Source organism: Sciscionella marina DSM 45152 (assembly GCF_000379465.1).
In the GTDB taxonomy this organism is placed as follows: Bacteria; Actinomycetota; Actinomycetes; order Mycobacteriales; family Pseudonocardiaceae; genus Sciscionella; species Sciscionella marina.
On record NZ_KB905447.1, the window covers coordinates 1 to 115,343 of the forward strand.

The following is a 115,343-nucleotide window of genomic DNA, read 5'->3' on the forward strand; positions in this document are numbered from 1 at the left end:
GGGCCATAAACGGCCGCCACTGGGGATCATTCACTGGCCGCGGTCACGCGACCACCAGAACCGAACCGCCCCTGCCCTGCGTTTGCGCAGGTCAGGGGCGGTTCGCCGGAGCCGCCTGTCGGAATCGAACCGACGACCTAATCACGTCGGCTTTGCGGGCTCTTCCCAGATGAGGGTGTAGGTCGGCCGGGCGCGTCGGTCCGCAGATAGACGTCGAGGTCTCCCGACGATGGAGGTTCCTACGCCATCCATCCGAAAGACCTCGACGTGTCCGACGCTACCCCGCCGGCCGGCTTCGGCCGCCCTGACCTGACCGCCTTCGCTCGACTCGACGGCCTCGGTCTGAGCGTGACCGGGCAACGACTTGAACCGGATCGTGCGGTCCTCGCGTGCCGCGTGGTGGAACCAGATCAGTCTTGCCGACGGTGCGGCAGCGAAGGCGCTGCTCGTGACACCGTGATCCGGCGGTTGGCCCACGAGCCGCTGGGCTGGCGACCGACCGTGCTGGAAGTTGTAGTGCGCCGCTACCGCTGTGCCGACTGCGGACACGTGTGGCGCCAAGACACCAGCGCCGCGGCGGAGCCACGCGCGAAGCTCTCGCGCACCGGGTTGCGGTGGGCGCTGGAAGGGATCGTGGTCGCACACCTCACCGTCGCCCGTGTCGCCGAGGGACTCGGGGTCGCGTGGGACACCGCCAACAACGCGGTCCTGGCCGAAGGCAATCGGCTGCTGATCAACGACCCCACGCGGTTCGAGGGCGTGAAGGTCATTGGCGTCGATGAGCACGTCTGGCGCCACACCAGGCGTGGCGACAAGTACGTCACCGTGATCATCGACCTCACCCCGGTCCGCGATGGCGCCGGCCCAGCAAGGCTGCTGGACATGGTCGAGGGCCGGTCGAAGGCGGCGTTCAAGACCTGGCTCGCCGACCGCGACGACGCCTTCCGTGACGCGGTCGAGGTGGTCGCGATGGACGGCTTCACCGGGTTCAAGACCGCCGCTGCGGAGGAGATCCCGGACGCGGTCACGGTGATGGATCCCTTCCACGTCGTGCGCCTGGCCGGTGACGCCCTCGACAGGTGCCGGCGCCGGGTCCAACTCGCGATCCACGGGCACCGTGGGTTCAGGGACGACCCGCTCTACAAGTCGCGGCGCACGCTGCACACCGGCGCGGACCTGCTCACCGACAAGCAGAGCGACAGGCTACGCGCGCTGTTCGTTGATGACGCTCACGTCGAGGTCGAGGCGACCTGGGGTGTCTACCAGCGCATGATCGCCGCCTATCGCCACGAGGACCGGCAACGTGGCCGCGAGCTCATGGAGAAGCTGATCACCGACCTCAGCGCCGGCGTCCCCAAGGTGCTCACCGAGCTCACCACCCTGGGCCGGACCCTGAAGAAGCGAGCCGCCGACGTGCTCGCCTACTTCGAACGACCCGGCACCAGCAACGGGCCGACCGAGGCGCTCAACGGACGGCTCGAACACCTGCGCGGCTCCGCACTCGGGTTCCGCAACCTGACCAACTACATCGCCCGAAGCCTGCTCGAGACCGGCGGCTTCAGACCCCAACTCCTACACCCCCGATTGGGATGAGCCCCTAATCAGCTGTCCCAGCTGTCACGTTCGGAGTAGGGGTCACTCCTCGTCGTCAAGAGGTGACAGTGGTGGAATCGCGTCGAAGACGTCTACAATCCATTCCCATGTCCCACTGTCATCGCTTTCAAGATGTTCGCTCAAGTGAATGCGGACCCATCGATCCCGCTCATTGCCATCGAGGGCGATAGACCACGCTTCGTCTAGTCCGTTCCCGGTATGGAGACAAGATGTCCATGTCTGCTCTACAGGGACATCGGACGGCAACGACCATGTGCGCGGGTCCTCCGATGAGGATATAGGGCTGTCATGCATCAAACACAGGAACCATTCCCTTTTTCCATTGCTGAGACGTTGGTTTTCTGCTCGAACTCCGAGTGTCAAAGTATAGGTCGCTTCAAGCATCTCGAAAATCTCATCGCGACTTACTTCGCTATCATTAAAGTACAATCTTTGAATTGTAGAAATTGCCGCACCGCGACCGCCGAAGTGTCCCAGTTCTGGCAGGTACCCCTCAGGAAGATACTGGCGGACTCCCACGCTCACAGCGTTAGGTAGTTTATTCGTGACCGCAGCGAGAGAGGCGTCGTTTCCGCTGCTGAGTACCTCGTTCATGGCTTGATGCAGTTCCTCGGTCAAGCCGAAGTCCTGTTCGCCGAGTGTTGTGACGGCCTCAAGGGTACCGTCGATCAAGGCGAAAAACCGATGTTTGCTGGGGGTCTTATGTACGAGAAAGCGCTCGATCGTCCTTACGTTCACTTCAGGGATCTCCTCTATACGGTTTGTGACAAGCGCGCACGGTCGAGCTTGCGACGTGAACACTTCGGACCTACGGGATAGCGGCATACCGACCGAGGTACCACCAAAGCGGCGTTGTCGTGAGTATTCGCACTGCTTGCTCCAGTACCGCTGGAGCCGCTCGGCGCTCCATCACTTTACAGGATTCTTGCGATTCCAGGTAGCTGCTGGGTGCGTTACCGGAGTGCGGCGGTGAGGCGTTCGAGGCGGCGGAGTTGGCGGCGGGAGCCGATGACGTCCGCGTTGCGGGTGGCTTGCTCGGCGTGCGCGCGGGTGTTCTGGGCGTCGTGCTGGCGTGCGAAGGCGGCTGCGAGGTCGACGTGTAGCGCGGTGGCGGCGCGGGTGAATGTTGGGTCGAGTTGATCGAGTGCTCCGGTGAGTACGTCGATCGCTTGGGGTTCGCCGATGCGGGCGAGGGTGTGGCCGCGCCAGCGGGCGAGGTGTACAGGGTCGAGCACGATGTATGGACCCCCGTCGCTGTTCGCATCGTCCTCGGTGGGTAGTAGGGCGGCGGCGTCATCGAAGGCGCGCAGGCTTGCCGAGCGCTGCCCGTCGGCGGCGAACGCTTCGCCGTGCGCGGCGGCGAGCCAGGCGCGGAGCAGGGGAGGGCAGGCTGTGTTGTTGCGGAGTTCGCCGAGAAGCTCGGCGGCAAGGGTGGTTTGGCCGAGGTCGAGCAACACAAATGCTTGTTCGGCGGCCGTGTGAGCGCGGAACGCTGGGTCGGTAGTCTCGGCGGCGGCTCTCTTGGCATCCTCGTAGTGATGCCATGCTTCGCCGAGTTTGCCCATGTCAAGGGCTTGCCAGGCGGCGAGCGTGCCGAGCTCGGCGAGCAAGGCGGCAAGAGGTTCCCGTGTCCCCGGCGTGATGCTGTGGCTATGGAGGTCGCTGACCTGTCGGAGCTTGGCGCACACGTCCTCATGGGCTACGACGCCGCCGAGCTGACGGTCCAGTCGGCGCATTCCGTCGAGCTGTTCGTGCAGCAGACCTACCGTGCTCACGTCAACTCGGGCGGCCGACCTGATGCGGTCGCGAAGCTCTTCGCCTTCGTCGTCGTGTTGCGGACGGGAAAGCAGCTCGTCTGTCGACATCCCACAGATATGTTCGAGCAGGCGCGCAGTGTCAGGCAACAGCGCTCCGAGGGGCGCGCCGTTCGGGCCGTGACCAGCCAGGAGACGTTGCAGGTGGCGTAACCCGAGTGTGCCGGACTCGCCATGCTCACGTGCGAATTGGTCGGCATACTCGACAAACTCTTTCCGCGTCATGCGCCATTCACGAATGAGCTGTTCGAGCACGGTACGCGGCGGCCGTGCTCGGTGGGTGCTCGCCATCGTGTCCTCATCATGTCATCCGCAGGTCGTTGCGCTGAAAGTATGTCATATGAACGATGGTTTTAGCTGGCAATGCTACGGGACAGACTGGGATGCGCGGACTATGACAGACGATGAGCAACGTGATCTTGCGGCGAGGCTCGACCGGATAGAGCGCCACGTCTCGCTGCTCGAAGACTTGGTCCAGCACCTTGCCGCTGAATTGCTGCGGAAGCTGGACCGTGAATACGACGACGGGCCAGATGCCGGGAACTAAGGCGAAGTGTTCCGAGAGCCCGAGCTGATTGAGGCAGGCAAAGCAGGGCATCCCGTTGAACCCAGACAGCAGGTCGATGCTGCCAGGTGCGAATGTCTCACCGCAGAATGCCGTCAGCTCGTCCGGTACATGGTCGGGAACCGGAACCAGGTGAACGGTGCGACAGCTCTCTCCGACCAGCCCCTTGCGGAGACGGACACGCAGGATCGGCTGGTCAGGCAGCACAGTGACGTCCAAGGGTCTCGGTTCGGTGAATGCGAAGCACATTTGTGCAGCGTTGACAGCGGCTCGTCGGGCAGGCGGCCAGTGATGCGGGATGGAAGCGGATGCCGCAGATTCCTCGGTACTCGCCGAGCCGATCGGCGATGGTGTCGGCCATGTCGGTACCGGTAACGGCGTGCTCGGTTCCGGTGGTGTCGGTGACCCAGCATAGTGAGAGCCGGTGCGCGGCCGTGGCCATCGTCGTTCGCTCCTCAGGAGGTGGAATGGAAGCGCGGCGGGAGCGGGGCATGTCCTCGTCCGCTCCCGCCGCTGACCCGTGATCTCGGGATGCGTACAGCGTCGTGTCTGAGCTGCGCAGATGGAATGTCTTGCAGCTGCCATCTAGCTGACATGGCGGCGTTGCATGAGCGGTGGATAGGCTCGCGGGGTGACGGATGAACGCGGCGCTTGGCAGACCTACGGCGAACGGCTCGTCTACGACAACAAGTGGGTTCAGGTCGGCCTGAACGACGTGCAGGCACCCAACGGCGAGCGCTGGGAATACCACGTAGTGCACCTGGCGCGCATCGCTATCGCGCTGATCGTCAACGACAACGACGAGGCGCTGATGCTCTGGCGCTATCGCTTCCCGACGCAGCAGTGGGGATACGAACTGCTCGGCGGCATGGTCGATGACGGCGAGGATGCGGCGGGCACGGCCGCGCGTGAGGCGGCGGAAGAAAGCGGCTGGAAGCCACTCGGCGAACCCGAGCACCTGATCACGTTCGAACCGTTGCCCGGACAGGTCACCGCGCCGGTGGACGTGTACCTGTGGCGCGGGGCCGAGCACATCGGCGACCCGACCGACACCGAGGAAGTCGGCCGCGTCGAATGGGTACCCCTGTCGAAGGTCAACGAGCTTGCGGCACGGCAGGAACTACTCGGCGCAGGCACGCTGGTTTCGCTGTTGCACTATATGACATCGCGTTAAGACTGGTCCAGTCAGGTACTCGGGTCTTGTGGCCATGCGGCCGGGGCAGCGGCATCGATGACCCAGTGATTGCATCGCAGAACACGGTCGGCGAAGGCTATCTCTCGCTCCCCAGCAAAATTGAAACCGAGAGAGCGGCAGATGCCATTCGATGGGGCGTTCGATGTCGCCGGGAAGGCGTGTACGAGCCCCCACCTCTCATCGTCACGGGCCATGTCGAGCAGCATTCGGACGGCCAGCTTCCCAAGTCCGTGGCCCTGGAACTCCGGCAGGACCATCCAGCCGATCTCGGATATCGGTTCGCCGCCCTGGTCGTGGGTCCACAACGTCACGCTTCCCGCGACGACTCCGGGTTCGGCCCCGTCAGGGACCATCATCTTGATCCAGTCGGTACCCGATGTAGCGGCCCGGACGTCGCGGGCCACCTTGTCCTCGACGCCTTCGCGGGGCATAGGTCCGCCCAGTTCGGCCATCATGTCCGGATCGCATCGCATGCGCACATACGCTTCGATGTCGCCCAGCTCGACATCCCGCAACTGCACCCGGCGCTCGTTCTCGGCCACGTCTCCTCCTCCGCCCCCGTGATCATTTCGACCGTGTTCCATCATCCACGGGGCACCGACAAACGGCGCCGCAGGTTCTCTAGCTCGGCAGGGTGAGGCTGCTGAGACGCCGTAGGTGGCGGTCGGAGTTGAGCTGGCGACCGAGCTGTCGAGCGTGGCGTGCGTGATACTGTGAGGCCGCGTGATCGCCGGTCGCGGCGTAGGCAAACGCGAGGTCTACGAGCATGCCGACGCGGGCGCGGGCGAAGTCGTCGGGTAGTTGGTCGAGGGCATCGGTGAGTGCGTCGATGGCGGCCGTGTCTCCGATGCGCACGAGGGCGTTGCCGCGCCATCGGTCGAGATGCGTTCCACCGAGGAACACAAAGGGGAGCTGCGGGTCGACCGGATCGCTTGGCAGCAGTTCGGCTGCTTGCTCGAAGGCGTGCAGGGCGGCGGCGCGATTCCCGATGGCCGCGAGCCCTTCGCCGTGTGCCGCTGCGAGCCATGCCCCGAGGAGCGGCGAGACCTGATGCGCGGCAAGTGCGCGCGCGTGTTCGAGCTGCCGCGCGGCCTTCTCGGGCTCGCCGATATCGAGAAGCACGACGGCCTGCTCTGCGGTGGCGTGCGCCAATAGGGCAGTGTTCCCGGATTCGTACGCGGCCCGCTTGCCGCGCTCGTAGTGCTTCCACGCCTGCCCGACCGCGTTACGAGACAGTGCGAACCATCCGGCAAGGGTGGACGCCTCGGTGAGCGCACCGGCGAGCGTCGCATGCTGGCCGATATCGGTGCTGTAGTTCAGCAGCCCTTCTATCTGCGTGATCAGGTTATGGAGGTCGTCGTGCAGGCCAGGGCCGCCGAGCTTGCGGTCCGTGTACCGCATCGAGTCGATGCGCTGACGGATTGCTTCGATCATCCCCGCGTCTACCGAGCTGGCGATTTGAATGCGCTCCCGCAACTCGGCTATCTCGTCATCTTCTTCCGGATCGGGCGGCAAGCCCAATTGCTCGTTTTCGCGTCCGTAGATTTCCCGAAAGATTGGCCGGTATTTCTCGCTGACTTGTTGGCGTCCGTTTTCCCAGCGGGACAGGTTTGTCTTCATGCTGGTTTCGGACGTGGGGGTGACACCGAAGCGCGGTGACATTTCGAGGATCATCCGGACGACGGCATCCGCCTTGAGGTTGCGGCGTAAGCGAGCCTGCTTGAGCTTGGTGTCAGGCATGGCCGCAAGCCCTGTGATAACCGGTGTGACCTGCGAGGTTAGCGCGGTCGCCGCTAACGTGCGCCACCTGCGCCGACGGCCTGTGCTGCCGTCTCCTAGAGGCATGACAACGAACGGAAACCCCCAAGCAGCCGGGACCAGCAGCGCGGCGCACACGGCGCACCTACCGCTTCGACGGTCGGGACACCGGCCGAGCCTGCGCGGCGAGGTTGGCGTTCATCTCGGCGAGCTGCTTCGTAATGGTGGTAAGGGAATCCTCGATCGCGCCGAGGCGGTCACGGATCTCGTCGATGCCCGGTTCGCCGGTGTCGTGGGGACGCAGTGGCGTCCGGCCGGCGAGTACCGCGGCCAGGTGATCGGGATGCCATTCGAGGGCGGTCGAGAGAGCTTCGAGCGTGCGCGCGCTGCGCTGCCGATTCCGGGTGTTGCGCTGCAACTCCCGGACGATCGCTTGGGAGACCTGCGAGCGTTCGGCAAGCTCGCGCTGGCGCATACCGAGCTCGGCGAGCCGGTCGTTGATGGCCTTGGCGACCGCCGCCCAATTCTCCGTCACGTATCCCTCCGTGCTCCGCCTGAGCGCCGAGATTAGCGCACCATTATCGCGTTTCGCACGAACCGGGAATACTTTTCTTCTCGCTCCGCTAATATCAGCGGCCTATTGCGACTAAATCATTCTTTTTGTTCTTAGGAATTCACTTATGGCTACTTCTCTGTCTTCTGCAAGCTCGAACTACTACACGATTCGCCGGGTTGCCGCGATGCTCAGCGTCGAAGAGTGGCGCGTCCACCGCGCCATCCGCCGTGGCGTGCTGCGCCCGATTGATCGGCACGGCCGCCCGGTGATTGCGGCAAGGGACCTGACCCGCCTGCTGGGCGGGGGTGGTCGGTGATGGAACGTCACGACAGGTTGCGGCAGATCGCGGACCGGCTTGACCGGTTCACCGAGGCCACTACCGATCAGCTCGCCGAGGCGGTCGGCGCCGAGGGCGCGTGCATGGTCGCGATGACCGAGCCGGAACCGCCTGTGCTGACGGGTGAAGAGGTCAGTGACCGGAACCTTGCCGAGCGGCTGTGCTCGGGCTGCATGTTCCAGGAAGCCTGCCTAGAACTGGAACTGCGCTGGTCAGGACCCATGCAAATAGGAGTGTTCGGTGCGCTGCCAGATGAGGACCGGCGGGACCTGTATCCCATCTGGCGGGCACGCCGAGCTCGGCAGTGGGGCGGTGGTCAGCGATGATGATCACCCTTTCCCCCTTGGAAGTGCTCGCTGCCGTTGGCGTGCTGCTCGCCGTGGTGTTGGTGTGGCGAGCCAGCGTTCGTCGGGCGAAGCGGATTGCGACTGCGGCGAGGGAGAGCGCGAAGCTCGCCACGTTGGCCGGTCGGGTGGCCTTGGCCGGGGCGGTGTTCGGTGGCGTGCAGTGGGCCTTGTTGGCGTACTCGGCGAACCCGTTCCTGATCGTCGGTGCGCTCGGCATCCCGGACCTGCTCGCAGGGTACGTACTGGCTTGGGCGTTGACCGTGACCACTGTCGAGGGCGGACGCCGGGGTGGTGATCGGCGATGAGCGGTGAGGAGCAGGGCACCGAGGTGGTGCCTGCCGTGCTCGACGGTGAGTTCGTGGATGATGGTGCGCCTAAGGCTGACGCCGCGCGGCCTGAGCTTTCCGCCGCGCGGGCGGGTCGCTGGCGGGTTCCGCAGTGGTTGTGTTCGTGGCAAGGCGTGGGTCGTGCGGTTCGGGAGTTGTTGACGCGGGCGGCGTGTTCGCCGGTCTGGTTCCTGCGAGCCACGGCGCGTGGTGCTGTGCTGTCGCTGCGGTCGTGGCGATCGTGGGTGAAGGTCACTGACTTCCGCGAGGCTGCCGAGAGCTCGGAGAAGTTGGCGGATAAGTGGACCGAGATACGGGCGCTGACGCTGTTTCGTTGGAAGGTCACCGGAGCAGTGGTCGCCGTGACACTGCTTGCGGGTCTGGTCGGCGTCGTCGTCTACGGATGGACGGCAGTCTGGGCGCTGCTCGGCACGGGCTCGGTGGCGCTGGCGATCACCGGACGCCGCAAGGACGGCGCGCCCGGTCGCAAGGCCGTGCTGGCGGGTCCGCGTTCGCTGACGTGGACGATGGACCCTGGTGTTCTGGTGGATGCGTTTCGAGACGCGAAGCTGATCGGCAAAGACGAGTGGCTGCGCCTGGTCGAGCGCGCGAACCGGCAAGGTGACGGGTGGGCGGTGGTTGTGGACCTCCCGGCTACGCGCAAGGCGGCGGATGTGATCAAGCATCGCGAAGCGCTGGCTTCGGCGCTGGCGGTTGATGAGGTTCAGCTGATCGTGGATCGGGTGCGTGGCCGTGGTGGGCATGCTGGGCGGGTGGCGATGTGGGTTGCCGACGATGACCCGTACGCGAAGCCGCCGATCCGTAATCCGCTGGTCGTCATGGAGTCGTGGAACGCATGGCAACCGGTGCCGTTTGGCCGGGATGCGCGGGACCGCAAGATTGACCTCCCGTTGGTGTGGACGTCGTTGCTCGTGGGTGCGATTCCGAGGCAGGGCAAGACATTCGCGGCACGGCTCGCGGCGGCCGGTCTGATCTTGGACCCGTTCACGATGTTGTACGTCTATGACGGGAAGGGCGGCAAGGACTGGCGCGCGGCCGAAACCGTGGCACATCGGTTCGTGTCCGGTGACGAACCCGAGCATGTTGAGGCCGTGCGGGACGGGCTCGTGGAGCTGGTTGCCGAGACACAACGGCGGTTCGCGCGGATGGCCACGCTGGACGATGACGTGTGTCCGGAATCGAAGATCACCCCGGCTATCTCGACAGAGCGCGCGCTGGGCATGCCGATCACGGCCGTGATCATCGATGAAGTCCAGGTGTACCTCGAGGACGCGACGAAGGTGGATGTCGGCGGGAAGAAGACCACCCTCGGCGCGTACATCGCCGACCTGTTGACCTATCTGGCGAAGAAGGGGCCAGCGGCGGGGATCGTGGTCATCCTGGCGACTCAGCGGCCGGACTCGACCACGATTCCCTCCCGGCTGCGCGCGGTGCTCGGCTCCCGGTTCGCCTTGCGGGTGATGGACTGGCGCGACTCGAACATCATCCTTGGCGAACAGATGAACGCGCGCGGTTTTGATTCTTCGCGGCTGTTGGCTACGCACAAGGGAGTGGGCATCCTCCGTCCAGACGGGGAGACTGAGGCCGGGGACAACGTGCTCGCGATGACCGTGCGGACGTACTTCATGCCCAACGACGACTGGCGAGCCATCTGTGAACGCGGAAGGGAACTACGCGAACGGGCGGGGACGCTGACCGGGCATGCCATCGGCCAGGAACCCGCGCCCGCGCTCGGCACCGCCAACATGGCCGGGGTCATCACCGCTAGCGCGGTCGAGACCGGGCCGGACCTGTCCGGCATACCTGAGCCGCTGGCAGCGGTGCTGCTCTACCTGCACGAGAACGCCAACGGCCGGGAGTTCGTGCCGACCGCCGAGCTTGTCGAAGCTCTCGAACTGGAGGCCACCAGCTTCGGCAAGGACATGGGCGAACTCGGCTGCGCGCCCGTTCGCGACCGCGTGACCGGCGAAGACGGGGAACAGCGCCGCGTACGCGGCTACCGAACCGCTGATATCCGCGATGCTGTCAACCGTGCGCGGCAAAGGTCGGACCTCAACGGCCCGGTTGACGGTGGTGATGGCGATGAGCCGTAACCGTATGCCTGAGACGCGTGTCAAGGTAGTATTACCTGCTGAATTGCCGGAGGTAACGCCAGGGTTGGCGCGGGCATTGCTTGCCGCGTTGATCGAGCTGACCGAGATACCCGTGCTGGAACTGCCGGGCGAGGAGGTGGACCGTGACCGCTGAAATCATCGGCGACGAGTGGGCGACGCTGGACGAACTGCTCGGGGTCGAGACGGTCGTGGACATGGACGCCGAACGGGTCGGCCCGGTCGCACTGTACGGGCGGTGCTCGACGGAGGACAACCAGGACCCGGAGACTTCGCGGGCGTGGCAGGAGGGCAACGCGGCGAAGTTCATCGAACCGCTCGGCGGCCAGGTCACGGCGCGCTACTTCGATATCGGTCAGTCTCGGTCGGTGCCCTGGGAACGGCGGCGGGAAGCATCGGCCCTGCTGGCCGCGCTCAAGAACCCGAACCGTGGGTGGAACGCCGTCGTCGTCGGCGAGGGCACCCGGTGTTGGTTCGGCAATCAGTTCTCGCTGATCGCTCCGCGCTTCGCGGCACACGGTGTCGAGCTGTGGGTGCCCGAGTTGGGCGGACGGTTCGATCCGCGCAACCCGTCGCACAAGATGCTCATGTCCGTGCTCGGTGGGATGTCCGAGTCGGAACGCCAGCACGTGCAGGCGCGGGTGCGGGCGGCGATGGATGCGCAGGTCGTGAATGAGGGTAGGCACCAAGGCGGGCGCGCGCCGTACGGCTATGTGACCGTTGATGGTGGGCCGCATCCGAACCCGAGCAAGGCCGCCGAGGGGCACCGACTGCGAGTGCTGGCGATCGATGAACCAGCCGCCGAGGTGGTGCGGCGCATCTTCGCCGAGTACCTGGACGGCAACGGAGACCGGGCCATCGCGCGGATACTGAACCTGGAGGGTACTCCGTGTCCCTCGGCGCGTCGGCCGGACCAGAATCGGCACCGGCAGCAAAATGGGTGGCAGGGCAACACGGTGCGGGCCATCCTGGACAACCCGCGCTACACGGGCTACGCGGTGTTCGGCCGGTTCACTCGGCACGAAACGCTGCTTGACCCGGATGATGTTGCGGCCGGGTACGTGACTCGGTTGCGGCGGGCCGACGCCACTACGGTTGTGCGGTCGCGTAGGCCCGCGCATCCGGCGATCGTGAGTGTGGAGACCTTCACGCAGGCGCAGTTGCTGCGGCGGTCGAAGGCGGCCGGGGGACTGGCGACCGCGCGCAAGGCCGAGCGCGGGACGCCCCGTACCACTCGCCTCTACATCCTGCGCGGGCTGATCCGGTGCGGGGTGTGCCAGCGGAAGATGCAGGGAGCCACGATCCGCTCGGGCGCGTACTACCGGTGTTCGGCGCGCACGCTCACCCCCGGTTCGCAAGTCGTGGATCGGCACCCGCGCACGGTGAACCTGCGCGAGAAGATGCTTCTCGACCCGATCAATGCATGGCTCGGTCGCCTGTTCGCGCCGGAGAACCGGGATGAGACGGTCGCCGCGCTCGAAGCATCGGCGAGCCAGTCGACCGATCGGGCCAGCTACGAGGCCGCGAAGCAGCGACTCAAGGACGCCGAGGCGAAGCTGAAACGGCACCAGGCGGCGATCGAGGCAGGCGTGGACCCGGCCGCGCTTGTGGACGCCATCAACGACGCCCAAGCCGACCGGGCGGCGGCACTGGCCACAGTGGACAGTAACCCGGAACCGAAGGGATTGAGTCGAGCCGAGATTTATGCGGCAATCGATTATCTCGGCGAGATAGGACCGCAGTTGAAAAATACCAAACCCGCGACTCTCGCGGAAATTTACAAGAAAGTGAGACTTGAACTGAAATATGAACCAGGTGAATCACTAGTACACTGCACTGTAAGGCCCTGTGTAGCTAATGCTGGTGTCGGAGGGGGGACTTGAACCCCCACGTCCATTATTAGGACACTAGCACCTCAAGCTAGCGCGTCTGCCATTCCGCCACTCCGACTTGGCTTATTCAGTTGTCCTGCCCGCTCCCTGCGAACGAGGACTAGAGTAGCGCATGTTGAATGGGCCCTGTAACCCACCCCCGGCAACTGAGGGAGAACCGTGTCTGAGCAGGTGGCGGCCGTGAGTCCGGAGATAGAGCGGGCTGAGCAGGAGGCTGTGTCGCTGACGAGTGAGCTGATCCGGATCGATTCAACGAATACGGGTGACCCGGAGACGTTGGTCGGTGAACGGTCGGCTGCGGAGTTCGTGGCGACGAAGCTGACGGAGGCCGGTTACGCGATCGAATATGTGGAGTCGGGTGGTCGTGATCGGCACAATGTGATCACTCGGCTGGAGGGTAGTGACCGTACTCGTCCGGGTCTGCTGATCCACGGTCATCTGGATGTGGTTCCGGCTGAACCGTCGGAGTGGTCGGTGCATCCGTTCTCGGGTGCGATCCAGGACGGCTATGTGTGGGGCCGTGGCGCGGTGGACATGAAGGACATGGACGGGATGATGCTGGCGCTGGCGTTGCATTACAAGCGCCACAACATCGTCCCGCCGCGGGACATCGTGTTCGCTTTCCTGGCGGATGAGGAGGCCGGCGGTCAGTACGGTGCCTCGTGGCTGGTGGAGCGTCGCCCTGAGCTGTTCGAGGGGGTCAGTGAGGCGATCAGTGAGGTCGGCGGGTTCTCGGTGACGTTCGGGGACGGTGTCCGGGCGTATCTGATCGAGACGGCGGAGAAGGGGATCCGCTGGCTGAAGCTGCGTGCGCACGGTGCCCCGGGGCATGGTTCGATGGTCCACAAGGACAACGCGGTGGCGAAGCTGGCGGCCGCGGTGACGCGGCTGGGCAATCACGAGTTCCCGATCGTGCTGACGGACTCGCTCCGGGAGTTCCTGGACGGTGTCTCGGAGCTGACCGGAATGGAGTTCCCGGAGGATGATCTGGAGGGCTCGATCGGGAAGCTGGGCAATCTGGCGCGCATGGTCGGGGCGACGATCCGGGACACGGCGAACGTGACGATGTTCAATGGTGGCTACAAGTCGAACGTGATCCCGTCGACGGCGACGGCGAGCGTGGACTGCCGGATCCTCCCGGGCCGGGAGGCGGCGTTCGAGGCGGAGCTGGACGCGTTGCTCGGCCCGGATGTGGAGCGAAAGTGGCTGGCGCTGCCGCCGGTGGAGACGAGCTTCGACGGGGCGATCGTGGACGCGATGAAGGCCTCGATCGTGGCGGAGGATCCGGGTGCGCGCACGCTGCCATATCTGCTTTCGGCGGGTACGGACGCGAAGTCGTTTCAGCGGCTGGGTATCCGCAATTTCGGGTTCTCTCCGCTGAAGCTGCCCCCGGACCTGGATTTCAGCGCGCTGTTCCACGGTATCGATGAGCGGGTACCGGTAGAGGCGCTGAAGTTCGGTACCCGGGTGCTGGATCGGTTCATCCGGGCGAGCTAGCCGGAGGCTGTTCCCGGTGTTCCGCACACCGGGAACAGCTCTCGTTCAGACGATGATTCCGGGCATGAGGTGCCGGGGCCGCTTGCGGCGCAGCCACATGTGCCTGCTGCCATCGGCGAACAGCAAGGTTCGGCACAGTTCCCAGCCGCCGAGCTCGGCGTTGATGGACAACTGGATGGCCGCCGCGCGCCGGGAGATCCCCGCGGGAATGCGTAGCGGCCGGTATTCCCAGTCGCCGACGGTATGTCCTTCCCCGTCGCCGTCCTCCGTGGTCATGGCCGCACCACCGCCAATCCGTCCGTGGCAGCGGAACCGACGAGCACGGTACCGCTGCGCGGGTCGACGGCCACCGAGTCGGGCGATCCGACGGTGGGGAACCGGTATTTCAGCTCCGGCTCGCCGTGCCCGACCGCGTACCCGGCGACCTCATTCGTTCCCGTAACGGTAACCCAGATGAGCTTGCGAGTGGGGTCGAAAGCGATCCCGAATGGGGTCTTGCCGACCGGATAGCGTTGGCGCATGAGCACCGGACCGGTGGCGAAGGCGAGGAGCTGGTTGCTGCGCGCATCGGTGAGGAGCACCCGGCCGTAGTTGTCGGTGACCCCGCGTGCGGCGCCCTGACCTGCGCGGACACCGGTACCGAAGGAGCGTTTGTCGAGCTGCACGTCGTAGAGGGCGGTGCGCACGGGATCCAGGGCGAGGACTTCCTCGCCGACGGCGAACAGCTGCTCGGGGCGGACCTTGCCGGTGATGTTCGCGAGGCGCTTGCCGTCCCGGAAGACGCCGACACTGTCCTTCTCGGGGAAGGCGACGACCAGGCGTCCGTCCCGCAGGAGCACCGCCGAGCTGGGCTTTCCGCCGACCTCGGTAGGGGTGCTCCGGCCCGCGGTGGACACGGTGAGTACCGAATCGCCTACGGGAACGAGTACGCCGTCCGGTACGGCGCTGAGCTTGCCCGGTTTGCCCGGCATTTTCACGGTGCGCGGCTGGGCGGAGAGGTCGTCGAGGTCGTAGAGCAGCAGGGCGTCGGCGCGTGCGAGGAACAGGGTGCGGCCGACCGCGAGGGTGTCGAGCACGGCGCCGCCGGTGTCGATGCGGTCGCCCTTGGCCGGTGTGCTCATCGGCACGCTCGCCGGTTTCGCGGCGCTGGCGTTGTTGGCCACCTGCAGTGGGTCCTTGTCCTGGCTGCCGCATCCGGCGAGCAGCGCACCGGCGAGCAGCGCCGCGGCGAGGCGGGCGATTTTCACGAGTGTGGCCACCTTTCCGGGTAGCCGGATCCTGGCTCGCTCACATCGTCGAGCGCGGCCCGGATCGCGGCGGGCAGGGTCAGGTCTTCGGCGGCGAGGGAACCGGTCAGCTGTGCGGTGTCCCGGGCACCGACCACCGGGGCGACCACGCCGGGGCGGTCCCGTACCCAGGCCAGGGCGACGGCGAGCGGGGAGGTGCCGAGGCCGTCGGCGGCGGTGCTGATGGCTTCCACGATGCGAGCGACACGCTCCGTGCGGTGGCGGTCGACGTAGCCCGCGTATTCGGGGTCGGCGCCGCGCGAATCGGCGGGAGTGCCGGTGCGGTACTTGCCGGTCAGCACACCTCTGCCGAGCGGGGCCCAGGGCAGCAGCCCGATGCCGTGGTACTCGGCGGCCGGGATGACCTCGCGTTCGATTCCGCGCTCGGCGAGCGAGTATTCGTGCTGGGTGGACACGATCGGCACGGGGGCACAGCCGGCGGTGGCCAGCTGCCATCCGGTGTAGTTGGCCACCCCGATGTAGCGGACCTTTCCCGAACGCAGCGCGTACTCCATCGCGGACAGGGTTTCCTCGAGCGGCACGTTCGGATCCCAGGCGTGCAGCTGCCACAGGTCGATGTGGTCCACGCCGAGCCTGCGCAACGATCCGTCCAGCGCCCCGAGCAGCGAGCCGCGGGACGCACCACCGCCGAACGGGCCGGTGCCGCGGTTGGCCACCGCCTTGGTGGCGAGCACGATGTCCTCGCGGGGGACGAGGTCGCCGAGCAGGCTGCCGAGCAGTTCCTCGGTCTCGCCCTCGCCGTACACATCGGCGGTGTCCACGAGCGTGCCCCCCGCGTCGACGAACGCGACGAGCTGACTCGCCGCCTCGTCGGCGTCGGTATCGCGCGCCCAGTCCATGGTGCCGAGTGCCATGCGGGAGACGCGAAGTCCGGAGTTGCCGAGCCGCCGAATCTGCACCTGCTGAAGCGTAATGCGCCCGGCATCGGCCGGTGCCGTAGGGTGGAAGGCGTGGCGACGGTGATCCTGCTACGGCACATGAAATCCAGCGCGAACGGGGCCGGCGTGCTCGCCGGTCGCACTCCCGGAGTGGAGCTCGCCGAACGCGGGCATGAGCAGGCACTGGACCTGGTCGGCCGGCTCGAGGGGGTGCCGATCACGGAAGTGTGCAGCTCGCCCCTGTTGCGGTGCAAGCAGACGATCGCGCCGCTGCTGAAGGCACGCGGACTCCGGTCCCGCACCGACAAGCGGCTCTCCGAGGTGGATTACGGCGACTGGACCGGCGAGGAGCTCAAGAAGCTGGGCAAGGAGCCGCTGTGGCGGGTCGTGCAGACCCATCCCTCGGCGGCGGTGTTCCCCGGCGGGGAAGGGCTCGCGGCCATGCAGGCGCGTGCAGTCGCGGCGATCCGCGAGCACGACGCGCGGATCGGCGAACAGTACGGCGCCGAGGCGGTCTGGCTGGCCTGCAGCCACGGTGACGTGATCAAGTCGGTGCTCGCGGACGCGCTCGGGATGCATCTGGACTCGTTCCAGCGGATCGTGGTGGACCCAGGATCCGTCTCGGTCGTGCGGTTCACCGAGACCCGGCCGTTCGTGGTGCGCAGCAATGACCTCGGCGGGGACCTGTCCGGGATCGTCGCGCCGAAATCGGCGAAGTCGAAGCGTAAGCGGGGTTCCTCGGACGCGGTCGTGGGCGGTTCCACCGGAAACTGAGCAGCGCGCTCGGGAAATTCAGCGACGGTTCTAGGGTGGTTCTGCGCGGATTCTCAGGTTCTGGTCCCATCCTTGAACCATGACCGAGAACACGCCGCCGCAGGACGAACCGCAACCGCAGCAGCCCCAGCAGGGGCAGGTGTGGTGGCAGCAGCACAGCGCGACCCCGCCGTACGGCGCCGCGCAGCAGCAGTCCGGAACGCCGCAGTACACCATGCCGATCGGCACCGCTCCGGGACCGGAGCGCCCGAAACGCAGGGTCACCGGGCCGATCGTGATCACCGCGATCATCGCGGGCCTGATCGGTGGCGGTGTGGGAGTCGGCGGTAGCGCGCTGTTCGCGAGTGGTTCGGACGCTCCGCTGCTGACCTCGCAGCCCCAGTCCTCGAGCAGCGTGAGCACCAAGCCGGGCTCGGTCTCCTACGCCGCCGAGGTGGCGCTGAAGTCGACGGTGGACATCAAGACCGCCACCGGGCAGGGGCAGGGCGAGGGCACCGGGATCGTGCTGACCCAGGACGGCTACGTCCTGACGAACAACCACGTGGTCTCCGGCGCGGACAATGGTGGGCGCATCCAGGTGACCGGCCCGGACGGCAAGAAGTACTCGGCGACGATCAAGGGCACCGCGCCGTCCTACGACCTCGCGGTCATCAAACTCGACGGGGTGAGTGGGCTGACCCCGGCCAAGCTCGGTCAGTCGAACAACCTGAAGGTCGGGCAGCAGGTCGCGGCGGTCGGCAGCCCGTACGGCTTCACCGACTCGGTGACCTCGGGGATCGTCAGTGCCCTCTCCCGTACGGTCACCGCGCAGACCGATGACGGCCAGTCGGTGGTCTACAACGCGCTGCAGACCGATGCCTCGATCAACTTCGGCAACTCCGGTGGTCCGCTGGTGAACATGGACGGCCAGGTGGTCGGGGTGAACTCGGCGAAGTTCGCCGGTAACAGCCAGGGCGGCCAGGAGCAGGAGGGCGGCGCGCAGGGGATCGGCTACTCGATCCCGATCGATACCGCGAAGCGGGTCGCGAACGAGCTCATGCAGAACGGCAAGGCGACCAAACCCCAGCTCGGCGTCACCGGTTATGTCGGTTCGCAGGGTGCGGCCAGCGGCGGCGGGGCCCAGCTCGGTGAGGTGAGTTCGGGTGGTGCGGCCGAGAAGGCGGGCATCAAGCAAGGCGATGTGATCACCAAACTCGGGAACACCCCGATCAGTTCGTACGCGGACCTGATGGCGCAGGTGCTCAAGCATCAGCCGGGCCAGGCGATTCCGGTGACCGTGAAGCATTCGGACGGCTCGGAGCAGACGGTCAATGTGACGCTCGGCAGCACGGCCGACACCAAGCAGACCACGGTTTCGCCTCAGCAGGAGAACCCCTTCGGCGGTGGCCAGGGTGGCGGTCAAGGCGGCGGCCAGGGTGGCGGCGGCTTCGGTGGCGGTCAAGGCGGTGGCGGCGGCTTCGGCGGTGGCCAAGGTGGCGGCGGTGACAATCCGTTCGGCGGTGGCGGTGACAACGGCGGGGGAGGGATCCCCGGATTCGGTGGGAACTGAGTTCTCATCCACGAGACGTGGGGCCAGGGTTCGCGCATCGCCCTGGCCTCACGTCGCATCATGGGGCCGCATAGGGGAACGCCACGGCCGCCGGACACGGCGACCGTGGCGCACGGCTGTCGGGGCTCAGTCGTTCACGTTCACCGCCGATCATGCCGCGGCGACGGTGGTGGCCTCGGTGCTTCCCGAACCGTAGAGATCGTTCGCCGCCTGGATCGTGGCCTGACGGGCGCTGCGGTAGTTCGTCGTGGAGACGAAGTATTTGGTCAGCGCCGTGTACCAGATCTGCGCGGCCTTGTCGCGCCCGATCCCGGTGACGGCGGAGTCGTTCGCGGCCGGGCTGTCGTACCGCACGCCGTCGATGACCTTGCTTCCGCCGCCCTCGGCGAGCAGAGAGAAGAAGTGGTTGGCGATGCCCGAGGAATAGTGCACATCGGTGTTGCCCGCCCCGGAGGACCAGTTGTCCAGCGAACGGCCGTCCTTGGCTGGCTTGTCCATGTAGCGCAACGGTTTGTCGTCCCCACGGAGATTCAGTAGTTCACCGATGAGGTAGTCGGGCTTGTCCACGGCGTTGTTCGCGTGCCACTCCACCATGGTGCCGAGGATGTCGCGGGTGGTTTCGTTCAGTCCGCCGGACTCGCCGCGGTAGACCCGCGCGCGGTGGCCGAGGTGACTCCATGGGACATCTCGTGCCCGGTCACGTCGAGTTCGGTCAGCGGCCGGGTGCCATTGGATCCGTCGCCGTAGGCCATGCACCCGCGGTCTGCGCGGTGGCACCGTTGCCGTCGCCCCACACGTTGTCCGTGTCGGTCATCGGTGTTCCCTTGCCGGAGGTGGCGTGGTCGAGGTTGTAGATGCTCTGCCCGCCGCGCGTGGCATCGGTGAGTTGGTAGCCGGATCCGGACCGGGGGCTCTACAGGCTCACCGCCCCGCTGTATTCCGTGCGCCCGGTTCCGGTCGCGGCGAGCCCGGTGCGCGAACCAGAGCCGGGCCGTGCCGCCGAGGATCGCCCGGTCGCTACCCCGATCAGCTGTTTGATCTCGTCGTCACCGGCGAGAATCCTGCCGGTGTTCGCATCGGTGACCACGTGCAGCCGGCTCGGCGTCCGGTCGGCCTTGACCCCGGCGAGCACGGCCTCGTAGCCGAGAACCGGGGCGCCGTCGGCCGCGTAAACGACCTTGCGAGGCTGGTTCGCGGTGTAGCGCACCGAGGGGTTTGCGGCGAGCGCCGCACGGACCGCCTGTGCCGGGGCCAAGTTCGGGGACGAGGGAAAGGGCCAGCGGGAAGCGGTTGGCCAACCGCCCTTGTCTGAGCCTGCCGTTCGGTCCGGTCGTGACGACCAGATCGCCACCGAGCACCGGTCTGCTGTGATAGGTGCGCTCGTAGCGCAGGTGCCGGGTGCCGTCCCGGTCCGCGTTCGCTGCCTTGGCGATGAGTTGCTCGGCGTTGCCGAGACCGAGTCGTCCGGCGATGTCCGCGGCGGCCGAAGCTGCGGTGGACACCGGTGCCGTGGCTCCCGGTCCGGCACCGGCATCGGCATCGGCATCGGCACCTGCCGTGCGGACGGCGGCGACCGGTTGCGGGGAGAATGTGCACAACGTGCCATTCACCGTTGACCAGACGGATTCCCGCCGACATGCTGCTATCCCGCGGTCAACCGTTGTTCGGTTCACGGCGATCGGCCGGGTCACGTCAAAAGTGATGGGTGCTAGTGCGACAGGAATCGCCAGAGGGCACGTGCACCGAACTCGAGCGCGGAGACGGGAACCCGTTCGTCGACCCCGTGCGGCATCTCGCGATACGGGTACTCGGCGGGAAGACGCAGCGGGGAGAACCCGTAGCAGTCGAGGCCGATCGCGCTGAACGCCTTGGCGTCGGTGCCACCACCCATGCAGAACGGCACCGGCACGGCTTCCGGATCCTCGGCACGCAGCGCTTCGCTCATCGCGGCGAACCACTCCGAGTCGATCGGCGCCGATACCGCGGGATTGCGGACCAGGGATGCGCGTTCCACCCCGGTGCCGAGCAGTTCGTCGATGGTGGCGAACAGTTCCGGTTCGGTTCCGGGAAGTGAGCGGGTATCCAGTCGTGCCCTGGCCTCGGAGGGGATGACGTTCACCTTGTAGCCCGCGTCCAGCACGGTCGGGGTCGTGGAGTTGCGGATCGTGGGCAGTACCGGGGAAGCAGCCGCACCGAGCGCCTCGATCGCGGCGAGCACACCCTGTTCGTCGGTGAGATCGATGCGCACCCCGAGCGCACCGGCCGCACCCTCGAGGTAGCCGCGCACGGCGGGGGTGAGCACGACCGGCCAGCTGTGTGCCGCGATCCGGGCGACCGCGTTCACCAGTGCCGTGACGGCGTTGTCCGTGTTCGGGCGGGAACCGTGGCCCGCGCGGCCCCGCGCGGTCAGTTCCAGGTGCATGGTGCCGCGCTCGGCGGTGGCGATCGGGTAGAGCCGTACCTCGCGCCCGTCCGGGGCGGTGACCGGAAAGGTGTAACCGCCGGATTCGCTGATGGCACAAGCACATCCGGCGAACTCCTCGGCGTGGTTCGCGGTCAGCCAGTGCGCGCCGTACGCACCGGCGTCCTCCTCGTCGGCGACGAAGGCGAACACCACATCCCGGCGCGGACCGGTGCCCTCGCGCGCCCAGCGTTCCGCGGTGCTGAGCAGCATGGCGCACATGTCCTTCATGTCTGTGGCGCCGCGCCCCCACAGAAAGCCGTCGCGCACCTCCCCGGAAAACGGGTCCACCGACCAATCGCAGGCGGCCGCGGGGACCACATCCAGGTGCGCGTGGGCGAGCACCGCGCTCAGTGTGGGATCGCTTCCCGGAATGCGCAGCAGCACGTTCGAACGCCGGGGTGCGGACTCCAGGATCCGGGGCGCGTACCCGGCCTCGGTGAGCACCCCGGCGACGTATTCGGCCGCCTCGCGCTCGCCCTTCGCGTCCCCGCCGCCGTGGTTGGTGGTGTCGAACCGGATCAGGTTCGCGGCGTGCTCGAGGGTGCGGTCAGCCATAGATCCCGTCCACCGCACCGGATGCGACCTGGGTGACGACCTTGAAGGTCTGCATGGCCTCGGTCATCGAGGCGGACTCGAAGCCGATCCGGTTCGTGGCCCGGCGTTGTACGGTCGGGATGAGCGCGGCCGCGGCGGCGAGGTGGCTCGCATCGAACTCCACCTCGATCTCGTGTGCCGATCCGGTTCGCGCACCGGTCCCGGCGGCCGCCATTCCCGCGCGGGCCGCTTCGGTGATCACCTCGGCAGAGCGGGCGGGTGGCAGGCAGATCGCCGCGTACCGGGAGACGCAGGTCTTCACGATCGCCTTGGCGGCGGACGGGAAGTAGTCCTCCGCGTCCGCACAGCACTTGTCGTCCCCGGTCACCAGGATCACCGGAACCCCGTATTCGGCGGCGAGCGCGGCGTTGAGCCGTCCCTCGCTCGCCCGCACCCCGTCCAGCCAGACCCCGGTGATCTGGTTCTCCAGGTAGGTGTGCGCGAGCACCCCATCGGCGCCCGCCGCCGCGTGATAACCGAGGAACACCACGCCGTCGGGTACCGTGTCGATGCCCTCCATCATGGAAAGCGGCTTGTGCTTGCCGGTCAGCATGCTCACTCGCGGATCGAGCCGCTCGAGCAGGAGGTTGCGCTGCGAGGAGTGCGCCTCGTTGATCACCACCTCCGCGGCCCCGCCCGCGTAGAGCCCGGCGACGCAGGCGTTCACATCCTCGGTGAAGATCGGGCGGAATCGCTGCCACTGTTCGCTGCCGACGGTGACATCCGCGGAACAGGTGACTCCGGTGACGCCTTCCATATCGGCGGAGATCATGATGCGCACGGCGGTCAGCCTAACCGTCCTCGGACTTCGGTTCGCGCTTCGGTGGCCTCCCGCGTTTCGGTAGCGCCCCGGCGTCCTTGGGTAGCCGCCCCGCGTCGGAAAGCGCACGCCGCAACAGGAACTCGATCTGTGCGTTGGTGCTGCGCAGTTCGTCCGAGGCCCAGCGGGCGAGCGCGTCGTGCACGGCGGGATCGAGCCGCAGCAGGATGCCCTTGCGTTCAGCAGACACGGTTACTGGTATAGCGATCCGGAGTTGACGATCGGCTGGGTGGACTGTTCGCTGCACAACACGACGAGCAGATTACTCACCATCGCCGCGCGCCGCTCCTCGTCCAGTTCGACCACGTTCTCCTCGTCCAGCCGGAACAGCGCCTCGCGCACCATACCGACCGCGCCCTCCACGATCTGCTGGCGTGCCGCGACAACCGCGCTCGCCTGCTGACGGCGCAGCATGACCTGGGCGATCTCCGGGGCGTAGGCCAGAGCGGTGATCCGGGATTCCACGATGGTCACCCCCGCCGCCCCGATGCGCGCGGTGATCTCCCCGGACAGCTGCTGGGTGATCTCCTCGGTGTTGTCCAGCAGCGAGAGCCGCTCGCTCTCCCGTGCGCCGTAGGGGTAGCTGTTCGCGATATGCCGGACCGCGGTCTCGGTCTGGATGGCCACGAACTGCACGAAGTTGTCCACCTCGTACACTGCCTGCGCGGTGTCGTGCACGTGCCAGACGACGACCGCGGCGATCTCGATCGGGTTGCCGTCGGCGTCGTTGACCTTGAGCGTCGAGGTCTCGTGGTTGCGGATCCGGGTGGACACCGGGCGGCGGATGGTGAACGGGTCGACCCACTTCAGCCCGGGGGAGCGGATCGTGCCGAGATAGCGCCCGAACAGTTGCAGCACGCGTGCCTCACCGGGGATGACCGGGGTGAGGCCGGCGAATCCGAGCAGGCCCAGGATGGCGAACAGGATACCGAGGACCAGCAGCACGATGCCGAGCGCGGCACCGAGCACGGTGGCGAACACGATCCCCGCCGCACCGATCAGGATGAGCAGCACGGACACGGCGATCGCGGTCCACCCGGAGGCCGCGTCGATCCGGCGTTCACGGACCGCGGGGGTGCGCTCGCGCACGTTCGACGGCTCGGTGGTCGTCATGGTGATCACTCCCTCAGGGGTAACTGACTTCGATTAAATGATATCAGATAAATATCTGATTCGGCGTGGGAGACAATGACCGGTGTGGCGAACGACTTCGAACGCGGTACCGATGGCCCGAAACTTATCCTCGCCGGGATCGACGAGTCGGATTCGGCGATGCGCGCGGCCGCCTACGCGGGCGGGCTGGCGCGACGGCAGGGCGCGGAACTGGCGCTCGTCTACGTGCGCCCCATCGTGTCGAGCACGGCGACCTTCGCGGCGGAGACCGTGAAGACCGGTGAGGCGATCGCCGAGGACCTGGAGAAGTACCTCACCGAGGCGGTCGAATCGCGTGGTGGCACCGAGGGCTACGGGGTGCGGTGGCGCTTCCTGGTGCGTGCCGGGGACCCGTACCGCGAGCTCATCGCGGCCGCCGAGGAACTCACCGCGGACGCCGTGGTGGTGGGCGCCTCGGAAAGCGTCGGGCATCGGGTGATCGGCTCGATCGCGGTGCGCCTGGTGCGTGCCGGGCGCTGGCCGGTCACGGTCGTTCCGTAGCCGCTACCGGGTCGCCACCCGCCGGTACCGCGCGGCGGCCAGCGGCAGAAAAACCGCGATGATCGCCACCGAGCACAGCACTGTGTAGAGCGCGGCGTGCTCGGCGGGCCAGCCGACCGGTTGCGGGAGGTTCGCCGGGGTCGGATTGCCGAACAGCGTGCGGGTGGCGCCCGCGACCGCGGTGATCGGGTTCCACTCGGCTATCGCGGAGAGCCCGCTCGGCATCGCGCTCACCGAGACGAAACCCGAGGAGATGAACGTGACCGGGAACAACCAGATGAGCCCGGCACTCATGGCGACCTCCACGGAAGGGGCGATGAGCCCGATCCAGGCACCTACCCAGGACATGGCGAAGGCGAACAGCAGGATCAGCAGGTAGGCCAGCACCGCGTCCAGTGCGCTGCCCCGGATCCGCCAGCCGACGGCCAGCCCGCACAGTGAGGTGACCACGAGCGAGACCATGCTCGCGCTGAGATCGGATGTGGTGCGCCCGATGATCACCGCGACCCGGGACATGGGCAGCGCGCGCAGCCGGTCCACGAATCCGCGCTGCAGGTCGTTGGCGAATCCGATGGTCGTGAAGGCGGCGTTGAAGGCCATGGTCTGCGCGAAGATCCCGCCCATCAGGAACTCTCGATAGGCGTCACCACCGAGGCTCCCGCCGAACACGTAGGCGAGCAGCAGCACGAACATGATCGGCTGGGCGGTCGAGGTGAGCAGGGTGCCCGGCGTCCTGCGCAGATTCAGCAGATTGCGCCAGGCGATGATGTGCGCGTCCCGTCCGACGCGGAGCAGGGTCGTCATGGGGTGAGCTCCCCGGCGCGGTCCGGCTCCGGCGAGGGTTCCTCGGTGAGCGCGAGGAAGACGTCGTCCAGTGTGGCCCTGCGCAGCGCCATGTCCAGCGGCTCGATGCCCGCTTCGGCGAACCTTCGCAATGCCTCGGTCATGGCGGAGCGCCCGTGCGGCACGGCGACCTCGACGCGCCGGTTCACCGGATCCACCGCGGGTGTGCTCTGTGCGAGTGCGCCCAGGATCCCCGCGGTGACTTCGAGCTCTTCGCTGGGCACGGTCACGTCCAGGCGCTGTCCTCCGGTGCGTGCCTTGAGCTGGTCCGGGGTGCCCCGTTCGACGATCCGGCCCGCGGACAGCACCGCGATCCGACCGGCGAGCCGATCGGCCTCCTCCAGATACTGGGTGGTCAGCAGCACGGTCGCCCCCTCGGCCACCAGCTCCCCGATGATCTCCCAGGTGTCCATCCTGCTGCGCGGGTCGAGCCCGGTCGTGGGCTCATCGAGCACCACGAGCTCGGGCCTGGCCAGCAGTGCCCCGGCGAGGTCGAGCCTGCGCCGCATCCCGCCGGAGTAGTGCTGGGCGCGCCGGTCGGCGGCCTCGGTCAGCCGGAACCGCCCCAGCATCTCGGCAGCGCGGGATCGGGCCGTGCGCCGCGACATTCCGTAGAGCCTGCCGACGAGATAGAGGTTCTCCGCGCCGGTCAGTTTCTCGTCGACCGAGGCGAACTGGCCGGAGAGCCCGATCGAGCGGCGCACCGCCTCCGGCTCGGTGGCCGTGTCGTGCCCGCCGACGGTGATCCGGCCGCTGTCCGGGCGCAGCAGTGTGGCCAGCATGCGCACGATCGTCGTCTTGCCCGCTCCGTTCGGGCCGAGCAGGCCGAAGACCGATCCGCGCGGCAGGCTCAGGTCCACGCCGTCGACGGCACGAGTGTCGCCAAACGATTTGCACAGCGATTGGATTCGCAAAAGTGGTTCGCCCGACTTTCGCGTATCCTGATTCGTATTATCGTCGTTGTCAACGGGCCGCCGTGGCGGCCGTTCATTGTTCATGGGCCGACCGAAGTGTGTTGTGCGACAGTTCCGCTGCACGGTTCTGTCAGTGATTTGTCAGCGATTTGTGCGCACGAGGAACTATCGACGATTTCCGCCGCTTTTCGGCGGTTTCGCGAATCGTCGCAGGTGCGAAGGCTTCCTCACGGGGTTCCACGCTCGCATGTCGGCGCGATGCCGCACAATGGGGATCCCCTCGCAGGGGGAACTTGAAATCGGCGACATCCGCTGAGCGGCGCCGCTGCCGTCACGGGTAGTAGCGTGGTCGTCTTTGCTGCGGAGCGGAATCCGCCTATTCCCGTCATAGCAAGGAGGCTCCGGGGGCCGAAGTCCTCACCCGGACCCCGCTCGGAGTGCCGCGGATGAGAAGCCTACTGGCTGGTAAGAGGATCCGTTGAGTGATAGGTTTCCCTCGGACATTACGCTGTCGAAACGTTGTCCTAACTTCAGTGAACACAGACAGTGAGCGGGAATGGTCTCGTTGGACGATCAGTATTTGCCGTTGTCTTCCGCGCAGCGCGGTTTGTGGTATGCGCAATTGCTGTCCCCGAGGACACCGATCAACATCGCGCAAGTTATCGATATCCGCGGTGTTGTCGACCCCGCCTTGTTCGAACGAGCCGTCGAGCACACATTCGGCGAATTCGAAAATCTTCGTGTCACCGTGCCCGAACGTGCGGGTGAGCCGGTTCAGCGGCGAAACGGAGCACCCCGTTGCTCCATCCAGGTGATTGATTTCCGTGCCGAATCCGATCCGGCGCGGCGCGCACAGGAGTGGATCCGGGCGGACTGCGCCGCCGAGATCGACCTGGCGCGGGATCCGCTCGCCTCGGTGGCGCTGCTCGAACTCGCCGCGGATCACTGGCAGGTCCTGCTGCGGGCGCATCACATCGTGTGCGACGGCCAGACCGGCGCCTGGTTCCTGGCCCGGCTCGCCGAGGTGTACAGCGCCGGGGCCGAGGGGACGGAACCGCGTGCGGTGCACTACGGCACGGTGGCCGAGCTGCTCGCCGAGGAAGACCGCTATCGGGCCTCCGGACGCGCGGATACCGACGAGGAGTTCTGGCACCGGATCGCGGGCGAGCTCCCGGAACCGGCGAGCCTCGCCGGACGAACGGCGGCGCCGAGCGTGGACCCGGTGCGCGCGCCCGGGGTGCTCTCCAGCTCGGCGGCGGAAGGGCTCGAGGCGGCGGCTCGGTTGCTGCACGGCACCGTCCCGGTGCTGGCGCTCGCCGCGTTCGCCACCTATCTCGGCAGGCTGACCGACCGCTCCGAGGTGGTACTGAGCGTTCCGGTGATGGCCCGCAGGGGTACCCGGATCAAGGGCGTCGCCGGGATGGTGTCGAACGTGCTTCCGCTGCGCCTGCGACTGGACGAACGGGACACGGTCGGCACCCTCGTGGCACGGGCGCGGGCGGAGCTGTTCTCCGTGCTGCGCCATGAGCGCTTCCGGGGTGAACGGCTGACCGGCGGCAGCCAGGCGCGGTTCGGGCCGATGGTGAACATGATGCCGTTCTTCTCGGAGCTGCGTTTCGGTACCGCGCCCGCGACGATGCGGGTGCATGCCGCGGGCACCGTGGACGACCTCTCGGTCACGATGTATCACGGCGGCAGCGCCGAGCACGCCTTCCGGGTGGACTTCGAGGCCAACCCCGCGCTGTACTCGGCGGAGGAACTGCGCGGGCACCACGAACGCTTCCTGCGGTTCCTGCGGGTGTTCGCGAACGCGGGGGAGGGCGCCAGGGTCTCCGCCATCGATGTGCTGGACGAGGACGAGCGCCACCGGGTACTGCACGGGTGGAACAAGACCGCACGGCTGGGGAACCCGCGTACGATCCCGGACCGATTCGAACGCGCGGTGCGGGCGTACCCGGACGCGGTGGCGGTGACCTCCGCCACGGGCAGCCTGAGCTATGCCGAGCTGAACGCGCGGGCCAATCGGCTCGCCCGGGCGCTGATCGAACAAGGGGTGGACGCTGAGCAACGGGTCGCGGTGGCGCTAGGCCGTTCGGCGGACGCGGTTGTCGCGCTGCTCGGGGTGAGCAAGGCCGGCGCGGCCTATGTACCGCTGGACCGGCATTCCCCGCCGGAACGGGCGCGGGTGGTGCTCAAGGACGCCGCCCCGGTGTGCGCGATCACCGACGAGGAGTGCGCCGAGCTGATCGGGGACGCGCTGCCCAGGATCGAGCTCGGCGCGCTCGACCGGTACTCCGCTGCGGACCTCAGTGAAGCGGCACCGCGAGCGGACAGCGCCGCCTATGTCATCTATACCTCGGGGTCCACCGGCCGCCCCAAGGGAGTGCTCGTCAGCCACGCGAGTGTGTCCAATCTGGCCGACTGGGCCCTGGACCGGTTCGGCGCCGATGCCTTCCGGAACGTGCTCGCGACGACCCCGCTGACCTTCGACGTCTCCGTGTTCGACACGCTGATCCCGCTGCTGCTCGGCGGCGGTATCGAGGTGCTCGAGGATGTACTCGAACTGGCCGACCGGCCGCGGCGGGCGAGCCTGCTGTGCGCAGTGCCCTCGGCGCTCGCCGCGGTCGCCGATTCCGGTGCGCTGCAGGGGATCGACCGGATCGCGCTCGCCGGGGAGGCGGTTCCGCCGCGGCTGGTGCGCCGACTGCGGGAGCTCGCCCCGGCCGCCGTGCTGGCGAACATCTACGGGCCGACCGAGGCCTGCGTGTACGCCACCGCCTGGTTCGACGACGGTCGGGAGGACGCCGCGGCCCCGATCGGTGCCCCGCTGGCGAACGTGCGCGCCTATGTGCTCGATCGCGGTTGCCGTCCGGTCCCGCCCGGGGTGGCCGGTGAACTGTACCTCGCAGGCGCCGGATTGTCCCGCGGCTACCTCAACCGCGCGGGGCGCTCCGCCGAACGGTTCGTCGCCTGCCCATTCGGCGATCCGGGGGAGCGCATGTACCGCACCGGGGATGTGGTGCGGTGGAACGAGTCCGGCGAGCTCGTCTACCTCGGGCGGGCGGATTTCCAGGTGAAGGTGCGCGGTTTCCGCATCGAGGTCGGGGAGATCGAATCGGCGCTCGCCGAGCATCCGAGCGTCACCGGCGCCGCGGTGCTCGCTCGCGAGGACGGGCCCGGGGAGAAGCGGCTCATCGGCTACGTGACCCCGGCCTCCGGTGTGGCCGCCGATCCGGAACTGTTGCGGCGCTATCTCGCCGGTCTGCTCCCGGACTACATGGTTCCCGCGGTGATCCTGGTGCTCGAGGCCCTCCCGCTCGGTGCGAGTGGGAAACTCGACCGTGCGGCGCTTCCCGCACCGCCACGGGAATCGGAGTCGGGCCCGCGCGAACCGAGGACCGGGATCGAGGCGATCCTGTGCGGCATCATCGCGGATGTGCTGGGACTGTCCGAGGTGGGACCGGCCGAGCGGTTCTTCGACATCGGCGGCGACTCGCTTTCCGCGACCAGGGTGATCGCCAGGGCACGCGCCGAACTGGGCACTGACCTCGGTGTGCGGCAGCTGTTCGAGACCCCCACCGCGGCCGGGCTCGCCGCGGCCTGCGCGGACGCGGGCTCCGTGGGCGACTCCGGAGTGCGCCGGATGCCGCGCCCGGAACGGATCCCGGTATCCGATGCCCAGTACCGGCTCTGGTTCCTCAACCGGATGGCACCGGCAAGCACCTACAACATGCCGTTCGCCGTGCGGCTGACCGGGTCCGTGGACCTCGACGCGCTGCTCGCCGCGTTCGCGGATGTCGCGCAGCGGCACGAGAGCCTGCGTACCGTGTTCCCGGAAGTCGACGGCCGTCCGTATCAGGAGATCCTCACCGAGGGCGCCAGACCGGACGTGGTCCACATCGAACAGTCCGAAGTGGAGGGTCAGCTCGCCGGGTTCGCTCGCGAGGCCATCGACATCGCCACGGAACCTCCGGTGCGCGCCAGGTTGTTGCGGATCAGCGAGCGGGAACACGTGCTCGCCGTGGTGTTGCATCATATCGCCGCGGACGGCTGGTCGCTGCGCCCACTTGCCGCGGACCTCGAATATGCCTACGCGGCACGGCTTTCCGGGAACGCACCGCAGTGGTCCCCGCTTCCGGTGCAGTACGCGGACTATGCGCTGTGCCAACAGGAGCGGCTCACCGGAACAGTACTGGACCGCCAGCGTGACTACTGGACGGAGAAGCTGCGCGGGATCCCGGCCGAACTCGAGCTGCCCACCGATCGTCAGCGCGGGCCGAGCCCGGCCGGGGCGGGCGGTTCGATCGAATTCACCCTCGACGCGCCGACCCACCGGCGGGTGCGGGAACTCGCGCGGCGCACCGGGACCACGCCGTTCATGGTGCTGCACGGTGCGTTCGCGCTGCTGCTGACCCGGCTCGGCGCGGGCGAGGACATACCGATCGGAACCCCGGTGGCCGGCCGCGCGGATCCGGCACTCGAGCAGTTGATCGGGGTGTTCGTCAACACGGTCGTACTGCGCGCCGACACCGGCGGTGACCCGAGCTTCCTCGAGCTGCTGGACCGGTTGCGGCGCACGGATCTCGAAGCGTTCGCCCATGCCGATCTCCCGTTCGAACGGCTCGTCGAGGAGCTCAATCCGGATCGTGCGGTCGGGCGGCATCCGCTGTTTCAGGTGGCGCTCAGTTTCCAGCACGAGGAAGATCCCCGGATCCGGTTCGCCGGGGTGAGCACCACGATCCGGCGGCTGGACTCCGGGACGGCCAAGTTCGATCTCTCGCTGGGTTTCCGCGCCGGAGCCGATTCCGAAGGACTGGAGGCGACCCTCGAGTACGCGAGCGAACTGTTCGAACAGGACAGTGCCCGCGCACTCAGCGAGCGCTTCCTGCGGCTGCTGCACGCGGTACTCGCGGAACCCGGGAGGGCGCCGGATCCGCGAGTACTGCTCACCGAGGCCGAACGAGCCACGATCGAGCGCCCGCTGCCGGAATCGGCCCCGACCGGGACACTGGTGGAGCTGTTCGAGCGGGTGGCGCGCACCCATCCGGACAGGACCGCGGTGATCGCCGAGGGACGGCGCCTGAGCTATCGCGAACTCAACGCACGCGCGAACGCCTTGGCGCGCAGGCTGATCGCGGCCGGAGCCGGTCCGGAACGGTTCGTGGCCTTGCTGTTGCCGCGCTCGCCCGGATTGGTGATCGGCGTACTCGGCGTGCTCAAGGCCGGGGCGGCCTATCTGCCGATCGATCCGGGCTACCCACGCGAACGCATCGCCTTCCTGCTGGCGGACGCCGAACCGGTCGCCACGGTGACCGACCGGCCGGGCGAACTCGACGGGACCGTGGTCGTGCTCGACGAACGCGCCGAGGAACGGAACATCGAACCGGGCGAGCGCGGGAACCGGTTGCTGGCCACGCATCCGGCGTATCTGATCTACACTTCGGGTTCCACCGGTACGCCCAAGGGCGTGGTCGTCACGCACGCCAACGTGGCCAGGCTGCTGCGCGCCTGCGCCGCACGTTGTGCCTTCGACGAGCGGGACACCTGGACGCTGTTCCACTCGTACGCCTTCGATTTCTCCGTCTGGGAGCTGTGGGGGGCGCTCGGCAGCGGTGGCGCACTCGTGGTGGTGGACTACGAGACTTCCCGTGCCCCGGAGACGATGCTGCGGCTGCTCGAACGCCAACGGGTCACGGTACTCAGCCAGACACCCTCGGCGTTCTATCAGCTGGCCGCGGCCGAGCAGGAACGTGCCGACACGGAGCTCGCGCTGCGCTACGTGATCTTCGGTGGGGAGGCACTGGATATCCCGCGGCTCTCGGACTGGTACGCGCGGCACCGGGATACCGGCCCGGTGCTGGTGAACATGTACGGCATCACCGAGACCACGGTGCACGTGAGCTACCTGGAGCTCCGTTCCGCGATGGCGGTGCCGGGCACCGGCTCGCTGATCGGTGCGGCGCTCGGTGATCTGCGAATCCACGTGCTCGACGAGCGACTGCGCCCGGTACCGGACGGGGTGCGCGGGGAGATGTACGTCGCCGGCGCTGGCCTCGCTCGCGGTTATCACGGACTGGCCGGACTGAGCGCGAGTCGGTTCGTGGCCGATCCGTTCGCCGCCGGGCAGCGGATGTATCGCACCGGGGACCTCGCTCGCCGCCGCACCGACGGTGGGCTGGAATACCTGGGGCGCGGCGATTTCCAGGTGAAGATCCGGGGGTTCCGCATCGAGCTCAGCGAGGTGGAGAGCGCCCTCGCGGCGGAGCGGAACGTCGCGGGAGCGGCCGCGATGGTGCGGAACGCGGGTACCGAGTCGGCGCGGCTGGTCGGCTACGTGGTCGCCACGGGGACCCCGCTCGACGCGGACGGGCTGCGCAGGTCGGTGGCCGGGCGGCTCCCCGCGCACCTGGTACCGGCGAAGATCGTGGTGCTCGACCGCTTTCCGTTGACGCGCAACGGGAAACTCGACCGTGCCGCGCTTCCGGAACCGGAGGCGGGCACCGGTCAGGACTGGCAGCCGCCGCGCGGGCCGATCGAGGAAATCGTGTCCTCGGTGTTCGCCACAGTGCTCGGCGTCGCCCGGGTCGGCAGCAATGAGAACTTCTTCGAACTGGGCGGGAATTCACTGTCCGCGACCCGGGTGCTGGCCCGGCTGCGCAGTGCGCTCGGCGTGGACCTTCCGGTGCGCGCCCTGTTCGAGCGCCCGGACCCCGCCGGTGCCGCCGCCGCGGTGGCCGAGGAGAAGGCCAAGGGTTCGGGTGTGCTTCCTGCGGTGGTGGGTGTCGGTCGTTCTGGGGTGTTGCCGTTGTCTGCTGGTCAGCGGCGGTTGTGGTTTTTGTCGAGGTTGGAGGGGGAGCGGTCGGTTTATCATATTGTGGTCGGGTTGCGGTTGTGTGGTGTGTTGGATGGTGGGGTTCTTGGTGTGGCGTTGGGGGATGTGGTCGGTCGGCATGAGGTGCTGCGCACGGTAATCCGCGAACAGGACGGGGTGCCGGGCCAGATCGTGCTCGATCCCCCGGAACTCAGCCTCCCGGTCGAGGAACACACATCCGACTCCGTCGAACCGGCCGCGCGGGAGTTCGCCCGGGAGGAATTCGACCTGGCGAACGACATCCCGATCCGGGGACGATTGTTGCGGCTCTCCGAAACCGAGCACGTGCTTGTGCTTGTGCTGCACCACATCGCCGCGGACGGCTGGTCGCTCGCCCCGCTGGCCAGGGATGTGATGACCGCGTACGCGGCGCGGTTGCGTTCCCGGGAACCGGACTGGGCGCCGCTTCCGGTGCAGTACGGGGATTTCGCGGTGTGGCAGCGAGATCTGCTGGAGCGCGCGGATCTCGTGGAACGCCAGATCGAGTACTGGCGGGAACAGCTCGCCGAGCTTCCGGAGGAACTGCCGCTGCCCGCCGACCGGGCGCGCCCGGTGAACCCGAGCTATCGGGGGGCGACCGTGCCCATCGAGCTTCCCGCGGCGCTGTACGCCGGCATCGCGGAGCTGGCCCGCTGGCGCGGGGTCAGCGTGTTCATGGTGGTACAGGCGGGCTTGGCGGTGCTGCTGTCGAAGCTGGGCGGTACCGAGGATGTGCCGATCGGGGCACCGGCGGGCGGACGGCCCGATCCGGTGCTGGACGATCTGGTCGGCGTCTTCCTGAACACCCTGGTGCTGCGCACGGATCTTTCCGGGCGACCGAGTTTCACCGAACTGCTCGACCGGGTCCGCCGCACCGATGTGGGCGCGTTCGCACATGCGGATGTGCCGTTCGAGCACCTTGTCGATGAGCTCGCTCCACGGCGGTCGATGGCGCGGCACCCGCTTTTCCAGGTGATGCTGGCGTTCCAGAATTACGCGCCACCGCGGCTGGATCTGGAAGGGCTGCGGGTCAGCGCCGAACCGGTGGACACTGGGACCGCGAAGTTCGACCTGCTGTTCTCTCTCGCCGAGTCCGGGGACGGTGGGCTTTCCGGGGCGCTCGAGTACTCCACCGATCTGTTCGAGGAGACCACCGCGCGGGAACTGGCCGAGCGCTTCCAACGGGTGCTGGAAGCCGTGGTCGCCGATCCGGATATCGCGGTGGCCGAGATCGAGGTGCTTTCCGCGGCGGAGCGGGAACTCGTGTTGCGCGAGTGGAACGCCACCGAGAACACGGTCACCACGGGAACTCTGCCGGATCTCTTCGACGCACAGGTGCTGCGGTCACCGGAGGCCGAGGCGGTCCGCTTCGCGGGAACCGTGCTGTCCTACCGGGAATTCGGTTCCCGGGCGCGCAAGCTCGGACGGTATCTGGGCGGTCTCGGCGCCGGACCGGAGGCGCGGGTGGGCGTGCTGCTGCCGCGCTCACTGGAACTGATGGTGGCGATCTATGCGGTGCACCAGACCGGTGGCGCGTATGTCCCGCTCGATCCGGACCTTCCCGCGGACCGGCTCGAATTCCTGATCGCCGATTCCGCACCGGTGTGCGTGGTCACGACGCGCGCGCTGGCCGCGCTGGTGCCGGACGGGGTCGCCGCGGTGTTCGCGGACGAGGCGGATCTTTCCGGAATCCCGGACGGGCCACTCGACCGGGAACCGTACGCCGATCGCGCGGCCTATGTGCTTTACACCTCCGGGTCCACCGGCCGTCCGAAGGGGGTGGTGGTCTCGCATGCCGCCGTGGTCAACCGGCTGTCGTGGATGCAGGACACGTACGGGCTGACGGCCGCCGACCGGGTGCTGCAGAAGACACCCATTTCCTTCGATGTCTCGGTGTGGGAACTGTTCTGGCCGCTGCTGGCCGGGAGTTCGCTGACGGTCGCGGAACCGGGCGGGCACCGTGATCCCGAGTATCTGAGCGGATTGTTCGAACGCGAGAAGGTGACGGTCACGCATTTCGTGCCGTCGATGCTCAGCGCCTTCGTGTCCGCCGGGGGCCGCGCCGGTGGGCTGCGCTCGGTGTTCTGTTCGGGCGAGGAACTGCCCGCCGCCGTCGCGCGGGAGCTCCGGGCGGCTTTTCCGGAAGTGGCGCTGCACAATCTGTACGGTCCCACCGAAGCAGCCGTGGATGTGACCGCGCACCGGGTCGATGGCGGTGCGCCGGTGATTCCGATCGGCCGGCCGGTGTGGAACACCCGGCTCTATGTGCTGGACCGGTTTCTGCGCCCGGTCCCGCCCGGCATCGCGGGCGAGCTGTACCTGTCCGGGGTGCAGCTGGCCCGCGGGTACACCGGACGCCCCGGACTGTCCGCGGAGCGGTTCGTGGCCTGCCCATTCGGAGCGGGGGAACGGATGTACCGGACCGGGGATCTGGTCCGGTGGGACCGTTCGGGCGAGCTGGTCTACCTGGGCCGCACCGATTTCCAGGTGAAGGTGCGCGGTCAGCGGATCGAGCCCGCGGAGATCGAACTGGCCATCGGAGCTCTGGACGGTGTCGCCCAGACCGTGGTGACCACCGCATCGGGCCCGGGTGGCGAGAATGTGCTCGTCGGATACTTGGTCGCGGCACCGGATGCCACGGTGGAACCCGCGCGGTTGCGCGAACTGCTGCGTGCGACGCTCCCCGAGTACATGGTTCCCGCGGTCCTCACCGTGCTGGACGAGTTCCCGCTGACGCCGAGCGGGAAACTCGACCGCAAGGCGCTTCCCGAACCGCGATTCGAGGCACCGCACGAAGAATCGGCCGAGGCGCGCTCACCGATCGAGGAGATCGTCTGCTCGATCTTCGCGGATGTGCTCGGTCTGCACGATATCGGTGTGACCGACAGCTTCTTCGAGCGCGGCGGGAATTCGCTTTCCGCGACCCGGATCGTGGCGCGGCTGCGCACCGTGCTGGACGCGGAGGTGCCGATCCGGGTCCTGTTCGAAACCCCCACCGCCCGCGGAGTCGCGGCCGCCGCACTGGAAACCAAGGGTTCGGGTGTGCTTCCTGCGGTGGTGGGTGTCGGTCGTTCTGGGGTGTTGCCGTTGTCTGCTGGTCAGCGGCGGTTGTGGTTTTTGTCGAGGTTGGAGGGGGAGCGGTCGGTTTATCATATTGTGGTCGGGTTGCGGTTGTGTGGTGTGTTGGATGGTGGGGTTCTTGGTGTGGCGTTGGGGGATGTGGTCGGTCGGCATGAGGTGCTGCGCACGGTAATCCGCGAACACGACGGCAAACCACGCCAGGTCGTCCTCGGCGCCTCCGCGGCCACCGTGCCGCTCGACACGGTCGCGATGCGGGGCGCGAAGGACGTCGAGATCGACACCGCGGCCCGGGAGTTCGCCCGCGAGGAATTCGAACTCGCCGTGGACCTGCCGATCCGGGCACGACTGTTCCAGGTCTCGGAAGCCGAGCACGTGCTGGTGCTCGTACTGCACCACATCGCCGCCGACGGCTCCTCGCTCGCCCCACTGGCCAGGGATGTGATGACCGCGTACGCCGCGCGCCTGGAATCCCGGGAACCCGACTGGGCACCGCTTCCGGTGCAGTACGCCGATTTCGCGGTCTGGCAGCGGAATCTGCTGGAGAACCGGGAGTTCCTGGATCGCGAGGTCGGGTTCTGGCGCAAGCAGCTCGCCGGCCTGCCGGAGGAACTGCCGCTGCCGGTCGACCGGCCCCGCCCGGCAACTCCCAGCTACCGCGGTGCCACGGTCCCCTTCGAGGTCGACGCCGCAACGCACGCCCGGCTCACCGAACTCGCCGCCGTACACGGCGTCAGCCTGTTCATGGTGGTACAGGCCGGGCTTGCGGTGCTGTTGTCCGGTCTGGGCTGCGGCCGCGATGTCCCGATCGGTTCCCCGGTGGCCGGACGCCCGGATCCGGCGCTCGACGACCTGGTCGGTGTTTTCATGAACACGCTGGTATTGCGCACCGATCTTTCCGGGCAACCCAGCTTCGGCGAGCTGCTGGCCCGGGTGCGGGAGACGGACATCGCGGCCTTCGCACACGCGGATGTGCCGTTCGAGCACCTTGTCGACGAGCTGGCCCCACAGCGATCCATGGCCAGGAACCCGCTTTTCCAGGTGATGCTGGCGTTCCAGAACTTCGACCGGCCGCAGCTGTGCCTTCCCGGGCTCGAGGCGCGCATCGAACCGGTCGATACCCGGACCGCGAAGGTGGACCTGCTGTGGTCGCTCGCGGAAACCGAGCAGGGTGGCATGAGCGGGGTGCTCGAATACGCCATCGACCGGTTCGAGGACGCCACCGCCGCGGAACTGACCAAACGGTTCACCCGGCTGCTCGCTCTGCTCGGTGCCGAACCCGATCGGCCCGTTACCGAGTTCGGCCTACTCGACCCGGACGAGGAGAGCAAGGTCCTGCGGGAGTGGAACGCCACGGAGGTCACCGGCGTCCAGGGAACCCTGCCGGAACTGTTCGAGGCACAGGTAACGCGCACTCCGGACGCGATGGCGATGCAGTCCGAGGGCGCGGTGCTCAGCTACGGTGCGTTCGCCTCCCGGGTGCGGCGACTGGCCCGGTTGCTCCGGCAACGCGGTGTCGGACCGGACAGCCGGGTCGGGGTGCTGCTGCCGCGCTCGCCGGAGCTGATGATGGCGATCTACGCGGTGCACCAGGCGGGTGGCGCCTATGTCCCACTGGATCCGGAGCTTCCCGCGGAGCGATTGGCGTTCATGGCGGAGGATTCCGGACCGGTGTGCGTGCTGACCGACCGGGAGCTGGCGGGTGTGCTGCCGGCAGCGGTACCGGCGATCGTGCTCGACGACGCCGAGCTCTCCGGCTACCCGGACACCCCGCTGGAGATCGCGGTCCCGGAGAACTGTGCGGCGTACGTGATCTACACCTCGGGCTCCACGGGCCGCCCGAAGGGCGTCGTGGTCTCGCACGCCGCCGTGGTGAACCGGTTGCGGTGGATGCAAGCCGAATTCCCGCTCGAGGAAACGGATCGGGTCGCCGTGAAGACCTCGATCTCGTTCGATGTCTCGGTGTGGGAACTGTTCTGGGCGCTGAGCACCGGCGCCTCCGTGGTGCTGGCGGCGCCCGGCGGGCACCGGGATGCCGAGTACTTGGGTGAACTGTTCGCCCGCGAGGGTGTGACGGTGGCGCATTTCGTGCCGTCCATGCTGCGGGCCTTCCTGGACGGAGCGGGGATCGTCGGTTCGCCGCGGCTGGTTTTCTGCTCCGGCGAGGCGATGCCCGCCTCGGTCGCGGACGCGGCGCTGGACCGGTGGCCGGAGGGCGGCCTGTTCAATCTGTATGGTCCGACCGAGGCCGCGGTGGATGTGACCTGGTTCGGCGTCGGCGGCGGCGATCCGGTGGTGCCGATCGGCCGTCCGGTGTGGAACACGCGGGTTTTCGTGCTGGACGAATTCCTGCGTCCGGTCGCACCCGGTGTCGCGGGGGAGCTGTATCTGGCCGGGGTGCAGCTGGCCCGGGGATACTTCGGCCGGGCCGGATTGTCCGCGGAGCGGTTCGTGGCCTGCCCGTTCGGTACCGGGGAACGGATGTACCGGACCGGTGACGTGGTCCGGTGGAACCGCGCGGGCGAGCTCGTCTATGTGGGGCGCGCGGACTTCCAGGTGAAGGTGCGCGGCCAGCGGATCGAGCTGGGCGAGATCGACGCGGTGCTCGCCGCCCAGGAAGGCGTCGGCCAGGCCGTGACGCTGGCGACGGCCTCGCCGGCGGGGGAGACGGTGCTGGCCGGCTATGTGGTGCCCGGGGCGGGTTTCGATGCGGGCAGGCTGCGCGACGGGCTGCGGTCGGTGCTGCCGGAGTACATGGTGCCCGCCGTGTTCACCGTGCTGGACGAGTTCCCGCTGACCCCGAGCGGGAAACTGGACCGGAAAGCCTTGCCGCACCCGGAGTTCACGGCAAGCGGTCCCTACACCGCACCCTCGACCGCGGCCGAGGAGACCATCTGCGCGGTGTATGCCGAGATACTGGGCCGGGAGACCGTCGGGGCCGGGGACGGTTTCTTCGAACTCGGCGGCGATTCCATCGTGGCCATCCAGGTGGTGGCGAAACTCCGCGCACACGGGTACACGGTGACCCCGAAGGATGTGTTCACCAATCCCGCCCCGCGCGCCTTGGCCGCGGTCGCCCGTACCGGCGCGGTCGTGCGGCGCGAACCCGAGGGCGCGAATCTGGGCGAGGTCCCCGCGACCCCGATCATGTCCTGGCTCGCCGCGCAGGACACCGATACCGACCGGTTCCACCAGGCAATCGTATTGCGAGTGCCGGGCGGTCTCGGCGCGGAGCGGATCACCGCCGCGCTCACCGCCCTGCTCGGGCGGCACGACGCGCTGCGCATGCGGGTCACCAGGACGGACGGTGGGTTCGCCGCCACCGTGCTCGAACCGGGGGTGGTGCGCCCGAACCTGCACACCGTGGACGCGTCCACAATGGACGAAGCCGGGCTGCGTGCCGCGGTACGGGCGAACGCGGACACCGCCGCGGCGGCACTGTCCCCGAGCCAGGCCGGGCTGCTGCGCGCGATCTGGTTCGACGCGGGCGCGGACGGCTCGCGGCTGCTGCTGGTCGCCCATCACTTCGCGGTGGACGGGGTGTCCTGGCGGATCCTCGTGCCCGACCTGATCGCCGCGCTCGGCGGTGCGGAGCTCGCCGAGGTCGGCACCTCGGTCCGGCGCTGGGCCCGGGAACTGCGCACCGAGTCCGCGGAACGGATCGGCGAGCTGGGGCACTGGGAGCAGGTGCTCGCCGAGGCGCCGCAACCGATCCGGGGCGCGCGGGACGGGCACGGGCACCTGCGCCGTCGTGTGGACCGGGAGCTCAGCGCGGCGCTGCTCGACGAGGTCCCGCTCGCCTTTCACGCCGGAACCGAGGACATCCTGTTCGCCGCCCTGACGATGGCGCTGTGGCAGAGCGGGCTCGGCACGACCGGAAGCGGCCGGGTGCTGTTCGACGTGGAGGGACACGGGCGAGAGGAGATCGCCGATGGTCTGGACCTTTCCCGCACCGTCGGCTGGTTCACCAGCATGCACCCGGTGGCGCTCGATCTCGCCGGATTCGACTGGTCCGAGGTTCGCGCCCGGACAGACGGGATCGACGCCGCGGTGAAGACGGTGAAGGAAGCGCTGCGAGCCGCCCCGGACAACGGCATCGGTTATGGCATGCTGCGCTATCTGACCGAGGAAGGCGCGCGGCGGCTCGGCGAGCTGAGCGCGGCGCGGGTGCTCGTCAACTATCTCGGGCGCGCCGAAGCACCCGGTGCCGAAGGGGAGTGGGGGCTCGCCGAGGAGAACGAGGCACTGACCGGGCAGCCACCGGCCGGGCACGACCTGGCCGTCGACATCGCGGCCGTGGACGGGGAACTGCGCGCCACCCTCGGCTGGCGGGCCGGAACCATCACCGAGCAGGAGGCGGTGGAACTGCTCGACCGGTGGTGCGAGGCGCTCGCCGCGATCGCCGAATACACCGGAACCGGTTCCGGGGGCGGGCACACGCCATCGGATCTCTCGCTCGTTTCCCTTGACCAGACGGAAATCGACGCGCTCGAAGCGGTATGGAGGGATTTGTGAAACGCTCCCAGATCGAGGACATCTGGCCGCTTTCCCCGCTTCAGGAAGGACTGTTCTTCCATGCGGCGTACGGATCCGACGTGTACACCACGCAGATCGCGATCGATATCGAAGGGCCGCTGAACACCGCGGCCATGGCGGCCGCGGCCGGGGAACTGTTGCGCAGGCACCCGAATCTGCGTGCCGGCTTCCTGCACGAGGGTTTGGACAAGCCGGTGCAGGTGATCGCCCGCGAGGTCCGCACGCCGTGGCGGGAGCTCGACACCGAGGACCCGGACGCGCTCGCCGAGGAGGAACGCGGCACGCCGTTCGACATCGCCCGGCCGCCGCTGCTGCGGTTCGTGCTCGCCCACACCGGTCCCGGGCGGGCGCGCCTGATCCTGACGCATCACCACATCCTGCTCGATGGCTGGTCAACTCCCTTGCTGTGCGCGGAACTGCTCGGCCTGTACTCCGGTGGCACGCTCCCGCAGCCACCCTCGTACAAGCAGTTCCTGGCCTGGCTCAAGCAGCGCGACCGAGCCGCGGCTCTCGAGGTGTGGCGGGAGTATCTGAGCGGCCTCGCCGAACCCACCCTGGTCGCCGGTCCGGAACCGGGGGACGGGGCCGAACTTCCCGCCGAGGTCAGCGCGAAACTCAGTGGCGATGCGAGTGCGCGGTTGAGTGCCATCGCCCGTGGGGCGGGCGCCACCGTCAACGCGGTGGTGCAGTCCGCATGGGGGGTGCTGCTGGCCCGGCTCACCGGTGGCGCGGACATCGTGTTCGGCACGGTGGTTTCCGGGCGCCCGGCCGAGGTCGCGGGCGTGGAGAGCATGATCGGCCTGTTCGTGAACACCATCCCGGTCCGGGTGCGGGTACCCGAGCGCGGCACCTTCGGTGAGCTGGTCGTCGCCTGCCACGCGGGGCATTCCTCGGTGCTGGGCAGCGAGTACCTCGGCCTCGCCGAGATCCAGCAGGCCGCTGGAACACAGCAGCTCTTCGACACGCTCACCGTGTTCGAGAACTACCCCTTCGATCCGTCCACTGTGGACCAGACCGGGGAGCTGCGCATCGAGGGGGTGCGGCACGTCGACGCGACGCACTATCCGCTCGTGCTCGCGGTGGTGCCCGGGGACCCGATGACCGTACGGTTCGAATACCGGCGTTCGGTGTTCTCGTCCGCGTGGGCGAACCGGCTGCTCGACCGATTCGTGGCGCTGCTGGAGAACGCGCGCACCGACACGCCCGTGCGCGCCATGGACCTCCTCGGAGAGGGCGAACGTGCCCGGCTGCTGGAGGAATTCGCGGGACCCTCGCGGGAACCGGCGACCGGCACGGTGCCCGCGCTGTTCGCCAGGGCGGCCGCGGAGCACGCCGAGCGCATCGCGGTGCGCGGCGTGGCTGTGGAACTGAGCTACGGGGAGCTCGACGCGCGCTCGAACGGGCTCGCGCGTGCGCTGATCGCGCGTGGCGTCGGACCCGGTGACCGGGTGGCACTCGCCCTCGGCCGGGAACCGGAGCTGCTCGTGGCGCTGCTCGCGGTACTCAAGGCAGGAGCCGCCTATCTGCCCATCGATCCGGGTTATCCGGCCGAACGGGTGGCATATCTACTCGAGGACGCGCGCCCGGCGGCGCTGATCGCCGGGCGGGACTCGCCACACCGGACGCAAATCCCGGTGCTGCACACCGACCAGACCGAACGGGCGGAACCCGTCACGGATGCCGCTCGGGTGCGACCGCTGCGCCCGGAGCATCCCGCCTACCTGATCTACACCTCGGGATCGACCGGACGGCCCAAGGGCGTACTCGTACCGCATGCGGCCGTGGCCAATCTGGTGTCCTGGGCCGCCGAGACCTTCGAACCGGCGGTGTTCACCGATGTACTCGCCTCAACCTCGCTGAACTTCGATGTCTCGGTGTTCGACACGCTCGTTCCGCTCTGCCTCGGCGGCGGCATCGAACTGGTGGCCGACGCGCTCGCCCTCGCCGAACGCACCCGCCCGGCGAGCCTCGTGTGCGCGGTGCCCTCGGCGGTGTCCGGTGTACTGGCGAAAAGCGAGCGGCTTCCGGTGGAAACCCTCGCGCTCGCCGGTGAAGCCCTGCCCGCCGAACTGGTGCTGCGGCTGCGCGAGGCGGCACCGGGAGCGTGCCTCGCCAATATCTATGGGCCGACCGAGGCCTGTGTGTACGCGAGCGCCTGGTTCGACGACAGGAACCCCTCCGGGTATGCGCCGATCGGGCGACCGGTCTCCGGTGCCCGGGCCTATGTGCTCGACCGGGGCCTGCGGCCGGTTCCGCCCGGCGTGCCGGGTGAACTGTACCTGGCAGGCAACGGAATCGCGCTGGGCTACCACGAGCGGCCCGCGCTGACCGCGGAACGGTTCGTGGCCTGCCCCTGGGGCGACCGGATGTATCGCACCGGGGATGTGGTGCGCTGGACCGAATCCGGGCAGCTGGAATACCTCGGCCGCGCGGACGAACAGGTCAAGGTGCGCGGTTTTCGTATCGAACCGGGGGAGATCGCCGCCGCGCTGCGCGCCCAGCCCGGTATCGCGGAGGCCGTGGTGATCGCCGAAGGGAACGCCGAGAAGCGGCTCATCGGTTACCTCGTCCCGAAACCCGGTACCGAACCCGATCCGCGGACCGTGCGGGCCCGGCTCGCGGAGGTCGTTCCCTGGTACCTGGTGCCCTCGGGGATCGTGGTGCTGGCCGAACTTCCGCTCAACCCCAGCGGGAAACTCGATCGTGCGGCGCTGCCGGCTCCGGAGTACGGCGCGCTCCGGAGCCGGGTTCCGCACGCTCCGGCCGAGGCGGTGCTCGCCGGTATCTTCGCCGAGGTGCTCGGGGTCACCGAGGTCGGCGCGGAGGACAGCTTCTTCGAACTGGGCGGGGATTCGCTGCTCGCGATGCGGGTGATCGCGAAGGTGCGGCCCGCGCTCGGCGCCGAACTCGGGGTGCGGGCGGTGTTCGAGACGCCGACCGTCGCCGGGCTCGCCGCGCGGGTCACCGCCACGGGCGAACACACCCTCCCGGCGCTCACCGCGGGCCCGCGTCCCGAACACCTTCCGCTTTCCGCCGCACAGCAGCGTTTCTGGTTCCTCAACCGGTTCGAGCAGGGCGGTGCCGCCTACAATATGCCGCTGGTGCTCCGCCTGGACGGGGAACTCGACACCGGGGCGCTCGCCGAGGCACTCCGTGATGTCGTCGACCGCCACGAGATCCTGCGCACCGTGTACCCGGAACTGCGTGACGGGGAGCCGTGCCAGCGGATTCTGGCCGCGCAACCGGTCCTGGACGGTGAGCCGGTGGACGCCACCGACCTCATGGCGGAACTGACCGGTTTCGTGGCGCGCGGCTTCGACCTGAGCGCCGAACCACCGATCCGGGCGCGGTTGTTCCGGCTCGGTGCGCGGGAACACGTGCTGGCGGTCGTTCTCGCGCACATCGCCGCGGACGGAGCCTCCCTCGCCCCGCTGGCCGGTGATCTGGTCACCGCCTACCGGGCCCGCTGTGCCGGGGAGCGGCCCGGCTGGGTGCCGCTGCCCGTGCAGTACGGGGACTACGCGCTGTGGCAACGGGAACTGCTCGAAGGCGAGGTGATCCGGGCGCAGCTGGATTACTGGCGGGAACGATTGGCCGGGCTCCCCGTCGAACTGGTCCTGCCCGCCGACCGGCCGCGCCCGGCACACCCGAGCTACGCGGGTGCGAGCCTGCCTTTCGAACTGTCCGCGGATGTGCACACGCGGATCGGCGCGCTCGCCCGGGAACACCGGGTGTCGACGTTCATGGTGATCCAGGCGGGTCTCGCGGTGCTGCTGGCAAGATCGGGGGCGGGCTCGGATATCCCGCTCGGTTCGCCGATCGCCGGGCGGGAAGATGCCGCGCTGGACGAGCTGGTCGGGGTATTCGTGAACACCGTGGTGTTGCGCACCGATGTGTCCGGGGATCCCAGTTTCGCTGAACTGCTCGATCGGGTCCGCACGGCCGACCTCGCCGACTACGGCAATGCGCGGCTACCCTTCGAACGGCTCGTCGAGGAGCTGAACCCGGAGCGGGCGCTCGCCAGGCATCCGCTCTTCCAGATCGCCATCTCCTATCAGAACAACCCGGCGCCGCGGTTCGAGCTGCCCGGGCTCGAGGTCACCAGCCTGCCCGCCCCGGCGACCACCGCGAAGTTCGATCTGCACTTCGTGCTCGGCGAACGCGAAGGCGGCGCGGGAATAGCGGGAGTCTGCGAATACTCCACCGACCTGTTCGACGAGTCCACTGTGGACGAGCTGCTGAGCAGGCTGCGGCGGATACTCGCGGCGGCGATCACCGAGCCCGGCCGGGCCATCGGCGCGCTCGACGTGCTGGACGCGACCGAGCGCGACACGATCCTGCGCACCTGGAACGCCACCGAGGCGCCGCTGCGCGAGATCACGCTGGCCGAGCTGTTCTCCGCCAGCGTGCGTGCCACCCCTAAGGCCGAGGCGCTGGATGCTCCAGCCCTCGACGGTCGGGAAACCTCACTGACCTACCGGGAACTCGACGAGGAAGTGGCCGAGCTCGCTGCCCGGCTCGCGCGGAGCGGGGTGCGGCAGGGCGAGGTGGTCGCGGTCGCGTTGCCCCGGTGCCGGGAGCTCGTGATCGCGTTGCTCGCGGTGCACCGAGCGGGTGCAGCCTACCTCCCGGTCGATCCCGTCTTCCCTACCGAGCGGATCGAGTACCTGCTCGTCGACCAGCATCCGGCGGCGGTGCTCACCACGGCGGGAGTCGAACTGCCCGGCGGCACACCACGGGTGCTCGTGGAGGATCGGGAACCGGGCCTGCCGGTCCCGGAGATTCCCGTGCGACCCGGCGCACCCGCCTATGTGCTGTACACCTCGGGATCCACGGGGAGGCCGAAAGGTGTGCCCGTGTCGCATCGCTCGGTGGTGAACTTCCTGGACGCGATGGCCGAGCGGCTGCCGCTGCGTGCCGGGGCGCGCATGCTCGCGGTCACCACGGTGAGCTTCGACATCTCGGTGCTCGAACTGTTCGGTCCACTGTGTACTTCGGGCACCGTGATCCTCGCCGAGGCCGCGAACGCCGTCGGACGGCTCGCCACCAGAAACGTGACCGTGGCGCAGGCGACCCCGACCCTGTGGCGGGAACTCCTGGACGCGGAACTGGGCGAGGTGCATGCTCTTGTCGGTGGTGAGGCGCTGCCCGAGGATCTCGCCGCGCTCATGCACGCGCGCTGTTCCCGGGTGACCAACCTGTACGGGCCTACCGAGACCACCATCTGGTCCACCATGTCCACTGTGGACGGTTCGCGTCCGCTGATCGGTGAACCGATCGCGAACACCCGGGCCTATGTTCTGGACGCGGGGCTGCGACCGGTTCCGCCCGGGGTACCCGGAGAGCTCTACCTTGCCGGTGCGGGGCTCGCGGTCGGCTACCATGAGCGGCCCGGCCTGACCGCGCAGCGCTTCGTGGCCTGTCCCTGGGGCGGGCGAATGTACCGGACCGGGGACCTGGTGCGCCGGACCCGATCAGGGCAGCTCGACTATCTCGGCCGCACCGATGATCAGGTGAAGCTGCGCGGATTCCGTATCGAGCTGGGTGAGGTCGAGGCGGCGATGCGCGCGCATCCGGGGGTGATCGACGCGGTGGCCGCGGTGCGCGCGAACCAGCTGGTCGGCTACCTCACCGGTACCGCGGATCCGGACGCGGTGCGTGCGGGCCTTGCCGCACGCTTGCCCGGACAGCTGGTGCCTGCCGTTGTCGTCGCACTGGACGAGCTCCCGCACACCCCGAACGCGAAGATCGATCGGGCCGCCCTCCCCGCGCCCGCGGTGCGCGCCGGGGAGGAGGCGCCGCGCACCGCCCGGGAGGGCCTGGTCGCCGAAACCTTCGCCGGGGTGCTCGGTGTTCCCAGGGTCGGGGTGCACGACGACTTCTTCGCGCTCGGCGGCAATTCGGTGCTCGCGATGCGGGTCGCCGCGCGGATCGGCGAGGGGATCGGGGTGCGCGAGGTGTTCGAGGCGCCCACCGTGGCCGAACTCGCCGCGCGCACCGGGACCCGGCGGCTCACCCCGCTGCGGCGGATGGACCGGCCGAGCCGCCCGCCGCTGTCCGCCGCCCAGTACCGGCTCTGGCTGTTCGACCGGCTGCACGGCGCCTCGGCGACCTACAATATGCCGTTCGCGTGGGCGTTGACCGGAGAACTCGACCCGGAGGCGTTGCGGGCCGCCCTGGACGACGTCCTGGCCAGGCACGAGAGCCTGCGCACGGTGTTCGGCGAGTACGCGGGCGAGCCGTATCAGCTCGTGCTGGATCCCCGGCAGGCGCGCCAGGAACTGCCCACGGTGCCCACAATGGACGAACTGCTCGCCGCGGCGAAGGAACCGTTCGACTTGGCCGTGGACCCGCCGCTGCGCGCCCGGCTGCTGCGTACCGGAGAGGGCGAACACGTGCTGCTGCTCGTGGTGCACCACATCGCGGCCGACGGCACCTCGCTCGGTCCGCTCGCCCGCGATCTGCTCTCCGCGTACGGTGCCCGGGCCCGCGGTGCGGCACCCGAACAACCCGCGCTGCCCGTACAGTACGTGGATTACGCGCTGTGGCAACGGGAAGAGCTCACCGCGGAGGCACTGGAAGCCCAGCTCGGCTACTGGCGGAACCGGCTCGCGGGCGCCCCGGCCGAGCTCGAGCTCCCCGCCGACCGGTCCCGCCCGGCGCATCCCACCTACCGGGGCGCCAGCGTGCCGTTCGAACTCGATGCCGGAACCTACGCGGGAATCCGTGTGCTCGCCCGGGAATACCGGGTGTCGACGTTCATGGTGATCCAGGCGGGTCTCGCGGTGCTACTGGCGAAATCAGGTGCGGGTTCGGATATTCCGCTGGGTTCGCCGATCGCCGGAAGGGAGGATGTGGCGCTGGACGAGCTGGTCGGGATGTTCGTGAACACCGTGGTGTTGCGGACCGATGTGTCCGGGGATCCGAGTTTCGCCGAGCTGCTGGACCGGGTCCGTGCGGCCGATCTCGCCGACTTCGACCAGGCGGGAGTTCCGTTCGAACGGCTCGTGGAGGAACTCGCCCCACAGCGCTCGCTCGGCCGCCCGCCGTTGGCGCAGGTGATGCTCGCGCTGACCCAGACGGAACTTCCCGAGCTGTATGCGGAGGGGATCACCGCACGCCCCGAACCACTCGAGTTCGCCAGCGCCCGCTTCGATCTCGCGGTCAACCTGGCCGAGTCCGGCGGGCTGCGCGGGGTGTTCGAATACGCGAGCGACCTCTTCGACGAGCAGACCGTGCTGGCCATGGCCACCCGGCTGGGCATCGTGCTCGCCACCGTCGCCGCGCGGCCGCACGCCCGGCTGCACGAGATCGATGTGCGCACCGAGCGGGAACGAGAACCCTGGACAACGGGTACGGTACTGCCCGAACTCGGGATCGCCGAACTGTTCGAGCGGGCGGTCACCGCACATCCGGACCGGGAAGCCCTTGCCACGACAGGCGAATCCGTGTCCTATGCCGAACTCGACGCCCGGGCGAACCGGCTCGCGCACCTGCTCATCGAGTCCGGAATCGGCTCGGAACACTATGTGGCACTGTGCCTGCGGCGCGGCCCGGAGCTGATCACCGCGATGCTCGCGGTCGCCAAGGCAGGTGGCGCCTATCTGCCGCTCGATCCGGACTATCCCGCCGATCGGCTGGCCTATATGTGCGTCGACGCCCAGCCGAGCCTGGCGATCGCCGAACCCGCCACCGAAGGACTGCTTCCCGCCGGAATCCCGGTGCTGTCCCCGGACGCGGCAGCCCGGCAGCCGAGGCACGCACCGCGGCGCCGTGCCCGGATCGAGGCGCCCGCCTATCTGATCTACACCTCCGGATCGACCGGGCGCCCGAAGGGCGTGGTGGTCACCGGAACCGGGATCGCCGGACTGGTCGCGGTGCAGCGCGACCGGCTCCGCATCGACGGCGAATCGAGGGTGTTGCAGTTCGCCTCGCCGAGTTTCGACGCGATGTTCTGGGAGTTCGCCGCCCTGCTGCACGGGGCCACCCTGGTGCTCGCCCCCGCCGAGCGGTTGCTTCCCGGGCCGGTACTGGCCGCGCTGATCACCGAGCAGCGGGTCAGCCACGCCACCCTGCCGCCCGCCGCGCTGCCCGCGATCGAGGCCGGACTGCCCGGTCTGCGAACCCTGGTCGTGGCCGGCGAGGCGTGCCCGCCCGCGGTCGTCGCGGACTGGTCGCCCGGGCGCCGGATGCTCAACGGTTACGGGCCGACCGAGACCACCGTGGCCGTCTCCGTCTCGGAACCCCTTGGCGGACCGGCGGATCCGGCGCAGCGCCCGCCGATCGGGCATCCGGTTCCCGGCACCCGGGCGTACGTGCTCGACCGCCACCTGTGTCCGGTCCCGCCCGGGGTGACCGGAGAACTGTACGTGGCGGGGCCGAGCCTGGCCCGTGGCTACCTCGGGAGCCCCGGTCGCACGGCGGAACGGTTCCTCGCCTGCCCGGACGGCGACCGGATGTACCGCACCGGGGACCTGGTGCGGATCCGGCCGGACGGCCAGCTCGATTACGCGGGCCGGGCGGACCGGCAGGTGAAACTGCGCGGCTTCCGGATCGAACTCGGCGAGATCGAGGCCACGCTCGGCAACCATCCAGAGGTGCGCGCGGCGACCGTCGTGCTGCGTGCCGCCGGACCGGACGCACCGGCGCGCCTGGTCGGCTATGTGGTCGGCGACGGCGACGCGGATCTGCGGTCGCACCTGGCACGCAGCCTTCCTGAGTACATGGTGCCCGCCGCGATCATGCGGCTTCCCGAGCTGCCGCTGACCGCGAACGGCAAGATCGACAAGGACGCCCTTCCCGCGCCGGAATTCCGGACCACCGATACCGCCCCGGCCGACGCGCGGGAGCAGGTCATGACGGCCGCTTTCGCCGAGGTGCTCGGCCTGGACCGGGTCGGGGTGGACGACGGCTTCTTCGATCTCGGCGGCGATTCGATCCTGGTGATCCAGTTGGTCGCCCGGGCACGGGAAGCGGGCCTGGTGATCAGCCCGCGGGACGTCTTCACCGCCCAGGCTCCCCGCTCGCTCGCCGCCCTGGCCCGCACCAGCGAGGAGAACCGGGAGCCCGAGGGCGCGGGCATCGGTGCGCTCACGCCGACCCCGATCATGCGGTGGTTCACCGAACTCGGCGAGCCGAGCGGGTTTCACCAGTCGATGCTGCTGCGCGGGCCCGCGGACACCGAACCGGCGCGGCTGACCGAGGCGCTCGGCGTGCTGCTCGACCGGCACGACGCGCTCCGGATGCGCCGGACCGAGTCGGGCGGCTACGAGATCCCCGAGCCGGGCAGTGTCGATCCTGCGGCACTGGTGTCCACCGTCGCGGCCGAGGGAGGCGAGCTCCGGGAACTGGTGGCCGAACAGTCCCGCGCAGCGGCGGATTCCCTGCGCCTGGACGGTCCGCTGTTGCGCGCGGTGTGGATCGACGCCGGTCCGCGGGACGGGCGGTTACTGCTGCTCGCGCACCATCTGCTGGTGGACGCGGTCTCCTGGCGGATTCTGCTGCCCGATCTGCTCGCCGCGCTGGAGGGCCGGCCGCTCGCGCCGGTGCGGACTTCCCTTCGCCGCTGGGGAAAACAGCTCGCCGTCGCCGCGGCCAGCCCGGAACGGCTCGCCGAACTGGACGGCTGGCGGGAGGTGCTGCGCGGTGGTGATCCGCTCGCCGGTCCGCGTGGCACCGCGGCCGGGTTGCGCAGGATCGAGGTGGCGCTCGAGACGGGGTGCACCGCGCCGCTGCTGGACCGGATTCCCTCGGCGTACCACGCGAAGCCCAGCGATGTGCTGCTGACCGCGCTCGCCCTCGCGGTGGGGCAGTGGCAGGACTGCGCGGGTGAGGTGCTCGTGGAACTCGAAGGGCACGGGCGCGGCGAACTCGCCGAAGGGCTGGACCTGTCCCGCACGGTCGGCTGGTTCACCACCACCCACCCGGTGCGGCTGAACGCGGGGGAACCACCGTGGCAGGAAGTGCTCGAGGGGGGCGAACTCGTCTCGCGGGCGATCAAGAACGTCAAGGAGCAAGTGCGCGCGATGCCCGGGGACGGGATCGGCTACGGGCTGTTGCGCTACCTGAACCCGGTGACCGCGACCGAGCTCGCCGAGGCACCGAGCCCGCAGCTCGGGTTCAACTACCTCGGCCGGGTCGATCCGGGAACGGGCGGAACCTGGTCGCTCGCCGGGGAAGCGGACGCACTGGTGTCCGGGCTTGATCCGGAAATGCCCGCCCCGCACGGGATTCAGATCGACGCGGTGGTGCACGAAGGACCCGATGGCCCACGGCTGCTGGCGGGCGTGTGGTACGCGAGCGAACATTTCGGCCACGCCGCGATCGAAGAGCTGACACGGCTGTGGAGCGCGGCGCTGCGCGGGATCGCGGAGCACGCCGCCGAGGGAGTGCGCGGTGGGCACACCCCTTCGGACATCACGCTGCTGTCCATGGACCAGGACGAGATCGAGGAGTTCGAGGACGTGCTCGAGGGGGAGCAATGAGCGAGCTTGCGAGCGAATCAATGACACAGCACCGCCGGGAGGCGCCGAGCTCCCCCAAGGAGCGAATGCGGTGACCGGTGAACTGGCGGATATCTGGCCGCTTTCCCCGCTGCAGGAAGGGATGTACTTCCACGCCGAGGGCAGCGCACCCGGCGCGGACGTGTACACCTCGCAACTGGTGGTGCATTTGGAGGGGAGGGTGGACCCATCGGCCATGCGCGCGGCCGCGGACGCGGTGCTCGCCAGGCATCCCGGGCTGCGGGCGAGTTTCCGCCGCCGCAAGACCGGCCAGCCGGTGCAGCTGATCGCGCGCGAATGCCGTGCCCCGTGGCGGGAAACCGAGACCGCGGACCTCACCGCGCTCGCGGAGGCCGAGCGAGAGACCGGGTTCGTCCTCGGCAGCGGACCGCTGCTGCGGTTCGTGCTCGCCCGCACCGGGCCCGGGCACGCGCTCGTGCTCACCTGTCACCACCTGCTGGTGGACGGCTGGTCCATGCCGGTGCTCGCCGAGGAATTCTTCGGGCACTACCTCGGTGCGGACCGGTTGCCGCCCGCACCCTCGTACAAGAAATTCCTTGCCTGGCACGCGAATCAGGACACGGCGGCGGCACGCACGGTCTGGCGGGAGCACCTCGCCGGGCTCGACGGACCGACGCTGCTGGCCCCCGGATCCGGAACACAGCGGCCGCGACAGCTGACCCGAACCCTGGACGCGGCACCCTTCACCGAGCTCGCCCGGTGCGCCGGGGTGACCCTCGCGACCGTGCTGCAGACGGCCTGGGCGGTGCTGCTCGGCAGGCTCACCGGCCGCACGGATGTGGTGTTCGGCTCGGTGAACTCGGGGCGGCCCGCGGAACTGGCCGGGGTGGAACGCATGGTCGGGCTGTTCGTCAACACCGTCCCGGTCCGGGTGCGGATCCGCGAGGCGGAAAGCTTCACCGCGTTGCTCGCCAGGGTGCACCGGGACCGGAACAGCCTGCTCGGCAGGGATTTCCTCGGGCTGGCCGACATTCAGCAGGCCGCGGGCGCCGAGCGGCTGTTCGACACGATCACCGCGTTCGAGAACTACCCGGCGCCGAAGGTCACCGGCTCGCTCGGCGAACTGCGGGTCGGCGCGGTGGAACTCACCGATGCCGCGCACTATCCGGTCACCCTCGTCGCGGCGGGCGGGGAGCGGCTGTGGCTGCGGCTGGACCACCGGCCGGACGTGGTGCCGGACGCGGCGGCCGGTGCGCTGTTCGACCGGCTCGAGCGGCTGTTGCAGGCGGTGGCGAGCCGGCCGGGAGAACCCTTGGCGCGCCTGGACATTCTCGCCCCGGCCGAACGCGAAAGGGTGCACACGCCGCCGCGCGCGGGCGCCGAGCCGCGCACGCTCGGCGCCCTGCTGGGCGAGGCGGCGCGGCGGCATCCCGAGATGCCCGCGGTACGCGAGAACGGCACCGAATTGCGGTACGCGGAGCTGGACGCGTTGGCGAACGGGCTCGCGCATGAACTCGCCACGCGGGGAGCCGGTCCCGAGGATCTGATCGCGGTGCTGCTTCCGCGCGGAATCGCGCAGCTGACCGCGGTGTGGGCGATCGCCAAGGCGGGGGCCGCCGTGCTGCCCATCGATCCGGAACTGCCCCGCGAACGGGTACGTGGCATCCTCGCCGAGGCGCGACCGGTGCTCGGCATCAGCGAAGCCGAACTCGCCTCCGGGTTGGACGGAATCTGGCTCGACGCCGTGTTCCCCGCCCGGCCGGAAGGTCCGCTTTCCTTGGCGCGCGCGGAAAACACCGCCTACGCCATCTACACCTCGGGTTCGACCGGAGTGCCCAAGGGCGTGCTCGTCACGCATTCCGGGCTCGCCGCCCTCGCCGAGCACATCCGGGCGCATGCCGGAATTCGCGCCGGATCACGCACCCTGGCCTTTGCCTCACCCAGCTTCGACGCCTCGGTGCTCGAACTGCTGCTCGCCGCGCACACCGGCTCGACCATGGTGATCGCCGGGCCGGAGCTCTACGGCGGCCCGGGGCTGGCCGAGCTGCTGAAACGGGAACGCGTGGACGCGGCGTTCCTCACCCCCTCCGCGCTGAGCAGCCTGCCCGCCACGGATCTCGGCATCGGCACCCTGCTGCTCGGCGGCGAACCACTCAGCGCGGACGCGGTGCGCCGCTGGGCGGGCGGGCGCCGCCTGCTCAACGTGTACGGGCCGACCGAGACCACGGTGTTCAGCCTCACCGCCACACTGGCGGAAAAGGATCCGGTGCATCTCGGCGAACCCATCCCGGGGACCGGAGCACTCGTCCTCGACGGCGCACTGCGACCGGTGCCCGATGGCGTGACCGGGGAGCTCTACCTGACCGGTGAGCGGGCCGGGATCGGGCGCGGTTACCTGGGCCGCCCTGGCCTGACCGCGAGCCGATTCGTGGCCTGCCCGTCCGGCGGGCGGATGTACCGCACCGGGGACCTGGTTCGCCGCGACGATGCGGGCCGGCTGGAGTACCTCGGCCGCGCCGACGGCCAGGTGAAGCTGCGCGGGCATCGGATCGAGCTCGGCGAGATCGAGGTCGTGCTCGCCGAACAGGACGGGGTGGCCGCGGCGGCTTGCGCGATACACGAGGGTGCTCACGGCGGGCAGCTGATCGGTTATGTGGTGCCCGAGGATCGGATGCCGGGAAGCGAGCGGCTACGCGGCGGGCTCGAACGGCGCCTGCCGTACTACATGGTGCCCGCGATGTTCGTGGAATTGGACCGGCTGCCGCGCACCGTGCAGGGCAAGCTCGATCGCGAACGGCTGCCCGCACCGGGGCGCGCGGTGGCGAAGGGCCGTGCACCGCGCAGCCCGCTCGAACACCGGCTCGCCGCGCTGTTCGCCGAACTGCTCGGCATCGAAGAGGTCGGCGCCGAGGACGGGTTCTTCGAGCTCGGCGGCACCTCCCTGCTGGCCACCAGGCTCGCCGCCCGTGCCCGCGCCGAACTCGGGATCGAGGTACCCATCCGCGCCCTGTTCGAGGCGTCCACAGTGGCCCTGCTCGCCGCGCGGCTCGACGAACAGGGCGAGACCGAACCGCCCCTGGAACCGGTGCTGGAACTGCGCACCGATGGCGCGGGCGAGCCGCTGTTCTGCGTGCATCCCGCCGTGGCTCTTTCCTGGTGCTACAGCGGACTGCTCGGGCACGTCGACGGCCCGGTGTACGGCCTGCAGGCGCGCGGCATCGCCGAACAGGAGCCGCTGCCCGGCACCCTCGCCGAGGCGGCGCACGACTACGCGGAGCGGATGCGCGTGCTCGCGTCCGGCCCGTACCGCTTGCTCGGCTGGTCGGTCGGCGGACTGCTCGCGCACGCGATCGCCACCCGGTTGCGGGAGCTCGGCGAGCGGGTGGAACTGCTGGCGCTGATGGACGCATACCCGATGCGCGCACACGGCGCGGCCCTCGGTGACCCGGATGTGGGTATCGCCCGGCTCGCCAGGGACATGGGGTTCACCCCTGCCGGGGAGGAACTGGACGCGGCGGGAGCGGCCCGGATGCTCACCGAGGCGGGCGGGGTGTTCGCCGGGTTGCGGGCCGAGCACATCGAACGGATGTACGCCGCGTACCTGAATCTCAATCACATCGCGCGCACGCATGAGCCTCCGTACTATGACGGGGACATGCTGCTGTTCACCGCGACACGGCGGGCCGGGGAGGTACCGGCGAGCTATACGGACTGGAAGCCGTACGTCGCGGGGGACATCGAGGTGTGCGAGGTCGACTGCGCGCATGCGGAGATGACCGAGCAGGGACCGCTCGCCGTTATCGGCGCGCGGCTGGCACAGAGGAAGGGAAGAGCATGACCAACCCGTTCGAGGACCCCGACGGCAGCTACTACGTCCTGGTCAACGAGGAAGGCCAGCACTCACTGTGGCCGAACTTCGTGGACGTGCCCGAAGGCTGGACCGTGGTGCACGGCGAGGACACCAGGGACGCCTGCCTCGAATACGTCGAACGCAACTGGACGGATATGCGGCCGAACAGCCTGATCCAGGCGATGGAGGATTCGTGAGCGAGCTTGCGAGCGAACCATTGGGTACAGCAGCGCCGCTCGCGGGGCTGACGAGCGTCAGCGAGGAGGATTCGTGACCGAGCAGGGGATCGCGCGGCGTTCGACCTGGCTGCGGTGCTATTTCCCGCGTCCCGATGCCGGGCTCCGGCTGGTGTGCTTCCCGCACGCGGGCGGTTCCGCGCCGTTCTTCCGGGCCTGGCAGCAGGAGATCAGCGAGTCCGTCGAGGTGCACGCGGTCGCCTATCCGGGCAGGGCCGAGCGCTTCACCGAGCCGCTCGTCGAGGACGCCCCGGCGATGGTCGCCGAGTTCGCCGGTGAACTGGAAGCCCTGCGGGACAAGCCGATCGCCCTGTTCGGGCACAGTATGGGAGCCTTCATCGCGTACGAGACGGCGCAGACCGTGGGCGGGATCGCGCACCTGTTCCTCTCCGGAGCGAACGCCCCACACCTGCGCTCGGGGTTCCCCTCGCTGCTGCATCCCGAGGACGAGGTGCTGGTCCGCAACATCACCTCGCTCGGTGGTTCGGCGAGCGAGATCCTGGCCGATCCGGAGATCCGGGAGCTCGTGGTGCCCGCGCTGCGCAGCGATCTCCGGCTCGCCGAGGGGTACGTCGACGAGCATTCCGGAAAGCTCTCCTGCCCGATCACCGCGCTGCTCGGCACCGACGACGACCGGACCCGCCTGGATTCGGTGCGCGGCTGGGCGGAGTACACCACGGGGCCGTTCGCGCTGCGGGAATACCAGGGGGACCACTTCTACTTGGAGGAGCACCGCGCGGACCTGCTCACCGAGCTCGCCGGGACGCTGACCGGCTGAACGACAGGCGGCATCCGATCCATCAGCTTCCCGGGCCGATCCTGCTGTATCTGGTGTCCGGACGGCTGATCGGTGGCGGTTCCGCTGGCCGTTGCCGGGCTGGGGCGCGGCCCGGGTGACCGGCGTCGTGCTGATCGTCGCCGGGCTGGTCCCGGTGACCTCGGCGTTCGCTGAATTCGTCAAGGCCGAGGGCACCCTGATCCCGGCCGCCCCGACCGAGCGCCTGGTGGTGACGGGGTTCAACCGCTACGTGCGCAATCCGATGTACGTGGGGCTGCCGCCGGCCATCCTCGGCCAGGCCCTGCTGTTCGGGAATTTCCGGTTGCTGATCGACGCCGCCGCGGCGTTCGTGCACAGGTACGAGGAGCCGACCCTGGCCCGCGCCGGTTCGGTGCCGAATACGAGCAGTACCGGCTGCGTCCCCGGACATCCGGTCCGGCCGAGCGCACACACCCGTGACCAGGCCATTTGCCATCCGAAGGGAGCTCGCGATGCCCCTGTCCGCCCGGCTCGCCCGGTTCGACCGGACGTCACCGACCCGCTTCTGGGCCGCCTCGCGCCGTGGTGCCCCGGTTTCGGGGTGATCTACCACCGCGGACGGCGTTCCTGCCGGGAATACCATAACCCGATCTGCGTGTTCCGCCGCCGCGGTGCCCACACCCGTTCGCGCCGTGCTCACCCTCGCCAAGGTCACCGAATTCCTGTACCTGTCGCCCGCGCGTGACTAGCCGCTACAGTCGGCGTGGCGCGTAGCGGTCGAGTTCGAACAGTTCGAACAGCGAGCGCGCGGTCTCGTCCAGTTCGGTGAGCAGCCGCTCGGTGCGCGGACGGCCGCCCGTTGAGCGGTATTTCAGCACGGTTTCCCCGATCCCGCCCAGGGTCTCCAGCAGTTCGCGGGCGGAGAGGTCGATGCCGTTCTCGGCCGCCTCGTGCCGCATCAGGTGCACGACACCGGCGGCGAGCACCCCGATGAGCTCGTGCACGGCGCAACGATGCGGGGTCCAGCGCCAGGGCGGGTTCGCCGGGCCCTGGAGCATCCGGAAGGTGCCGTCCAGGTGGTAGCGCGCGCGGTAGGCGGTGACCAGCTCGGCCACCGACCAGTCCTCGTGCGAGGTCACCAGCAGCTGTTTGCCGAAGTAGTCCTCGTCCACGCGAGCCCGGGTGAACTCGTCGATGCGCCACTCGACGGAATCCCCGGAAACGGCCGTGCTGAGCACCCGGTCCACCCACCGGTCCCGGGTGATCCGGGCGAGCTCGGCGCGGATGTGCTCACGCGGGCGTCCGCGCAGACCGTCCAGCCTGCGGGTGGCGGCGCGCAGGGACTTCTCGAAGGCGCGGGACTGGGCAGCGTGCAGCCGTTCGGAATGGGTGAGCACGACGCGCCGGTTGCCATCGTCCACCAGTTCCCGGGTGTCCAGCGCGGTGAGACCGGCGAACCGAGTGGGATCCACCGGAGTCCGCGCCGAGGCAGGCCTGGTGCGCAGCCCGGCATACTCGCCGATCGGCAGCGCGCCGAGGAAACGTCCGTGCAGACCGGCTCGCTGTTCGGCGTCGAACACCACGGTCGGATGGTTGCGCACCCCGAGCCGCCCGGCGAGCAGAGCCGCGGTCTGTTCGAACGGTTCGCCGTGCCGCGCCTGCGTTCCCTGGGTGTACGAGACGAGCGGGATCGCGCCGTCCCTGGTGACGAGCAGGGCGAGGTCGAAGTTCGGCACATCCACCGCGAGGGTCACCGGTTCGGCGGCGCCGAGGTGTTCCAGCAACCGGGCGGCGTGTGCCTGTTCGATGGTGGCCAGCCGATTCGCCGACAGCCGCCGCGCCAGCCGCCAGAATTCGGCGTCACTGACCAAGTCCGCCCGCACCCGGGGCCGGACGAACCGGGCGGCCGCCGAATCCCGCCACCACTGTTCCAAGGAGAGACCGGGGGCGGTCGCGCGGTGCAGTACCGCGAGCGCCAGCGCCATCCCGCGTCCGGGGGCCAGTTTTTCCACCGTGTCCACGAAACCCAGCCTGCGCAGGGTGGACCAGGTCGCGGCGACATCCCCGAACCGCAGATGCCGGGTGGAACGTGGAGAACCGGCGGACGCGGCCACCGCCTCCGAGATGTCCTCGCCCGTCCCGAGGTAGCGCTGCTCGGTGATCCGGGGTTTGCCGTCCACCCGTTCGGAGCGCACCAGATAGTAGTAGGTGCGCCCGCCGATATTTTTGCCGACGATCGAGGACACACTTTAGGTAATACGCGCCGAACACCCGATTGGCAAGCCGCGAGCAGCGCAAACACTCGCGCCGGGAAGGGTCTTCCGGCCGGGTGGTGGAAGCGGGCGGTCGCCGCGGCTTAGCGTCATGGGCATGGTGGAACCGAACGCGTCCGCGGTGCGCAGGGCGCTGGCCAGGGCCAGGGACGGCAAGACGATCGATGTGGACGAGGCCGCGGTGCTGCTGCACGCGCGCGGGCCCGAACTCGAGACGCTCACCGAGCACGCGAGCCGGGTGCGGGACGCGGGCCTGGCCGAGCTGGACCGCGCGAAGGTGATCACCTACAGCCGCTCGGTGTTCATCCCGCTGACCCGGTTGTGCCGGGACCGGTGCGGTTACTGCACGTTCGTCACCGTTCCGGGACGGCTGGAATCCCCATACCTCTCCCCGGACGAGGTGCTCGACATCGCCCGCAAGGGCGCGGCCACCGGGTGCACCGAAGCGCTGTTCACCCTCGGCGACCGTCCGGAGGACCGGTGGAGCGCGGCCCGGGACTGGCTGGACGCGCACGGGTACGACGACACGCTCTCCTACGTGCGGGCCATGTCGATCCGGGTGCTCGAGGAGACCGGCCTGCTGCCGCACCTGAATCCGGGAGTGCTGGGCTGGCAGGACTTCCAGCGGCTCAAACCCGTCGCCGCCTCGATGGGGATGATGCTCGAGACCACCGCGCGCCGGCTGTTCACCGAGAAGGGCGGTCCGCATTTCGGTTCCCCGGACAAGGATCCGGAGGTCCGGCTGCGTGTGCTCGAGGACGCGGGCCGCACCTCGGTCCCGTTCACCACCGGACTGCTCATCGGGATCGGTGAGACGCACACCGAGCGCGCCGAGTCGATCTTCGCGATCCGCCGGATATCCCGCGAATACGGCGGCATTCAGGAAGTCATCATGCAGAACTTCCGCGCGAAACCGGACACCAAGATGCGCGCGGTCCCGGATGCCGAACTCGAGGAACTGGCCGCGGCCATCGCGGTCGCCCGGCTGGTACTCGGCCCGAAGATGCGCATTCAGGCTCCGCCGAACCTGATCGGCAGGCAATACGAGCTGATGCTGCGCGCGGGAATCGACGACTGGGGCGGGGTCTCCCCGGTCACCCCGGACCACGTCAACCCGGAACTGGCCTGGCCGCAGATCGAGGAGTTGACCAAGCACACCGAGGCGGCCGGGTACACGATGAGCGAACGGCTGCCGATCTATCCGGAGTACGTGCGCCTCGGCGAGCCATGGCTGGATCCCCGGCTGCGCGGGCATGTGGACGCCCTCGCCGATCCGGAAACCGGTCTGGTCAAGGAGAACGCCGCACCGGCCGGGATTCCGTGGCAGGAACCGGATGGCGGACTCGCCGAGTACGGGCGCACCGAACTGCACGTCGAGGTGGATTCGCAGGGCCGCAGCAGCGACCGGCGCAGTGACTTCGACTCGGTCTACGGCGACTGGGAACAGTTGCGCGGGAAGATCAAGGCGGCCAAGGCGCCGAGCCGGATGGACGCGGAGATCGCGGAAGCCCTGCGGCGCGCCGAGAAGGACCCGGCCGGGCTCTCCGATGCCGACGCGCTGGCCCTGTTGCACGCGGACGGGGACGAACTCGAGGCCCTTGCCGGGCTCGCGGACGGGCTGCGCGCGCAGACCTGCGGGGACGACGTCACCTTCGTGGTCACGCGCAACATCAACTTCACCAACGTCTGTTACACCGGCTGCCGGTTCTGCGCGTTCGCTCAGCGGCGCACCGATGCGGACGCCTTCACCCTTTCCCTTGGCCAGGTGGGGGACCGGGTGGACCAGGCCTGGGAAGCAGGCGCGACCGAGATCTGCATGCAGGGCGGTATTCACCCGGACATGCCCGGGACCGCGTACTTCGACCTCGCGGAGGAGGTGAAGCGCCGCCGCCCGGACATCCACCTGCACGCCTACAGCCCGATGGAGGTGGTGAACGGCGCCTCGCGCACCAACCTGTCCGTCCGGGAATGGCTCGGCCGGGTCAAGGAGGCAGGTGTCGACTCGCTGCCCGGCACCGCCGCGGAGATCCTGGACGACGACATCCGCTGGGTGCTCACCAAGGGCAAACTGCCCGCCTCGAGCTGGATCGAGGTCATCTCCACCGCGCACGAGCTCGGCATCCCGACGACATCCACCATGATGTACGGGCACGTGGACACCCCCGAGCACTGGATCGGGCATATCAAACTGATCGCCGATCTGCAGCGCCGTGCCCTGGAGAAGACCGGAAAGCGCGGGTTCACCGAATTCGTGCTGCTCCCGTTCATCCACCAGAGCTCGCCCATCTACCTCGCCGGACTGGCCCGGCCGGGCCCGACCGCGCGGGAGAACCGGGCGGTGCACGCCCTGGCGCGACTGCTGCTGCACGGCCTGATCGACAACATCCAGTGCTCCTGGGTCAAGCTCGGCGAGCAGACCTGCCGCGCGGTGTTGCAGGGCGGGGTCAACGACATCGGCGGCACGCTGATGGAGGAGACGATCAGCCGGATGGCCGGCGCGGACAACGGTTCCTACAAGACGATCACCGATCTAGAATCGATCGTGGAACCGATCGGGCGCCCGCTCGTGCAGCGCACCACCGGATACGGCCGCCCCTCGAGCGAGCGAATGACCGCCGCTCGCGCCAGTGACGGTGTCACCAGCGCGGTGCGCCGTCCGCTGCCGCTGCTGACCTGATCCCCGAGGGGCGATCCGCGCGGCTCAGCCGAAGAAGGCGCCGAGTCGCGCGGCGACCTCCCCGGGCTGATCCTCCTGCAGGAAATGCCCGGCGCCCGGCACGAGCTCCAGCCGCGCTCCCGGGATCGCCTCGGTGAGCCGCTTGCCCTGCTCGGCGGACAACCAGGCGTCCTGCTCGCCCCACAGCACGAGGGTCGGCGTGTCGAGTTCGCCGAAGCGCTGTTCGAGTTCGCTGGTGTGCGCGAAATCGAACTGGCCGACCTGCCGGTAGTAGGCGGCCTGTCCCTCGGTGCCGAGCCAGGGCCGCAGATACGGGGCGAGCGCGGCCTCCTCGATCTCGGTGGCGAACGCGGTGCGCAGGTGCCCGGCGACCAGGTGGGCGTGGATGTGCTCGGGCACTCCGGCGAAGGCATCGAGGTGGCGCCCGACGTGGGCGGTGAACGGAGTGAGCCAGTCGATCAGCGCCGCGTCGCAGAGCGCGATGCGGGCGAAGCTCCGACCGTCGATCAGCGCGGCGCGCATGACCACGGCCGCGCCGATGTCGTGCCCGGCGACGTACGGCCGGGACAGTCCCCATTCGTCCAGCAGTTCACCGAATACTCGGGCCTGCGCCGGGTTCGAGACATCCTGGCCCGCGTACCGGTCGGAGTAGCCGTAGCCGGGCAGATCGTAGGTGTACACCCGGAACCGGCCGGCGAGCTGGTCCACGACCCCGCGCCACAGGTACGAGGAGGCGGGGGTGCCGTGGACGAGCACCAGCGGATCGCCGGTGCCGCGCACGTCGTAGGCCACGGTTCCCGCGGAGGACTCGAATCGGTGCTCTGGCTGCCATGCGTTGTTCGTCATGCCATGATCCTGCGTCCGTCAATCGTTCGCGTCCAACGATGGTTCACGATAGGATCGATCGCGTATCCAGATAGGAGTGCGGATGGAACTGCGGCACCTGGTCACCTTCCGCGCGGTCGCGCAGGGGCTGAGCTTCACCGGTGCGGCCAGCCGGCTCGGTTATGTGCAGTCGGCGGTCACCCAGCATGTGAAGGCCCTGGAGGAGGAGCTCGGGGTGCCGCTGTTCGACCGGCTCGGCAGGCGGATCGCGCTGACCGAGGCGGGCACCCGGCTGTTCGACTACGCCACCCGTATCGACCGGCTCGCCGAGGAGGCCGCGGATGTGGTGCGCGGGCCCGGCGAACCCGAGGGACCGGTCACCGTGATCGCGCCGGAAACCCTCTGCGCCTACCGGCTTCCGCCGCTGCTGCACCGGCTCTACCGGGAGCATCCGCGGGTCCGGCTCGCGTTCGAGTCGAGCCCGAGCGGGGCGCTCGACGCCGGGCTCGTGCGGCGGCTCGCGGGCGGTGAGCTCGATCTCGCCCTCGTGCTCGAGGAAACGCTCGAACCGGCCGCGCCATTGGCCGCCGAACTGTTCACCGAGGAACCGCTTTCCCTTGTCACCGCACCGGATCATCCGCTTGCGGACAACCCGCGGGTCACCGCACCGGATCTGGACGGGGCACCGATGTTGTTGACCGACAAAGGATGCCGGTTCCGGGGCGCGCTGGAGCGCGCACTGACCGGGCACCCCTGCCGCCCGGATGTGGTGGGCGAGTTCGCCAGCAACGAGACGATCAAGCGGGTGGCCGCGGCGGGCGGGACGATCGGTGTGGTCGCCTCGGCCTCGGTCGAATCGGAACTCGCCTCCGGGACACTGCGGGAACTCGTCTGGGCGGGCAGTCCGCTCGCGGTGCGTTCCTACCTCGTCCGGAATTCCGCGCGCTGGCCGCGTCCCGCCGTCGAGGCGGTGCTCGGCACCTTCCGTTCGGTGCGCTGAGCGCGGTGCTCAGCGCACGGCGGGGATGATTTCGCTGCCGTACGCGGCGAGGGTGCGCTCCCGCTGATCGTGCATGAGGTAGAGGGCGAACTGGTCCACCCCGAGCTCGGCGAGTTCGGCAAGCCGATCCCGGTGCGCGCTCGCCGGCCCGGTGAGGCAGAACCGGTCCACGATCTCATCGGGCACGAACTCGGTGTCCGGATTGCCCGCGCGACCGTGATGGGCGTAGTCGTAGCCCTGCCGCCCGGCGATGTAGTCGGTGAGCGCCTTGGGTACCGACCCCTCGTCGCCGTACCGTTCGACCAAATCGGCCACGTGATTGCCCACCATGCCGCCGAACCAACGCAATTGTTCGCGCTGGTGCGCCAGATCGGTACCCACGTACGCGGGCGCGGCCACGCACATCCGCACCTCGGCGGGATCCCGCCCGGCCTGTTCGGCGGCCGCGCGCACCGAACCGATCGTCCAGCGCGCGATGTCCGGATCCGCGGTCTGCAGGATGAAACCGTCCGCGAGCTCACCGACCATGCGCAGTGCCTTCGGTCCATAGGCGGCCATCCACACCGGCAACTGACCGTCCCGCACCCAGGGCAGCCGCACCTTGGTTCCCTCCCGCTCGATTTCCCTTCCCTCGGCCAGATCCCGGATCACACCGATCGATTCGCCGAGCATGGCCAGGGTCACCGGTTTGCGCCCGATCACCCGCTGCGCCGAATCACCACGCCCGATCCCGCACACGGTCCGGTTGCCGTACATATCGTTGAGCGTGGCGAACAGGCTCGCGGTGACCGACCAGTCCCGGGTGATCGGGTTGGTCACCATCGGGCCGACGATCAGTTCACTGGTCGCGGCCAGGATGCTCGAGTAGATGACGAACGGTTCCTGCCACAGCACGCAGGAATCGAAGGTCCAGCCGTAGCCGAAGCCGTTGTCCTCCCCGGCCCGCATCAGTTCGACGACGGTGCTTGCCGGTGGATCCGTTTGCAGCACCAATCCGAAATCCATCGCTACCTCAACAATTGACAGGAATCGCGGGACAGGAACTTTCCGTGACCCTTGCGGCCGCGGAACTCGCCACCGGAGATCACCACCGATCCGCGGGACAGAACCGTGTCGACCCTTCCGGTCACCCGCATTCCCTCGTACGCGGAATAGTCCACGTTCATGTGGTGCGTGTTCACCGAGAGCACCTGTTCTGCCGCCGGGTCGTAGACCACGATGTCCGCGTCCGAACCGGGCGCCAGCACGCCCTTTTTCGGGTAGAGGCCGAACATTCGCGCCGGGGTGGTCGCGCAGGTGTCCACCCAGCGGGCCAGCGAGAGCTCACCGGCGACCACACCCTGGTGCAGCAGGTCCATCCGGTGCTCCACGCCGGGAATTCCGTTGGGGATCTTGGTGAAATCCTCGCGGCCGAGTTGTTTCTCCTCGTTGAAACAGAACGGGCAGTGGTCGGTCGAGACCACCGAGAGATCATTCGTGCGCAGGCCTTTCCACAGGCTCGGCTGATGCGATTTCTCCCGCAGCGGGGGAGAAGCGACGTATTTCGCGCCCTCGAAATCCGGACGGGCCAGATCCTCGATGGAAAGGTACAGATACTGCGGGCAGGTCTCGGCGAACACATCGCGTCCGGCGTCCCGTGCCTCGCTCACCGCCTCCAGGGCCTGGTGCGCGGACAGGTGCACGATGTACAGCGGTGCCCGGGTCACCTCGGCGAGCCGGATCGCCCGGGACGTCGCCTCACCCTCGAGCTCCGGCGGACGGGTCAGCCCGTGCTGTACCGGTTCGGTGCGCCCGGAGGCGAGCGCCTTCGCGGCCAGCTCGTCGATCGCGATGCCGTTCTCCGCGTGCATCATGATCAGCCCGCCGATCTCGGCCGCGGTGTCCATGGCACGCAGGATCTCCCCGTCGGTGGAGTACAACGCACCCGGATAGGCCATGAACAGCTTGAAGGAGTTCACCCCGCGATCCAGGCAGGTGCGCATCTCCTTGAGGGTGCCATCGTTCACGTCGGACAGGATCATGTGGAAGCCGTAGTCGATGGCGCACTGGCCCTCCGCTTTGGCATGCCAGGCATCCAATGTGGACTCGAGCCCGGTTCCCTTCTCCTGCTTGGGGAAATCGATGATCGTGGTGGTGCCGCCCCAGGCCGCGGCCCGGGTCCCGGTCTCGAAGGTGTCCACCGCGAACGCCCCGCCGAAGGGCATCTCCATGTGCGTGTGCGCATCGATCCCGCCGGGGAGCACATATTTGCCGCGTGCGTCGATCCGCTCCTCGACCCCGCCGAGTTCGGTGCCGGGTTGCAGCAGGGCGGCGATCGTCTCGCCCTCCACGAGCACGTCCGCGGCGAACGGACCGGAGGCGGCGAGCACGGTGCCACCGTGAATGAGCGTCCTGCTCATGGGCGATGATTCGCTCGTGAACTCGCTCTGTATCGATGATTCGCTCGTGAACTCGCTCATGGCTGCACCAGCGATTCGTAGGTCTCCGGGCGGCGATCCCGGTAGAACTGCCACAGATCACGCACCTCGGTGAGCGCGCCCATGTCCAGATCGCGCACGAGCAGCTCCTCCTCGTCCTCCGAAGCGATCTCCCCGACGTACTGACCGCGCGGATCGGCGAAATAGGACTGACCGTAGAAGTCGTTGTCGCCCAAGGTTTCAGTGCCGATCCGGTTGATTGTGCCCACGAAGTACTCGTTGGCCACGGCGGCGGCGCGCTGCTCCAGGTGCCACAGATAAGCGGAAAGCCCGCGGGAGGTGGCCGAGGGATTGAACACGATCCGCGCCCCGGCGAGTCCGAGTGCCCGCCAGCCTTCCGGGAAATGCCGTTCGTAGCAGATGTACACGCCGATCCGGCCGACCGCGGTGTCGAACACCGGATAGCCGCCGTTGCCTGGCCGGAAGTAGAACTTCTCCCAGAATCCCTTCACCTGCGGGATGTGGTTCTTGCGGTGTTTGCCGAGATACCGGCCGTCGGCGTCGATCACGGCCGCCGTGTTGTAGTAGACGCCCGGCTGCTCCTGCTCGTACATCGGCGCTATGATCACGATTCCGTGGTTCTTCGCGGTCTCGCACAGCAGCCGGGTGGTCGGCCCGTCCGGGATCTGCTCGGTGTAGGAGTAGTAGTCGGTGTCCTGTACCTGACAAAAATACGGGCCATAGAACAGTTCCTGCAGGCACACCACACCCGCACCGGCCGATGCGGCCTGTTCCACGTAGCGCACCGCGGCCTCGGTCATCGACTCCTTGTCGCCGGTCCACCGCTGCTGGACGAGCGCCGCCCGAACGATCTCCGTCATTGCAGACCTCGCTTTCTCGAATTCGGCGGCGCGAGCAGCACCGCGATCACCAACCCCGCGACCAGACCGATTCCGGTGCTGTAGTCGTAAAGGGGACGGAGGAAGGGAATGAGACCGTCCACGGGGAACGGCCCCTTGCCTGGATCGGAATAGGCGCCGCCGACCGAGAGCACCGCGGCGAGCACGGCGGCCAGTACGGCGCGCCAGTTCCAGCCGCCGCGGTACCAGTAGCGCCCGCCCGCGCCGCGGAACAGATCCGGCACGTGCAACTCGGTCCTGGCCAGCAGCCAGTACCCGGCGATCAGCACACCGGCCACCGAGGCGACCAGCCCGCCGTAGAAGCCGAGCCAGGTGTAGATGTAGATGTTCGGATCCGCGAGCAGCCGCCACGGCTGGATCACCACGGCGATCACGCTGGCGATCACCGCCCCGGTGCGGAATCCGATGAACCGGGGTGCGGCATTGGCGAACACGTAGGAGGGACTGACCACATCGGAGGCGATGGTGGCGCTCATCGTGCCGAGCAGCGCCACCAGCAGACCGAGGATCACCGCGACCGGGTTGTCGAAGCGAGCCGCGAGCTCGACCGGATCCCAGATCGGGGCCCCGTAGACCACCGCGCTGGCCGAGGTCACCGCGATAGAGACCAGGGAGATCCAGGTCATCGCGGTCGGCAGGCCCAGTGCCTGGCCGAGCCCTTGTGCCCGCTGGTTCTTGGCGAACCGCGAGAAGTCCGGCATGTTCAGCGACATGGTCGCCCAGAACGCGAGCATGCTCATCAGCGAGGGCGGGAAGACGGCCCAGAATTCCGCGCCCCAGCCCAGTTTCGACGGCTGAGACAAGATGGGGCCGACTCCACCCGCCCGGATCAGCATCCACACCAGCAGTGCCGCGAAAGTGAGCGTCAGCAGCGGCGCGGCGAACACCTCGAAGCGCCGCAGCGCCTGCATCCCGCGCCACACCACGAACAGCTGCAACAGCATGAAGACCGCGAAACACAGCCATTGTGTCCACGGATAGTCGCCGAGCCGTCCCGCTTGGGTCCATCCTCGGCCGGCGAGCTGGCCGACGATCACGTAGATGGCCTGCCCACCGATCCAGGTCTGAATGCCGAACCAGCCGCAGGCGACCAGTCCGCGGGCGAGTCCGGCGAAGTGCGCCCCGCGCATCCCGAACACCGCACGGGTGTAGACCGGGAAACCGATTCCGTACTTGGTTCCGGCGTGTGAGTTCAGCAGCAGCGGGATGAGCACGAGCAGATTGGCGAGCGCGACGGTGATCAGTGCCTGCACCCAGTTCATCCCCACCGCGATGAGCCCGGAGGCGAGCAGATACGCGGGGATGCACTGCGACATGCTGGTCCACATCAGCGCGAAATGCCGGGTGCTCCAGGTCCGCTGAGCGGGCGGGACCGGCCTGGTGTCCTCGCTGAGATAGCGGGCATCCGGGGCGGCGCCCTCGATGCTCAGCTCGGCGGCGTCCATGGCTTCATCCTGCTGTCGGGAACCGCGCCGCAAGAACTGACACCTTGTGCACTATTGGGTGATGCACGACACACAGTGCCCGTTGTGGCCGCTACTCGGGTGTCCCCGTGGTCGCGGTGATGTGGCGGGAGAACTGTCCGCCGGGACCGGTGACGGCGGCTGCGACCGCATCGGCGTGCGACGGTGGAGCAGGCGCTGCACCTGGTCGCCGGGGTGCCGACGCCGGATTCCTAGCGGTTTCCGTGCACCAGCGGCAGGAAGATGGTGTCCACGATCTCCTCGATGGCCTGTTCGGGTACGGGCCGCAGGGTCATCAGCGCCTCGTAGCGGAACAGGTGCAGTGGTAGCTGCATGATCCGGTCGCTGACCTGGCCGGGTTCGACCTCGCCGCGTTCGATCGCCCGGTCGAGCACCTCGTGCATGATCGAGTCCCCGGCGCCTGCTTCGGCGAGGTCGGCGAGAGTGGTCCCGCTCGCCCGGTAGAAGCCGCCGAGCCGGGTCATGAGTACGGTCACGAGTGTGCGGCGCCGTTCGTTCGTCTGTCGCAGCAGCGCCACCACATCGCCGCGGAGGCTGCCGGTGTCCGGGGCGATCGCCGGTCCCTCGCCGGTGTTGTGCTCGACCGCCGCGCGCACCAGATCTTGTTTGCCCGGCCAGCGCCGGTACAGCACCGCGCGGCTGGTGCCCGCCCTGGTGGCCACCCGGTCGATGGCGAACTCGTCGTAACCGCGTTCGGTCAGTTCCGCCCAGGCCGCGTCGAGCAGCGCGTTCTCCAGCTCCTTGCCCCGGCGCCGCCGGGGCGCCCCATCCGCATTGAGAGACATTGTGTTTCTTACCGTTCTGGTCTACTATTTGAGATACAGACTGTATCTTATACCATCCTCGGGAGGAACACGTGCGCATTCTGGTTTCCGGTGCCGGGATCGCCGGGCTCAGCGCGGCCATCGACCTCGGCACGGCCGGGCACGAGGTCACCGTCGTGGAACGGGCGAATCACCTGCGGGTCAACGGATCACCGATCGACATCCGCGGCGCGGCATTGGATGTCGCGGCGGAGATGGGCGCGCTCGAGCGGATCCGGGACAGCCGGGTGGACATGTCCGAACGCCTCCGGTTCGTCGATGCCTCGGGGACCCCGTTGGCCGAACCACCCGCGGAGGAGGTCAACGATTCGGCCGGGGATCTGGAGATCGCCCGCGAGGACCTCACCCGGTTGTTGTACGAGACACTGCCCACCTCGGTCTCCCTGGTGTTCGAGGAGTCGGTCAGCGAGCTCGAGCAGGACCCGGACGGGGTGACCGTGCGGTTCTCCTCCGGCAGCCGGGAGTGTTACGACCTGGTCGTGGGGGCCGACGGCCTGCACTCGAAGACCCGCTCGCTCTCCTTCGGCCCGGAACGGGATTTCCTGCGGCACCTCGGTTTCTACGTCGCCCTCGCCGAACTTCCCGGTGCGCGGGAGAACGATCCGATCAACCCGATGTACAACTTTCCCGGTCATCTGGCCGGTATCGCCAGGTACCGGGACCACGCGCTCGCGGTATTCCAGTTCCGTGCCCCATGGATCGAGTACGACTACCATGATCTCGAAGCGCAGCGGGAGATCCTGGGGAAACACTTCGGGCAGCACCGGCAGTGGCGGGTGCCCGAACTGCTCGAGGCGGCCTGCGCCGATCCGGAGCTCTACTTCGACTCGGTCAGCCTGATCGACATGCCCTCGTGGCACCGTGGCCGGGTGGTGCTCATCGGCGATGCCGCGCACTGCGCCTCGCCCCTGTCCGGCCGTGGCACGAGCCTCGCGCTGACTGGTGCCTGGTTTCTCACCGAGGCGCTGCGCGAGCACCCGGCCGATCTCGAACGGGCGCTGATCGAATACGAGGACCGGCAGCGTCCGCACGTCAGCAGGGCACAGGCGACCGCGGAGCCGGGCGGGGACCTGATGCTGCCCGCCACCCAGGAGGAGATCGACGCCCGCAATGCGCGGCTGGCGGGTCAGCCGGTCGGCTCGCGGGTTTCGGTTGCCAGCAGGGCGACGTAGAGGCTCAGCATCGACTCGGGATCGGCCAGGCTGACCCCGAGAACCTGTTCGATCCGGTCGAGCTGCTGGTAGTAGGCGGTGCGCGAGACGTGCGCCGCGGCCGCGGCCGCGGACTTGTTGCCGCCGTGCGCGCAGAAATGCCGCAGCGCTTCGACCAGCCTGCTGCCGGTGCGCGCGTCCCTGGAGTACAGCGGGCCGAGCTCGCGGTCGGCAAAGGCGGACAGCCGCGAGTCCGTGCGCAGCAGGTGCAACAGTCCGCGCAGCCGGACATCCTCGAGCCGGTAGAGCTCGCGGTCTCCGTCCCGGGGCGCGGCGGCCGCGGCGTGTTCGGCCTCGGCCAGGGTGCGGTGCGCATCGGCCACCTCGGTCACCGGGGTGCCGACCGCGACGAGCACATCCACCGGCTGGCGCCATCCCGCGCCGGAGCGGCGGATGTGGCGGGCCAGCCGCAACAGGGTGCTCTCCTGGTGTTCGGTGAACGAAAGCAGCCCGCGCACGCTCGTGTCGTCCAGCACGGCGACCAGTGCCGGGATCGATTCCCGGCGGGCGGCGAGGCTGACCGTATCGGCCAGATCGCGCAGCACCGCCTGGGTGGCGAGGGCAGGGGCGGGCGAATGGGGGAGCGCGCGCAGATGCACCGCGATCCCCACCAGCGTGCGTTCGGTGAGCGGAACGCCGAGGGCATGGGCCCGCGGCAGGATGTCCGCGTCGTACCCCCTGCCGAGCAGCTCGGTCAGCAGGGTGCGATGGGTCTGCCGTTCGAGGGTTTCGCGCTCCCTGCTCAGCAGCCGGTGCACGGCGAGCGCCGAGGCAGCGCGCTCGAGCACGACGATCTCGCGGTGCGGCGGCTGTTCGGTCCCGGGAATCACGAGCCGTCCCCAGTCGTCCCCGCGTGCCCCGACCACGGTGAGCAGCCAGCCGGAGTCTTCGTGGTATCCGGTGCGCTCGTGAATGGTCACCGCGCTCGCCCTGGTGTGCCAGTCGGCGAGCAGCTGCGCGGTCGATTCCCCCGCGGCGTCGAAAGCCAGTACCTCGTGCGAAAGGTTCTCCAGCACGACGGGTTTGCCGAGCAGCCGGACCACCTCGTGCAGCACGGTGGCCGGTTCGGCTCCGCTACTGGTGAGGGCGGTGAAGGTCTCGTGCACTCGTTCGGCGGCACGCAGTTCCGCGAGCTGGGCGTCCCGGATGCGTTCGGTGAGCGCCTCGGTCACGTGCACGAAGCGGGTCTCGGCGGCGAGACTGATCAGCGGCAGGCCCGCCGATTCGGCCGCGCCGACCAGTGCCTCGGGCAGACCGGCCGGGTAGCGCCGGAGCAGTTCCACGACCAGCCCGCTCGCGCCCGCCGTGGCGAGCCCGGTCACATAGGAACGCAGCGCCTCCGGCTCCTCGGGAAGCACGATCCCGGTGGTGAGCAGCAGTTCGCCACCGGAGAGCAGTTCGCCGATATCACTGATCTCCGCGATGTGCACCCAGCGCACCGGGTTGGACAGCCCGCGGTGCCCGGCGACGACGGTGGGCCGGCCGCGGCGGAGCACGGGAACGGTGAGCGCCTCGGCGACGGTCGGGTACATGTGCACAACGTAATCCGAACCGGCGGACGGCGATACAACCTGTCCATGGTCAGCAGGGACCGGGGCCGGGCAGACTTGGAACCATGACGGAACGGATCGCGCACTGGATCGGCGGCAAGCCGCATGACGGAACACCAGAACGCACGGGGGAGGTGTACGACCCGGCGACCGGTGCGGTGAGCGGTCTGGTCGATTTCGCCGACACCGCCATCGTGGACGAGGCGGTGCGCGTCGCCTCGGACGCGGCCCGCGAATGGCGTCGCACCTCCCTTGCCAAGCGCACCAGCGTGCTGTTCCGGTTCCGCGAACTGCTCGCCGCGCACACCGAGGAACTGGCCGCGATCATCACCGCCGAACACGGCAAGGTGCTCTCCGACGCAGCCGGCGAGATCGCACGCGGCCTCGAGGCGGTCGAATTCGCCTGCGGCATCCCGCATCTGCTCAAGGGCGGCAACACGCAGAACGCCTCGACCGGGGTGGATGTCTCCTCGACGCTGGCGCCGCTCGGGGTCGTCGGCATCATCTCCCCGTTCAACTTCCCCGCGATGGTGCCGCTGTGGTTCGCGCCGAACGCGATCGCCTGCGGCAACGCCGTGGTGCTCAAGCCGAGCGAGAAGGACCCCTCGGCCGCGCTGTTCCTGGCGAAGCTCTGGCAGCGGGCCGGGCTTCCCGACGGGGTGTTCAACGTCGTGCACGGGGACAAGGTCGCGGTGGACGCACTGCTCGAACACGAGCGGATCAAGGCGATCTCCTTCGTCGGCTCGACCCCGATCGCGCGGTACGTCTACGAGAACGCCTCGCGCAACGGCAAGCGGGTGCAGGCGCTCGGCGGGGCCAAGAACCACATGGTCGTGCTCCCGGACGCGGACCTGGACGCCACCGCGGACGCCGCCGTCTCCGCGGGCTTCGGTTCCGCGGGGGAGCGGTGCATGGCGGTGTCGGTCCTGGTCGCTGTGGACTCCATCGCGGACGAACTGGTCGCCAAGATCACCGAGCGGATGGGCGTCCTGCGGGTCGGCGACGGGCGCAAGGACAGCAGCGAGATGGGCCCGCTGGTCACCGCGGCACACCGGGACAAGGTCCGGTCCTATGTGGACGGTGGTGAGAAAGAGGGCGCCACGCTCGCCTTCGACGGGCGCACTCACGAGATCGACGGGGACCAGACCGGCTTCTGGCTCGGCCCGACACTGTTCGACAACGTCACCACAGACATGCGGCTCTACCGCGACGAGATCTTCGGCCCGGTGCTCTCGGTGGTGCGGGTGCCGGACTTCACCTCGGCGGTGGACCTGGTCAACGCGGGCGCCTACGGCAACGGAACCGCGATCTTCACCGCGGACGGGGCCGCCGCGCGGGAGTTCAGCGCGGAGATCGAGGTCGGCATGGTCGGGGTGAACGTGCCCATCCCGGTGCCGGTAGCCTATTACTCCTTCGGCGGCTGGAAGGACTCGCTGTTCGGCGACTCGCACGCATACGGCCAGGAAGGGGTGCATTTCTACACCCGCACCAAGGTCGTCACCTCGCGCTGGCCGACCGCGCAGACCCATAGCGGGGTCAACCTCGCCTTCCCGAGCAACTGATCCTCGCTGTGAACTTGCCCGCCCCGGTGCTCCGGCGGCGGGCGAGTTAGTGTGACCAGCGTGAACGTGCTCGACCTGATCCGCCTGCGCGCCAAGGAGAACAGCAAACCAGGCGCCCGTACCGATCCGCACCGGCTCGCCCTCGCCGTCGAGGGAGGTGGCAGCCGGGGAGCCTATTCCAGCGGAATGGTCGCCGAGCTGGAGCGCCGCGGACTCACCGAGGTGTTCGACGATGTGTACGGCTCCTCGATGGGGGCGATCAACGTGATCTGGCTGCTCGCCGGGCAGGCCGAGCACGGGGTGTCCTTCTTCTGGCATCCGGCCGTCATGCCGAACGTGATCCGGCCGGGTGCGCTGCTGCGCGGCAAACCGGCGGTGGACCTGCGATTCCTCACCGACCGGGTGTACGAGCGCTGGGCGGGCCTGGACTTCGGCGCGGTGCTGGCCAACCCGATCGGCCTGCACCCGATCGCCACCGATGCCGCGACCGGGGAGGTGCTGGACATCGGCGAGTTCGTGCACGATGCCGCCACGGTCAAGCTCGCCATGCGCGGTTCCTCCGGATTGCCGTTGCTGACCGGTCCGCTCGTGGACCTGGGCGGGCACCGGCTGCTCGACGGCGGCCTCGCCGAGGCGATCCCGTACCGCACCGCACTGCGGGACGGGGCCACGCATGTGCTCGTGTTGCGCACCAGGCGCGCCGACGAGCCGGTGAAACGGCCCTCCCGGATCGAGGACCTCGCGGTGACGGCCTTCCTGCGGCGGACCGCGCCCGCTGCGGTGGCCAGCTGGCGCTCGCGCACCGAACGCCGCGCCGGGGACGACGAACGGCTCACCGCGGCCTCCGGCGAACGGCTGCAGCAGATCCTCGTCCCGCCCGGTTCCCCGGATGTGTCCCGGCTGGAGACCGATGGCGGGCTCATCCGGCGTGCGGTCGAACGTGGGGCGAGCGCGGTCGCCGAGGCACTGGAATCGGCTGCGGGCTGAGCCCCGGGGGTCAGAGGCGCTGTTCGAGCCACTTGGTGTGCACGCCACCGGCGAGGAATTCGGGATCGGCGAGCAGCCGCTGATGGAGCCCGATCGTGGTGGGCACGCCCTCGACGGTCAGCTCGGCGAGGGCCTGGCGGGCCCGGGCGATGGCGGTGGCCCGGTCCGGGCCGTGCGCGACGACCTTCGCGATCATCGAGTCGTAGAACGGGCTGATCCGGCTGCCGCACAGAAAGCCGGTCTCGAAGCGGACACCGGGCCCGGCGGGAAAGTCGTACCGGGTGAGCTCGCCCGGACTGGGGGCGAAGTCGCGGTCCGGATCCTCGGCGTTGATCCGGAGCTCGACCGCGGCGCCGTGTCGGTCGATCCGGTCCTGGGCGACCGAGAGCGGGGCACCGGCGGCGATCCGCAGCTGCTCGGCGACCAGGTCGATGCCGGTGATCTCCTCACTGATGGGGTGCTCGACCTGGATGCGGGTGTTCATCTCGATGAAGTGGAACTCCCCGGTCGGGGAGAGCAGGAATTCCACGGTGCCCGCTCCGGTGTAGCCGACGCTCTCGGTCAAGCGTACGGCGGCCTCGGTGATCGCCGTGCGGGTGTCCTCGGCGAGTCCCGGGGCCGGGGCCTCCTCGATGAGCTTCTGCCTGCGGCGCTGCACCGAGCAGTCCCGTTCGAAGGTGTGCACGACCCTGCCGTGGGTGTCGGCGAGGACCTGAACCTCGATGTGCCGAGCGTTCTCGAGCGCGCGTTCCAGGTACACGGTTCCGTCGCCGAACGCGGAGCGCGCCTCGGCCTGTGCCGCGGGGACGATCTCGGCGAGCTCCTCGCTGGTCCGCACGGGGCGGATACCCCGTCCTCCTCCGCCCGCAGCCGCCTTGACCAGCAGCGGGTACCCGATCTGCTCGGCGGCCGTGCGGGCAGCCTCCGGGGTGTCCAGCGCACTGCTTCCGGGCACGACGGGCACCCCGGCCTCGGTGGCCGCCGCACGGGCGGCCGCCTTGTCACCCATGCGTTCGATCACCTCGGCGCGGGGACCGACGAAGGTCAATCCCGCCTCGGCGACGGCCGCCGCGAAGGCGGGCTGTTCGGAGAGGAAACCGTAGCCGGGATGGACGGCGTCGGCGCCGCTTTCCCGCGCCGCGCGCAGGATCGCCTCGGCGTCGAGGTAGGACTTGGCGGCCGCGGACTTGCCGATGTGCACCGCGTGGTCGGCGAGCCGGGTCCAGCGGCTGTCCCGGTCGGCGTCGGAGTAAACGGCAACGGCTTCGAGCCCGAGGGTGTGGGCGGCCCGGATGACCCGTACGGCGATCTCGCCCCGGTTGGCGATCAGTACCCGCTTCACGCCGTCTCCAGTTCGGCGAGGTCCTGGCCGATCTCGACCTCGTCACCGTCCTCGACGAGGAATTTGCCGATCGTGCCGTCGGCCTCGGCCCTGATCTCGTTGTAGGTCTTCATGACCTCGATCAGCGCGATCGTCTGGCCTGCGGCGATGGTTCCGCCCTCGCTGACGTACGGCTCGTCCTCGGGAGCGGGGCGGCGGTAGAAGATGCCGGGCATGCCTGCCTTGATGGTGACCATGATGATTCTCCTCTAGTTGCCGGTGAGGGCTTCGCGGATGGTGTCGATACGCGCCGCCCGTTCGCGGCGCGCGGTGAGCGCGGTGTCGAGGTCGGTTTCGACGAACCGCACCGTTTCCCCGGTCTTGGCCTGACCGATGCGGTCCCGGTCCACGGAGATGACCGTGCCGGTGGTGGCGTACCCGCCCCCGGTGACCGCGTCGTTGAGCAGCACGATCGGTTCATCCCCTCCGGGGAGCTGGATCGAACCGACGGGGTAGCCGAGGTCGACCACATTGGCCGGATCGCTGCCCGCGCCGAAGGGCTGCGCCCGATCGGTGAATTCGAGGCTGCCGCCACGCAGCCGGTAACCGACGCGGTTGGCGTCCTTGGTGATCTTCCATTCGGTGTCCAGGAAGGTCTTCAGGCCCCGCTCGGTCAGCCGGTAGGAGCACAGGCCGATGATGGTGCGCAGTTCGGCGGGCGTACCGAACTCCGGCCGCAGCGACTCGGGAACGCTGTGGCCCGCGCGGGCGCGGGTTCCGGCCTCGCCGAGCGGCAACCGGTCCGCATCGGCGAGTTTGCGGCCGTCGAATCCGCCGATCCCGGTGAGCGTGTAGGTCGAGCGCGAGCCGAGATAGACCGGGACGTCGATACCCCCGGACACCGCGATGTACAGGCGCGCGCCGGCGGTGAGCATGCTGAACCCGAGCACGTCGCTGGGACCGACCGGGACCGCGGTCCACGCCTCGACGGGTTCGCCGTTCACCGTGACCGATGCCGTGGCCCCCGTGACCGCGATCAGGCGGTGATCGGTGAATTCGAGCGTCGGCCCGATATAGGTCGCTTCCAGCAGCCCGGTGTTCGGCTCGTTGCCCACGAGCAGGTTCGCGGCGCTCGCGGAGTACTGGTCCATCGCTCCGGACGGGGGCATGCCGATGCGGTAGTGCCCGGGCCGCCCGAGATCCTGCACGGTGGTGAACAGTCCACCGGCGTGCACGCGGATGTCGCTCATCGGTACAGCACCTCCAGCAGTTCGCGGTTGACCGCATCCGGATCGGCGATCAGCCGTGCGGGTTCGAACGAGGCCTCGCGGATGCGATAGCGGAAGCTGCCGTCCTCCACCTGGCCGCGGATCCGGTCGAACTCGGCCCGGTCGATAGTGCGGTACCGGAGCACGTCACCGGCTCTGGGAAACACGATGCCCGCGGCGAAATCCGGAAGCCGCTGGTCGAGATCGAACACCGGGGCCGGGGCCATGCCGAACAATTGGTACCCGCCCGCCCCGCGAACCGGGTACACCACGGAGAACGCGCCGCCGAAGCCGAAGGACCGCTCCGGGGTGTCGGTGCGCGGCCGGACGTACTTGGGCACCTCGATCTGGCGTTCTTTCGGGACGAGCTGATAACAGAACGGCAGTCCGGGAACGAAACCGAGCATCGTCACGATGTACGGCGCCGAGGAGATCGCCTCGATGAGGGACCCGACACCGTCGAATCCGTTGATACGGGCGGCGTATTCGAGATCCGTCCCGCTCGGATCCTGGTGGTTGTCCCGGAACCGCATCAGCGTCTCTCTGGTCCACGGGTCGTCGAAGAGCACCGGCACATCGACCACCCGGGTGTGCAGCACGTAGTCCCGGGGCAGTTCGCCCACCGAGGCCTCGAGGCCGCGCAGCTCCTCGACGAGCTCACGGGGATCGAGCCGGTCCGGGTCGATGCGGACCATGTAGGACGCGTTGGAGGGGCAGATATCGATCACGCCGTCGATATCCAGCTCCCGCAGGGCATTGGTGACGGCCATTCCCTTGAAGTTCGCTTCGAGGCTCATCGCCTGGTCGAGTTCCACGAACAGGAACTCGTCGCCGCCGTACTCATAGCGCGCGGGCGGCAGCTCGGTCGGGGTGTCCACGGGTACGCTCCTCGCCGTCGTTGGCGGAATGGGTGGACACAGCCTGAACCCGGCGCGGCTTCCGGACCAGTCGACGAATCGTCGAATTTCCCGGCGGGCTACTGTCCGAAATGGTAGTTTCCCGCCATGGGTCCGACGGTGAACGTACTTCTGGACCATCCGGCGCTGGGCCTGAACCTCCGTGCCGGTCATGCCTGCGAGCAGCGGATCTCCTGGGTGCACGTCAGCGAACTGCTCGACCCGACACCGTTTCTCGGTGGCGGGGAGCTGTTGCTCACCACGGGGCTCACGCTGCCCGCGGACGAGCAGGAACAGGCCGAGTACATCGCCCGGCTCGCGGGTGCCGGGGTGGCCGGGCTCGGTTTCGGGGTGGAACTCGGCCACGATCAGATCCCCGAAGGTCTGATCGCCGCCGCGGACCGGGCCGGTCTCGCCCTATTCGAGGTGCCGCACCGCACCCCGTTCATCGAGATCTCCAAGACCATCGCGCAATGGCTCACCGAGGAGACCGACCGCGAATCCCTGCGTGCCGAACGCGCCCGTCAGGCCCTGATCCGCACCGCCCTGCGTGCCGATGGCCTCTCCGGCCTCGCCACCGAGCTGGCCAAGCACCTGGACTGCTGGGCGGTGTTCCTCGATGCCACCGGACAATCTGTCGGCGCCGAACCCGCCACCGCGACCGGCAGGCTCGGCCCGCTCACGGAGCAGCTGCGCCGGCTGCGCACCGCGCGCGCTCCGGCCGGGATGAGCCTGACCGTGGAAACGGAGACGATCGCCGCCCAGTCGCTCGGCTCGGGCGCGTACCCCGTCGGGTTTCTGATCACCGGCCGCCGCACCGCGTTCAACCCGACCGATCAGCACATCCTGCACATCGCCGCCGCCCTGCTCTCGGTGGCGCTGTGCACGACGAGCCCGGTCGCCGACGCGCGGGTGCGCACCGTGGCCCTGCAGTTGCTGCTCGACGGCCGGGCCGACCTCTGCGCCGAGCTCGGCGTCCCCGCACCTCCGGACGAGCTCGTGGTGCTCGCCTGCACCGGGTACACGGAGTCCTTCGTCCGCGACTGCCACGCCGCGGGGATGTTCACCGCCGAACTAGAGGATGCGCTGATCGTGCTCGCCCCCGCCGAGCGGCGCCCGCCCTCGGCACGGCACATCGGTGTGTCCGCGGCCGCCGGACCGAGCGGCATCGCCGAGGCCTATCGGCAGGCCCGCACCGCACTGCGCGCGAGCATCCGGCACGGCACCGCGGTCACCAGGTTCACTGAACTCGGCCTGGGGATTTTCGCTCAACTGCCGGACATTTCCACCGAAGCCGCGCTGCGCCCGCTCGTCGAGCACGACCAGACCCAGCGCGGCGATCTGCTCGGCTCGCTGCGCACCTGGCTGACCTGTCACGGACAGTGGGAGCAGGCGGCCAACCGGCTCGGCGTGCACCGGCACACACTGCGCAACCGGATCGAGAAGGCGGAGGTACTGCTCGACCGCAGCCTCGATTCACCGGACATCCGGGCCGAGCTCTGGTTCGCGCTGCGCCGGCACGAGGAAAGGTCCAATCTGTCCAACCCGGCAGGGGAGGGCACGCCGAATCGGTAGATTCCGCGGCGGGCCTGCCCGCCCTACAGTCGCCGGTGAACAGAACGGACGGAGGGTTCGTCATGAAGCACCTGATCGACCTCAACGCCGACGCCGGGGAAAGCTTCGGGCGCTGGCGACTCGGCGACGATGCCGCCGTGATTCCCCAGGTGACCTCGGTCAACGTGGCCTGCGGCTGGCATGCCGGTGACCCGGCGACGATGCGGCGCAGCATCGAGCTCGCCCGCGAGCACGGCGTCGCCCTCGGCGCGCACCCCGGTCTGCCCGACCTCGCCGGGTTCGGCCGCCGTGCCATGACGCTGGCCCCCGGCGAGGCCGCCGATGCCTGCCTCTATCAGTACGGCGCGCTGCGGGGCATCGCGGACAGCCTCGGGACACCGGTGACCCACCTCAAACCGCACGGCGCCTTCTACGGACTGACGATCCGCGAGCCCGGGGTCGCCGACGCGATCAGCGATGCCGTGCAGGCGTTGCCCGAGGACGTGCTGCTCGTGCTGCTCGCCGGGCCGACCGCGGACCGTGCCCTGGACCGCAATCCGCGCATCGCCCGGGAGGCCTTCGCCGACCTCGGCTACGACGACGAGGGGCATATCATCATCGAACCCGATCCGCAGCCGAAGGATCCGCAGGCCTGCGCCCGGCAGATGCTCGACATCCTGCGCGGTCAGGTCACCAGCGTGCACGGCAAGAGCATCCCGGTGGACGCGGACACCGTCTGCATCCACGGTGATCGCCCGAACGCCCCGGAGATCGCCCGTGTCATCCGCGAACAGCTCGCCGAGCATCAGGTCGAGATCGCCCCGATCCATGAGGTGCTCGCCGCCCGCGGGTGAAGTGGACTGCTGAACTCGGCCGGTAATGGCATGCTCGAAAGGTCCACCTCCGGCCTACTGTCGGAACCGTGACAACAACACTCGACTCCAAGATCGGCACCGCACAGGTCAAGCGCGGGATGGCCGAGATGCTCAAGGGCGGCGTGATCATGGACGTGGTCACGCCGGAACAGGCGAAGATCGCCGAGGACGCCGGGGCGGTCGCGGTGATGGCGCTCGAGCGGGTGCCCGCCGACATCCGCGCCCAGGGCGGCGTTGCCCGGATGAGCGATCCCGATCTGATCGGCGGCATCGTGGACGCCGTGTCCATTCCGGTGATGGCCAAGGCGCGGATCGGGCACTTCGTCGAGGCTCAGATACTGCAGTCGCTCGGCGTCGACTACATCGACGAGTCCGAGGTGCTCACCCCGGCCGACTACGCCAACCACATCGACAAGTTCGGCTTCACCGTGCCGTTCGTCTGCGGGGCGACCAATCTCGGCGAGGCACTGCGCAGGCTCACCGAGGGCGCGGCCATGATCCGCTCCAAGGGCGAGGCGGGCACCGGGGACGTCTCGAACGCGACCACGCACATGCGCGCCATCCGCGCCGAGATCCGCAAACTCACCTCGCTGCCCGAGGACGAGCTCTACGTTGCGGCCAAGGAACTGCAGGCGCCCTATGAACTGGTGCGCGAGGTCGCGAGCAAGGGCAAACTCCCGGTCGTGCTGTTCACCGCGGGCGGGATCGCCACTCCGGCGGACGCGGCCATGATGATGCAGCTCGGCGCCGAAGGCGTGTTCGTCGGCTCGGGCATCTTCAAATCGGGCGACCCGGCACGGCGCGCCGCCGCGATCGTCAAGGCCACCACCTTCTACGACGACCCGGATGTGCTCGCCAAGACCTCTCGCGGGCTCGGCGAGGCGATGGTCGGGCTGACCGTGGACGCGATCCCGGAACCGCACCGGCTCGCCGAACGCGGTTGGTGAGCGCTTCAGGCGTATTCGCCGACCAGGACCGCGCTCGTGCCCTTCTGCAGCGCTTTGAAGGTGTGCGGAATGTCCGCCGGGTAGGAGACGTAGTCCCCGGGGTGCAGCTCCACGGCGTCCTCGATCGGCCCGACGAGCGCGCGCCCGGCGCACAGCAGCACGTGCTCGACGGCCCCGCGCATGTGCGGGTCGGAGTCGTGTGCCGGGCCCGGTTCGGCGGTGATGTGGTACAGGTCGTGGCGTCCGTGCGCGGGCAGTGAGGCGAGCAGCCCGGCCTGGTACGGCGCGTGTTCGGCGGTGAGTTTCGGTCCCTCGCCGGCGCGCACCACGCGCACCACGGGCTGGGGTGGGTCGACGAGCCGGGAGACGGCGATCTCCAGCGCCCCGGCGAGCGCCCAGAGCGTCTCCAGGCTCGGGTTCCCGATCCCGGTCTCCAGCTGGGACAGGGTGGACTTGCCGATTCCCGCCCGCTTGGCGAGTTCGGAGAGTGAAATCCCGGCGCGGTGCCGCTCGGCCCGCAGTGCCGCGGAGATCCGTTCGATCGGCACCGGAGTCGGCTGCGCCGGGAGTCGCTGTCCCGTATCCGTCATCACGACACCTCCGGTTGACGCACGCCTTTCCCGGGTTCATTATAGCGAACGTGCGTTCTTTCTACAGAACACTACGGGCGAACCTCGATGCCACGACGGTACGGGATATCAGCTTGCTGCTCGCGGCCGCGGTGCTCGACGGGATCTCCTTCGGTGCCGTCGCGGTGGGCTACGGACTGCCCGTGTGGGTCCCCGTGGTGATGACTCTGCTGGTGTTCGCCGGTGGTTCGCAGCTGCTGCTCGTCGGCCTGGTCGGGGCAGGGGCGAGCCCGGCCATGGCGGTGGCGGCGGGCCTGCTGGTGAACCTGCGGCACCTGCCGTTCGGCCTCGCTGTCTCGGATCTGATCGGCAAGCGGCTCGCGGCCCGTTTGGTCGGCACCCACCTGATGGTCGACGAATCGGTGGCGTTCGCGCTCGCCACGGAGGACCGGAACAAGGCGCGCGCCAGCTACTGGACGGTGGGCGTGGGGATGTTCTTCGCGTGGACCCTCGGGGTGGTCATCGGGGCGCTGGCGGGCAGGGCGGTCGGGGATGTGCGGGCCTTCGGGGTCGACGCGGCGTTCCCCGCGGTGCTGTTCGCGCTCGTGCTGCCCGCCCTGAAGGACCGCAACACGCTGGCGGCGGTGCTGCTGGGGTGCGCGCTCGCGCTGGCCATGACCACGGTGCTGCCCGCGGGGGTCCCGGTACTGGTGGCGCTGCTCGGACTGGTGGTGCTGGCCGTGCGGCGCTCGGAGCGTGCGGTATGCCCTTGATCGCGATCGTGATCCTGGCGCTCGGCACCTACGCCATCCGGCTCACCGGTCCGCTGCTGGCCGGCCGGGTGGAGTTCTCGGCACGCGCGAAACGGGTGCTCACCGTCTCGGCCACGATCCTGCTCGCCGCGCTGGCCGTGACCACCGCCGTGTTCACCGGGGAACAGTTCGCCGGCTGGGCCCGGCCCGCCGGGGTCACGGTGGGGGTGCTGCTCGCGCTGCGCCGGGCACCACTGGTGGTCGTCGTGCTGGCCGCCGCGGGCACCGCCGCCGGACTGCGCGCCCTCGGTGTCGCCTGAAAGTAGTGGGGTGCGCGCGGACCGTTCCGCCGCTTGGGATAGCTTCTCCCGTCGTGGTGGGAGTGAACAAGAACGTCGAGCACACGGTCGGGCGCGAGGGCTACGGCACTGGACTGAGCAGACGGCACGTGCAGATGATCGCGATCGGCGGCTCGATCGGGGTGGGACTGTTCCTGGGGTCGGGTGGCCGGATGCACTCGATCGGCCCGGCGCTGGTGCTGGCGTACGCGCTGTGCGGGCTGGCTGGTTTCTTCGTGATGCGTTCGCTGGGTGAGCTGGCCCTGTACCGGCCGAGCTCGGGTAGTTTCGTGACGTATTCGCGGGAGTTCATCGGCCCGTGGGCTGGGTTCGCCTCGGGCTGGATGTACTGGATGAACTGGGCGACCACCGGGGTCGCGGAGATCACCGCGGTCGGAACGTATGTGCAGAAGTGGGCGCCGGGGATGCCGCAGTGGATCACCGCGCTGCTGGCACTGGGTGTGCTGCTGCTGATCAACCTGATCTCGGTGAAGGTGTTCGGGGAGCTGGAGTTCTGGTTCTCCGTGCTCAAGGTGGTCGCGATCTGCGCGTTCCTCGCGGTGGGGATCTTCATCGCGATCGACGGCTCGAACATGGGCGGCGGGGTGACCGCGGGCCCGCACAACCTGGTGGACAATGGCGGGTTCTTCCCGAACGGCTTCGGGGTCGTGCTGATCTCGCTGCAGGCGGTGATCTTCGCGTACTCGGCGATCGAGATGGTCGGGATCACCGCGGGGGAGACGGCGAACCCGCACAAGGTGCTTCCGAAGGCGGTCAACGCGGTGGCCTGGCGGATCGCGGTGTTCTACATCGGCTCGATCCTGCTGCTGGGCATGGCGCTGCCGCACACGATGTACAACGGGGACGCCTCGCCGTTCGTGATGGTGTTCTCCAAGGTCGGGATCCCCGCGGCCGGGGACCTGATGAACGTCGTGGTGATCACCGCGGCACTGTCCTCGTGCAACTCGGGCCTCTACTCGACCGGCCGGATCCTGCGCAGCCTCGCCCAGCGCGGGGAGGCGCCCCGGTTCGCCGGGCGGATGAGCGCCCGGCAGGTTCCGGTCGGCGGGATCGCGCTGACCGCGATCGTGTACCTGGCCGGGATCGTGCTGAACTTCTTCGTCCCGAAGGAAGCCTTCGACCTGGCGACCTCGGTGGCCGGGGTCGGGGTGATCGCGACCTGGGCGGCGTTCCTGTACTCGAACGCCCGGTTCCACGCCAGGACCCGCCGCGGTGAGCTGGAACGGCCCAGTTTCCGGATGCCCGGGGCGCCCTGGACCAACTACGCCACGCTGATCTTCCTGGCGCTGGTCGTGGTCCTGATGGGGTTCACCGACGAGGCCGCGCAACGCATCGCCTTCTTCATCGCCGTGCCAGGGGCCGCCGTGGTCCTGATCATCGGCTGGCTCTGCGTGCGCAAGCGCAGCCACGCGGCGGCGAGGGCGGAGCAGTCCGAACAGGCACAACTATCATGACCGCATGACACCGAACATCGGCGTACTCGCGTTGCAGGGCGACGTGCGTGAACACGTCCGCGCCCTCGAGTCCTGCGGGGCGCGCGCCTGTCCCGTGCGGCGCCCGGAAGAGCTGGCCGCGGTGGACGGGCTCGTGCTCCCCGGTGGCGAGTCCACGGCCATGAATCGGCTGCTCGAGCAGTTCGAGCTCGGGGAACCGCTACGGGCCCGGCTCGCCGAGGGCATGCCCGCCTACGGTTCGTGCGCTGGCATGATCCTGCTCGCGAAGGAGATCCTGGACGGGCGGGCGGACCAGCAGCCACTCGGCGCGCTGGACATCGTGGTCCGCCGCAACGCCTTCGGCAGGCAGGTGGACTCGTTCGAGACCGAGCTCGCGTTCTCCGGGATCGCGGAGCCGCTCCACGCCGTGTTCATCCGCGCCCCCTGGGTGGAATCGCGCGCCGAGCACGTGGAAGTGCTCGCCAGCATCCCCGAGGGCACGGGGCACGGACCGGCCGCCGGTAGGATCGTCGCCGCTCGCCAGGGTTCGGTGTTCGTCACCGCGTTCCACCCGGAGCTGACCGGAGACGCGCGGGTGCACAACCGGTTCGTCGAGCTCGTACGCGAGCACTGAGGAGGAGGAAATACGATGAGCGGCCACTCCAAATGGGCCACGACGAAACACAAGAAGGCGGGCATCGACGCCAAGCGCGGCAAGCTGTTCGCGAAACTGGTGAAGAACATCGAGGTCGCCGCGCGTTCCGGCGGTGGGGACCCGGACGGGAACCCGACCCTCTACGACGCCATCCTCAAGGCGACCAAGAACTCGGTGCCCAAGGACAACATCGAGCGGGCCCGCAAGCGCGGAGCCGGCGAGGAAGCGGGCGGAGCCGAATACCAGACCATCATGTACGAGGGCTACGCGCCCGGTGGGGTCGCGCTGCTCGTCGAGTGCCTGACCGACAATCGCAACCGCGCGGCCGGTGAGGTGCGCACCGCGATGACCCGCAATGGCGGAACCATGGCCGACCCGGGTTCGGTGCAGTACCTGTTCGAGCGCAAGGGCGTCGTGCTGGTGACCAAGGGTGAACTGAGCGAGGACGACGTGCTCGGTGCCGTACTGGACGCGGGCGCGGAGGAGATCAGCGATCTCGGCGAGCAGTTCGAGATCATCTCGGAGGCCGGGGATCTGGTCGCGGTGCGGACCGCGCTGCGGGATGCGGGGTACGAGTACGACTCCGCCGAGGCGAACTTCCTGCCGTCCATGACCGTGGATCTGGACGCGGACAACGCCCGCAAGGTCTTCAAGCTCGTGGACGCGCTCGAGGACTCCGACGATGTGCAGAACGTGTACGGAAACTTCGACGTCGCCGACGAGGTTCTGGCCGAAGTCGGCTGATCGCAAGAAAATTCGGCGTGGGGTGCATGACTCCGGCCGGGGGTCCTTGGCAGAATGTGCGCCGTGACAACGCTGCCGCTCTCCGAGGAAGACACCGCACTCCGCCGCTGGATGCTGGCACAGGCCGAGGAACACGGCTGTGCGCTCATTCAGGTGGACGAGGACGACACCGGTTCCGGCTATACGTTCTCCGCCGGAGCGTGGCGTCGTTACGGTGTGCCGGAGGCCGTCGTCGTCGGACTGGATCCGGAAATGGCCGCGGAACTGATCCACCGCTACGTGCACCGTGCCGCGGCGGGGGAGCGATTCGTGCCCGGCGGGCTCTACGGGGATTTCTTCGAGGGCGTTTCACTGACCGTGGAGCGGGTGGCCCCGAGCTGGTATCCCGAATACCTCGGCAGCGCGTTCCTGTTGTACAGCAACGGGGATTTCCCGGCGTTGCAGATCATCGTGCCGACCTCGGAGGGCTACTGGCCGTGGAGCCTGGACGCTCCGGCCGGGTTCGCGGCCTGGCAGCCGGTACTGACCGAGAGCGGTAAACCGGAAAGCTGGCGGCCGGGCCACGACGGTCCCTGATCCGCAGACCTTTGGTATTTCGCCGAGTCCGGACCGGCGAATCGCACGCAGTCCTCGGTGCAGGGCGGGACCACGGCGGTGCCGAGCAGCGAGTACCCGCCGAGTGTTTCGTCGGGCCCGACGAAGGTGGGCGCCCGCGACAGGGAGTAGGTCCCGGACTGTCCACGTCCCGATCGCTCCGTGCGCAGAGCCCGCACTCGACCGGTAGCGGGGCGAGGCCGGGCTCCCTGATGTCGTCGTGCAGCCGGCCGCGATAGCTGTGTGTCGCTCGCCGGAGCGGGCCTTCCGCACGGTAGGGTTCGAACTGATGTTCGTAGGGAGGTGTGCCCGTGCGGGTACTTGGCGTTGACCCGGGCCTGACCAGGTGCGGGCTCGGCGTGGTCGATGGGACCGGTGGGCGCACCGTGCGCTGTGTGGATGTCGGCGTGGTGCGCACACCGGCCGATGCGGAGCTCGCCACCCGGTTGCTGCTGGTGGCCGAGGCCGCGGAGCGCTGGCTCGAGGAGTACCGCCCCGAAGTGGTCGCGATCGAGCGGGTGTTCAGCCAGCACAACGTGCGCACCGCGATGGGCACCGCGCAAGCGGGCGGGGTGGTGGCGCTGGCCGCGGCACGGCGCGGCGTCACCGTCGCGTTCCACACTCCCTCGGAGATGAAGGCCGCGGTCACCGGCTCAGGGCAGGCGGACAAGAAGCAGGTCGCCGCGATGGTGACCCGGCTGCTCGGGCTCGACCAGCGACCGAGTCCCGCGGATGCGGCGGACGCGCTCGGGCTCGCGATCTGCCACGTGTGGCGCGGTCCGATGAACAACCGGATGGCCGAGGCGAAGCGGCGCTCGGCGGAACTCGCCAAGGCACACCGGGCGAAGTTGGCCAAGGCGCGACGGGAGGCACGGCGATGATCAGTCAGCTGCGCGGCACGGTGGTCGGCATCGGACTCGACTCCTGCGTGCTCGACGTCGGCGGGGTCGGCTACGCGGTGCTGGCCACCCCGGCGACCCTGGCCGTGCTGCGCACCGGAACCGAGGCGACGCTGGCGACCTCGCTGGTCGTGCGCGAGGACTCCATGACCCTCTACGGGTTCACCGACACCGCGGCGCGGGACCTGTTCACCCTGCTGCAGACGGTCTCCGGGATCGGCCCGCGGATCGCGCTCGCGATGCTGGCCGTGCTCGAACCGGACACGCTCACCACCGCGATCGCCGAGGAGGATGTGCGCACCCTGACCACGGTGCCCGGCATCGGCCGCAAGGGCGCCGAGCGGCTCGTGCTGGAACTGCGTGACAAGGTCGGTGTGGTGCGCGGCGCGAGCTCGGCGGCGCAACCGGCCAGCGGCGGGGTCCGGACCTCCGTCGTCGAAGCGCTCACCGGGCTCGGGTTCGCGGTCAAACAGGCCGAGTCCGCTGTGGACAAGGTGCTTGCCCAGAACGAACATCCGCACGAGAACTCCGCCGTGCTGCGCGGCGCGCTTACCATGCTCGGGCGCAAGTAACGAGGAGCGCCCGCGATGGACAGTGAAGACGAGCAGGAACGGGAAGTCGCCCCCGAGGCGGTGGTGGCCGACCTCGATGTGGAATCGACGTTGCGGCCCAAGACGCTGCGCGAGTTCATCGGCCAGGAGAAGGTCTCCGAACAGCTCGAACTGGTGCTGCACGGTGCCAAGCAGCGCGGCGAATCCCCGGACCACGTGCTGCTCTCCGGCCCGCCTGGGCTCGGCAAGACCAGCCTCGCGATGATCATCGCCGCCGAACTGGGCAGCTCGCTGCGGGTGACATCCGGTCCGGCACTCGAGCGGCCCGGCGACCTCGCGGCCATGCTGTCCAATCTCGCCGAGGGCGATGTGCTGTTCATCGACGAGATCCACCGGATCGCGCGCCCCGCCGAGGAGATGCTGTACCTGGCCATGGAGGACTTCCGGGTGGATGTGGTCGTCGGCAAGGGGCCCGGCGCCACCAGCATCCCGCTCGACGTGGCGCCGTTCACCCTGGTCGGGGCGACCACCCGGTCCGGGGCGCTGACCTCCCCGCTGCGCGACCGCTTCGGGTTCACCGGGCACATGGAGTTCTACCGGCCGGCCGAGCTGGAACTGGTGGTGCGCCGCTCCGCGGGCATCCTCGGCATCGAGCTGCACGCGGACGGGGGTACCGAGATCGCGCGGCGTTCCCGGGGCACCCCACGGATCGCCAACCGGCTGCTGCGCCGGGTCCGGGACTACGCCCAGGTCCGCGCGGACGGCGCGGTGACCCTGGAGATCGCACGCGCCGCGCTCGAGGTCTACGACGTGGACGAACTGGGTCTCGACCGGCTGGACCGCGCGGTGCTCAGCGCCCTGGTGCGCAGCTTCAGCGGCGGACCGGTCGGCGTGTCCACGCTCGCGGTCTCGGTCGGCGAGGAATCGAGCACCGTGGAGGAGGTCTGCGAGCCGTACCTTGTACGGGCGGGTATGCTCGCTCGCACTCCGCGTGGGCGGGTGGCCACCGCCGCGGCATGGGCGCACCTCGGACTGACCGCGCCACCGGATGCGGTGGGCGACGGGCAAGCTACCCTTTTCGGGTGATGGGCTGCGCTACACTCGGTTGTCGAGGGCGTCTACCTCGGCAGGTTGTCGCGGCGTGGCACACTGGGTAGCGCGGAATCGGACAATCTAAGAACTTGAGCACCGCTCAGACGGGCGCGTGCCCAGCACGACGACGTGGCGCCGAAGCCACCCGAATGGAGAGCAATGTCCCAGACCCTGATCCTCCCGCTCCTCATCCTGGTCCTCGCGATTCCGATGTTCTTCAGCTTCCGCAAGCAGAAGCGGATGCAGCAGCAGCAGCGGGATCTGCAGAGCTCGATCGGCCCCGGTGACCGCGTCATGACCACCTCCGGCCTGTACGGCACGGTGAGCAGGACCGACGACACCACGATCGACATCGAGATCGCCCCCGGCATGGTCACCACCTGGCTGCGCCAGGCGGTTCGCGAGAAGGTGCAGCCGGAGACCGAGACGGACACCGCGACCACCGCGGAGACCCCGGCCGAGAGCGGCGAGAACACCGAGCCCGCCGAGGTCGAGGCCACGAGTGGTGCTTCCGTCGCGGAGCCACTCGAGCACAAGACTCGCTGAGGCTGGCACACAAGTCCAGCCCGCAACACCGACCGAACACCGGTGCGAGTACGGTGTGGCGCAACCCATTACCGCCCGCTGTCTCCGCTCCGGCGTGCAGACCACCGGCAGGCGAGCAGTCGCCTCTGGTGGTCTTCGCGTGTACGGGGTCAGGAACGCGGAGTGGACCGTTCAGCGGCAATTGAGGAGATCGACGGACCGTGGCACCCCCCGCTGCGCGAATTCGCCCGGCGCGTTACCTGTGGACGTTCCTGGCAATCGTGGTGATCCTGTACGCCTTGGTGTTCTTCACCGGTAACGGGAAACCGGAGCCGAAACTCGGCATCGACCTGCAGGGCGGAACGACCGTCACGCTCACCGCGCGCAGCCCGGACGGCAAGAGCCCGCAGCGCGACCAGCTCAACCAGGCGCGCGAGCTCATCGAGCAACGAGTCAACGGCATGGGCATCGCCGGTACCCAGGTGGTGCTGGACGGCAACAACATCGTCATCACGGCCCCCGGGCAGGGCGGTGATGAGGTCAAGAGCCTCGGCCAGACCGCGAAGCTGAATTTCCGCCCGGTCGTCGGCCAGCCGATCCCGTTCACCCCGCCACCGCCTGGGCAACAGCAACAGGGCGATCAGCAGAAGCCGCCGGGCAGCGCCTCGAACTCGCCGAAACCACAGGGACGTCCGGCTCCGGCCACGAACGCGGCCCCGCGCGCGGCTCCCAGTGGCTCCGGGCAGGTCGACCCGAAGGTGGCCAAGGAGATCGCGGAGGCCAAGGCCACGCGGCAGAGCACCGATCCGAAGGTGCAGCAGGCGGCGGCCAAGACGCTCGACTGCTCGAAGCCGGATCCGCTCGTCGGCAACGATGATTCGGACAAGCCGCTGGTCACCTGCGACAAGGAACACCGGGCCAAGTACATCCTCGGGCCGACCTTCCTGGACGGCCAGCAGGTCGCGAGCACCAGCTCCGGCATGGACGAGCGCAGCGGCGGCTACTCGGTGAACCTGACGTTCAAGTCCGAGGGCGCCAAGAAGTGGGGCGACTTCACCTCGAAGAACGTCGGCAAGTCTGTCGCGATCGTGCTGGACAGCACGGTGCAGTCGGCCCCGAGCATCAACGAGGCGATGTCCAACAACGCCACCATCAGCGGGAACTTCAACCAGCAGCAGGCGAAGAGCCTCGCCGACATCCTCAAGTACGGTTCGCTTCCGCTGTCCTTCGACTCCTCGAACGCGGAGACGATCTCGGCGACGCTCGGCCTGTCCTCGCTGGAGGCGGGACTGATCGCGGGCGGTATCGGGCTGGCGATCGTGTTCATCTACTGCCTGATCTACTACCGGGCCCTCGGGGTGCTCACGATCCTCTCGCTGGCCCTGTCGATGGGGCTGGTGTACGCGGTGCTCGTACTGCTCGGCCGATGGATGGGGTACAGCCTCGACCTCGCCGGGGTGGCCGGTGTCATCATCTCGATCGGCATCACCGCGGATTCCTTCGTGATCCTCTTCGAACGCCTCAAAGACGAGGTACGCGAAGGCAGAACCTTCCGTTCGGCGGTACCGCGTGCCTGGATGCGAAGTAGGCGCACCATCCTGACCGCCGACGGGGTGAGCTTTCTGGCCGCGGCGGTGCTGTACGTGCTCGCCGTCGGCGATGTGCAGGGTTTCGCGTTCACGCTCGGCCTGTCCACGTTGCTCGACCTGGTCGTCGTGTTCCTGGTCACGCATCCGCTTGTCGCCCTGGCCTCTCGGTCGAAGACGCTTTCCAGGCCGAGTGTGTCCGGGCTCGGTGCCGTACAGAAGATGGGTGCGACCGCACGTAAGCAGGCCGCGTCCGGAGCTAAGGCCGGGGGTGCGAAATGACGACCTTGAGTTCGACGGGTGACAAGCGCGAATCGGGTAGCTTCTTCCACCGGTTGCACACCGGGACGGGTGCGCTCGACATCGTCGGCAAGCGCAAGCGGTGGTACCTGGTGTTCGCCGCGCTGCTGGTGATCGCGGTCGTCTCGATGATCGTGCGCGGATTCAACTTCGGCATCGAGTTCGAGGGCGGGACCAAGCTCGAGCTGCCCGCGCACAGTGCGAACGGCACGATCTCGGTGGAGCAGGCCGGCGAGGCCTTCACGAAGGCCCTCGGCCACAAACCCGAGGCCGTGCAGTCCGTGGGTACCGGTTCTTCGGCGAGCATTCAGATCCGCACCGCCGACCTGAACGCCGCGCAGACGGCCAAGGTCAAGGGCGAACTGTTCAACGATCTCAAGCCGATCGGCGCCAACGGCCAGGCGAGCCAGACGGCGATCACCGATTCCGCGGTGAGTGCCTCCTGGGGCGGGGACATCTCCCGGCAGGCACTGATCGCGCTCGTCGTGTTCCTGATCCTGGTCGCGGTGTTCCTCGCGTTCTACTTCGAACGCTGGATGGCCGTATCGGCGATCGCGGCGCTGTTCAACGACATCATCGTCACCGCCGGTGTGTACTCGCTCGTCGGTTTCGAGGTCACCCCGGCGACCGTGATCGGTCTGCTCACCATCCTCGGGTTCTCGCTCTACGACACGGTGGTGGTCTTCGACAAGGTCCGGGAGAACACTCGCGGCCTGCTCGGCCTGACCAGGCGTACCTATCCGGAGGCGGCGAACCTCGCGGTCAACCAGACCCTGATGCGCTCGATCAACACCTCGCTGATCGCGCTGCTTCCGGTACTCGGCCTGCTCGTCGTGGGTATCGCCCTGCTCGGCACGGGTACTCTCACCGATCTGGCGCTCGTGCAGCTGGTCGGGATGGTCTCCGGCGCACTGTCCTCGATCTGCCTGGCCACCCCACTGCTCGTGGACTTCAAGATGCGTGAGCGGCCGTACCACCAGCAGGAGGCGCGGGTGTTCGAACGCAGGCGCAAGCTGGCCGGACGAGCCGCCGCCACCGAGGAAGTCGACACCGGTGATGACGAGGCACTCGCCGCCGAACTGCGCAGCGAACAGGCCATGGCCGCGGCCTCGAGCGTGCCCGCGCGACCGGGCAAGAGCGGGGCCGCGCACCGGGCCGGTCAGCAGAAGGGCGGCAAGTCGCCGCAGGGCGAGACCCAGGGCAAGACATCACAGGGCAAGACATCACAGAGCAAGGCCCAAGGCAAGACACCACAGGGTAAGGGTCAGCAGCCGCGGCCGACCGGTAAGAGCAACCGGCCGAGCGGGAAACGGCGCTCATGACGATGCGCCTGGAGCGGGCCCTCGACCTGATCAGCGAGGTGCCCGACTTCCCCGAGCCGGGGGTGCGCTACCGCGATGTCACCCCGCTGCTCGCCGATCCGGACGGGTTCGCCGCGGTGACGGAGGCACTCGCGGCGGAGATCCCGGACGATGTCGAGCTGGCCGCCGGGATCGAGGCGCGCGGTTTCGTGTTCGCCGCCTCGATTGACCAGGCACGCGGACTCGGCATGCTCGCCCTGCGCAAGCCGGGCAAGCTTCCCAAGGTCGCCGCCGAGGTGTCCTACCAGCTCGAGTACGGTTCTGCCCGGCTCGAACTGCCCGCGGACACGGTGCGGCCAGGGGCGCGGATCGCGCTAGTGGACGATGTGCTGGCCACCGGGGGCACGCTCTCCGCTGCCGGCCGGCTCATCGAGTCCGTCGGTGCCACGGTCGCCTCGGTGAGCGTGGTTCTCGAACTGGCCGAGCTCGACGGCCGGCTGGGGCTGACGGACCGGAAGGTGCACGCCCTGCGCACGTCCTGACAACGCCTCTTGGCCGCGCGAGTTATCCTTGTGGCTTCCCGACTACGGTCGAACCTGAATTAGGGGAGTGCGGTTGAGCCAAGAGGCCAAACCAGCCGTCGACACGCCCGAGGGCACCACAGCCGGTCCCGGCAGCAGCGAGAGCACGGGTACGACGACGGCGACGAACGGCACGCAGCGCGGTGCTTCGGCGACGCGGCGTGTCCGGGCGCGCTTGGCGCGGCGAATCACCGCACAGCGCGCCGCCCCGGTCAAGCAGGTGCTCGAGCCCCTGGTCACGGTGCACCGTGAGCTGCACCCCAACGCGGACCTGGCACTGCTCCAGCGCGCCTACGACGTGGCTGAGCGGCTGCACCGCGAACAGCGCCGCAAGTCCGGCGACCCCTACATCACCCATCCGCTCGCGGTGGCCACGATCCTCGCTGAACTCGGTATGGACACCACGACGCTGGTCGCGGCCCTGCTGCACGACACCGTGGAGGACACCGGGTACGCCCTCGACCAGCTCGGCAAGGATTTCGGCGACGAGGTGGCGCACCTCGTGGACGGCGTGACCAAGCTCGACAAGGTCAAGCTGGGCAGCGCCGCGGAGGCCGAGACGATCCGCAAGATGGTGATCGCCATGGCCCGCGATCCCCGGGTGCTGGTGATCAAGCTCGCCGACCGGCTGCACAATATGCGCACCATGCGGTTCCTGCCACCGGAGAAGCAGAAGACGAAGGCGCGGGAGACCCTGGAGGTGCTCGCCCCGCTGGCGCACCGGCTCGGCATGGCGACGGTCAAATGGGAGCTCGAGGACCTCGCCTTTGCGATCCTGCAGCCCAAGAAGTACGACGAGATCGTGCGGCTCGTCGCCGACCGGGCGCCGTCCAGGGACACCTATCTGCGTGGGGTGATCGACGAACTTTCCGCGCGGCTCAAGGAATCCCGCGTGCAGGCGAAGGTCGAGGGCAGGCCGAAGCACTACTACTCGATCCACCAGAAGATGATCGTGCGCGGCCGCGAGTTCGACGACATCCACGATCTGGTCGCGGTGCGCATCCTGGTCGACGATGTGCGTGATTGCTACGCGGTCATGGGTGTGGTGCACGCGCTGTGGCAGCCGATGCCCGGGCGGTTCAAGGACTACATCGCCCAGCCGCGGTTCGGCGTCTACCAATCGCTGCACACCACGGTGATCGGCCCGGACGGCAAACCACTCGAAGTGCAGATCCGTACCGAGGAGATGCACCAGACCGCCGAGTACGGGATCGCGGCGCACTGGCGATACAAGGAAACCAAGGGCGCGCACAACGGCAGCAACGTCGAGGTCGATCAGATGGCCTGGATGCGCAAGCTGCTGGACTGGCAGCGTGAGGCCGCGGATCCCGGTGATTTCCTCGAGTCACTGCGGTATGACCTCGCCGCCAGGGAGATCTTCGTGTTCACCCCCAAGGGCGATGTGATCACCTTGCCCTCGGGATCCACGCCGGTCGACTTCGCCTACGCGGTGCACACCGAGGTGGGGCACCGGTGCATCGGAGCGCGGGTCAATGGCAGGCTCACCGCGCTCGAACGCAAGATGGACAACGGCGACGTGGTGGAGATCTTCACCTCCAAAGCCGTGGATTCGGGACCGTCCAGGGACTGGCTGTCCTTCGTGGCCTCCCCGCGGGCGAAGACGAAGATCAAGCAGTGGTTCGCCAAGGAACGTCGCGAAGAGGCGATCGACACCGGGAAGGAGGCGATCGGCAAGGAGGTCCGCAGGGTCGGATTCCCGTTGCAGCGCCTCGTTTCCGGCGACTCCATGGGCGCGGTCGCGCGTGAGCTGCACCTGCAGGACATCTCCGCGCTGTACGCGGCGATCGGTGAGGGACAGGTCTCCGCGCAGCACGTGGTGCAGCGGCTCGTCGCCCTGCTCGGCGGGGTGGAACATGCCGAGGACGAGCTCGCCGAACGGCTGACCCCGTCCACCGTCACCGAACGGCGGGGTTCCGGTGACGCCGGGGTGATCGTCAAGGGCGCCACCGACGTCTGGGTCAAGCTCGCCCGCTGCTGCACCCCGGTGCCCGGGGACGAGATTCTCGGCTTCGTCACCAGGGGCGGCGGCGTCAGCGTGCACCGCACCGACTGCACCAACGCCGATGATCTGCGCTCCACCCCGGAACGGCTGGTGGACGTCGACTGGGCACCCTCGGAGTCCTCGGTGTTCCTGGTGGCCATCCAGGTGGAGGCGCTGGACCGGTCGCGGTTGCTCTCCGATGTGACCAAGGTGCTCGCGGACGAGAAGGTCAACATCCTCTCCGCCTCGGTGACCACATCGAAGGACCGGGTCGCGGTGAGCAGGTTCTCCTTCGAGATGGGCGACCCGAAGCACCTGGGGCACGTGCTGCGCGCGGTGCGCGGCATCGAGGGTGTCTACGACGTCTACCGGGTCACCTCGAACTGAGGCCTCGCCGCAGGCACCAGGTCCGGGTGTGTGCCACCCGAACCCGGTGCGCGCTCAGGACTTCGCGGCGGTGGCCTTGGTGATCGTCACCGGCTTCTTCGGCTCACCGTCACCGGGTGTCGGTTGACCGGTCTGCGGATCGGTCGACGGCTTGATGCCCGCCTTGGCGACCGCATCGATGGTGCGCAGCCCCGCCTCGCCGATCGTGCCGAAAACGTTGTAGTTCGGCGGCAGGTAGGTGTCCTTGAACACCAGAAAGAACTGGCTTCCGTTGGTGTTCTTGCCGCTGTTCGCCATGGCGATCGTGCCGCGCGGGTAGACGCGCATCTGCTGCCCCTGCGCCTGGGCGAGCTTGACCACCTCGGGCGGCGGGTTCTTGAGGTCCTTGGGCAGCTCGTCCGGGCTCGTGTAGCCAGGGCCGCCGGCGCCGGTCCCGAGCGGATCACCGCACTGTAGGATCCCCGCGGACAGCGGCTTCTGCTCGGCGACCATCTCCCGGTGGCACTTCGTGTTGTCGTAGAAGCCCTTGTCCAGCAGGTGCTGGATGCTCTGCACCGTGCACGGGGCCTCGGCGCGGTCCATCGTGACCGGGATCGGTCCGGCGGTGGTCTGGAAGTCGACCTGGACGGTGCCCTTCTTCGGGGTGCCGTACGGGTTCGGGGGCAGGCCGATCTGCTTGTTCTTGGGCAGCTGCTTCTTCTCGGCCTCGTTGGCCTTGTACGCGCAGGTATGCGCCCGGATGTCGGCCTCGCGCTCCGCCCGTACCTTGGCCTGGTGGTTGTTCCACCACACGATGCCGACCACGACAAGCACCACGACGACGAGCCCGAGCGCGGAGAAGATCAACAGCCGCTTGCGACGCTTGGCGCGGATCGCGGCGCGCTCGTTCCTGTGCGCCAGCTTGCGCTTCGCGGAGGCACGGCGCTGCTCATTGGTCGGCACCTGGAGAACTCCCTCGAAGGTCGATGAGTGATCACGTCTGGGGGTGCAGTGTATGGGCAGGCCGTGTGAATCCCGCGTACCCCTCGTCGGGATACCCTGGGAGCACCGTTCGTCGCGCGTCCGGCATGGTCGCCGCGCGATGTGTGTCGATATCCGGAGGTACGGCAAGTGCTCGTCGTTGGGTTCCCGGCCGGTGCGCTGCAGGCCAACTGCTACCTGCTCGCCCGCGGCGAGGGACAGCCGTGCGTGATCGTCGACCCCGGCCAGGACGCGGTCGAGCCGATCGCCGAGGCCGTGCGGAAGTACCGCCTCGTGCCGGCCGCGGTGCTGTGCACCCACGGGCACTTCGACCATGTTTTCTCCCTCGCCCCGGTGTGCGAGGAGTACGCCGTGCCCGCGTGGATCCATCCCGGGGACCGGGCATTGCTCACCGATCCGCTGAGCGGCCTTTCCGGAGACGCCGCGGCGATGTTCGGCGGCCGGTTCGAGCTGCACGAGCCGGACGAGGTGCACATCCTCGAGGACGGCGCGGTACTCGACCTCGCCGGTCTGCGGTTGACCGTCCTCCATACCCCCGGCCATACCGAGGGCTCGGTCGTGTTCCGCACCAGCACCGAGGACGGCGGCCAGGTGCTCCTGTCCGGGGACACGCTGTTCGCGGGTTCGATCGGGCGCACCGATCTCCCCGGCGGTTCCGGCGAGCGAATGACCGCGACGCTGCGGGACCGGATCCTGCCGCTGCCCGACGAGATGGTCGTCCTCCCCGGCCACGGCTCCTCCACGACGATCGGCCAGGAACGCGCCGCGAACCCGTTCCTGCGGCAGCTCGAGGAGGCCACCGCCCCCGTGAGCGGACTGTGAGGCCGCCGCGCCGAGCGGGCCCGGACCACGCCGAAGCCACACCGAACCACTGACGCGTCGAAACAAGACAGGACATCACACACCCAATGAGCACCTTCAACGCGCCGAAGGGGATTCCCGAGTACTACCCGCCGTCCTCAGCCGGATTCGTCGCCGTCCGTTCGGCACTGATCGACTCCGCCCGCCGCGCCGGGTACGGCTACATCGAGCTCCCGATCTTCGAGGACACCGCGCTGTTCGCCCGCGGCGTTGGCGAATCCACCGACGTGGTGACCAAGGAGATGTACACCTTCGACGATCGCGGCGGCCGCTCGGTCTCGCTGCGCCCTGAAGGTACGGCCGGTGTCACCCGCTCGGTGATCGAGCACGGCCTCGACCGCGGCCAGCTGCCCGTCAAGCTGTACTACACGGGTCCGTTCTTCCGTTACGAGCGTCCGCAGGCCGGCCGGTACCGGCAGTTGCAGCAGGTCGGTATCGAGGCCATCGGGATCGATGACCCCGCGCTGGACGCCGAGGTCATCTCGGTGGCCGACCAGGGGTTCCGCTCGCTCGGGCTCACCGGCTACCGGGTGGAGATCACCTCGCTCGGTGACCGCGACTGCCGTCCGGCCTACCGGGCCAGGCTGCAGGAGTTCCTTTCGGCGCTGCCGCTCGACGAGCAGACCCGGCACCGTGCGGAGATCAACCCGCTGCGGGTGCTTGACGACAAACGTGCCGAGGTACGCGCACTGGTCGAGGACGCCCCGCTGATGGTCGACCACATCTGCGAGCGCTGCGCGGACCACTACGCGGCGATGAAGGCGGCACTCGACGACTTCGGGGTGAAGTACACCGAGAACCCGCGGATGGTGCGCGGGCTCGACTACTACACCAAGACGACCTTCGAGTTCGTGCACGACGGGCTCGGCGCGCAGTCGGGTATCGGTGGCGGCGGCCGCTACGACGGGCTGATGGCCGAACTCGGTGGCCAGGAGCTCGGTGGCATCGGTTTCGGGCTCGGCGTGGACCGCACCCTGCTCGCCGCCGAGGTGGAAGGGATCCCGATCGGCGAAACCGCGCGCTGCGAGGTGTACTGCGTGCCGATCGGCGCGGAGGCGAAGCGTCGGCTCGTGTCCATCGCGGGCCGGCTGCGCGCCGCGGGTACGCGTGTCGACATGGCATACGGCGACCGCGGCCTCAAGGGCGCGATGAAGGCGGCGGACCGCTCGGGCGCCCAGCTCGCGCTCGTGCTCGGGGACCGGGACCTCGAGTCGGGGACCGCCGCCCTGAAGGACCTCACGAGCAGCGAGCAGTCCACCGTCGGCCTCGACTCCGCCGTCGAGGAGGTACTGCGAGCCCTCGATGGCGGCTGAGCAGGCAGGGGAGCGGTCCGAGCCGGTTCCCCTGGATCTCGCAAGCGAGGCGGTCGCCAAGCGCACCGGCCTGTACGTGGTGATCGGGGGCGTCGTGTTCGCCGCAGCGCTCGGCGGGGTACTCGGCCTGGCGTTCGGGCGGCTCACCGGCCTGATCGCGGCCGTGCTGGTCGGCGTCCCGCTGATCCTCATGGGCCTCGCGGAACGGCGCAAGCGCACCTGGCTGGAGGGGACGACCATCCGCCAGCGTGGTTTCCGGGTCCGCGGGGTCGACCTGATGCGGGTCGGCCGAATGGAGATCCTGGTCGCCGATCTGCGCGGCAAACGCACCGTCGGCATCACCGTGGCTGGCCCACCGGGCAACAAGGCGATCAACATCGCGCTGGCCGCCTATTCGGGACCCGCCGGCGCCGAACTCGGCATCCTCGCGCTTCGCCGCCTCGCGGATGTGTTCGCGAACGCTGAGCACAGCTCCGGTCTGGTGTACTCGCAGCTCTTGGTCGCCCAGCTGCGGGCAGAGGCACGTGGCTCGGGTGCCCCCGAACGACCGTTGCATCAGCTGGCCATGATGTCCGGTGGCGGAGTACGTCCCCGGCACATCGACACCAAGGTCCTGGTGCGCTTCGTGTCGGAGCTCGGCTGAGGTTCGTGCCGAGGTATGCGGTCAGCGCGAATTCGGCCGGCCCACCGCGTGCTGCTCACCGGCCACTCGCCGCGCCGACTGGTCCTGTGCGGTGCGCAGGGAATCGGTGAGCGTCCGCATCGAGCCGATCGCATCCCGCAGCTGCCGCTCGGTGTACTCGAGACGTTCGGTCACCTCGTGCTCCGAGCCGGATTCCGCGAGCTGCCGATGCACTGCTTCCAGCTGATGGCCGATCTCGGGTAGTTCCTCGGCGAGGAACAAGCCGAGCTTTTCCAATCGGTCCAGGGTCGTGCGTAGCCTCGTCAGCTCGCGCAGGTGCGTCTCGGTGGAGCCGATCCGCTCGAGTGAGCCGGCGATCCTGGGTAATGCGCGGGCCGCACCGAGCACCGTGTTCGCCGTCGACCAGGTCGCGCGGGCCATCGCGAGCGGGTTCAGCAGGGTGCGCAGCCGAGGCGGAGACCAGGACTGTGCCGAAGCCGAGCGCCGTCGCGGAGACGAGCTTTCGTTCGTGCTCACGTTCGTCGCGGCTCCGGGTGCCGTCCGGTTCGTCGATGCAGTCGCCATCGGTACGGGCTCCTTCTGCTTGCCCCCGATCGGGGCCTACCTTACGGCGCTCGTGCGCGGGTAGAACCCCCTCTCGGAGATCGGGGGCCGCGTACTTCAGCCGGGTGATCCGCGGAGCTACCCAAAGTCGCAGTTCTTGCAAATTCGTCGAACATGTGTTCGACTATAAGACTATGAGATGGGCCAGTCAAGCGGTGGCCGTCGAGCAGCCGACGCTGCACGGTATGCCCGGTTTCCGGCGGAGCGTGCGGATCCCGGAGTTCGACGGCATCACCTTTCACGAGGTGCATGCGCGCACGGTGCTGAACAGTGTCCGGGGGCAGGGCATGCTCCCGTTCCGGTGGACCGTTAACCCGTATCGGGGCTGTAGTCATGGCTGTACCTACTGCTTCGCCCGCCGCACGCACGAGTACCTCGAATTCGATTCGGGGAAGGACTTCGACACTCAAGTGGTGGTCAAGGTCAATGCCGTCGAAGCGCTGCGCGGTCAGCTGCGTTCGGGCCTGCGCACCGGCCGCTGGCGGCAAGAACACGTCGCGATGGGCACCAACACGGATCCCTATCAGCGGGCCGAGGGACGCTATCGCCTCATGCCGGGGATCATCTCCGCGCTGGCCGAGAGTGGGACGCCGTTGTCCATCCTGACCAAGGGCACGGTCCTGGCCAGGGATCTCCCGCTGCTGGCCGAGGCGGCAGGCGCGGTCGAGGTGGGCCTCTCGGTCTCGATCGCCCTCCTGGACCGGGAAACCCAGCGGCACTTGGAACCCGGTACCCCGAGCCCGGCGGCCCGGCTCGAACTCGTCCGCAAGATCCGGGACGCCGGGCTGTCCTGTGGCGTGCTGGTGGCTCCGGTGCTTCCGCTGCTCACCGACTCCACGGAGCGGCTCGACGCGATACTCTGCGCGGTCGCTGAGGCCGGAGCGACGAGCGCGACGGTGTTCCCGCTGCACCTGCGGCCGGGCTCCCGGGAATGGTTCGCCCGTTGGCTCGCCGAACACCACCCAGGGCTGGTCGACGCGTACCGTGAGTTGTATCGCGCGGGCAGTTATGTCACCGCCCGGTACCGGCAGCAGCTGCGGGACCGGGTACGCCCGCTGCTGGCGAAGCACGGATTCGACCGGGAGAGCGCGCCCCGGTGGCCGGAGAAGGGCGAGCTTCCGGACGGCGGAGCGCCGCTGCGGCCGGAACGCGAGCAACTGCGGCTGTTGTGAGGGCTCTTCCGCGTAAACCTGGTTGAGCAGCGAAGGGGTGGGTTGGTTAACCTGACCAGGTTCCATCGTCGGGGGTCGTCGTGGCCGGTCGTCGGCGTCGCAAGAGCAAACGAACAGGAGAGCAGCACCGTGATGCGCACCCATGAGGCAGGGACGCTCCGCGCCGAACAGGCAGGGCAGTCCGTCACCCTGAGCGGCTGGGTGGCCCGCAGGCGCGATCACGGTGGTGTCATCTTCATCGATCTGCGCGATGCGAGCGGCGTGGCCCAGGTGGTCTTCCGCGAAGGAGAGATGGCCGAGCGCGCGCACCGGCTGCGTGCGGAATTCTGTGTACGGGTGCGCGGCGAGATCGCGGTGCGCCCGGAAGGCAACGAGAACCCGGAGATCCCGACCGGCGCGATCGAGGTCACCGCGGACGAGCTCGAGGTGCTGAGCGAATCGGCCGTGCTCCCGTTCCCCCTGGACGAACACGTGGACGTGGGCGAGGAGGCGCGGCTGCGATACCGCTACCTCGATCTGCGCCGTGAGCGTCCCTCCCGGGCGATGCGGCTGCGTAGCGAGACGAACCGGATCGCCAGGCAGGTGTTGCACGACAACGGGTTCGTCGAGGTCGAGACCCCGACCATGACCCGTTCCACCCCGGAGGGTGCGCGCGACTTTCTGATTCCCGCGCGGCTGCGGCCAGGCTCCTGGTACGCGCTTCCGCAGTCTCCGCAGCTGTTCAAACAGCTCCTGATGGTCGCGGGCATGGAGCGGTACTACCAGATCGCGCGCTGCTACCGGGACGAGGACTTCCGCGCGGACCGGCAGCCGGAGTTCACCCAGCTCGACATCGAGATGAGCTTCGTGGACGCCGAGGATGTGATCGAACTGTCCGAGAAGGTGATCTCCGCGCTGTGGCAGGAGCTGCTGGGTGTGACCCTGCCGAGCCCGCTGCCCAGGATCACTTACGCGGACGCGATGAACCGGTACGGCTCGGACAAGCCGGATCTGCGGTTCGGCACCGAGCTCACCGAACTCACCGAATACTTCACCGAGACCCCGTTCCGGGTGTTCCAGGCGCCCTACGTCGGCTGCGTGGTCATGCCCGGTGGCGCCGACCAGCCGCGCAGGCAGCTCGATGCCTGGCAGGACTGGGCCAAGCAGCGCGGGCACAAGGGCCTCGCCTATGTGCTCCTCGCCGAGGACGGCAGCCTCGGTGGGCCGGTCGCGAAGAACCTCTCCGACTCCGAACGGGAGGGACTGGCGAAGGCTGCCGGGGCGAACCCGGGTGACTGCGTGTTCTTCGCGGCCGGTGACCCGGACTCGGCGCGTGGCCTGCTCGGTGCCGCGCGGCTGGAGATCGGCAAACGCTGCGGGCTGATCGACGAGGACGCCTGGTCGCTGGCCTGGGTGGTGGACTTCCCGATGTTCGAGTCGATCGAAGAGGCCAACGCGGCCGGGGATGTCGCCGTGGGCAGTGGCCAGTGGACCGCGAAGCATCACCCGTTCACCGCGCCCGCTCCGGAATACGTGGAAAGCTTCGACACCGATCCGGGTAGCGCGCTGGCCTCCGCGTACGACCTGGTCTGCAATGGCAACGAACTCGGCGGCGGTTCGATCCGTATCCACCGCCAGGACGTGCAGCAGCGGGTGTTCGACACCCTCGGTGTTCCGGCCGAGGACAGCCGGGAGAAGTTCGGCTTCCTACTCGACGCACTGTCCTTCGGCGCTCCGCCGCACGGTGGGGTCGCCTTCGGCTGGGACCGGCTCGCGATGCTACTCGCCGGTGAGTCCTCGCTCCGTGAGGTGATCGCCTTCCCGAAGTCCGGTGGCGGCTACGACCCGCTCACCGGGGCCCCCGCGCCGATCACCGCCGCGCAGCGGAAAGAAGCCGGGGTGGATGCCAAACCACGCAAGGAAGGCGCCGAAGGCACCGGATCGAACCAGGGCTGATCGCTCGTGCTGCACCTGCGCGTGGTCTGCCCGCGAGAACACTCCGACCAGGTCGTCCGGGTACTGGACGACCACGCCGGCGTAGCGCACCTCGTCCGGCTTCCCGATGCGGCGCTGCGGCCCGCCGGTGACCTCGTCGAGGCCGATGTGGCGCGAGAGTCGGCCGACGACGTACTCGCGCTGCTCTGCGATCTCGGTGTCGATCACAGCGGCGGGATCACCCTGGAGAACATCGACACCGCGATGTCCGATGCCGCCGACGCAGCCGAAGAGCGCGCACCGGGGGAGGGCGCGGACGCAGTGGTCTGGGAGGAACTGATCTCCCGGACCGGCGAGGAGTCCAGGCTGACCGCGACCTACGTGGCGTTCGTGACGCTCGCCTGCATGCTGGCCGCGGTCGGTGTCGTGACCGATTCACCGGTGACCATCGTCGGCGCCATGGTCGTGGGGCCGGAGTTCGGCCCGCTGGCCGCGATCGCGGTCGGCATCGTCGGCAAACGCTGGGATCTCGTACGCAGGGCACTGCTCGCCCTCGTCGCGGGTTTCGCGTTCGCGATGGCGGTGACCGGCTTCTGTGCTTGGCTCGGTGAATGGTTCGGCCTGTTCACGATCGAGAAGGTCATGCACGCCGCCCAGGTCGACTTCATCTACCAGGTCGGCCCGTTCTCGCTGATCGTGGCGCTGCTCGCGGGCGCGGCCGGGATGCTCTCGATGACCTCGGCGAAGTCCGCGGCATTGGTTGGCGTGTTCATCTCGGTGACCACGATTCCGGCCGTGGGCTATGCCGTGATCGCGGCGGTGACCGGTCAATGGGGCCGGTTCGGCGGTTCGCTCGGCCAGCTCGCGGTCAATCTGCTCGGCATCGTGGTAGCCGCGACGGCGGTGCTGCTACTGCGGAAACGACGCCGCGCGGCCATGACGAGACCGCTGAGCAAGGGTTAAGACTATGGCGGTCACTTGTGCGGCGCGAGTAGGCTCGAGAACGGCTGAATTCATGGGTGCAAAGAGGGAAACCGTTGCCGGGCAACGGATTTGCCAGGTCAGGGGCTGAATGGGCGCGCGAGCCGATGTTGCGAGCACGGACGGGAACACCGTCCGTTCCGGCGAGCGAGCCCTCGAGCTTGCCGTCACCGCGGCACAGAATGTCCTTTCCGGGCGGTTCGGCGCCGCGGTGCGTCTTGCCGAACCGGAGGATCTCGGTGGCAGCGAACGTTCCACCGTACTGCGGGCCAGGGTGGCGGAGACGCCCTTCACCCTGCCGAAGACTCTGGTGGTGAAGCACTACGGGCCGAGCGCGGGCGCGACAGCCGCCGAATCGTTCGCCAGGGAGGCGGTGAGCTACCAGCTGTTCACCGCGCTCTCCGAGGACGAGCGGATGTGCCCGGAACTGTTCGCGCACGACGCGGGGGAGCGGGTTCTGGTGCTCGAGGACCTCGGGCACGCGCCGACGCTGGCGGACAAATTGCTCGGCAGGGATGCCACGGCCGCCGAGCGCTCCCTGCTCACCCTCGCTCGTTCGCTCGGCAGGCTGCACGCCACCACGGCGGGCCGCGAGGCCGACTTCGACGCGCTGGTGCGCCGGATCGGGACCGACTGCGGGCCGGACCCGCTCGCCCGGCAGTGGCAGCGGGCCGCGCGCGAACTGCCGGAGGTCTTCACCGAGGCACTGGGCATCGAGCTGCCGCAGGCGGGCACCACCGTGCCCGAGCAGGTGGCCTGGCTGCTCGAGGGATCCAAGCATCGCGCGTTCAGCCCGGACGATCTCTGCCCGGACAACAACATGATCACCAGCAAGGGCGCCCGGTTCCTGGACTTCGAGGGCGGCCGGGTACGGGAAGTGCTGCTCGACGCGGCGTACCTGCGGGTGCCTTTCCCCTCCTGTTGGTGCGCCTTCGATCTGCCTCGCGGGATGAGCGAGGCCATGCTCGCGGCCTGGCGGGCCGAGGTGACCGGGATGTGGCCGGAGTTCGCCGACGACGAGGTGCTCGAGCCGCAGCTGCTCGATGCTCAGCTGTTCTGGGTGCAGCTGTCCACGTGGTGGTTCCTGCCGCGCGCTGCGGAGCGCAATGCCCGGATCGACGACTATCTGCCCTCGCCGAAGCGCGCCGCTGCCCTGTACGCACGGTGGCAACGGCTGGCTGAGGACGCGGAGCGTCTCGAGCGCTACTGGCTGTATGACTATGCATCGGCAGTGGTCGATGGGCTCGCCGACCGCTTCGAGGGCGAATTGACACTGGCGTCCTATCCGGCCTTTCGATAGGGCCGACGTCTACCGTGCGTAGTATTGACGGTTGACAGAACTCCGGCCGGTTCGCCGGATTGCGAACTGTGCGCCCTGCATGTTGCCGACCATGGATAGTCGGTAGCACCGTTTCGAGGGCACGCAGTCGGGCCGAATCGGCGGAGCATTTTCGTATTGCCGAACCCGGCGCCCGGTGCGCCGAGGCGGTGCCGGGCCAACTCGATTGAACGACTGTGCCACGCCGGTGAGTTGGGAAAACCGGATGCGCCCGCTCGGGAAAAGGGGTGGGCGAGGACGGAAAAAGATTCCGGAGAATCCGTATTATTGGGCTATAATGATCCCGGAATAGGCTTGTAATTCTTGTAACGACAATGCGGTTTGCGGTTGCCGTGGCGGCATTGAAGACCCTTTTGTCGCGCAATAGATGCCCTTGCCAATTCTCTGGCGAACTCGATGCCTCAGTGGGAAAATTCTGACTTGAGGGTGCGAGGTGTCACTCGATAGGGGGCAATGCGCTCGCCGTGTGTGTTTGGATACACCTGATCGGATGATGGGGCACATTCACACGGTTCGGTGCAGCTCGCAGGCAGTGCTGGCGCCACATCGCCGTGAGGGTGACAGCATCCGGGGGTTGAGCTGGCGGACGGTAACCGCGGGGACACAGTGTTCACCGGAATAGGTCACGCGAATGGGTGAAATACCGCCCACGTTGCGGTGCCGTCCCGAAACGCAATTCTGCATCGCATATGGTGCTGTAGCGAAGTTTACGAGCCTGTTATGGTCAACGGCCTCCTGGCGCGGTTGATGGAAAGAATGGTGCTGGCTTGCGGGTTCATGTTCAAGTTCGGAGCGCTCGCGGCCGATATCGGATAGCAGAACAGAGTTGCGGGCCCGTTCGTCCTCGTGCGGGCGGGTGCGCAATAGCGACCGACCGCCATGGCATGGACAGGAGGCTGCCGATGACCTTCGGGGTACCCGGCAACGAACGGGGCCGGTGCACCGTGCGGGGCTTTCGGTTTCCGGAGGTAGAACCGGCGTGGCAGACGGATCGGCGCGATCGGAGCGGGCGCGCGTGACCAACTCGACTTCGGATTCCGCGACGGCCCAGAACGCGAGGCCCAACCGGTTCGGCCTCGCCACGCGTCTTGCGCTGCTCGCCCTCGTCCCGCTGGTCCTGCTCATCGTCGTGGGTGCGGTGCTCTTCGCCGGACGGCTCGGCAGCTCCGCGCAGCGCGCGACCGACGCCGGCCTCGTCGGCCTCGGCAAGCAGGTGAACACCGTGATCACCGCCGTCCAGGTGGAACGAAGGGCGGCGGCCGGCGGACCGCGCGGTCAGGCCCCGCGCACGGTCGACGATGCGATCGGTGCGCTGCGCTCCTCGGTCGCGGACACCGAACTGCCCGACGGACCGGCGAAGGACGCCTGGCAGCGCACCGACAAGGGACTGGCAGCGCTCGGCACGATCCGGTCCTCCGCGGCGCGCGGCGGTGGCGCGGGAATCACCGAGTACACGGGGCTGATCGACTCGCTGCTCGGCTTCGAACGCGCGGTGGCCGGCGCTTCGCGGGACGGCGGGCTCACCACCAGGGCCACCTCGGTGACCAGCCTCGACGAGGCCCGCGAGGAGCTGTCCGATCAGGAAGCCGTGCTGTTCTCCGGGATCGCGCGCGGCCAGCTCACCCAGCCGGAGTCGGTGACGGTACGCGATGCGGGTGTCCGGATGGACGCGGCGCTCGAACGGTTCCGCGCGGTGGGCACCGAGTCGGATGTCGCCAAGCTGAACGCGAACCTGAAGAAGACCGACCTGGACCGGCACGCCGCCCTGGTGACCGAGGCGTTCAAACCGGGACGCATCAAGGTCAGCGCGGCGGACTGGTCGGCGTCCTCGGCAGCCGTCGCCGGACAGCTGCGCGGGGTGACCGAGAGCGTCGAGGGCGAACTCACCGCGCAGGCGAACGCGCTGCACGATGCGGCCCGTACCGCGGCGATCGTCACCGGGCTGCTCGTACTGCTCGCCGTGCTCGCCTCCGCGGCGGTCGCGGCGTTCGCCGGACGGAGCCTGGTCCGGGCGGTGCGGCAGCTGCGGCGCAAGGCGCGCGAGATCGCCAGGCGTAGCCTGCCGACCGCGCTGGCCGAACTGCGCGAAGGCAAGCCGGTGAGCACCGAGATCGAGCCGCTGCCCGCCGGTGCCGGCGCGGAGCTGGACGATCTGGCGCGCTCGTTCGACGCGGTGCACGGGGAAGCCCGCAACCTGGCCGCGGCACAGGCAAGCCTGCGCACGAATTACGGAACGGTGTTCGTCAATCTGTCCCGGCGCAGCCAGACCCTGGTACAGCGCCAGCTCCGGCTGATCGAGCAACTGGAGCGTGACGAAGAGGACCCGGACCACCTCGGCACCCTGTTCGCGCTCGACCACCTCGCTACCCGGATGCGGCGTAACAACGAGAACCTGATGGTGCTCTCCGGGGCCGAACCGAACAGGGCGTCCGCGCAGCAGCCGGTTTCCCTCGAGGACCTGTTGCGTGCGGCGGTCTCGGAGATCGAGCAGTACCGCAGGGTGGTGCTCGCGCCCCCGCCCGCCGCGACCGTGCTCGGTTACACGGCAGGGGACCTCGTCCGGCTGGTCGCCGAACTGCTGGACAACGCCACCGCGTTCTCCGCGCCGGACACCACGGTCACCGTGAGCACCTCACTCGCCACGGACGACTCGGTGCTCATCGAGGTCAGCGATGCCGGTATCGGTATGCGGCCGGAGGAACTGGCCGCGGCCAACGAGCGGCTGGCCGCCGCGGAGGCCGAGGAAGTCCCGGCTTCACGGCGGATGGGCCTGTTCGTGGTCGGCAGGCTGGCGCACCGGCAGGGCGTGCACGTGGCGTTGCGGGCGGGCGAGGAAAGCGGCCTGCTAGCGGGCATCCGGATCCCGCGCACCCTGCTCGCCGGCGTCGCGGTCCCGGACGGCGGGCTCGGCGCCGAACACACCCGTTCGGCGGGCCGGACCCGCGCGGACACCGATGACACGGTGGAGACCGTGCTTCCGCGCCCGGCGAAGCCCTACGGCGGCCGGGAACCGGCCACCCCGCCGCGGCGCCCGCGTACGGAACCACCGCCGCGGGCCAAGCAGCCGCCCGCACCCGAACCATCGGAGCAGGCACCGGCCCCGCAGGCCGCGGGTGCCTCGGCGAACGGATTGCCGCGCAGGACGCCGAAACAGCCGCCGGAACGCACGCCGATCTTCGACTCGATGCTCTCGGTCTGGTTCTCGGATCCCGGGGTGGCCGCCGATCCGATCGCCACTCCGGCCGGGGCCGCAGCGCCCGACACCGAGGAACCGGAACAGGCGACCCGCCAGGCAGCGGATGAGACTCCCACCGACCACGACGCCGCGGTGCTCGGTGGTTCGGAGACCGAACGGTGGCGGTTCGCCGCGGACGCCGGATGGCAGGCGGTGGAAGAGGTCGCCGAGGTCCGGCAGGACACCTTCACCGAGGCGGGCCTGCCGAAGCGGACCCCGAGGGCCCGGCTGCTCCCGGGCAGCGTTCCGGACCGGACCGGTACCACCGAGGGCACCCAGGACACCGAGGTCACCGAACGAGCGGAGCCGCGACCGGCGACGCAGGGAGCCAAACATCGCAGCGCGGACTCCGTCCGTTCGCGGCTGGCGAGCTTCCAGCGCGGACTGCGCCAGGGCAGGCACAGTGTCGGGGACGAGCAACCACCCGTACAGCGGGCGAGCGCGGACACCGAGCTGTTCACCCCCGAGCAGGTGGCGCCGCAACCGACCGAGGACACTACGAGCTCGTGGGCGTTCGACCCGGATGGCGAACAATCACCGAACGGCACCGTTACGGCCGCACCCGGCGGCACGGACGCGGAGTCGTTCACCGAGGCAGGGCTGCCGAGGCGGAGGCCGAAAGCGCAGCTCGTGCCGGGGAGTCAGACCCCGAATGGGAGGCCGGAGGCCATGGAGCCGCCGGACGCGAACGGGGTGCGCAGCAGGCTGGCGAGTTTCCAGCGTGGCCTCTCGGAAGGGCGCCGCAGTGTCGGTATCCCGGAACGGGAGCTGGACGAGGACCAGCATGCCTATCAGTGGGAGAACGAATGACGGATGCGCAGTTCGAAGTGAGGAGTGGGCATGAGTGAAGGGCAGTCGACACAGGACCGGTTCGGCTGGTTGGTCACCGACTTCGCCGACCGCGTGCCGGGCGTGGCACACGCCGTCGTCGTCTCCGCGGACGGGTTGCTGCTCACCGCGTCGGCCCGGCTGCCCGCCGACCGTGCGGACCAGCTCTCCGCCGTGGCCTCCGGACTGATGAGCCTCACCCAGGGAGCGGCACGCTGCTTCGAGGCGGGCGTGGTGCGCGAGACCGTGGTGGAGATGGAGCGCGGCGTGATGCTGCTGATGGCCATCTCGGACGGATCCTGTCTCGCGGTGCTCGCCGCACCGAGCTGCGACATCGGGCAGGTCGCCTACGAGATGACGCTGCTCGTGGACCGGGTCGGGCAGATGCTGACCCCGGAACTGCGCGCCGAACTGCAGGGTTCGGCGCACGACATGACTCGCCAAGCCGTGTGAGGGCACCATGAGTGACACCGACAGGGAAACTCAAGCGGAGGCCGAGGGGCCACCGGTGTCCGGTACCTCGGGGACCCCACCGGAACCGCGAGCGGGCTCGGATGCCCTGTTCCGCTCCCCGGCGGCGACGGCGGAGCGGGCACTCGAGGAATCCGAGGACCCGGAGGAATCGGTCTCGCTGGTACGGCCCTATGCGTGGACCCAGGGGCGCACCGAATCGAAGGTGCCTCTCGAACTCGAGACCATGGTCTCCACGGCGGCCCGCTATGGTTCCGCGAAAAGCATGGGACTGGAGCACCAGTCGATCGCCGAACTGTGCCGTCATCCGCATTCGGTCGCCGAGGTGGCCGCGAAGCTCTCGGTACCGCTCGGTGTCGCGAGGGTACTGCTGTCCGATATGGCCGAGCTCGGCTTGATCAAGGTGCACCAGACGGTCGCGGACGACGATATGGCCGCGCATCTGGTGTTGATGGAAAGGGTGTTGCGTGGACTCCGTCGACTCTAGGGAACCCGCAGCGGGCTCGCAGTCGCTTACCTCGGCGAAAATCGTCGTCGCCGGGGGATTCGGCGCCGGTAAGACGACGTTCGTCGGCGCGGTCTCCGAGATCGTCCCGCTGACCACCGAGGCGATGATGACCACCGCGTCGAGCGGGACCGACGACCTCTCCGCGACGCCGAACAAGGCGACGACCACTGTCGCCATGGACTTCGGCAGAATCACCCTCGAGGACAATCTGATCCTCTATCTGTTCGGCACACCCGGTCAGCACCGGTTCTGGTTCATGTGGGACGACCTCGTGCGCGGCGCCATCGGGGCGATCGTGCTCGTGGACACGCGGCGGCTCGCGGACTCGTTCGCCGCGCTGGACTTCTTCGAGGAGCGGGGCCTGCCCTACATCGTGGCCGTGAACTGCTTCGACGGTGTGCTCCGGCACGAGGTGGACGACATTCGCGAGGCCATGGTGATCGATGAACGGCGTCCGATCGTGCCCTGTGATGCGCGTAACCGGAAGTCGGTCAAGCAGGCGCTGATCACGGTCGTGGAGCACGCGGTCACCGAGCTGACCCAGCGCGCTCCGACTCCGGTGCGCTGAACCCGCGGCCCGGCGGGCGCGGCGTTAGGGTGGGCGCATGTCGTTGGTAGATCGCGCTCTTCTCGGTCCCGGTCCGTGCAATCCCTACCCGGAGGCGACCACGGCGCTCGCCGCGCCCATCCTCGGGCATCTCGATCCCGCGTTCCTGCGGCTGCTCGACGAGACCTGCGAGCGACTGCGGACGGTGTGGGGTACCGGAAACCGCCGGACCCTGCCGCTGTCCGGAACCGGCTCGATCGGGATGGAGGCGGCGTTCGCGAACTTCGTGCGCCCGGGTGATCCGGTCGTGGTCGCGGTGAACGGCCTGTTCGGTCAGCGGATGACCGATGTGGCGGCCCGGTACGGGGCGAACGTGATCGCGGTCGAGCACGAGTGGGGGCAGCCGGTGGACCCGGAGCGGGTGCTGGACGCACACCCGTCCCCGCGGATCATCGCGGCCGTGCACGCCGAGACCTCCACCGGGGTGGAGTCGGACATCGGCGCGCTCGGGCGGGGGATCGCGGCACGGTTCCCGGAGACCCTGCTGCTCGCCGACTGCGTGACCTCGCTGGCCGGAATCGACGTGCGGGCCGATGACTGGGGTATCGACATCGGCTACTCGGGCACCCAGAAATGCGTCGGTGTGGCGCCCGGTCTCGCCCCGTTCACGGTCTCCGAGAAGGCCTGGGCCGCGCGGGTGGAGCAGCCGCCGACCTGGTACCTGGACCTCGGCATGATCGGGTCCTATGTGGACGGTCAGTCCGGCGGGCGGACCTATCACCACACCGCCCCGGTCGCGATGATCGCTTCGCTGCACGCGGGACTCGGCCGGGTGCTCGAGGAGGGACTCGATGCGGTCCAGGCACGGCACGCGGAGGCCGGGGCCTACCTGCAGGACGGGCTCGAGGCGATAGGGCTCGAACTGTTCGCCGCGAAGGGATCCCGGCTCCCGGAACTGACCACGGTGCGGGTCCCGGAGGGCGTCGACTCGGCCCAGGTGCGCGGCCGGCTGCTGGAGGAGTACGGCATCGAGATCGGCGCGGGCGCGGGTGCGTACGCGAGCACGGTGTGGCGCATCGGCCTGATGGGGCACAATGCCCGGATCGCGCGGGCGGAACTCGTGCTCGGCGCGCTCCGCCGCCTGCTCGGTCGATGAACACCCTGCTGCGTGCCTGGTGGTGGGCGCGTCAGGGACTGGACGGCTCGCTGTCCTGCACGGCACCCGAGGAGGTTCTCGCCTCGACCGGCTGGGCCCGTTCGGTCGGCGGCTCGAATCCGTACCTGACCCTGCACGCGCGCTCCGGCTGTTCGCGCCCGGTCGCCGATGCGGCCCTTGCCCGGCTGGCGATCCACGAACTGCCCAGTGCCCGCGGCTGCACCTATGTGGTTCCCGAACGGGACTATGCGCTTGCGCTGCAGGCCGGTGTGGGTGCCCCGGAGGCCGAGCTGAAGGTGCTGGACAAGCTCGGCGTGCCCCGCGCGGAGATCGAGGAACTCGGCGGGGCGGTCCGCGAAGCGCTCACCGAACCGCTGACTCCGAAGCAGCTGCGGGACCGGCTCGGTGAGGCGGTCCGTGGACTCGGCGAGGAAGGCCGCAAACGCGGGCAGAGCACCACCCTGCCCGCGGCGCTCGGTGTGCTGCAGTCGCGCGGCGCGATCCGCCGCATCCCGCAGGACGGGCGGCTGGACCGGCAGCGGTTCGCCTATGCCAGGTGGGAAAACCCGCCGCACTGGCCGGGCGATGCGGAGCAGGCACGCACCGAACTGGCACGGCGCTATTTCGAATGGGCCGGTGCCGCCAGCCTGGCGCACCTGCGCTGGTTCACCGGATTCACCGCGAAAGCGGCCAAAGCCGCGATCGCCGAGCTCGGTCTCGTCGAACTGGACGACGGTCTGCTCGCCCTGCCCGCGGCCGCCGCCGAGTTCGCTGAATACGTCGCCCCGGACCGGCCGGACTACCGCCTGGTGCACGCGCTGGACGGTCTTTTCCTGCTCCGCCGCGATATCGGGGCGCTGATCGAGCCCGCGGACCGGGAACGGGTGGTGCCGCACGAACGCGGGAAGACCCTCGGCGCGCTGACCGATTTCGCCGACCACGTCATCGTGGACCGGGGGACCGTGGTCGGGTTCTGGCAGTTCGACCCGGAACGCCAGGAGATCGCCGCGCAGAGCTTCGTGCCCGAGGACGAGGCGCTGCGTGCGGTGATCGCCGGGACCGAGGCGTTCATCCGGGAAGAACTCGGTGACCATTCCTGGAATCCGCTGGACAGCCACTCCTCGCGGGCACCACGGATCGCGGCGCTGCGCAACGCCGAATACTGAGCAACGCCGAAAACCGACCCACTCAGCAGCGGCTGGCCGGGTGCTCGTCCGCGCGGTGATCCTGATCGGAGGGCACGGTCACGGTCTGCTCGAGCGGCGGGGCCATGCCGAGCAGCACCTTGTCCAGCCGGTCGATCGTGTTCACGGTGCGGCGCAGATGCAGCACCGAAAGCCGTTCGGCGACCCCCTCGTTGTTGATGGCGGCCAGCGCCCGCACATCCACGGTCGGGGCGAGCGTGGGCCCGCTGGTCAGTTTCGCCACCGTGCGCCGTGAACCGGTGGCCTCGGCCAGGGCCGTGGTGTTGGCGATCAGCCGGTGCAGCGCCCGGATGCCCGCGGGGAGCCCGGCGAGCGCCCCGGGGTCCGCGGCCCGGGCCAGGTTCCGGGCGGCGAGCGCGGATTCCTCCACCAGTGTGCTCAACCGGGTGGCCTGACCGCGCCGGAGCCGGGCGGGACTCATCGGATGGGTCATCGGCAGGATCGCGGTGCGCGCGGTGCCCGCGGCCCGGTCCACCTCGCGGGTGCTGGCGATCAGGTCGGTGTGCTCGCGGTAGACGAGCAGCCGTTCGGCGTCGCGCAGCTGCCCGGAAAGGGCCTCGAAGTAGTCGTGCAGTGCGGCGACCGCCGTGGTCCGGGTGCGTTTGGGCAGCACGATCGTCGCCGCGATGCCAGCGGCCAGCACACCGATGGCCGTTTCGGCCAGGCGCAGCAGCAGCACGCTGCCGGAGAAGGTGCCCAGGATGTCGTAGAGCATCCCGAGCATGACCGTGATGAAGAAGGTCATCATCCCGTAGGACACCCGGATCGAGTAGAACGCGAGGAAGATGCAGACCAGCAGCACGACCAGGTTGACGATCTGGTCGCCGTGCAGTGCGGTGCCCAGTACGGTCCCGATGATGATCCCGGCGAGTGTGCCCCACACCCGCCGCCAGCCCTTGACGAACAGGTCCCCGCGGGAAGTGGTGCCGCCGAACACCACGAAGCCCGCGATCACCGCCCAGTACCAGCGCTGCTCGGAGAGGAATTCGCCGCCGATGATGGCCAGCGCCCCGCCGAGCGCGGCCTGGATGGCGCTGCGGGTGCTGTCCATCAGCCGCGGTCCCGGCTGCTCGGTGTCCGCCTCGTCGGGCTCTCCCTCGGTGTCCCGTTCCTTGGCCGCCGATTCCTCGGTGCGCACCGTGAGCCTGCGCAGTTGCACGACCGAGAGCAGGAACTCCCGGATCGCCCGGTGCACCAGCAGGGTGTGCTGGTCCGGTGCGGACGGCAGCAGGCTCGGGTCCCCGCGGATGTCGTAGCGGGCGATCCGGGCGAGCAGGGCGTCGGTGTCCACTTCGAGTGCCGCGCGCGGATCCCGGTCCACGAAGCGGTGCAGCCCGCGCAGATCCTCGACCAGGGTGGCCCGCGTCTCGGCGCTGAGCTCACCGCAGAGGGCACGCACGATGGTGCGGGCGAGCCGGTCGGCGGCGAGTTCGCTGTCCACCAGATAGCGCTGCCAGCGCGGGCTGAGCCCGATCAGCTGGGCATGGTCCTCGATCTGCAGCGTGGTCTCGTGCATGCGCGCGGTCTGCCGGGCGATCCGGGGCGGCAGCGTATCGCTCTGCGGAACCTCACCGGATTCGAGCACGTGCGCCAGTTCCTCGATCAGCCGCGCCACCTGTGCCCGCACCGAGACCGTCGCCCGGTGCAACAGGCTCTGCGGGTTCTCCCGGAAGATCAACAGTGCGGAGATCGCGCAGCTCGCCGCGCCGATGCAGATCGCGAGGTACATCGCGGGCAGCATCTGCGGCGAAGCCTTGAGGAAGGTCGCGAAGAAGTAGGCGATGAAGGCGCCCATACCGAGACTCAGCCCCAGCTGATCGAACCGGCGTACGTAGACCGCGAGAAACATGACCACGACGAACGCGATATCGCCGAACACCCGGTGCGGGGCCAGCAGCGTGGACAGGCTCAGCGAGGCGATCATGACCGGGGCGAACAACAGGATGTTCACCCCGCGCTGCCACGGGGTGCCCGTGCGCAGCGTCGTCGAGCACATCATGCTGCCGATCGCGCCGAGCAGCAGCACCGGAAGCGGGAAACCGAGCAGGTACTGCACGAGCACGGCGAGCCCGACGGTGACCACCGCGCGGGCCGCGAACCGCAGCCGCAGCAGGCCGTGGTCCGCCGCGAAGAACCGGTCGGTGAGCGATTCGAAACGGCGGGCAAACACGCGACGACTCTAGGCCATACCCGTTATCCCGCACGCTCGGAGTCACGGGTGCGCTGCATCGAGTCGACCATGCGCCGCTTCATTGCCGGCACCTTGCCGGTCAACCGCATCCCGGCCCGCATTCCCGCGGTGAACAGGGCCCGCCGTACCGGTTTGCGGTCCAGCTCGTAATCCTTCATGTTCTCCAGCGATTCGCGCACCGCCACCGCGCTGTACTCGCGCATCGCGGACTCGTACGCGCCGACCGCGCCGACCAGATCCCTGGTGCCGTCCCGGTGGTCCACGAGCCGGTCGCGCAGCACCTGGGAATCACGCAGCGCGGTGTTCGCGCCCGCGCCACGACCCGGAGTCATGGTGTGCGCCGCGTCGCCGAGCACGGTGATCCGGCTCGGCCGCCACGCCTCGACCGGTTCCGAGGTGCGCACGGTGAGCGCGAAGGACGCGCCCGGATCGGAATCACGGACCAGTGCGCGCAGATTCGGGTGCCAGTCGTGGATGAGCTCGGTGACCACGTATTTCTGCAGCGCCTCCCCGGAAAGCTGGAACACATCGCGCGGCGCGAGCCGGGAGGGTACCGAGACACCCCAGGAGAAGTAGTCGGTGGTGTTGTCGAACCGCAGCCCGGGCCAGTCCCTGAGCAGTTCGGCATCGGAGGAGCCGATGCCGTGCTTGATCTCCCGGTCGTCCTGCCAGGGGAACTCCATCACGTGCAGGATCCCGAAGGTGCCCCGGCGGTCGGTGATGATCGACATGCCCTGGCGCGAGGTGCCGGGCAGCAGGTGGTTGTTCTCCGGTGTGATGGCCAGCTTCCCGCCGATCGCGATCAGGCCGGTGTCGTGGTGCTCGGCGTGCGGCAGCAGCTGCTTGCGGACGCGGGAGTTCGCCCCGTCGGCCCC

General features: G+C 68.8%; 88 protein-coding genes, 1 tRNA gene and 2 pseudogenes (1 of these 91 running past the window's edge). 53 read left to right on the forward strand and 38 right to left on the reverse strand.

Annotation, left to right across the window (positions count from 1 at the left end; genetic code table 11):
• The first annotated feature begins 267 nt into the window (after positions 1-267).
• Positions 268-1,593 carry an ISL3-like element ISPfr2 family transposase gene (locus tag A37U_RS0137675; RefSeq protein WP_026197714.1) on the forward strand — a complete coding sequence of 442 codons (1,326 nt, stop codon included), beginning with the start codon at positions 268-270 and terminating at the stop codon, positions 1,591-1,593.
• A gap of 42 nt (positions 1,594-1,635) precedes the next feature.
• Here A37U_RS0137675 and A37U_RS52360 read toward each other — a convergent pair whose 3' ends face one another.
• From A37U_RS52360 to A37U_RS49215, 3 genes are all read right to left on the reverse strand, one after another.
• Positions 1,636-2,352, reverse strand: a complete 717-nt coding sequence (locus tag A37U_RS52360) for a hypothetical protein (RefSeq protein WP_157183297.1) — start codon at positions 2,350-2,352, stop codon at positions 1,636-1,638.
• A 215-nt stretch (positions 2,353-2,567) separates the two neighbouring features.
• A complete protein-coding gene (locus A37U_RS0137680) occupies positions 2,568-3,719 on the reverse strand; it encodes an NsdA family TPR-like regulatory protein (protein WP_026198032.1) in 1,152 nt (383 codons plus the stop codon).
• A 10-nt stretch (positions 3,720-3,729) separates the two neighbouring features.
• Entirely contained in the window at positions 3,730-4,212 is a 483-nt protein-coding gene (locus A37U_RS49215) for a hypothetical protein (protein ID WP_157183298.1), read from the reverse strand.
• 412 nt (positions 4,213-4,624) lie between these two features.
• Between A37U_RS49215 and A37U_RS0137695 the strand changes: the two genes are divergently transcribed.
• On the forward strand, positions 4,625-5,167 hold the full coding sequence (locus A37U_RS0137695) for an NUDIX domain-containing protein (protein WP_020501823.1): 543 nt from the start codon (positions 4,625-4,627) through the stop codon (positions 5,165-5,167).
• A gap of 11 nt (positions 5,168-5,178) precedes the next feature.
• Here the strand turns inward: A37U_RS0137695 and A37U_RS0137700 are convergent, their stop codons facing one another.
• The 3 genes from A37U_RS0137700 to A37U_RS0137710 all read right to left on the reverse strand — a co-directional run bounded on the left by A37U_RS0137700 (position 5,179) and on the right by A37U_RS0137710 (position 7,481).
• On the reverse strand, positions 5,179-5,730 hold the full coding sequence (locus tag A37U_RS0137700) for a GNAT family N-acetyltransferase (RefSeq protein ID WP_020501824.1): 552 nt from the start codon (positions 5,728-5,730) through the stop codon (positions 5,179-5,181).
• Between the two features lie 79 nt (positions 5,731-5,809).
• Positions 5,810-6,928: an NsdA family TPR-like regulatory protein gene (locus A37U_RS0137705; RefSeq protein WP_020501825.1), complete on the reverse strand. Its 1,119-nt coding sequence runs from the start codon at positions 6,926-6,928 to the stop codon at positions 5,810-5,812.
• A 163-nt stretch (positions 6,929-7,091) separates the two neighbouring features.
• Positions 7,092-7,481 (reverse strand): helix-turn-helix domain-containing protein, encoded by a 390-nt coding sequence (locus A37U_RS0137710; RefSeq protein ID WP_020501826.1) that lies wholly within the window; start codon positions 7,479-7,481, stop codon positions 7,092-7,094.
• A gap of 145 nt (positions 7,482-7,626) precedes the next feature.
• Here A37U_RS0137710 and A37U_RS50705 point away from each other — a divergent pair, with 145 nt between their 5' ends.
• The 6 genes from A37U_RS50705 to A37U_RS49220 are packed head-to-tail and all read left to right on the forward strand — an operon-like array spanning position 7,627 to position 12,527.
• Entirely contained in the window at positions 7,627-7,818 is a 192-nt protein-coding gene (locus A37U_RS50705) for a helix-turn-helix domain-containing protein (RefSeq protein WP_083934219.1), read from the forward strand.
• Entirely contained in the window at positions 7,818-8,165 is a 348-nt protein-coding gene (locus tag A37U_RS0137715) for a WhiB family transcriptional regulator (protein WP_020501827.1), read from the forward strand. The genes A37U_RS50705 and A37U_RS0137715 overlap by 1 nt, the downstream gene beginning before the upstream one ends.
• Positions 8,162-8,491: a hypothetical protein gene (locus A37U_RS0137720; RefSeq protein ID WP_020501828.1), complete on the forward strand. Its 330-nt coding sequence runs from the start codon at positions 8,162-8,164 to the stop codon at positions 8,489-8,491. Before A37U_RS0137715 ends, A37U_RS0137720 begins: the two co-directional genes overlap by 4 nt.
• Entirely contained in the window at positions 8,488-10,626 is a 2,139-nt protein-coding gene (locus A37U_RS0137725) for an FtsK/SpoIIIE domain-containing protein (RefSeq protein ID WP_020501829.1), read from the forward strand. Before A37U_RS0137720 ends, A37U_RS0137725 begins: the two co-directional genes overlap by 4 nt.
• On the forward strand, positions 10,616-10,780 hold the full coding sequence (locus tag A37U_RS52365; protein ID WP_157183299.1) for a hypothetical protein: 165 nt from the start codon (positions 10,616-10,618) through the stop codon (positions 10,778-10,780). The genes A37U_RS0137725 and A37U_RS52365 overlap by 11 nt, the downstream gene beginning before the upstream one ends.
• Positions 10,770-12,527, forward strand: a complete 1,758-nt coding sequence (locus tag A37U_RS49220; protein WP_026198033.1) for a recombinase family protein — start codon at positions 10,770-10,772, stop codon at positions 12,525-12,527. The genes A37U_RS52365 and A37U_RS49220 overlap by 11 nt, the downstream gene beginning before the upstream one ends.
• Here the strand turns inward: A37U_RS49220 and A37U_RS0137740 are convergent.
• A tRNA-Leu gene (locus A37U_RS0137740) sits at positions 12,506-12,594 on the reverse strand. The two genes, A37U_RS49220 and A37U_RS0137740, sit on opposite strands and share 22 nt — an antisense overlap.
• A 122-nt stretch (positions 12,595-12,716) precedes the next feature.
• Here A37U_RS0137740 and A37U_RS0137745 point away from each other — a divergent pair.
• Complete coding sequence (locus A37U_RS0137745) at positions 12,717-14,033, forward strand: M20/M25/M40 family metallo-hydrolase (protein ID WP_040589950.1); 1,317 nt, start codon at positions 12,717-12,719, stop codon at positions 14,031-14,033.
• A 45-nt stretch (positions 14,034-14,078) separates the two neighbouring features.
• On the opposite strand, the gene A37U_RS0137750 is transcribed toward A37U_RS0137745, so the two are convergent.
• Genes A37U_RS0137750 through A37U_RS0137760 form a run of 3 tightly spaced genes read right to left on the reverse strand, consistent with a single transcriptional unit; the run spans position 14,079 to position 16,239 of the window.
• Entirely contained in the window at positions 14,079-14,309 is a 231-nt protein-coding gene (locus tag A37U_RS0137750; protein ID WP_020501832.1) for a DUF5703 family protein, read from the reverse strand.
• Complete coding sequence (locus A37U_RS0137755) at positions 14,306-15,280, reverse strand: YncE family protein (protein WP_157183300.1); 975 nt, start codon at positions 15,278-15,280, stop codon at positions 14,306-14,308. The genes A37U_RS0137750 and A37U_RS0137755 overlap by 4 nt, the downstream gene beginning before the upstream one ends.
• Positions 15,277-16,239 (reverse strand): aldo/keto reductase, encoded by a 963-nt coding sequence (locus A37U_RS0137760; protein WP_020501834.1) that lies wholly within the window; start codon positions 16,237-16,239, stop codon positions 15,277-15,279. Before A37U_RS0137760 ends, A37U_RS0137755 begins: the two co-directional genes overlap by 4 nt.
• 51 nt (positions 16,240-16,290) lie before the next feature.
• Here A37U_RS0137760 and A37U_RS0137765 point away from each other — a divergent pair, with 51 nt between their 5' ends.
• Positions 16,291-16,992 (forward strand): histidine phosphatase family protein, encoded by a 702-nt coding sequence (locus A37U_RS0137765; RefSeq protein ID WP_020501835.1) that lies wholly within the window; start codon positions 16,291-16,293, stop codon positions 16,990-16,992.
• Positions 16,993-17,071: 79 nt separating this feature from the next.
• Entirely contained in the window at positions 17,072-18,541 is a 1,470-nt protein-coding gene (locus A37U_RS47450; protein WP_020501836.1) for a S1C family serine protease, read from the forward strand.
• Between the two features lie 150 nt (positions 18,542-18,691).
• Here the strand turns inward: A37U_RS47450 and A37U_RS0137775 are convergent, their stop codons facing one another.
• From A37U_RS0137775 to A37U_RS0137805, 9 genes and pseudogenes are all read right to left on the reverse strand, one after another.
• Entirely contained in the window at positions 18,692-19,135 is a 444-nt protein-coding gene (locus tag A37U_RS0137775) for a peptidase M4 family protein (RefSeq protein ID WP_020501837.1), read from the reverse strand.
• Positions 19,136-19,164: 29 nt separating this feature from the next.
• Positions 19,165-19,293: a hypothetical protein gene (locus A37U_RS53290; RefSeq protein WP_240437809.1), complete on the reverse strand. Its 129-nt coding sequence runs from the start codon at positions 19,291-19,293 to the stop codon at positions 19,165-19,167.
• Positions 19,254-19,433, reverse strand: a pseudogene (locus tag A37U_RS55240) (hypothetical protein); the annotation flags it as partial. The gene A37U_RS53290 and the pseudogene A37U_RS55240, both read right to left, overlap by 40 nt.
• Before the next feature lie 21 nt (positions 19,434-19,454).
• Entirely contained in the window at positions 19,455-19,796 is a 342-nt protein-coding gene (locus A37U_RS54235; RefSeq protein ID WP_020501838.1) for a hypothetical protein, read from the reverse strand.
• 64 nt (positions 19,797-19,860) lie between these two features.
• Positions 19,861-20,232 (reverse strand): annotated as a pseudogene (locus A37U_RS55245) (hypothetical protein); the annotation flags it as partial.
• 17 nt (positions 20,233-20,249) lie between these two features.
• Positions 20,250-21,560, reverse strand: a complete 1,311-nt coding sequence (locus A37U_RS0137790; protein ID WP_020501839.1) for a M20/M25/M40 family metallo-hydrolase — start codon at positions 21,558-21,560, stop codon at positions 20,250-20,252.
• Positions 21,553-22,380: a M55 family metallopeptidase gene (locus tag A37U_RS0137795; protein WP_020501840.1), complete on the reverse strand. Its 828-nt coding sequence runs from the start codon at positions 22,378-22,380 to the stop codon at positions 21,553-21,555. Before A37U_RS0137795 ends, A37U_RS0137790 begins: the two co-directional genes overlap by 8 nt.
• A gap of 10 nt (positions 22,381-22,390) precedes the next feature.
• A complete protein-coding gene (locus A37U_RS0137800) occupies positions 22,391-22,609 on the reverse strand; it encodes a type II toxin-antitoxin system antitoxin (RefSeq protein ID WP_020501841.1) in 219 nt (72 codons plus the stop codon).
• 2 nt (positions 22,610-22,611) lie between these two features.
• A complete protein-coding gene (locus A37U_RS0137805; RefSeq protein ID WP_040589956.1) occupies positions 22,612-23,532 on the reverse strand; it encodes an SPFH domain-containing protein in 921 nt (306 codons plus the stop codon).
• Between the two features lie 75 nt (positions 23,533-23,607).
• Here A37U_RS0137805 and A37U_RS0137810 point away from each other — a divergent pair, with 75 nt between their 5' ends.
• Positions 23,608-24,072 (forward strand): universal stress protein, encoded by a 465-nt coding sequence (locus A37U_RS0137810; RefSeq protein WP_020501843.1) that lies wholly within the window; start codon positions 23,608-23,610, stop codon positions 24,070-24,072.
• 3 nt (positions 24,073-24,075) lie between these two features.
• Here the strand turns inward: A37U_RS0137810 and A37U_RS0137815 are convergent, their stop codons facing one another.
• The gene (locus tag A37U_RS0137815) at positions 24,076-24,876 is read right to left on the reverse strand and encodes an ABC transporter permease (protein WP_020501844.1); all 801 of its coding nucleotides are present in this window, start codon (positions 24,874-24,876) and stop codon (positions 24,076-24,078) included.
• The gene (locus A37U_RS0137820) at positions 24,873-25,913 is read right to left on the reverse strand and encodes an ATP-binding cassette domain-containing protein (RefSeq protein ID WP_083934221.1); all 1,041 of its coding nucleotides are present in this window, start codon (positions 25,911-25,913) and stop codon (positions 24,873-24,875) included. The genes A37U_RS0137815 and A37U_RS0137820 overlap by 4 nt, the downstream gene beginning before the upstream one ends.
• A gap of 472 nt (positions 25,914-26,385) precedes the next feature.
• On the opposite strand from A37U_RS0137820, the gene A37U_RS47455 reads away from it, so the two are divergent.
• From A37U_RS47455 to A37U_RS53295, 6 genes are all read left to right on the forward strand, one after another.
• Complete coding sequence (locus tag A37U_RS47455; RefSeq protein WP_020501846.1) at positions 26,386-40,272, forward strand: non-ribosomal peptide synthetase; 13,887 nt, start codon at positions 26,386-26,388, stop codon at positions 40,270-40,272.
• Positions 40,269-50,777: a non-ribosomal peptide synthetase gene (locus A37U_RS47460; RefSeq protein ID WP_020501847.1), complete on the forward strand. Its 10,509-nt coding sequence runs from the start codon at positions 40,269-40,271 to the stop codon at positions 50,775-50,777. The genes A37U_RS47455 and A37U_RS47460 overlap by 4 nt, the downstream gene beginning before the upstream one ends.
• A gap of 70 nt (positions 50,778-50,847) precedes the next feature.
• Positions 50,848-54,594, forward strand: coding sequence for a non-ribosomal peptide synthetase (locus A37U_RS0137835; protein WP_020501848.1), 3,747 nt, complete (start codon positions 50,848-50,850; stop codon positions 54,592-54,594).
• Positions 54,591-54,803 carry an MbtH family protein gene (locus tag A37U_RS0137840; protein WP_020501849.1) on the forward strand — a complete coding sequence of 71 codons (213 nt, stop codon included), beginning with the start codon at positions 54,591-54,593 and terminating at the stop codon, positions 54,801-54,803. The genes A37U_RS0137835 and A37U_RS0137840 overlap by 4 nt, the downstream gene beginning before the upstream one ends.
• Positions 54,804-54,876: 73 nt before the next feature.
• Positions 54,877-55,620 carry a thioesterase II family protein gene (locus tag A37U_RS0137845; protein ID WP_020501850.1) on the forward strand — a complete coding sequence of 248 codons (744 nt, stop codon included), beginning with the start codon at positions 54,877-54,879 and terminating at the stop codon, positions 55,618-55,620.
• Positions 55,621-55,735: 115 nt separating this feature from the next.
• Complete coding sequence (locus A37U_RS53295; RefSeq protein ID WP_051111842.1) at positions 55,736-56,344, forward strand: methyltransferase family protein; 609 nt, start codon at positions 55,736-55,738, stop codon at positions 56,342-56,344.
• A gap of 7 nt (positions 56,345-56,351) precedes the next feature.
• On the opposite strand, the gene A37U_RS0137855 is transcribed toward A37U_RS53295, so the two are convergent.
• Positions 56,352-57,845, reverse strand: a complete 1,494-nt coding sequence (locus A37U_RS0137855; RefSeq protein WP_020501851.1) for an IS1634 family transposase — start codon at positions 57,843-57,845, stop codon at positions 56,352-56,354.
• Between the two features lie 118 nt (positions 57,846-57,963).
• Between A37U_RS0137855 and A37U_RS0137860 the strand changes: the two genes are divergently transcribed.
• A complete protein-coding gene (locus A37U_RS0137860; protein ID WP_020501852.1) occupies positions 57,964-60,549 on the forward strand; it encodes a bifunctional FO biosynthesis protein CofGH in 2,586 nt (861 codons plus the stop codon).
• Positions 60,550-60,573: 24 nt separating this feature from the next.
• On the opposite strand, the gene A37U_RS0137865 is transcribed toward A37U_RS0137860, so the two are convergent.
• Positions 60,574-61,395, reverse strand: a complete 822-nt coding sequence (locus A37U_RS0137865) for an alpha/beta fold hydrolase (protein WP_020501853.1) — start codon at positions 61,393-61,395, stop codon at positions 60,574-60,576.
• 82 nt (positions 61,396-61,477) lie between these two features.
• On the opposite strand from A37U_RS0137865, the gene A37U_RS47470 reads away from it, so the two are divergent.
• A complete protein-coding gene (locus tag A37U_RS47470) occupies positions 61,478-62,374 on the forward strand; it encodes a LysR family transcriptional regulator (protein ID WP_020501854.1) in 897 nt (298 codons plus the stop codon).
• A gap of 9 nt (positions 62,375-62,383) precedes the next feature.
• On the opposite strand, the gene A37U_RS0137875 is transcribed toward A37U_RS47470, so the two are convergent.
• The 5 genes from A37U_RS0137875 to A37U_RS0137895 all read right to left on the reverse strand — a co-directional run bounded on the left by A37U_RS0137875 (position 62,384) and on the right by A37U_RS0137895 (position 67,980).
• Entirely contained in the window at positions 62,384-63,379 is a 996-nt protein-coding gene (locus A37U_RS0137875; protein ID WP_020501855.1) for a TIGR03842 family LLM class F420-dependent oxidoreductase, read from the reverse strand.
• A 2-nt stretch (positions 63,380-63,381) separates the two neighbouring features.
• Positions 63,382-64,773 (reverse strand): dihydropyrimidinase, encoded by a 1,392-nt coding sequence (gene hydA / locus A37U_RS0137880; protein ID WP_026198037.1) that lies wholly within the window; start codon positions 64,771-64,773, stop codon positions 63,382-63,384.
• Between the two features lie 56 nt (positions 64,774-64,829).
• Positions 64,830-65,672: a nitrilase-related carbon-nitrogen hydrolase gene (locus A37U_RS0137885; RefSeq protein WP_020501857.1), complete on the reverse strand. Its 843-nt coding sequence runs from the start codon at positions 65,670-65,672 to the stop codon at positions 64,830-64,832.
• Positions 65,669-67,156, reverse strand: a complete 1,488-nt coding sequence (locus A37U_RS0137890; protein WP_020501858.1) for an NCS1 family nucleobase:cation symporter-1 — start codon at positions 67,154-67,156, stop codon at positions 65,669-65,671. Before A37U_RS0137890 ends, A37U_RS0137885 begins: the two co-directional genes overlap by 4 nt.
• 230 nt (positions 67,157-67,386) lie before the next feature.
• Positions 67,387-67,980: a TetR/AcrR family transcriptional regulator gene (locus A37U_RS0137895; protein ID WP_020501859.1), complete on the reverse strand. Its 594-nt coding sequence runs from the start codon at positions 67,978-67,980 to the stop codon at positions 67,387-67,389.
• Between the two features lie 71 nt (positions 67,981-68,051).
• Between A37U_RS0137895 and A37U_RS47475 the strand changes: the two genes are divergently transcribed.
• On the forward strand, positions 68,052-69,191 hold the full coding sequence (locus A37U_RS47475) for an FAD-dependent monooxygenase (protein ID WP_020501860.1): 1,140 nt from the start codon (positions 68,052-68,054) through the stop codon (positions 69,189-69,191).
• Here the strand turns inward: A37U_RS47475 and A37U_RS0137905 are convergent.
• The gene (locus A37U_RS0137905; RefSeq protein WP_020501861.1) at positions 69,146-70,762 is read right to left on the reverse strand and encodes a PucR family transcriptional regulator; all 1,617 of its coding nucleotides are present in this window, start codon (positions 70,760-70,762) and stop codon (positions 69,146-69,148) included. The two genes, A37U_RS47475 and A37U_RS0137905, sit on opposite strands and share 46 nt — an antisense overlap.
• Before the next feature lie 83 nt (positions 70,763-70,845).
• Here A37U_RS0137905 and A37U_RS0137910 point away from each other — a divergent pair, with 83 nt between their 5' ends.
• Positions 70,846-72,342, forward strand: a complete 1,497-nt coding sequence (locus tag A37U_RS0137910; RefSeq protein WP_020501862.1) for a CoA-acylating methylmalonate-semialdehyde dehydrogenase — start codon at positions 70,846-70,848, stop codon at positions 72,340-72,342.
• Between the two features lie 60 nt (positions 72,343-72,402).
• Positions 72,403-73,329 (forward strand): patatin-like phospholipase family protein, encoded by a 927-nt coding sequence (locus A37U_RS0137915; RefSeq protein WP_040589965.1) that lies wholly within the window; start codon positions 72,403-72,405, stop codon positions 73,327-73,329.
• A 10-nt stretch (positions 73,330-73,339) separates the two neighbouring features.
• Here the strand turns inward: A37U_RS0137915 and A37U_RS0137920 are convergent, their stop codons facing one another.
• Genes A37U_RS0137920 through A37U_RS0137935 form a run of 4 tightly spaced genes read right to left on the reverse strand, consistent with a single transcriptional unit; the run spans position 73,340 to position 76,796 of the window.
• The gene (locus A37U_RS0137920) at positions 73,340-74,671 is read right to left on the reverse strand and encodes an acetyl-CoA carboxylase biotin carboxylase subunit (protein WP_020501864.1); all 1,332 of its coding nucleotides are present in this window, start codon (positions 74,669-74,671) and stop codon (positions 73,340-73,342) included.
• Entirely contained in the window at positions 74,668-74,907 is a 240-nt protein-coding gene (locus A37U_RS0137925) for an acetyl-CoA carboxylase (protein ID WP_020501865.1), read from the reverse strand. Before A37U_RS0137925 ends, A37U_RS0137920 begins: the two co-directional genes overlap by 4 nt.
• Positions 74,908-74,919: 12 nt before the next feature.
• Positions 74,920-75,900, reverse strand: coding sequence for a 5-oxoprolinase subunit C family protein (locus A37U_RS0137930; RefSeq protein ID WP_020501866.1), 981 nt, complete (start codon positions 75,898-75,900; stop codon positions 74,920-74,922).
• The gene (locus A37U_RS0137935; protein ID WP_020501867.1) at positions 75,897-76,796 is read right to left on the reverse strand and encodes a 5-oxoprolinase subunit B family protein; all 900 of its coding nucleotides are present in this window, start codon (positions 76,794-76,796) and stop codon (positions 75,897-75,899) included. The genes A37U_RS0137930 and A37U_RS0137935 overlap by 4 nt, the downstream gene beginning before the upstream one ends.
• A gap of 126 nt (positions 76,797-76,922) precedes the next feature.
• On the opposite strand from A37U_RS0137935, the gene A37U_RS47480 reads away from it, so the two are divergent.
• From A37U_RS47480 to pdxS, 3 genes are all read left to right on the forward strand, one after another.
• Complete coding sequence (locus A37U_RS47480; RefSeq protein ID WP_020501868.1) at positions 76,923-78,389, forward strand: PucR family transcriptional regulator; 1,467 nt, start codon at positions 76,923-76,925, stop codon at positions 78,387-78,389.
• Positions 78,390-78,451: 62 nt separating this feature from the next.
• Entirely contained in the window at positions 78,452-79,222 is a 771-nt protein-coding gene (locus A37U_RS0137945; protein WP_020501869.1) for a LamB/YcsF family protein, read from the forward strand.
• Positions 79,223-79,290: 68 nt separating this feature from the next.
• On the forward strand, positions 79,291-80,190 hold the full coding sequence (gene pdxS, locus A37U_RS0137950; RefSeq protein ID WP_020501870.1) for a pyridoxal 5'-phosphate synthase lyase subunit PdxS: 900 nt from the start codon (positions 79,291-79,293) through the stop codon (positions 80,188-80,190).
• A gap of 5 nt (positions 80,191-80,195) precedes the next feature.
• Here the strand turns inward: pdxS and A37U_RS0137955 are convergent, their stop codons facing one another.
• The gene (locus A37U_RS0137955; protein WP_051111843.1) at positions 80,196-80,780 is read right to left on the reverse strand and encodes a helix-turn-helix domain-containing protein; all 585 of its coding nucleotides are present in this window, start codon (positions 80,778-80,780) and stop codon (positions 80,196-80,198) included.
• A 50-nt stretch (positions 80,781-80,830) separates the two neighbouring features.
• Here A37U_RS0137955 and A37U_RS0137960 point away from each other — a divergent pair, with 50 nt between their 5' ends.
• The 14 genes from A37U_RS0137960 to A37U_RS0138025 all read left to right on the forward strand — a co-directional run bounded on the left by A37U_RS0137960 (position 80,831) and on the right by A37U_RS0138025 (position 94,520).
• Positions 80,831-81,532 (forward strand): AzlC family ABC transporter permease, encoded by a 702-nt coding sequence (locus A37U_RS0137960; protein ID WP_026198040.1) that lies wholly within the window; start codon positions 80,831-80,833, stop codon positions 81,530-81,532.
• Positions 81,523-81,831 carry an AzlD domain-containing protein gene (locus A37U_RS0137965; protein ID WP_020501873.1) on the forward strand — a complete coding sequence of 103 codons (309 nt, stop codon included), beginning with the start codon at positions 81,523-81,525 and terminating at the stop codon, positions 81,829-81,831. The genes A37U_RS0137960 and A37U_RS0137965 overlap by 10 nt, the downstream gene beginning before the upstream one ends.
• 53 nt (positions 81,832-81,884) lie before the next feature.
• Positions 81,885-83,324 (forward strand): amino acid permease, encoded by a 1,440-nt coding sequence (locus tag A37U_RS0137970; protein ID WP_020501874.1) that lies wholly within the window; start codon positions 81,885-81,887, stop codon positions 83,322-83,324.
• 4 nt (positions 83,325-83,328) lie between these two features.
• Positions 83,329-83,937, forward strand: coding sequence for a pyridoxal 5'-phosphate synthase glutaminase subunit PdxT (gene pdxT, locus A37U_RS0137975; RefSeq protein WP_020501875.1), 609 nt, complete (start codon positions 83,329-83,331; stop codon positions 83,935-83,937).
• Positions 83,938-83,952: 15 nt separating this feature from the next.
• Complete coding sequence (locus A37U_RS0137980) at positions 83,953-84,702, forward strand: YebC/PmpR family DNA-binding transcriptional regulator (protein ID WP_020501876.1); 750 nt, start codon at positions 83,953-83,955, stop codon at positions 84,700-84,702.
• 54 nt (positions 84,703-84,756) lie between these two features.
• A complete protein-coding gene (locus tag A37U_RS0137985) occupies positions 84,757-85,278 on the forward strand; it encodes a DUF4262 domain-containing protein (RefSeq protein ID WP_026198041.1) in 522 nt (173 codons plus the stop codon).
• Between the two features lie 329 nt (positions 85,279-85,607).
• Positions 85,608-86,177, forward strand: coding sequence for a crossover junction endodeoxyribonuclease RuvC (ruvC, locus tag A37U_RS0137990; RefSeq protein WP_026198042.1), 570 nt, complete (start codon positions 85,608-85,610; stop codon positions 86,175-86,177).
• The gene (gene ruvA, locus A37U_RS0137995) at positions 86,174-86,767 is read left to right on the forward strand and encodes a Holliday junction branch migration protein RuvA (protein ID WP_020501879.1); all 594 of its coding nucleotides are present in this window, start codon (positions 86,174-86,176) and stop codon (positions 86,765-86,767) included. The genes ruvC and ruvA overlap by 4 nt, the downstream gene beginning before the upstream one ends.
• Before the next feature lie 15 nt (positions 86,768-86,782).
• Positions 86,783-87,832, forward strand: coding sequence for a Holliday junction branch migration DNA helicase RuvB (ruvB, locus tag A37U_RS0138000; RefSeq protein WP_020501880.1), 1,050 nt, complete (start codon positions 86,783-86,785; stop codon positions 87,830-87,832).
• Between the two features lie 165 nt (positions 87,833-87,997).
• Positions 87,998-88,384, forward strand: a complete 387-nt coding sequence (gene yajC / locus A37U_RS0138005; protein ID WP_020501881.1) for a preprotein translocase subunit YajC — start codon at positions 87,998-88,000, stop codon at positions 88,382-88,384.
• Positions 88,385-88,584: 200 nt separating this feature from the next.
• Entirely contained in the window at positions 88,585-90,231 is a 1,647-nt protein-coding gene (secD, locus tag A37U_RS0138010; RefSeq protein ID WP_026198044.1) for a protein translocase subunit SecD, read from the forward strand.
• Positions 90,228-91,571: a protein translocase subunit SecF gene (gene secF, locus A37U_RS0138015; protein ID WP_020501883.1), complete on the forward strand. Its 1,344-nt coding sequence runs from the start codon at positions 90,228-90,230 to the stop codon at positions 91,569-91,571. The genes secD and secF overlap by 4 nt, the downstream gene beginning before the upstream one ends.
• 2 nt (positions 91,572-91,573) lie before the next feature.
• A complete protein-coding gene (locus A37U_RS0138020; RefSeq protein WP_026198045.1) occupies positions 91,574-92,092 on the forward strand; it encodes an adenine phosphoribosyltransferase in 519 nt (172 codons plus the stop codon).
• A gap of 67 nt (positions 92,093-92,159) precedes the next feature.
• Positions 92,160-94,520 (forward strand): RelA/SpoT family protein, encoded by a 2,361-nt coding sequence (locus tag A37U_RS0138025; RefSeq protein WP_020501885.1) that lies wholly within the window; start codon positions 92,160-92,162, stop codon positions 94,518-94,520.
• A gap of 54 nt (positions 94,521-94,574) precedes the next feature.
• Here A37U_RS0138025 and A37U_RS0138030 read toward each other — a convergent pair whose 3' ends face one another.
• Entirely contained in the window at positions 94,575-95,462 is an 888-nt protein-coding gene (locus tag A37U_RS0138030; protein WP_020501886.1) for a peptidylprolyl isomerase, read from the reverse strand.
• Between the two features lie 168 nt (positions 95,463-95,630).
• Between A37U_RS0138030 and A37U_RS0138035 the strand changes: the two genes are divergently transcribed.
• The 3 genes from A37U_RS0138035 (at position 95,631) to A37U_RS0138045 (ending at position 98,318) form a co-directional block, all read left to right on the forward strand.
• A complete protein-coding gene (locus tag A37U_RS0138035) occupies positions 95,631-96,323 on the forward strand; it encodes an MBL fold metallo-hydrolase (RefSeq protein ID WP_020501887.1) in 693 nt (230 codons plus the stop codon).
• 86 nt (positions 96,324-96,409) lie between these two features.
• Positions 96,410-97,675, forward strand: coding sequence for a histidine--tRNA ligase (hisS, locus tag A37U_RS0138040; RefSeq protein WP_020501888.1), 1,266 nt, complete (start codon positions 96,410-96,412; stop codon positions 97,673-97,675).
• On the forward strand, positions 97,665-98,318 hold the full coding sequence (locus tag A37U_RS0138045) for a hypothetical protein (protein ID WP_020501889.1): 654 nt from the start codon (positions 97,665-97,667) through the stop codon (positions 98,316-98,318). The genes hisS and A37U_RS0138045 overlap by 11 nt, the downstream gene beginning before the upstream one ends.
• A gap of 21 nt (positions 98,319-98,339) precedes the next feature.
• Here A37U_RS0138045 and A37U_RS0138050 read toward each other — a convergent pair whose 3' ends face one another.
• Positions 98,340-98,882 (reverse strand): hypothetical protein, encoded by a 543-nt coding sequence (locus tag A37U_RS0138050; protein WP_157183304.1) that lies wholly within the window; start codon positions 98,880-98,882, stop codon positions 98,340-98,342.
• A 173-nt stretch (positions 98,883-99,055) separates the two neighbouring features.
• Between A37U_RS0138050 and A37U_RS0138060 the strand changes: the two genes are divergently transcribed.
• The 10 genes from A37U_RS0138060 to A37U_RS0138110 all read left to right on the forward strand — a co-directional run bounded on the left by A37U_RS0138060 (position 99,056) and on the right by A37U_RS0138110 (position 112,238).
• A complete protein-coding gene (locus A37U_RS0138060) occupies positions 99,056-100,093 on the forward strand; it encodes an Rv2578c family radical SAM protein (RefSeq protein ID WP_026198046.1) in 1,038 nt (345 codons plus the stop codon).
• Positions 100,094-100,222: 129 nt separating this feature from the next.
• The gene (aspS, locus tag A37U_RS0138065; protein WP_026198047.1) at positions 100,223-102,028 is read left to right on the forward strand and encodes an aspartate--tRNA ligase; all 1,806 of its coding nucleotides are present in this window, start codon (positions 100,223-100,225) and stop codon (positions 102,026-102,028) included.
• A 6-nt stretch (positions 102,029-102,034) separates the two neighbouring features.
• On the forward strand, positions 102,035-102,970 hold the full coding sequence (locus A37U_RS0138070) for a DUF389 domain-containing protein (protein ID WP_020501894.1): 936 nt from the start codon (positions 102,035-102,037) through the stop codon (positions 102,968-102,970).
• Positions 102,971-103,079: 109 nt separating this feature from the next.
• The gene (locus A37U_RS0138075) at positions 103,080-104,288 is read left to right on the forward strand and encodes a hypothetical protein (RefSeq protein ID WP_020501895.1); all 1,209 of its coding nucleotides are present in this window, start codon (positions 103,080-103,082) and stop codon (positions 104,286-104,288) included.
• Positions 104,289-105,342: 1,054 nt separating this feature from the next.
• Positions 105,343-108,372: a nitrate- and nitrite sensing domain-containing protein gene (locus A37U_RS0138085; protein ID WP_020501898.1), complete on the forward strand. Its 3,030-nt coding sequence runs from the start codon at positions 105,343-105,345 to the stop codon at positions 108,370-108,372.
• Positions 108,373-108,402: 30 nt separating this feature from the next.
• Complete coding sequence (locus tag A37U_RS0138090) at positions 108,403-108,843, forward strand: roadblock/LC7 domain-containing protein (RefSeq protein ID WP_020501899.1); 441 nt, start codon at positions 108,403-108,405, stop codon at positions 108,841-108,843.
• A 7-nt stretch (positions 108,844-108,850) separates the two neighbouring features.
• Complete coding sequence (locus A37U_RS0138095; RefSeq protein ID WP_083934223.1) at positions 108,851-109,348, forward strand: DUF742 domain-containing protein; 498 nt, start codon at positions 108,851-108,853, stop codon at positions 109,346-109,348.
• The gene (locus A37U_RS0138100) at positions 109,329-109,937 is read left to right on the forward strand and encodes a GTP-binding protein (RefSeq protein ID WP_020501901.1); all 609 of its coding nucleotides are present in this window, start codon (positions 109,329-109,331) and stop codon (positions 109,935-109,937) included. The genes A37U_RS0138095 and A37U_RS0138100 overlap by 20 nt, the downstream gene beginning before the upstream one ends.
• Positions 109,938-109,974: 37 nt before the next feature.
• Entirely contained in the window at positions 109,975-111,072 is a 1,098-nt protein-coding gene (locus A37U_RS0138105; protein ID WP_020501902.1) for a pyridoxal-phosphate-dependent aminotransferase family protein, read from the forward strand.
• Positions 111,069-112,238: a DNA glycosylase AlkZ-like family protein gene (locus tag A37U_RS0138110; protein WP_020501903.1), complete on the forward strand. Its 1,170-nt coding sequence runs from the start codon at positions 111,069-111,071 to the stop codon at positions 112,236-112,238. Before A37U_RS0138105 ends, A37U_RS0138110 begins: the two co-directional genes overlap by 4 nt.
• A 22-nt stretch (positions 112,239-112,260) precedes the next feature.
• Here A37U_RS0138110 and A37U_RS0138115 read toward each other — a convergent pair whose 3' ends face one another.
• Both A37U_RS0138115 and A37U_RS0138120 read right to left on the reverse strand, forming a co-directional pair.
• Positions 112,261-114,447, reverse strand: a complete 2,187-nt coding sequence (locus tag A37U_RS0138115) for an FUSC family protein (protein ID WP_020501904.1) — start codon at positions 114,445-114,447, stop codon at positions 112,261-112,263.
• A gap of 23 nt (positions 114,448-114,470) precedes the next feature.
• Positions 114,471-115,343 carry the 3' portion of an FAD-dependent oxidoreductase gene (locus tag A37U_RS0138120; RefSeq protein ID WP_020501905.1) on the reverse strand. 489 nt of this gene lie beyond the right edge of the window, so the window shows 873 of its 1,362 coding nt (coding positions 490-1,362); the start codon falls outside the window, past its right edge; the stop codon is at positions 114,471-114,473.

Coding starts and splice junctions, on each gene's coding strand:
- A37U_RS0137680 (WP_026198032.1), bottom strand. CDS start 3,719: ATGGCGAGCACCCACCGAGCACGGCCGCCGCGTACCGTGCTCGAACAG.
- A37U_RS0137705 (WP_020501825.1), bottom strand. CDS start 6,928: ATGCCTGACACCAAGCTCAAGCAGGCTCGCTTACGCCGCAACCTCAAG.
- A37U_RS50705 (WP_083934219.1), top strand. CDS start 7,627: ATGGCTACTTCTCTGTCTTCTGCAAGCTCGAACTACTACACGATTCGC.
- A37U_RS0137715 (WP_020501827.1), top strand. CDS start 7,818: ATGGAACGTCACGACAGGTTGCGGCAGATCGCGGACCGGCTTGACCGG.
- A37U_RS0137720 (WP_020501828.1), top strand. CDS start 8,162: ATGATGATCACCCTTTCCCCCTTGGAAGTGCTCGCTGCCGTTGGCGTG.
- A37U_RS0137725 (WP_020501829.1), top strand. CDS start 8,488: ATGAGCGGTGAGGAGCAGGGCACCGAGGTGGTGCCTGCCGTGCTCGAC.
- A37U_RS52365 (WP_157183299.1), top strand. CDS start 10,616: ATGAGCCGTAACCGTATGCCTGAGACGCGTGTCAAGGTAGTATTACCT.
- A37U_RS0137750 (WP_020501832.1), bottom strand. CDS start 14,309: ATGACCACGGAGGACGGCGACGGGGAAGGACATACCGTCGGCGACTGG.
- A37U_RS47450 (WP_020501836.1), top strand. CDS start 17,072: ATGACCGAGAACACGCCGCCGCAGGACGAACCGCAACCGCAGCAGCCC.
- A37U_RS0137775 (WP_020501837.1), bottom strand. CDS start 19,135: ATGGTGGAGTGGCACGCGAACAACGCCGTGGACAAGCCCGACTACCTC.
- A37U_RS53290 (WP_240437809.1), bottom strand. CDS start 19,293: ATGGCCTACGGCGACGGATCCAATGGCACCCGGCCGCTGACCGAACTC.
- A37U_RS0137790 (WP_020501839.1), bottom strand. CDS start 21,560: ATGGCTGACCGCACCCTCGAGCACGCCGCGAACCTGATCCGGTTCGAC.
- A37U_RS0137805 (WP_040589956.1), bottom strand. CDS start 23,532: ATGACGACCACCGAGCCGTCGAACGTGCGCGAGCGCACCCCCGCGGTC.
- A37U_RS0137810 (WP_020501843.1), top strand. CDS start 23,608: ATGACCGGTGTGGCGAACGACTTCGAACGCGGTACCGATGGCCCGAAA.
- A37U_RS0137815 (WP_020501844.1), bottom strand. CDS start 24,876: ATGACGACCCTGCTCCGCGTCGGACGGGACGCGCACATCATCGCCTGG.
- A37U_RS0137820 (WP_083934221.1), bottom strand. CDS start 25,913: ATGAACAATGAACGGCCGCCACGGCGGCCCGTTGACAACGACGATAAT.
- A37U_RS47455 (WP_020501846.1), top strand. CDS start 26,386: ATGGTCTCGTTGGACGATCAGTATTTGCCGTTGTCTTCCGCGCAGCGC.
- A37U_RS0137840 (WP_020501849.1), top strand. CDS start 54,591: ATGACCAACCCGTTCGAGGACCCCGACGGCAGCTACTACGTCCTGGTC.
- A37U_RS0137860 (WP_020501852.1), top strand. CDS start 57,964: ATGGGCATGGTGGAACCGAACGCGTCCGCGGTGCGCAGGGCGCTGGCC.
- A37U_RS0137865 (WP_020501853.1), bottom strand. CDS start 61,395: ATGACGAACAACGCATGGCAGCCAGAGCACCGATTCGAGTCCTCCGCG.
- A37U_RS47470 (WP_020501854.1), top strand. CDS start 61,478: ATGGAACTGCGGCACCTGGTCACCTTCCGCGCGGTCGCGCAGGGGCTG.
- A37U_RS0137875 (WP_020501855.1), bottom strand. CDS start 63,379: ATGGATTTCGGATTGGTGCTGCAAACGGATCCACCGGCAAGCACCGTC.
- hydA (WP_026198037.1), bottom strand. CDS start 64,773: ATGAGCAGGACGCTCATTCACGGTGGCACCGTGCTCGCCGCCTCCGGT.
- A37U_RS0137885 (WP_020501857.1), bottom strand. CDS start 65,672: ATGACGGAGATCGTTCGGGCGGCGCTCGTCCAGCAGCGGTGGACCGGC.
- A37U_RS0137890 (WP_020501858.1), bottom strand. CDS start 67,156: ATGGACGCCGCCGAGCTGAGCATCGAGGGCGCCGCCCCGGATGCCCGC.
- A37U_RS0137895 (WP_020501859.1), bottom strand. CDS start 67,980: ATGTCTCTCAATGCGGATGGGGCGCCCCGGCGGCGCCGGGGCAAGGAG.
- A37U_RS0137905 (WP_020501861.1), bottom strand. CDS start 70,762: ATGTACCCGACCGTCGCCGAGGCGCTCACCGTTCCCGTGCTCCGCCGC.
- A37U_RS0137910 (WP_020501862.1), top strand. CDS start 70,846: ATGACGGAACGGATCGCGCACTGGATCGGCGGCAAGCCGCATGACGGA.
- A37U_RS0137925 (WP_020501865.1), bottom strand. CDS start 74,907: ATGGTCACCATCAAGGCAGGCATGCCCGGCATCTTCTACCGCCGCCCC.
- A37U_RS0137930 (WP_020501866.1), bottom strand. CDS start 75,900: ATGAGCGACATCCGCGTGCACGCCGGTGGACTGTTCACCACCGTGCAG.
- A37U_RS47480 (WP_020501868.1), top strand. CDS start 76,923: ATGGGTCCGACGGTGAACGTACTTCTGGACCATCCGGCGCTGGGCCTG.
- A37U_RS0137945 (WP_020501869.1), top strand. CDS start 78,452: ATGAAGCACCTGATCGACCTCAACGCCGACGCCGGGGAAAGCTTCGGG.
- A37U_RS0137955 (WP_051111843.1), bottom strand. CDS start 80,780: ATGACGGATACGGGACAGCGACTCCCGGCGCAGCCGACTCCGGTGCCG.
- A37U_RS0137965 (WP_020501873.1), top strand. CDS start 81,523: ATGCCCTTGATCGCGATCGTGATCCTGGCGCTCGGCACCTACGCCATC.
- pdxT (WP_020501875.1), top strand. CDS start 83,329: ATGACACCGAACATCGGCGTACTCGCGTTGCAGGGCGACGTGCGTGAA.
- A37U_RS0137980 (WP_020501876.1), top strand. CDS start 83,953: ATGAGCGGCCACTCCAAATGGGCCACGACGAAACACAAGAAGGCGGGC.
- A37U_RS0137985 (WP_026198041.1), top strand. CDS start 84,757: ATGTGCGCCGTGACAACGCTGCCGCTCTCCGAGGAAGACACCGCACTC.
- ruvA (WP_020501879.1), top strand. CDS start 86,174: ATGATCAGTCAGCTGCGCGGCACGGTGGTCGGCATCGGACTCGACTCC.
- ruvB (WP_020501880.1), top strand. CDS start 86,783: ATGGACAGTGAAGACGAGCAGGAACGGGAAGTCGCCCCCGAGGCGGTG.
- yajC (WP_020501881.1), top strand. CDS start 87,998: ATGTCCCAGACCCTGATCCTCCCGCTCCTCATCCTGGTCCTCGCGATT.
- secF (WP_020501883.1), top strand. CDS start 90,228: ATGACGACCTTGAGTTCGACGGGTGACAAGCGCGAATCGGGTAGCTTC.
- A37U_RS0138020 (WP_026198045.1), top strand. CDS start 91,574: ATGCGCCTGGAGCGGGCCCTCGACCTGATCAGCGAGGTGCCCGACTTC.
- hisS (WP_020501888.1), top strand. CDS start 96,410: ATGAGCACCTTCAACGCGCCGAAGGGGATTCCCGAGTACTACCCGCCG.
- A37U_RS0138045 (WP_020501889.1), top strand. CDS start 97,665: ATGGCGGCTGAGCAGGCAGGGGAGCGGTCCGAGCCGGTTCCCCTGGAT.
- A37U_RS0138050 (WP_157183304.1), bottom strand. CDS start 98,882: ATGGCGACTGCATCGACGAACCGGACGGCACCCGGAGCCGCGACGAAC.
- A37U_RS0138060 (WP_026198046.1), top strand. CDS start 99,056: ATGAGATGGGCCAGTCAAGCGGTGGCCGTCGAGCAGCCGACGCTGCAC.
- A37U_RS0138075 (WP_020501895.1), top strand. CDS start 103,080: ATGGGCGCGCGAGCCGATGTTGCGAGCACGGACGGGAACACCGTCCGT.
- A37U_RS0138090 (WP_020501899.1), top strand. CDS start 108,403: ATGAGTGAAGGGCAGTCGACACAGGACCGGTTCGGCTGGTTGGTCACC.
- A37U_RS0138095 (WP_083934223.1), top strand. CDS start 108,851: ATGAGTGACACCGACAGGGAAACTCAAGCGGAGGCCGAGGGGCCACCG.
- A37U_RS0138105 (WP_020501902.1), top strand. CDS start 109,975: ATGTCGTTGGTAGATCGCGCTCTTCTCGGTCCCGGTCCGTGCAATCCC.
- A37U_RS0138110 (WP_020501903.1), top strand. CDS start 111,069: ATGAACACCCTGCTGCGTGCCTGGTGGTGGGCGCGTCAGGGACTGGAC.